Annotated in this window: 105 protein-coding genes, 4 tRNA genes and 1 pseudogene; 61 read left to right on the top strand and 49 right to left on the bottom strand. The window is 38.5% G+C overall.

Annotated elements, in window-relative coordinates; translation table 11 throughout:
* Nucleotides 1-74: 74 nt before the first annotated feature.
* The gene (sfnG, locus tag BLV99_RS09310) at nt 75-1,187 is read right to left on the bottom strand and encodes a dimethylsulfone monooxygenase SfnG (RefSeq protein WP_092689928.1); all 1,113 of its coding nucleotides are present in this window, start codon (nt 1,185-1,187) and stop codon (nt 75-77) included.
* A gap of 29 nt (nt 1,188-1,216) precedes the next feature.
* Complete coding sequence (gene msuE / locus BLV99_RS09305) at nt 1,217-1,951, bottom strand: FMN reductase (protein ID WP_092689925.1); 735 nt, start codon at nt 1,949-1,951, stop codon at nt 1,217-1,219.
* Between the two features lie 374 nt (nt 1,952-2,325).
* On the opposite strand from msuE, the gene BLV99_RS09300 reads away from it, so the two are divergent.
* Complete coding sequence (locus BLV99_RS09300; protein WP_086165409.1) at nt 2,326-2,976, top strand: response regulator; 651 nt, start codon at nt 2,326-2,328, stop codon at nt 2,974-2,976.
* 97 nt (nt 2,977-3,073) lie between these two features.
* Here BLV99_RS09300 and BLV99_RS09295 read toward each other — a convergent pair whose 3' ends face one another.
* The gene (locus BLV99_RS09295) at nt 3,074-3,841 is read right to left on the bottom strand and encodes a hypothetical protein (RefSeq protein WP_086184030.1); all 768 of its coding nucleotides are present in this window, start codon (nt 3,839-3,841) and stop codon (nt 3,074-3,076) included.
* Between the two features lie 413 nt (nt 3,842-4,254).
* Nucleotides 4,255-7,752, bottom strand: coding sequence for a hybrid sensor histidine kinase/response regulator (locus BLV99_RS09290; RefSeq protein WP_092689921.1), 3,498 nt, complete (start codon nt 7,750-7,752; stop codon nt 4,255-4,257).
* A gap of 184 nt (nt 7,753-7,936) precedes the next feature.
* On the opposite strand from BLV99_RS09290, the gene BLV99_RS09285 reads away from it, so the two are divergent.
* The 4 genes from BLV99_RS09285 (at nt 7,937) to BLV99_RS09270 (ending at nt 13,155) form a co-directional block, all read left to right on the top strand.
* On the top strand, nt 7,937-8,269 hold the full coding sequence (locus tag BLV99_RS09285) for a DUF485 domain-containing protein (RefSeq protein ID WP_092689918.1): 333 nt from the start codon (nt 7,937-7,939) through the stop codon (nt 8,267-8,269).
* Nucleotide 8,270: 1 nt separating this feature from the next.
* Nucleotides 8,271-9,986, top strand: coding sequence for a cation acetate symporter (locus tag BLV99_RS09280; RefSeq protein WP_092689915.1), 1,716 nt, complete (start codon nt 8,271-8,273; stop codon nt 9,984-9,986).
* A gap of 329 nt (nt 9,987-10,315) precedes the next feature.
* Nucleotides 10,316-11,008, top strand: a complete 693-nt coding sequence (locus BLV99_RS09275; protein WP_086184026.1) for an ion channel — start codon at nt 10,316-10,318, stop codon at nt 11,006-11,008.
* Between the two features lie 173 nt (nt 11,009-11,181).
* Entirely contained in the window at nt 11,182-13,155 is a 1,974-nt protein-coding gene (locus BLV99_RS09270; RefSeq protein WP_086184025.1) for a BCCT family transporter, read from the top strand.
* A 63-nt stretch (nt 13,156-13,218) separates the two neighbouring features.
* On the opposite strand, the gene omp33-36 is transcribed toward BLV99_RS09270, so the two are convergent.
* On the bottom strand, nt 13,219-14,100 hold the full coding sequence (gene omp33-36, locus BLV99_RS09265; protein ID WP_092689912.1) for a porin Omp33-36: 882 nt from the start codon (nt 14,098-14,100) through the stop codon (nt 13,219-13,221).
* 1,085 nt (nt 14,101-15,185) lie between these two features.
* On the opposite strand from omp33-36, the gene BLV99_RS09260 reads away from it, so the two are divergent.
* Nucleotides 15,186-16,040 carry a class D beta-lactamase OXA-666 gene (locus BLV99_RS09260; protein WP_092689909.1) on the top strand — a complete coding sequence of 285 codons (855 nt, stop codon included), beginning with the start codon at nt 15,186-15,188 and terminating at the stop codon, nt 16,038-16,040.
* A gap of 182 nt (nt 16,041-16,222) precedes the next feature.
* Nucleotides 16,223-17,926, top strand: a complete 1,704-nt coding sequence (locus BLV99_RS09255; protein WP_092689906.1) for a GGDEF domain-containing protein — start codon at nt 16,223-16,225, stop codon at nt 17,924-17,926.
* Between the two features lie 53 nt (nt 17,927-17,979).
* Here the strand turns inward: BLV99_RS09255 and BLV99_RS09250 are convergent, their stop codons facing one another.
* The 3 genes from BLV99_RS09250 to uvrA all read right to left on the bottom strand — a co-directional run bounded on the left by BLV99_RS09250 (nt 17,980) and on the right by uvrA (nt 22,519).
* Nucleotides 17,980-18,810: a toxin-antitoxin system YwqK family antitoxin gene (locus BLV99_RS09250; RefSeq protein ID WP_092689904.1), complete on the bottom strand. Its 831-nt coding sequence runs from the start codon at nt 18,808-18,810 to the stop codon at nt 17,980-17,982.
* 201 nt (nt 18,811-19,011) lie between these two features.
* Nucleotides 19,012-19,533 (bottom strand): hypothetical protein, encoded by a 522-nt coding sequence (locus BLV99_RS09245; RefSeq protein ID WP_092689901.1) that lies wholly within the window; start codon nt 19,531-19,533, stop codon nt 19,012-19,014.
* Between the two features lie 154 nt (nt 19,534-19,687).
* Nucleotides 19,688-22,519: an excinuclease ABC subunit UvrA gene (gene uvrA, locus BLV99_RS09240; RefSeq protein ID WP_092689899.1), complete on the bottom strand. Its 2,832-nt coding sequence runs from the start codon at nt 22,517-22,519 to the stop codon at nt 19,688-19,690.
* A gap of 245 nt (nt 22,520-22,764) precedes the next feature.
* Here uvrA and BLV99_RS09235 point away from each other — a divergent pair, with 245 nt between their 5' ends.
* Nucleotides 22,765-23,118, top strand: a complete 354-nt coding sequence (locus tag BLV99_RS09235) for a DUF1304 domain-containing protein (protein ID WP_092689996.1) — start codon at nt 22,765-22,767, stop codon at nt 23,116-23,118.
* Nucleotides 23,119-23,175: 57 nt separating this feature from the next.
* On the top strand, nt 23,176-23,517 hold the full coding sequence (locus tag BLV99_RS09230) for a GlpM family protein (protein WP_086184020.1): 342 nt from the start codon (nt 23,176-23,178) through the stop codon (nt 23,515-23,517).
* Nucleotides 23,518-23,605: 88 nt separating this feature from the next.
* Here the strand turns inward: BLV99_RS09230 and tenA are convergent, their stop codons facing one another.
* Nucleotides 23,606-24,277: a thiaminase II gene (tenA, locus tag BLV99_RS09225; protein ID WP_092689896.1), complete on the bottom strand. Its 672-nt coding sequence runs from the start codon at nt 24,275-24,277 to the stop codon at nt 23,606-23,608.
* Nucleotides 24,278-24,509: 232 nt separating this feature from the next.
* On the opposite strand from tenA, the gene BLV99_RS09220 reads away from it, so the two are divergent.
* The 7 genes from BLV99_RS09220 (at nt 24,510) to BLV99_RS09190 (ending at nt 33,203) form a co-directional block, all read left to right on the top strand.
* Nucleotides 24,510-25,595 (top strand): DUF475 domain-containing protein, encoded by a 1,086-nt coding sequence (locus tag BLV99_RS09220; RefSeq protein ID WP_092689893.1) that lies wholly within the window; start codon nt 24,510-24,512, stop codon nt 25,593-25,595.
* Between the two features lie 148 nt (nt 25,596-25,743).
* A complete protein-coding gene (locus BLV99_RS09215; RefSeq protein WP_086184017.1) occupies nt 25,744-27,108 on the top strand; it encodes an MFS transporter in 1,365 nt (454 codons plus the stop codon).
* A gap of 51 nt (nt 27,109-27,159) precedes the next feature.
* Nucleotides 27,160-27,762 carry a single-stranded DNA-binding protein gene (gene ssb / locus BLV99_RS09210; RefSeq protein ID WP_086184016.1) on the top strand — a complete coding sequence of 201 codons (603 nt, stop codon included), beginning with the start codon at nt 27,160-27,162 and terminating at the stop codon, nt 27,760-27,762.
* Between the two features lie 217 nt (nt 27,763-27,979).
* The gene (locus BLV99_RS09205; RefSeq protein WP_092689890.1) at nt 27,980-29,152 is read left to right on the top strand and encodes a tyrosine-type recombinase/integrase; all 1,173 of its coding nucleotides are present in this window, start codon (nt 27,980-27,982) and stop codon (nt 29,150-29,152) included.
* The gene (locus BLV99_RS09200) at nt 29,133-30,734 is read left to right on the top strand and encodes a site-specific integrase (protein WP_139243536.1); all 1,602 of its coding nucleotides are present in this window, start codon (nt 29,133-29,135) and stop codon (nt 30,732-30,734) included. Before BLV99_RS09205 ends, BLV99_RS09200 begins: the two co-directional genes overlap by 20 nt.
* Nucleotides 30,731-32,734, top strand: a complete 2,004-nt coding sequence (locus BLV99_RS09195) for an integrase (protein WP_092689888.1) — start codon at nt 30,731-30,733, stop codon at nt 32,732-32,734. Before BLV99_RS09200 ends, BLV99_RS09195 begins: the two co-directional genes overlap by 4 nt.
* Complete coding sequence (locus tag BLV99_RS09190; RefSeq protein ID WP_092689886.1) at nt 32,727-33,203, top strand: protein kinase; 477 nt, start codon at nt 32,727-32,729, stop codon at nt 33,201-33,203. The genes BLV99_RS09195 and BLV99_RS09190 overlap by 8 nt, the downstream gene beginning before the upstream one ends.
* A gap of 1 nt (nt 33,204) precedes the next feature.
* Here BLV99_RS09190 and BLV99_RS09185 read toward each other — a convergent pair whose 3' ends face one another.
* The 4 genes from BLV99_RS09185 to tnpA all read right to left on the bottom strand — a co-directional run bounded on the left by BLV99_RS09185 (nt 33,205) and on the right by tnpA (nt 36,023).
* On the bottom strand, nt 33,205-33,399 hold the full coding sequence (locus tag BLV99_RS09185) for a hypothetical protein (RefSeq protein WP_092689884.1): 195 nt from the start codon (nt 33,397-33,399) through the stop codon (nt 33,205-33,207).
* Between the two features lie 142 nt (nt 33,400-33,541).
* Complete coding sequence (tnpC, locus tag BLV99_RS09180; RefSeq protein ID WP_092689882.1) at nt 33,542-35,188, bottom strand: IS66 family transposase; 1,647 nt, start codon at nt 35,186-35,188, stop codon at nt 33,542-33,544.
* A 74-nt stretch (nt 35,189-35,262) separates the two neighbouring features.
* Nucleotides 35,263-35,598 carry an IS66 family insertion sequence element accessory protein TnpB gene (gene tnpB, locus BLV99_RS09175; protein ID WP_092689880.1) on the bottom strand — a complete coding sequence of 112 codons (336 nt, stop codon included), beginning with the start codon at nt 35,596-35,598 and terminating at the stop codon, nt 35,263-35,265.
* Nucleotides 35,595-36,023: an IS66-like element accessory protein TnpA gene (gene tnpA / locus BLV99_RS09170; RefSeq protein ID WP_092689877.1), complete on the bottom strand. Its 429-nt coding sequence runs from the start codon at nt 36,021-36,023 to the stop codon at nt 35,595-35,597. Before tnpA ends, tnpB begins: the two co-directional genes overlap by 4 nt.
* 366 nt (nt 36,024-36,389) lie before the next feature.
* Here tnpA and BLV99_RS09160 point away from each other — a divergent pair, with 366 nt between their 5' ends.
* The 4 genes from BLV99_RS09160 (at nt 36,390) to BLV99_RS09145 (ending at nt 41,166) form a co-directional block, all read left to right on the top strand.
* Nucleotides 36,390-36,596 (top strand): helix-turn-helix domain-containing protein, encoded by a 207-nt coding sequence (locus BLV99_RS09160; protein WP_092689990.1) that lies wholly within the window; start codon nt 36,390-36,392, stop codon nt 36,594-36,596.
* A gap of 69 nt (nt 36,597-36,665) precedes the next feature.
* Nucleotides 36,666-37,007 carry a GapS6a family protein gene (gapS6a, locus tag BLV99_RS09155; RefSeq protein WP_092689875.1) on the top strand — a complete coding sequence of 114 codons (342 nt, stop codon included), beginning with the start codon at nt 36,666-36,668 and terminating at the stop codon, nt 37,005-37,007.
* 19 nt (nt 37,008-37,026) lie between these two features.
* Nucleotides 37,027-40,260, top strand: a complete 3,234-nt coding sequence (gene gapS6b / locus BLV99_RS09150) for a GapS6b family protein (RefSeq protein WP_092689872.1) — start codon at nt 37,027-37,029, stop codon at nt 40,258-40,260.
* 189 nt (nt 40,261-40,449) lie between these two features.
* Complete coding sequence (locus BLV99_RS09145) at nt 40,450-41,166, top strand: hypothetical protein (RefSeq protein ID WP_092689870.1); 717 nt, start codon at nt 40,450-40,452, stop codon at nt 41,164-41,166.
* Between the two features lie 618 nt (nt 41,167-41,784).
* Here BLV99_RS09145 and BLV99_RS18635 read toward each other — a convergent pair.
* The 6 genes and pseudogenes from BLV99_RS18635 to BLV99_RS09120 all read right to left on the bottom strand — a co-directional run bounded on the left by BLV99_RS18635 (nt 41,785) and on the right by BLV99_RS09120 (nt 47,541).
* Entirely contained in the window at nt 41,785-41,907 is a 123-nt protein-coding gene (locus BLV99_RS18635; protein ID WP_257232889.1) for a hypothetical protein, read from the bottom strand.
* A 613-nt stretch (nt 41,908-42,520) separates the two neighbouring features.
* On the bottom strand, nt 42,521-43,984 hold the full coding sequence (locus BLV99_RS09135; RefSeq protein ID WP_092689863.1) for a PepSY domain-containing protein: 1,464 nt from the start codon (nt 43,982-43,984) through the stop codon (nt 42,521-42,523).
* Between the two features lie 3 nt (nt 43,985-43,987).
* The gene (locus tag BLV99_RS09130) at nt 43,988-46,099 is read right to left on the bottom strand and encodes a TonB-dependent receptor (protein WP_092689860.1); all 2,112 of its coding nucleotides are present in this window, start codon (nt 46,097-46,099) and stop codon (nt 43,988-43,990) included.
* A 76-nt stretch (nt 46,100-46,175) separates the two neighbouring features.
* Nucleotides 46,176-46,667, bottom strand: a complete 492-nt coding sequence (locus BLV99_RS09125; protein ID WP_092689858.1) for a hypothetical protein — start codon at nt 46,665-46,667, stop codon at nt 46,176-46,178.
* A gap of 198 nt (nt 46,668-46,865) precedes the next feature.
* Nucleotides 46,866-47,126 (bottom strand): annotated as a pseudogene (locus tag BLV99_RS18475) (PepSY-associated TM helix domain-containing protein); the annotation flags it as partial.
* A gap of 79 nt (nt 47,127-47,205) precedes the next feature.
* Nucleotides 47,206-47,541 carry a hypothetical protein gene (locus BLV99_RS09120; protein WP_092689855.1) on the bottom strand — a complete coding sequence of 112 codons (336 nt, stop codon included), beginning with the start codon at nt 47,539-47,541 and terminating at the stop codon, nt 47,206-47,208.
* A gap of 220 nt (nt 47,542-47,761) precedes the next feature.
* On the opposite strand from BLV99_RS09120, the gene ahpC reads away from it, so the two are divergent.
* Complete coding sequence (gene ahpC, locus BLV99_RS09115) at nt 47,762-48,325, top strand: alkyl hydroperoxide reductase subunit C (RefSeq protein WP_086184014.1); 564 nt, start codon at nt 47,762-47,764, stop codon at nt 48,323-48,325.
* Nucleotides 48,326-48,398: 73 nt separating this feature from the next.
* Here ahpC and BLV99_RS09110 read toward each other — a convergent pair whose 3' ends face one another.
* Together BLV99_RS09110 and ycaC are read right to left on the bottom strand one after the other, a co-directional pair.
* A complete protein-coding gene (locus BLV99_RS09110; protein ID WP_092689853.1) occupies nt 48,399-49,322 on the bottom strand; it encodes a LysR substrate-binding domain-containing protein in 924 nt (307 codons plus the stop codon).
* Nucleotides 49,323-49,445: 123 nt separating this feature from the next.
* On the bottom strand, nt 49,446-50,072 hold the full coding sequence (ycaC, locus tag BLV99_RS09105; protein WP_092689850.1) for an isochorismate family cysteine hydrolase YcaC: 627 nt from the start codon (nt 50,070-50,072) through the stop codon (nt 49,446-49,448).
* Between the two features lie 290 nt (nt 50,073-50,362).
* Between ycaC and BLV99_RS09100 the strand changes: the two genes are divergently transcribed.
* The 3 genes from BLV99_RS09100 to BLV99_RS09090 all read left to right on the top strand — a co-directional run bounded on the left by BLV99_RS09100 (nt 50,363) and on the right by BLV99_RS09090 (nt 53,814).
* On the top strand, nt 50,363-51,250 hold the full coding sequence (locus BLV99_RS09100; RefSeq protein ID WP_092689847.1) for a pirin family protein: 888 nt from the start codon (nt 50,363-50,365) through the stop codon (nt 51,248-51,250).
* A 426-nt stretch (nt 51,251-51,676) separates the two neighbouring features.
* On the top strand, nt 51,677-52,981 hold the full coding sequence (locus tag BLV99_RS09095; protein WP_139243534.1) for an FAD-dependent oxidoreductase: 1,305 nt from the start codon (nt 51,677-51,679) through the stop codon (nt 52,979-52,981).
* 5 nt (nt 52,982-52,986) lie between these two features.
* Entirely contained in the window at nt 52,987-53,814 is an 828-nt protein-coding gene (locus BLV99_RS09090) for an SAM-dependent methyltransferase (RefSeq protein WP_092689844.1), read from the top strand.
* 94 nt (nt 53,815-53,908) lie between these two features.
* Here BLV99_RS09090 and BLV99_RS09085 read toward each other — a convergent pair.
* From BLV99_RS09085 to fic, 4 genes are all read right to left on the bottom strand, one after another.
* Nucleotides 53,909-53,984 (bottom strand) — tRNA-Thr (locus tag BLV99_RS09085).
* A gap of 120 nt (nt 53,985-54,104) precedes the next feature.
* Complete coding sequence (locus BLV99_RS09080; RefSeq protein WP_004650715.1) at nt 54,105-54,338, bottom strand: hypothetical protein; 234 nt, start codon at nt 54,336-54,338, stop codon at nt 54,105-54,107.
* Between the two features lie 258 nt (nt 54,339-54,596).
* A complete protein-coding gene (locus tag BLV99_RS09075) occupies nt 54,597-55,655 on the bottom strand; it encodes an asparaginase (RefSeq protein WP_425283537.1) in 1,059 nt (352 codons plus the stop codon).
* A gap of 661 nt (nt 55,656-56,316) precedes the next feature.
* Complete coding sequence (fic, locus tag BLV99_RS09070; protein ID WP_092689837.1) at nt 56,317-57,447, bottom strand: protein adenylyltransferase Fic; 1,131 nt, start codon at nt 57,445-57,447, stop codon at nt 56,317-56,319.
* A gap of 735 nt (nt 57,448-58,182) precedes the next feature.
* Between fic and BLV99_RS09065 the strand changes: the two genes are divergently transcribed.
* The 3 genes from BLV99_RS09065 to BLV99_RS09055 all read left to right on the top strand — a co-directional run bounded on the left by BLV99_RS09065 (nt 58,183) and on the right by BLV99_RS09055 (nt 61,533).
* Nucleotides 58,183-59,412: a hypothetical protein gene (locus BLV99_RS09065; protein ID WP_139243532.1), complete on the top strand. Its 1,230-nt coding sequence runs from the start codon at nt 58,183-58,185 to the stop codon at nt 59,410-59,412.
* 242 nt (nt 59,413-59,654) lie between these two features.
* Nucleotides 59,655-60,596 carry a YagK/YfjJ domain-containing protein gene (locus BLV99_RS09060; RefSeq protein WP_092689831.1) on the top strand — a complete coding sequence of 314 codons (942 nt, stop codon included), beginning with the start codon at nt 59,655-59,657 and terminating at the stop codon, nt 60,594-60,596.
* A gap of 70 nt (nt 60,597-60,666) precedes the next feature.
* The gene (locus BLV99_RS09055) at nt 60,667-61,533 is read left to right on the top strand and encodes a hypothetical protein (RefSeq protein WP_092689828.1); all 867 of its coding nucleotides are present in this window, start codon (nt 60,667-60,669) and stop codon (nt 61,531-61,533) included.
* Between the two features lie 108 nt (nt 61,534-61,641).
* Here BLV99_RS09055 and BLV99_RS09050 read toward each other — a convergent pair whose 3' ends face one another.
* From BLV99_RS09050 to BLV99_RS09040, 4 genes are all read right to left on the bottom strand, one after another.
* Nucleotides 61,642-62,175, bottom strand: coding sequence for a hypothetical protein (locus BLV99_RS09050; protein ID WP_092689825.1), 534 nt, complete (start codon nt 62,173-62,175; stop codon nt 61,642-61,644).
* Nucleotides 62,176-62,238: 63 nt separating this feature from the next.
* Nucleotides 62,239-62,544 carry a hypothetical protein gene (locus BLV99_RS09045; protein ID WP_092689823.1) on the bottom strand — a complete coding sequence of 102 codons (306 nt, stop codon included), beginning with the start codon at nt 62,542-62,544 and terminating at the stop codon, nt 62,239-62,241.
* Between the two features lie 17 nt (nt 62,545-62,561).
* The gene (locus tag BLV99_RS18210) at nt 62,562-62,708 is read right to left on the bottom strand and encodes a hypothetical protein (protein ID WP_004984451.1); all 147 of its coding nucleotides are present in this window, start codon (nt 62,706-62,708) and stop codon (nt 62,562-62,564) included.
* 22 nt (nt 62,709-62,730) lie between these two features.
* Nucleotides 62,731-63,006, bottom strand: coding sequence for a hypothetical protein (locus tag BLV99_RS09040; protein WP_092689821.1), 276 nt, complete (start codon nt 63,004-63,006; stop codon nt 62,731-62,733).
* Nucleotides 63,007-63,832: 826 nt separating this feature from the next.
* Between BLV99_RS09040 and BLV99_RS09030 the strand changes: the two genes are divergently transcribed.
* The 7 genes from BLV99_RS09030 to BLV99_RS09000 all read left to right on the top strand — a co-directional run bounded on the left by BLV99_RS09030 (nt 63,833) and on the right by BLV99_RS09000 (nt 69,468).
* Nucleotides 63,833-64,150, top strand: a complete 318-nt coding sequence (locus BLV99_RS09030) for a hypothetical protein (RefSeq protein WP_092689819.1) — start codon at nt 63,833-63,835, stop codon at nt 64,148-64,150.
* A gap of 46 nt (nt 64,151-64,196) precedes the next feature.
* Nucleotides 64,197-65,237, top strand: coding sequence for a DUF932 domain-containing protein (locus tag BLV99_RS09025; protein ID WP_092689816.1), 1,041 nt, complete (start codon nt 64,197-64,199; stop codon nt 65,235-65,237).
* Nucleotides 65,238-65,412: 175 nt separating this feature from the next.
* Nucleotides 65,413-66,456 carry a YqaJ viral recombinase family nuclease gene (locus BLV99_RS09020; protein ID WP_092689814.1) on the top strand — a complete coding sequence of 348 codons (1,044 nt, stop codon included), beginning with the start codon at nt 65,413-65,415 and terminating at the stop codon, nt 66,454-66,456.
* 139 nt (nt 66,457-66,595) lie between these two features.
* Nucleotides 66,596-67,486, top strand: coding sequence for a recombination directionality factor (locus BLV99_RS09015; RefSeq protein WP_092689811.1), 891 nt, complete (start codon nt 66,596-66,598; stop codon nt 67,484-67,486).
* A gap of 88 nt (nt 67,487-67,574) precedes the next feature.
* Nucleotides 67,575-67,805 (top strand): helix-turn-helix transcriptional regulator, encoded by a 231-nt coding sequence (locus tag BLV99_RS09010; protein ID WP_092689808.1) that lies wholly within the window; start codon nt 67,575-67,577, stop codon nt 67,803-67,805.
* A gap of 72 nt (nt 67,806-67,877) precedes the next feature.
* A complete protein-coding gene (locus BLV99_RS09005; RefSeq protein ID WP_092689806.1) occupies nt 67,878-68,462 on the top strand; it encodes a class I SAM-dependent methyltransferase in 585 nt (194 codons plus the stop codon).
* A complete protein-coding gene (locus BLV99_RS09000) occupies nt 68,455-69,468 on the top strand; it encodes an HNH endonuclease (RefSeq protein WP_092689803.1) in 1,014 nt (337 codons plus the stop codon). The genes BLV99_RS09005 and BLV99_RS09000 overlap by 8 nt, the downstream gene beginning before the upstream one ends.
* A 4-nt stretch (nt 69,469-69,472) precedes the next feature.
* Here the strand turns inward: BLV99_RS09000 and BLV99_RS08995 are convergent, their stop codons facing one another.
* Nucleotides 69,473-71,383 carry a hypothetical protein gene (locus BLV99_RS08995; RefSeq protein ID WP_092689801.1) on the bottom strand — a complete coding sequence of 637 codons (1,911 nt, stop codon included), beginning with the start codon at nt 71,381-71,383 and terminating at the stop codon, nt 69,473-69,475.
* 213 nt (nt 71,384-71,596) lie between these two features.
* Here BLV99_RS08995 and BLV99_RS08990 point away from each other — a divergent pair, with 213 nt between their 5' ends.
* From BLV99_RS08990 to BLV99_RS08980, 3 genes are read left to right on the top strand one after another with little or no spacing between them, the layout of a single operon-like run.
* Nucleotides 71,597-72,850, top strand: a complete 1,254-nt coding sequence (locus tag BLV99_RS08990) for a DNA cytosine methyltransferase (protein ID WP_092689799.1) — start codon at nt 71,597-71,599, stop codon at nt 72,848-72,850.
* Nucleotides 72,847-75,069 (top strand): ATP-binding protein, encoded by a 2,223-nt coding sequence (locus tag BLV99_RS08985; protein ID WP_092689796.1) that lies wholly within the window; start codon nt 72,847-72,849, stop codon nt 75,067-75,069. The genes BLV99_RS08990 and BLV99_RS08985 overlap by 4 nt, the downstream gene beginning before the upstream one ends.
* A 3-nt stretch (nt 75,070-75,072) precedes the next feature.
* Nucleotides 75,073-76,500, top strand: coding sequence for a hypothetical protein (locus tag BLV99_RS08980; RefSeq protein ID WP_092689794.1), 1,428 nt, complete (start codon nt 75,073-75,075; stop codon nt 76,498-76,500).
* A gap of 159 nt (nt 76,501-76,659) precedes the next feature.
* Here the strand turns inward: BLV99_RS08980 and BLV99_RS08975 are convergent, their stop codons facing one another.
* Both BLV99_RS08975 and BLV99_RS08970 read right to left on the bottom strand, forming a co-directional pair.
* Complete coding sequence (locus BLV99_RS08975) at nt 76,660-77,856, bottom strand: tyrosine-type recombinase/integrase (protein ID WP_092689988.1); 1,197 nt, start codon at nt 77,854-77,856, stop codon at nt 76,660-76,662.
* 183 nt (nt 77,857-78,039) lie between these two features.
* A tRNA-Ser gene (locus BLV99_RS08970) sits at nt 78,040-78,129 on the bottom strand.
* A gap of 122 nt (nt 78,130-78,251) precedes the next feature.
* Between BLV99_RS08970 and BLV99_RS08965 the strand changes: the two genes are divergently transcribed.
* Nucleotides 78,252-80,132 (top strand): potassium transporter Kup, encoded by a 1,881-nt coding sequence (locus BLV99_RS08965; RefSeq protein ID WP_086184182.1) that lies wholly within the window; start codon nt 78,252-78,254, stop codon nt 80,130-80,132.
* Between the two features lie 80 nt (nt 80,133-80,212).
* On the opposite strand, the gene BLV99_RS08960 is transcribed toward BLV99_RS08965, so the two are convergent.
* Nucleotides 80,213-80,908, bottom strand: coding sequence for a hypothetical protein (locus BLV99_RS08960; RefSeq protein WP_092689792.1), 696 nt, complete (start codon nt 80,906-80,908; stop codon nt 80,213-80,215).
* Between the two features lie 254 nt (nt 80,909-81,162).
* Between BLV99_RS08960 and BLV99_RS08955 the strand changes: the two genes are divergently transcribed.
* The gene (locus BLV99_RS08955; RefSeq protein WP_092689789.1) at nt 81,163-82,266 is read left to right on the top strand and encodes a DNA/RNA non-specific endonuclease; all 1,104 of its coding nucleotides are present in this window, start codon (nt 81,163-81,165) and stop codon (nt 82,264-82,266) included.
* Between the two features lie 67 nt (nt 82,267-82,333).
* Nucleotides 82,334-82,579, top strand: coding sequence for a hypothetical protein (locus BLV99_RS08950; RefSeq protein ID WP_086184006.1), 246 nt, complete (start codon nt 82,334-82,336; stop codon nt 82,577-82,579).
* Nucleotides 82,580-82,655: 76 nt separating this feature from the next.
* Here BLV99_RS08950 and aqpZ read toward each other — a convergent pair whose 3' ends face one another.
* Complete coding sequence (gene aqpZ, locus BLV99_RS08945; RefSeq protein ID WP_086184386.1) at nt 82,656-83,345, bottom strand: aquaporin Z; 690 nt, start codon at nt 83,343-83,345, stop codon at nt 82,656-82,658.
* Between the two features lie 133 nt (nt 83,346-83,478).
* Nucleotides 83,479-84,477, bottom strand: coding sequence for an AraC family transcriptional regulator (locus BLV99_RS08940; protein WP_092689787.1), 999 nt, complete (start codon nt 84,475-84,477; stop codon nt 83,479-83,481).
* A 103-nt stretch (nt 84,478-84,580) separates the two neighbouring features.
* Between BLV99_RS08940 and BLV99_RS08935 the strand changes: the two genes are divergently transcribed.
* On the top strand, nt 84,581-85,198 hold the full coding sequence (locus BLV99_RS08935) for a sterol desaturase family protein (protein ID WP_092689784.1): 618 nt from the start codon (nt 84,581-84,583) through the stop codon (nt 85,196-85,198).
* A 365-nt stretch (nt 85,199-85,563) separates the two neighbouring features.
* Here the strand turns inward: BLV99_RS08935 and hisF are convergent, their stop codons facing one another.
* Entirely contained in the window at nt 85,564-86,322 is a 759-nt protein-coding gene (gene hisF, locus BLV99_RS08930; protein ID WP_092689782.1) for an imidazole glycerol phosphate synthase subunit HisF, read from the bottom strand.
* A 113-nt stretch (nt 86,323-86,435) separates the two neighbouring features.
* Here hisF and BLV99_RS08925 point away from each other — a divergent pair, with 113 nt between their 5' ends.
* From BLV99_RS08925 to BLV99_RS08915, 3 genes are read left to right on the top strand one after another with little or no spacing between them, the layout of a single operon-like run.
* The gene (locus BLV99_RS08925; RefSeq protein ID WP_092689779.1) at nt 86,436-87,386 is read left to right on the top strand and encodes a homoserine kinase; all 951 of its coding nucleotides are present in this window, start codon (nt 86,436-86,438) and stop codon (nt 87,384-87,386) included.
* Nucleotides 87,387-87,400: 14 nt separating this feature from the next.
* A complete protein-coding gene (locus BLV99_RS08920) occupies nt 87,401-88,027 on the top strand; it encodes a DUF1294 domain-containing protein (RefSeq protein WP_086184382.1) in 627 nt (208 codons plus the stop codon).
* A 30-nt stretch (nt 88,028-88,057) separates the two neighbouring features.
* A complete protein-coding gene (locus tag BLV99_RS08915; protein WP_086184404.1) occupies nt 88,058-88,450 on the top strand; it encodes a DUF4870 family protein in 393 nt (130 codons plus the stop codon).
* 31 nt (nt 88,451-88,481) lie between these two features.
* Here the strand turns inward: BLV99_RS08915 and BLV99_RS08910 are convergent, their stop codons facing one another.
* Complete coding sequence (locus BLV99_RS08910) at nt 88,482-89,387, bottom strand: DMT family transporter (RefSeq protein ID WP_092689777.1); 906 nt, start codon at nt 89,385-89,387, stop codon at nt 88,482-88,484.
* 88 nt (nt 89,388-89,475) lie between these two features.
* Between BLV99_RS08910 and BLV99_RS08905 the strand changes: the two genes are divergently transcribed.
* Nucleotides 89,476-90,027, top strand: a complete 552-nt coding sequence (locus BLV99_RS08905) for a helix-turn-helix domain-containing protein (RefSeq protein ID WP_092689774.1) — start codon at nt 89,476-89,478, stop codon at nt 90,025-90,027.
* 51 nt (nt 90,028-90,078) lie between these two features.
* Here the strand turns inward: BLV99_RS08905 and hisA are convergent, their stop codons facing one another.
* The 5 genes from hisA to hisB all read right to left on the bottom strand — a co-directional run bounded on the left by hisA (nt 90,079) and on the right by hisB (nt 93,530).
* Entirely contained in the window at nt 90,079-90,810 is a 732-nt protein-coding gene (gene hisA / locus BLV99_RS08900; RefSeq protein WP_086165269.1) for a 1-(5-phosphoribosyl)-5-[(5-phosphoribosylamino)methylideneamino]imidazole-4-carboxamide isomerase, read from the bottom strand.
* 69 nt (nt 90,811-90,879) lie between these two features.
* The gene (locus BLV99_RS08895; RefSeq protein WP_092689771.1) at nt 90,880-91,560 is read right to left on the bottom strand and encodes a 3'-5' exonuclease; all 681 of its coding nucleotides are present in this window, start codon (nt 91,558-91,560) and stop codon (nt 90,880-90,882) included.
* Nucleotides 91,561-91,666: 106 nt separating this feature from the next.
* Nucleotides 91,667-92,185: a DUF805 domain-containing protein gene (locus tag BLV99_RS08890; protein WP_086184378.1), complete on the bottom strand. Its 519-nt coding sequence runs from the start codon at nt 92,183-92,185 to the stop codon at nt 91,667-91,669.
* Nucleotides 92,186-92,319: 134 nt separating this feature from the next.
* The gene (gene hisH, locus BLV99_RS08885; protein ID WP_086184377.1) at nt 92,320-92,937 is read right to left on the bottom strand and encodes an imidazole glycerol phosphate synthase subunit HisH; all 618 of its coding nucleotides are present in this window, start codon (nt 92,935-92,937) and stop codon (nt 92,320-92,322) included.
* Entirely contained in the window at nt 92,937-93,530 is a 594-nt protein-coding gene (gene hisB / locus BLV99_RS08880; RefSeq protein WP_086184376.1) for an imidazoleglycerol-phosphate dehydratase HisB, read from the bottom strand. Before hisB ends, hisH begins: the two co-directional genes overlap by 1 nt.
* 96 nt (nt 93,531-93,626) lie before the next feature.
* Here hisB and BLV99_RS08875 point away from each other — a divergent pair, with 96 nt between their 5' ends.
* From BLV99_RS08875 to BLV99_RS08855, 5 genes are all read left to right on the top strand, one after another.
* Nucleotides 93,627-94,004 (top strand): GNAT family N-acetyltransferase, encoded by a 378-nt coding sequence (locus tag BLV99_RS08875; protein WP_092689768.1) that lies wholly within the window; start codon nt 93,627-93,629, stop codon nt 94,002-94,004.
* A gap of 198 nt (nt 94,005-94,202) precedes the next feature.
* A tRNA-Phe gene (locus tag BLV99_RS08870) sits at nt 94,203-94,278 on the top strand.
* A 135-nt stretch (nt 94,279-94,413) separates the two neighbouring features.
* A tRNA-Phe gene (locus tag BLV99_RS08865) sits at nt 94,414-94,489 on the top strand.
* Between the two features lie 129 nt (nt 94,490-94,618).
* A complete protein-coding gene (locus BLV99_RS08860; RefSeq protein ID WP_092689985.1) occupies nt 94,619-95,353 on the top strand; it encodes a class I SAM-dependent methyltransferase in 735 nt (244 codons plus the stop codon).
* 270 nt (nt 95,354-95,623) lie between these two features.
* Nucleotides 95,624-96,082 (top strand): hypothetical protein, encoded by a 459-nt coding sequence (locus BLV99_RS08855; protein ID WP_092689766.1) that lies wholly within the window; start codon nt 95,624-95,626, stop codon nt 96,080-96,082.
* Nucleotides 96,083-96,238: 156 nt separating this feature from the next.
* Here BLV99_RS08855 and BLV99_RS08850 read toward each other — a convergent pair whose 3' ends face one another.
* The 5 genes from BLV99_RS08850 to fadB form a co-directional block, all read right to left on the bottom strand.
* Entirely contained in the window at nt 96,239-96,685 is a 447-nt protein-coding gene (locus tag BLV99_RS08850) for a hypothetical protein (RefSeq protein WP_092689763.1), read from the bottom strand.
* Nucleotides 96,686-97,119: 434 nt separating this feature from the next.
* On the bottom strand, nt 97,120-97,818 hold the full coding sequence (locus BLV99_RS08845) for a YidX family protein (RefSeq protein WP_092689761.1): 699 nt from the start codon (nt 97,816-97,818) through the stop codon (nt 97,120-97,122).
* A 181-nt stretch (nt 97,819-97,999) separates the two neighbouring features.
* Complete coding sequence (locus BLV99_RS08840; RefSeq protein ID WP_086184372.1) at nt 98,000-98,623, bottom strand: PH domain-containing protein; 624 nt, start codon at nt 98,621-98,623, stop codon at nt 98,000-98,002.
* 166 nt (nt 98,624-98,789) lie between these two features.
* Complete coding sequence (gene fadA, locus BLV99_RS08835) at nt 98,790-99,962, bottom strand: acetyl-CoA C-acyltransferase FadA (RefSeq protein WP_086165259.1); 1,173 nt, start codon at nt 99,960-99,962, stop codon at nt 98,790-98,792.
* 12 nt (nt 99,963-99,974) lie between these two features.
* Nucleotides 99,975-102,128 carry a fatty acid oxidation complex subunit alpha FadB gene (gene fadB, locus BLV99_RS08830; RefSeq protein ID WP_092689758.1) on the bottom strand — a complete coding sequence of 718 codons (2,154 nt, stop codon included), beginning with the start codon at nt 102,126-102,128 and terminating at the stop codon, nt 99,975-99,977.
* A gap of 501 nt (nt 102,129-102,629) precedes the next feature.
* Here fadB and BLV99_RS08825 point away from each other — a divergent pair.
* From BLV99_RS08825 to pgsA, 4 genes are all read left to right on the top strand, one after another.
* Entirely contained in the window at nt 102,630-103,043 is a 414-nt protein-coding gene (locus BLV99_RS08825; RefSeq protein ID WP_092689755.1) for a PH domain-containing protein, read from the top strand.
* A gap of 332 nt (nt 103,044-103,375) precedes the next feature.
* On the top strand, nt 103,376-105,181 hold the full coding sequence (uvrC, locus tag BLV99_RS08820; protein ID WP_092689753.1) for an excinuclease ABC subunit UvrC: 1,806 nt from the start codon (nt 103,376-103,378) through the stop codon (nt 105,179-105,181).
* A 104-nt stretch (nt 105,182-105,285) separates the two neighbouring features.
* Nucleotides 105,286-106,080, top strand: a complete 795-nt coding sequence (locus tag BLV99_RS08815; RefSeq protein WP_092689750.1) for a thioesterase family protein — start codon at nt 105,286-105,288, stop codon at nt 106,078-106,080.
* 108 nt (nt 106,081-106,188) lie between these two features.
* The gene (pgsA, locus tag BLV99_RS08810; RefSeq protein ID WP_004650677.1) at nt 106,189-106,776 is read left to right on the top strand and encodes a CDP-diacylglycerol--glycerol-3-phosphate 3-phosphatidyltransferase; all 588 of its coding nucleotides are present in this window, start codon (nt 106,189-106,191) and stop codon (nt 106,774-106,776) included.
* 502 nt (nt 106,777-107,278) lie between these two features.
* Here pgsA and BLV99_RS08805 read toward each other — a convergent pair.
* Both BLV99_RS08805 and argH read right to left on the bottom strand, forming a co-directional pair.
* Nucleotides 107,279-107,551, bottom strand: a complete 273-nt coding sequence (locus tag BLV99_RS08805; RefSeq protein ID WP_004650676.1) for an oxidative damage protection protein — start codon at nt 107,549-107,551, stop codon at nt 107,279-107,281.
* A gap of 13 nt (nt 107,552-107,564) precedes the next feature.
* Entirely contained in the window at nt 107,565-108,995 is a 1,431-nt protein-coding gene (gene argH / locus BLV99_RS08800) for an argininosuccinate lyase (RefSeq protein ID WP_086184367.1), read from the bottom strand.
* Between argH and BLV99_RS08795 the strand changes: the two genes are divergently transcribed.
* The 7 genes from BLV99_RS08795 (at nt 108,986) to BLV99_RS08765 (ending at nt 115,212) form a co-directional block, all read left to right on the top strand.
* Nucleotides 108,986-110,140 carry a sensor histidine kinase gene (locus tag BLV99_RS08795; RefSeq protein ID WP_086184366.1) on the top strand — a complete coding sequence of 385 codons (1,155 nt, stop codon included), beginning with the start codon at nt 108,986-108,988 and terminating at the stop codon, nt 110,138-110,140. The genes argH and BLV99_RS08795 overlap by 10 nt on opposite strands.
* Nucleotides 110,141-110,193: 53 nt before the next feature.
* Nucleotides 110,194-110,934 carry a LytR/AlgR family response regulator transcription factor gene (locus tag BLV99_RS08790; protein ID WP_092689744.1) on the top strand — a complete coding sequence of 247 codons (741 nt, stop codon included), beginning with the start codon at nt 110,194-110,196 and terminating at the stop codon, nt 110,932-110,934.
* 107 nt (nt 110,935-111,041) lie between these two features.
* Nucleotides 111,042-111,959, top strand: a complete 918-nt coding sequence (gene hemC / locus BLV99_RS08785; protein WP_086184365.1) for a hydroxymethylbilane synthase — start codon at nt 111,042-111,044, stop codon at nt 111,957-111,959.
* A 1-nt stretch (nt 111,960) separates the two neighbouring features.
* A complete protein-coding gene (locus BLV99_RS08780) occupies nt 111,961-112,740 on the top strand; it encodes a uroporphyrinogen-III synthase (protein ID WP_092689741.1) in 780 nt (259 codons plus the stop codon).
* Nucleotides 112,737-113,570: a hypothetical protein gene (locus tag BLV99_RS08775; protein WP_092689739.1), complete on the top strand. Its 834-nt coding sequence runs from the start codon at nt 112,737-112,739 to the stop codon at nt 113,568-113,570. The genes BLV99_RS08780 and BLV99_RS08775 overlap by 4 nt, the downstream gene beginning before the upstream one ends.
* Before the next feature lie 7 nt (nt 113,571-113,577).
* A complete protein-coding gene (locus tag BLV99_RS08770) occupies nt 113,578-114,771 on the top strand; it encodes a hypothetical protein (RefSeq protein WP_092689736.1) in 1,194 nt (397 codons plus the stop codon).
* A 12-nt stretch (nt 114,772-114,783) separates the two neighbouring features.
* Nucleotides 114,784-115,212, top strand: coding sequence for an acyl-CoA thioesterase (locus BLV99_RS08765; protein ID WP_086184361.1), 429 nt, complete (start codon nt 114,784-114,786; stop codon nt 115,210-115,212).
* Nucleotides 115,213-115,343: the final 131 nt, after the last annotated feature.

The raw sequence follows: 115,343 nt of genomic DNA, 5'->3' as shown, positions 1-115,343 counted from the left end.
AAATCCCCTCAAGCCGAGCCTTGTGGGGAATGGAGAGTACCTTTTATTGTTATTATTATGCTGTGCGCACGTGGTTAAGCTGACTTCGCTTGAATTGTAAGTTGTTGCTGTTGTTTTACTTCAAGTTCACGAATCAAGGGTAAAACTTTCTGACCAAAATATTCGACCTCTTCAATAAAGTGTAAAAAGCCAGACAGAACCAAATCGACTCCCACACTTTTTAACGCAACAATACGTTCTGCAATTTGTTGCGGTGTGCCAATTAGATTGGTTTTAAAGCCATCGTTATACTGGACTAAATCTTCAAAGGTTGATTTTGCCCAGTTACCTTCACCTTCAGTGGTTGAGGCACCCGCTTCACGTGTGGCATTACCAAATGCATTGACCGCTTGAATATTGGCTTTATCAACAATTTCTTGCAGTACTGCCTGTGCTTCTTCTTCAGTATCACGGGCAATAATAAAGGCATTGACGCCAATTTTGACCTTATGACCATTCAGTTTGGCTTTTTCACGAATGTCATCAATTTGCTTTTTCAATTCCTCCGTTGTATTGCCATTGGTAAAGTACCAATCGGAAACACGCGATGCCATATCACGAGCAGCACGTGAGCTGCCTCCTTGAAAGATTTCGATATGCGGTTTCTGCATTGGTTTTGGCTTTAAGCTGTAATCTTTAAATTGGTAATATTTACCCTCAAAACTAAAATGATCTTCAGTCCAAACACCTTTTAAACAACGGATAAATTCCTCAGAACGTACATAGCGTTGATCATGTTCTGGCCATTCTTCACCAATGGCATCGAACTCGCCACGGAACCAACCACTCACCACATTAATTGCGATACGACCCTCAGTCAGATGGTCAATGGTGGCCAATTGTTTTGCGGCTAAAGCGGGTTTCCAAGGACCTGGCAAAATTGCCGCAATCACTTTCAGCTTTTCAGTTTTTGCCAATAGCCCGTGGCTGAAACTCACAGATTCATGCTGATTGTCCGCACCATAACCCGCAGTAAAACGAATTTGGGTGAGGGCATAGTCGAAACCACTTTTTTCTGCGGCTTGTGCTAAACGCACGTTATATTCATAGCTCCAATCTGTGCGCTGTGTGATATTACTGACCACCAAACCACCGCTGACATTCGGAACCCAATAGGCAAAAGTAATCTTTTGATTTGGTTGAATCATATCTATACCCTCTCGCTGGATGTATTCACTTAGGCCACTTGAGGCTTTGGTGCTTTTTTATGATGTAGACGAGATTCTGCGGCATCTAAATTGGGTACTGCGGCAGAAGGTAAAACGTCATCTTGCTCAATTTGTGTATTGATGCCCAAGTTTTGGTTGGCCAGTTGAGTTTTTTCTTTCACCACTTCTGCACGTTGACCTTTCGCTGGTGCCCATTCCAAAATAGGCAATGCACGTGCGACAGCCAAAGTAATACGGTCACGCAAGAATGCACTGTGAATGCTGTATTCAGGAGTAAAATCTTTATCTGTTGCATAGACACCAATTGGTAAAGTCTGTGCTTGGAAGAAGCTAAACAATGGACGTAATTGATGTTCAAGGACCAAAGCATGACGTTCACTACCACCCGATGCAGCTAAAAGAACAGGTACATCAACCAACGCAGTTTGTTCAATAAAGTCAAAAAAGTGCTTAAAAAGACCCGTAAAAGAAGCACGATAAACAGGTGTTCCTACAATGAGGGCATCGGCAGCTTCAACCGCAGCCAAGTCATCTTGTACCCGTTGTGGCAATTGATTACGGTAAATGGCACCCCCGAGTAAATGACCAATTTCACTGAATTTAATAAAATGCACATGAATGGGGGTAGCTTCGCCTAATTCATTGAGAATTTCTTGTACTAAAGCTTCTGTTTTAGATGGGTTATTTAAACCGCCTGATACAGCGACAATGTTAAGCGGTTTTTGTTGATTAAGAATGGTCATGAAGGTAGAACCTAGGTTGAATCTCGGAATAGTGTTCATTTATCAACATTGCAGAAGGTGCTGTAAAATAAAGAAAAAAAAATAGGTTATCTGTTTTTAAGATATAACAGTTTTTAAAATCATGAGGTCGAAAATGGTGATTTAATTATTTGAAAAGTAAAGTTATATTGGATTTGAATAAGCATTTCCGTTGCATGAATAAAATTTATATCAAAATGTGATTAGATTTGATGATTTTTGGAAAAACTAAAAAAAAACTAATTTTTTTATAAAATAATGGCATATCGCGTAAAAAAAGTGATTCCTGCATATCCTTAACGATGATTGTGTGGTTAGAATAGCCATCACTGTGCACAAGATCTTTCATGTCGCTTATGAACATTTTAATCGTTGATGATCATCCGTTATTTCGTCATGCTTTAATTCAGGCAGTTCGTTATAGCTTACCGCAAGCTCAAATTAATGAAACAGCTGCAGTAAATGAGTTGTATGAACGTTTAGATAACGGACCAGAACCAGATTTGGTTTTATTGGATCTGAATTTACCGGGGGCTTCGGGCTTTTCCGCTTTGGTTCATGTGCGTGCACAATATCCTTCGATTCCGATTATTGTCGTTTCTGCACACGAAGAAGTTTCAATCATTCAACGTGCGATTGCGCATGGTGCGATGGGTTATATTCCAAAATCAGCCCATCCAAGCCATATTGGTGAGGCAATTCGCCAAGTGCTGGAAGGTGAAATTTGGCTACCACCCAACTTACCTGCGAATTTAAGTTTTGATCCACGTGCGGCAGATGAAACTGCATTGGCAGAACGAATTCAATCACTTACGCCACAACAATTCCGCGTTTTAATGATGGTTGCGGAAGGGTTGTTAAATAAACAGATCGCCTACGAGTTAGATGTTTCTGAAGCAACGATTAAAGCGCATGTCACAGCAATTTTCCGTAAATTGGGTGTACAAAATCGTACGCAAGCGGTCTTGGCTATTAGTGCGTTAAATATTGAAGAAAAGAAAATATAATGTTCTGAACACAGTATGAAATAGAAAAAGGCACTTCATGGAAGTGCCTTTTTTATGGGGATAAATTTTTGCAATTTAAACAAGGAAAAAATTTAAGCTAAATCACCCAGCTTTTTTTAGGTGTGAGGTCTGTGCAAAATAATGGATTGAGTGCGCATTGCAGATCATCAATTTGTTCTTGAGAAACATAGGATTTTTCTTTCAGGTATTCGGCAACACTATCATCACGTAGGCTTAAAAAAGCAGCATCATAGACACCTAAGTCGACAAATAAAGCGGCAGTTTCTAAGCTGTTAAAATGGTCTAGGTAGATGTCATTGCCATACATGAGAAAAATATGATCTTCACGATTATCGGCGTTTACAGCCAAGTGCTGGGCCAGTTCAAAAGGCGAGGTTTTAATAAATAACAGGTCTGATAATTCGTCAAATTGTGTGGTATCTAATAAGTTTTCATCGGTTTTGACCTTGCCAAGCCATGCTTTAAAGACCAGCACGGCGCCACCACGGAGTAACATGCTCCAAATTTGATGACGTACAGCATCACTTAAGCCATTCGATTCAGTCTTTAAGGATTGAACCAACTTATCTTCTTGTTCAGCCAGTCGTTCAAATAGACCTAAGCCTTGTGGTTTATGGGCTGCTGGTGTAAATACATCAAAATTTAAATCGGCAAATACTTGTAATGCAAGGGGTACAGCACTTTGGTACAAGGTGTTTAAAGCTTGAATATGGGTGTCATTCAACTTGCTGTGTTTAAATAATTCAGTCCATTGAATTTCGGGTAACAGGGCATTGGTCCCATATTGACGGTAAAATTGTTGCGATTGATCTAAATCATGATTTCCAGCTTGCGAAATGTTCATCTTCAAACTCCTGTGTTTTGGTCTGATGATCAGTTTCTGTGAGCAGCGTTTTTTAAGATGTGCTTATTGCGAGATAAAACTGATCTTTTCTTGCTTTTATATATGGTCTAGCAGCGTACTGAACGAAATACGACTAAAGTTTTAGATTGGGTTTTTTGCATAAAAAATGATTTGAAAACAGTATTTTGAAAAATTGTAACCAAGTGTACATGTGTTCACTTAAATTTTGATCTTCTTTGCCATAGAAAATACAAGGTTGAAATTTTTAGTCAATCGAACAGCACTTAAAATGCAGTTTTTTGAGCAGTTTGGCCTAAACAAAAAAATAAATTGTCAGTACAACTGATCAAAGGTGTATTTGTGTCTTAAAACGTCCATTTCATCAATTTGAAATGGACGTTTTATTTTGCAGTTTAGGATTCAGAACTGGAAATTTTTAAGCCAGACAGCCATGAACGCAGAGATGCAGGTTTTAACGGTTTTTTCAGCAAGACAATATTGAGTTCTTTTAAATGTTGCGGCAGTTCAGGATCAGAATCTGCCGTAATAAGCGCGACAGGAACTTGTTCTTGACGATTTTCCACAATGAAATCTAAACCAATTTTATGGTTATTCAAATGTTGATCGACCAACCAGACTTGAATATTTTCTTGCTGAATCAGGATTAACGCTTGCTCAGGTTCAGTGGCTTTAAAGACTTGATAGCCCCATTTTGTCAGTAGGGTAGACATGCCTTCTAAAATGGTTTCATCATTATCTAAGCATAAAATTTTATAGGCTTTGCTTTTTAGTGGAATGGCCTGTGTTGGGATGGCAACCACTTGAGGTGCTTCAACAATCGGCACTTCAATCATGAAACAAGAGCCTTTGCCATATTCAGAATAGACATGTACAGGGTAGTCCAGCAGGCTGGTCATACGTTGCACAATGGCTAAGCCCAGTCCAAGACCTTGTTCACCCCAAGGTGAAGTGTGCCCACAGCGCTCAAACTCTTGGAACAGCTTAATGCGTTGTTCTTCAGCAATTCCCGGACCTGTATCCCATACCCCTATGCGAATATGTTGTGGTTTTTCCGCAGAACGCAGAACACCGACAATCACTCGACCTTTGGCGGTATAACGTAAGGCATTACTGACAAAATTTTGAATAATACGGCGAATCCATTGGGGATCGGTATCAATCCAGAATTGGGCATCATGGACACTAAATTGAATGTTACGCTGTGCTGCAATGGACTTAAATTGCAGTTCTAAATCGCTGAGTAAGTCATGTAGTGGATAGGGTTGACGCTTGGGTTGAATGGTGCCGCCTTCTAAACGGGCAATATCTAACAAGGCTGATAACATGCTTTCAGCACCATGTAAGGCACGGTCAAGCTGTTGCAGAGTCTTACGGTCTTCATCCGACTGTACACTTTGCTCTAATGCTGTACTAAACAAACGCGCAGCATGCATTGGTTGTAGTAAGTCATGGCTGGCTGCTGCAATAAAGCGACTTTTTGACATATTGGCGCGGTCAGCTTGTTCTCGTGCCAATTGTTGCTCGGAAAGGGCATTGGCAAGCTGTTGAGTACGATCCTGTACACGTCCTTCAAGTACGGCTTCATTTTCACGGAAAGCGGTAATATCGGCAAAAGTTGTAACGAAACCCCCGCCTTCAATCGGATTACCGCGCATTTGAATGACCCGACCATCTTTACGAATGCGTTCAAATTCATGGGCACTGCCCATCGCCATCCAATGAATCCGTTTCCGCACATGTTCTTCCACTGAACCGGGGCCACATTCGCCACGTTCTGCGTTATAGCGAATTAAATCGGCAATCGGGCAACCGACATAAACAATGTCCTTTGGATAATCAAAAAGTATCAGGTATTGATTGTTCCATGCCACCAAGCACATATTTTCATCCACCACACTCACCCCTTGGGTCATGTGGTCAATCATGGTCATAATCAAATTTTGGTTAAAACGCTGCCATTGCGAGGCTTGATCTAAAATATTCGCGACCTGACCCAAGGCTAAACCATTATTGACCATGGCTGTGGTGAGCAAAGTCCGTGCGGAAGCTGAACCAATGGTTCCAGCCAGATACTGTTCTGTGAAGCGCCACCACATGCCATTGGCACTGCTATTTTCATTCAAGATGACATTATTTTGCGCACAGAATTGTTGAAAGGCTTGTGTGGCGGGCCCTTCACCAGTAATCCGTTTGGCCAAGGCCATTAAATCCCCTACTTTTAGACGGGCAACGTCATGATTCAGGTAGCTCATATCTGTTGAACTGGTATGCGTTGGTAAGGGCTTGGTTTCGTAATAGAAAAAGCTTTCCGCTTGAATTTGTTCGGCAATACTGGGACGAAAGATTCGCGAGACCCAAACATAGAGCAGAATATTGAGACCCAGAGACCAGACCACACCATGAGTCAAAGGGGCAAAAGACTGAAAACCCAATAAGGCTTCTGGACGTAACCAGTTAATCGCTAAAGGCCCGAGGTTGAGGAACTGATGGGTGAATTGGCTATATTCAGCAGGCAAACTGCGCAGTATTGTAGGTAACAGTAAAGTGTATGACCACATGAAAAAGCCAGTCAGCAGCCCAGCATATACCCCTTGTTTACTGCCACCTCGCCAATATAGTCCACCGATCAGCGCAGGGGAGAATTGGGCCACTGCACTAAAGGCCAGTAATCCGAAAACGGAGAGTTGGTCAATGCCATTAAAGAAATGGAAGAACAGAAAACCCAAGAGCATGACGGCTAAAATACAGACGCGACGGGTAAATTTAAGTACCAACGGCAGACGTTTGTCATGGCGTGAAAGTAGGCCAGTACGCCATAATGCCGGCATAATCAGGTCATTACTGAGCATAATCGACAAGGCGACTGAAGACACTAACAGCATACCTGTAGAGGCAGAAAAACCACCTAAAAAAGCCAATAGGGTTAACCAGTCTTGGTTATAACTCAGTGGCAAGGAAAGAACAGCGACATCGGGAATCGCTAAAAAATGCGGTGCAGCATGCAAGGCCCAACTGGCAATCGGGATAATGGCAATGGTTGTGAGAATCAGATAAACGGCAAACCAACGACGTGCCCCGCGAATATGTTTTTCATCGCGTAATTCAACCACAGCGACATGGAACTGGCGTGGTAAACAAATAATCGCCAGTGCAGCCAGCATAGTCTGTACCCAAAAGGTATCTGGCACACCAAAAAGCTGAACCTGTTTAAAGGTATCGGCCACATCACTGGAAATTTGTCCCAGATTATCGGGTGCTTCAAAGACAAAAAATAAGGCAACACACAATAAAGCAAATAATTTCACAAAAGATTCAAAAGCCACAGCCAGCATTAAGCCGCCATGTTGTTCGGTATTGGCAATTTGCCGTGTACCAAACATCATTGCCAGAATGGCTAAAATACCCGTCAGAAAAAGTACCCCATTGGTGGTGCTTTCTATGTTGGTATCCTGTTGTAAAATTACGGCAGCACTTAAGGCAATGGCTCTGAGCTGTAAAGCCAAATAGGGAATGATGGCAATGACGGCAAGAATTGTCACCAAAGATGCCAGTGCCCCACTTTTGCCATAACGTGCAGCGACAAAGTCGGCAATCGAGGAAATGGCATGGTGTTGACGAACTCGACCTAAACGCCGCCAAATATCATAACCGACCCCAACAAATATCAGTGGTCCAAGATAAATGGGTAGGAAGATAATACCTTCACGAACAGCAGCCCCTGTCGCACCATAAAAGGTCCAAGATGAACAATACACGCCTAGAGTTAGACTAAAGAGTAACATGCGGCCACGAGTGCTTAATCGGCTGGCGTGTTTTTCCCCAAAAAATGCGCAGATAAAAAGTAATGCGATATAGAGGGCCAGAACCCCGATGATAAGCCAGCTATTCATATTGCCTACAGTCTGAAACTATGACGTCATGATACCCTATCTGGTAATCTGATCAGTGCAATTGGTTAAAATTTAACGACCAAAGTATTAATTACAACAACCCAACAAGATTGTTAAGTTATACAACGTAATAATTCGAATTAAAAATAGCACTTATGGTTGGGTGCAAACAGGAGTATAGGTTATGGATGAGAGACAGGTAGATCAAATTCTACAGAATCCAAAGTTTAAGGAAATGGTTGCAAGAAAAAGTCGTCTTAGTTGGACACTTACCGCAATTATGTTGTTTGTATACGTCGGGTTTATGCTACTCGTTGGTTATAACAAAGAATTTTTAATGACTTCTTTCACTGGTGGCGTGACGACGATTGGTATGCCGCTTGGTTTAAGCATCATCGTATTATCATTTTTACTTTGCGGCGTGTATTCCTATATTGCGAATAAGACCCTTGATCCATTGACAGAAGAGGCAATGCGAGAAGTAAAAGCAATTGCCAATGAAAAAGGACAGCATTAAGATGAAATGGAATTCATTGAAAGCTCAAGCAATTGCAGCATCAACGCTGCTTATGTCAGGTATGGCAATCGCAGGCCCAGATTTAGGCGAGGCTCAACAGCAAGCGACTAACTGGCATGCCATTATTATGTTTGTTATTTTTGTTGCGTTTACTTTGGTGATTACCAAATGGGCAGCAAAACAAACCACAAGTACGCAGGATTTCTATACTGCTGGTGGCGGTATTTCAGGTTTCCAAAATGGTTTGGCGATTGCTGGTGACTATATGTCGGCAGCGTCATTCTTAGGTATTTCAGCGCTAGTATTTAGCTCAGGTTTTGATGGTCTATTGTATTCACTTGGTTTCATGGTGGGTTGGCCAATCGTATTGTTCTTGGTTGCAGAACGTTTACGTAACTTAGGTAAATACAACTTATCTGACGTTGTGTCTTTCCGTTTGGAAGAAAAACCAGTCCGTACTCTAGCCGCAATCAGTTCATTGGTTGTTGTAGCGTTCTATCTGATTGCTCAGATGGTGGGTGCTGGTCAGTTGATCAAATTACTCTTCGGTCTAAACTACAACATTGCTGTCGTGATTGTTGGCTTACTGATGATGGCTTACGTGATCTTCGGTGGTATGTTGGCAACGACTTGGGTACAGATCATTAAAGCAGTTATGCTTTTATCTGGCGCAACGTTCATGGCCTTTATGGTTATGAAAGGTGTCGGTTTTAGCTTTACCAATATGTTTGAACAATCGATTCAAATTTTCAGTAAAGTGCATGACATTGGTCTAACGGAAGCTGGGAATATCATGGGACCGGGTAAATTGGCTGCAAATCCAATTGACGCGATTTCATTGGGTCTGGCGTTAATGTTCGGTACAGCAGGTCTACCACACATTTTAATGCGTTTCTTTACGGTAAAAGATGCTAAAGAAGCACGTAAATCAGTGGTTGTTGCAACAGGTTTCATTGGTTACTTCTACCTTTTAACATTCATCATTGGTTTCGGTGCGATCCTTTACGTATCAAACAACCCACAGTTTATTGATGTTGCTAAAATGGCTGTAACTGGCAAGTTAGAGCTTGTTGGTGGTAACAACATGGCGGCGGTTCACTTAAGTGATGCTGTTGGCGGTGACTTGTTCATGGGCTTCATCTCAGCAGTGGCATTTGCAACGATTCTTGCGGTAGTTGCGGGTTTAACACTGTCAGGTGCATCAGCAATCTCACATGACTTGTATGCAAACGTATTCAAAAAAGGTCAAACTACGCCTGAATCTGAACTTCGTATGTCTAAAATTGCAACTTTAGGTTTAGCAATTTTTGCCATGATTTTGGGTATTTTGTTCGAAAAACAAAACGTTGCCTTCATGGTTGGTTTAGCATTCTCAGTAGCTGCTTGTGCGAACTTCCCAGTCCTAGTACTTTCAATGTTCTGGAAAGGTTTAACCACACGTGGTGCCGTTATTGGTGGCGTGGTTGGTTTAGTGACAGCGGTAACGTTGATTATTCTAGCGAAAGCAGTTTGGGTCGATACATTGGGTATTTCTGATACAGCAGTGAATCCATTTAATGGTCCTGCAATTTTCGCAATGCCATTGTCATTCTTCTGCTGCTGGTTGTTCTCTGTGACTGATAGTTCAGCACGTGCAGAAGCAGAACGTAAAGCATTTGATGCGCAGTATGTACGCTCTCAAACAGGTATTGGGATCTCTGGTGCATCGGATCACTAAGACTTAAAAATACAAGCAATAAAGAAGTCCCTTAGGGGACTTCTTTATTGCACTGCATTTTTTGATTTATGCAAGTTATCTACTGATTCAGTAGCAACATATAAATTCAATTTAAACTTTATTTGTGCATCGCATCATGGCTTTTACACCGACAGCTTGAATTCGGTTATCCGTTCATTTTGTATGGCTACTTTTATGCTCAAAATCTATTTGTGATTTTTATTCTGGCAAGGGGCAGTCGTATTTTGTGCCCAATTCATGCTAAGTTAATCAGATTCAAAAAAGAAAACACTGAAATAAACAAAAACAGAATGATCTTGGAGTGGGAAATGCAGGTACTTATTGACGTTTGGAAAGTTTTTCGCTTATTGCCCTCTGCTTGGCTCATTTTATTGCAATTCATTATTTTAATCTTATCTATCACGGTCAATTACAGCATGACCTATCGCACCTTAACTTGGGTTTTGGGTGTCTTGGTTTTACTGGTGATTGCTAAAGTGATTCGCCAAACCCCGATGTTTACCATTTTAGGACTCAGTTTTGTGGGTGGGGCAGTGCTTTTTTCTTTATTGATGTTATTGGGCTTCGATCATCGAATGGTTCAAGTGATTGCGCATGGCTTTGAAGCCGCAGCTTATTTTAGTGCAGCCTATGGTTTATTACGCTATATGTTTGAAGACCGCTATTTAACCAGAGATGAAATGTTTGCTGCGGGAGCGGTATTTACCCTGCTGGCTTGGGGTTTTGCATTTTTATATAGTATTTGCCAGATTTTAGTACCCGATAGTTTTCAAAATCCCAATATGAGCGGTATGCAGACGTGGCTTAATTTATTGTTTCTCAGTTTTAGTTTGCAATCAGCGACTGGATTATCAGATTTAATGCCGCTGAGTGCACCAGCACGAGTGTTGGCAATGCTACAAATGTTTTGTGGTGTCATGTATTTAGCACTGATTGTCTCACGCCTCATTTCCCTGCAATACATCGCGCATTTACCTAAAAATGATCAAGAGCATAAATAAAAGGCAATCATCAGAGTGTTACAGGAATGTAACTGCTTTGTTTTGATCATTAATTTATGATGCTTTTGAGTTTTTATTTATTGCTATTGAACTCGTCTTTTATTCATCTTCGATGAATGCTCTGTTTGACCTTTAGGTCTGTCACGTTAATTAAAATATAAAATGGGGGATTTATGCCTTCCAAAAATGCATCATGGTTTGCCAATGTCAATCCAAATGTCTTTTTAAGTACCGTCGCTATTATTGTTATTTTCCTTGCAGTAGTCGTTTTAGCACCCAATTCATTTGAGCTTATAACGCAACAGTTAAATCAGTGGGTGACCGATTCCTTTAGTTGGTTCTATGTTTTATCTGTTGCCATTTTTCTGATTTTACTCATTTATATTGCGTTATCAGATATGGGTAAAATTAAACTGGGCCCTGACCATAGCCAACCTGCTTATAGTAATGCTTCATGGTTTGCCATGCTGTTTACCGCAGGTATGGGCATCGGGCTGATGTTTTTTGGTGTCGCGGAACCTGTCATGCACTATGTTTCTCCACCCACAGGTGAAGCAGAAACCATTCAATCTGCACAACAAGCGATGCGTGTGACTTTCTTTCACTGGGGTTTACATGCTTGGGCGATTTATACAGTGGTTGGGTTATCACTGGCCTATTTTGCTTATCGACACAATCTGCCACTCAAAATTCGTTCATCTTTATATCCAATTATTGGAAAAAAGATTTATGGCCCTCTAGGGGATGCGGTGGATACCTTTGCAACGATTGGCACCGTTTTTGGTGTTGCAACCACATTGGGTTTTGGTGTCACTCAAATCAATGCAGGGCTGAATTACCTATTTGGCATTGAACAGTCTCCGATAACACAAGTGATCTTGATTGTGGTGGTGAGTGCGATGGCATCAATGTCGGTATTTTTAGGGCTGGATAAAGGCATTAAACGGCTCTCTGAGCTGAATTTAATCCTTGCACTGATTTTACTGCTGTTTGTATTTTTTGCCAGTTCGTCTATTTATTTACTGCAAACCACTATTCAAAATGCGGGACAATACATCTCCAATTTATTTGCGATGACCTTTAATTTGTATGCCTATCAACCCAATGGCTGGATTGGCGGTTGGACGATTATGTATTGGGCATGGTGGATTTCATGGTCACCCTTTGTTGGGATGTTTATTGCCCGTGTTTCTAAAGGTCGCAGTATTCGTGAATTTATTGTCGGTGTCTTGCTTATTCCGACTGGATTTACCCTGATTTGGATGGGCTTCATGGGCAATGCTGCGCTATATAGCATTTTACATGAAGCAAATCATGCGCTGGTCTTGGCCGTTCAGCAAGATTCATCGGTTGCACTGTTTGAATTTCTACATAGTTTGCCGTTCTCTGCTGTTATGAGTGTATTGGCGACCTTTTTAGTGATGCTGTTTTTTGTCACATCGGCAGATTCAGGTGCATTGGTTACCGATTATTTAACCGCTAAGTCGGAAAACTCTCCAATGTGGCAAAGGCTATTTTGGACTGTGCTGATGGCTGTTTTGGCCATCGTTTTATTATTGGTTGGTGGTTTAAGTGCGTTACAGTCTGCGACCATGATGAGTGCATTACCCTTTACTTTTATTCTGCTGTTGATCTGCTGGGGACTATTAAAAGCCTTGCATTTAGAGGTGACCAAAATGAATGCGTTGCAACAGGCACGTATTACGCCTCGAGCGATTCAAAATCCACGAAGCTGGCAACAACGCTTAGGTTTGATTATGCATTATCCGCATAGTGAACAGGAGATTCAGCACTATATTGATTCTGAGGTATTAAATGCATTTAAAAGTGTACAAAAGGAGTTTCAGCGTCGTCAGCTTGAGGTTTTAATTCAAAGCATTGACGGTGGTGGAATGGAACTCAGAGTTGATCATCACAATGAAATTAATTTCGTTTACCAAGTGGTTGCGCAAGAAACGGTGCCACCGAGTTTTATGGCAGAAGCCACGTTGAATGACGTGAAGTACTATCAAGCAGAAGTCTTTTTAAGAGAAGGTGGTCAAAACTATGATGTGATGGATTGGACGTTGGAGGATCTGTTGCAAGATATTATTGACCAATATGAACGCCATTTACATTTCTTAAGTTTAGTCAGAACCGCTGAATAAAAAGCTAGAAATTAAAAAAGGACTCACATGGAGTCCTTTTTTTAATTCAGTTTCTAAAATGAATTAGAAGCGGAATTTAGCATTTACGCCAACAGTTTCAGTATCACGTACTGAACCTTTTTCAGCATTAGCGCTAACATAGTTTGCGCCAACAGCGACTGCTGGAGTAATGAAGTAATTTACGTTTGCACCCCAAGCTTTGTTTGGAGAATCACTGATGCTTGATTCAGCATAAGATGCGCCAACGCTTAATTTAGGGTTTACAAATAAGTCAGTTTTGAAACCGTAAGTTTTGTATTCAGCAAATAATACGTTGGTTTCGAAACCAATTGCCATATTCGTACCGTCAATCGCACCCACGTATTTAGTACGTGCAGTCACTGCATCTTGGTCACGGGCAATCGTTTTAGATTCTAAAGCTGCTTTTGCAACACCGTTAGACAGAATATTGAAAGCGTCATACGAAGTTTGGTTAGGCGCGCTAGTGTAACCTACAGCAACCAAGAAGTTAGGCACAACGACAGCACCAACTTCAACTGCATAGCGGTCGCCATGGTCATCAGTTTTGTTATCTTTGTTGTCAGTAATAGTGTTGCTATAAGACGCGCTAGCGTATACAGGAACAACTTTAGTTGGAATGTAAGCTTCAGCTTTAGCACCGATAGTATGAGATACGAAGTCAGCCTTGTCAGCATTAACGTCGTATTCGCCATAGTTGTAAGCTAAAGATGCGTTAGAAGCTTGGTTTAAGAATGCTGCTTCAGCCAATGGACCTTTTGACGCGTCAACATTTTTGAAATAGTAAGTTCCTTGCACAGCACCTGTAAAATTTTTGTCATTTACAGTGTTGTCGATGAACTCAGATTGACCTTGAACTTCAAATTGATACGCTTGAGCACCGGTCATGGCTAATAATAAAGCAGTGGCTAAACCAAGTTTTTTCATAATAATTACCAGTTCTGTTAAAAATGGATTAAACAGCAGTCATTGTATTGTAACAAAACATTAAGTCAATGAACTAAAACAATATTGTTTTATTGAGTTTTTACTCTAAATAGTGTAATTGATTGAAAAATGTGCAATTGAAATATGGCATGTCAACGCTAAAAAACCTTTTTCAGAACAAAAGAATATGGGCATTAATGCAGCTGAGCTGACAGAGAATGGATGAAATGCAGATGATTTTTAACAATGTTAAATTAGATTAGATATTTATTTTTAATAGTAAAAAACAATTAATATGTGCTGCTATAGCGTGAATAATTTGTCATATTTTGAATAGAATGTAGACCATTCCCAGAAAATTGGGCTAAAAACCACCATTTAATTGCTTAAAAAATAAGCATATTAATAAGTATTTTGTGAATTAATTCACATTATTGTTTTATTTTGTGCTGAGTTTAAAAAACCAACCGCTTTAATAGGCTTTACTTATTTGGTTATTTTTTACATAATTCACCTATCAGATCATACTACATTGAAATAATGTGAACATGATCTGATTCTCCACAGAGAAAGTTTTTGTTTTATATGCCCAGCTTTCCCCAAGGTTGGGCTTTTTTTTATCAAAAAAATTACGCTTACACTTTCTTTATTTGTCAGTAAGACAGCATTTAAATCTAAAAATAATTCACAAAGTCGTGTGATTACTCCAGCTCTATTTCTGAATTCATCAATCAATCATTTAGTCTGAGACTTCATATAGATAAAAAAGATGAATCCTGAAATTTTTGTGCGCTAATTTGGTGCTTTTTTACCAGATTTGAGAATTATTGAGTCATTCCAAAGCATAAAAAAACCCAGCTTTCAAAGAAAACTGGGTTTTTTCAGCCAAAAATCTCGGGAAACCAAAAATCCTGCTGAGGAATGACTTTGATTTGCCCTAATAAGGTGCATTATGCACTAAATTATGGCATGTGTAAATATTTCCTGATCACGGTCATAAAAATATTTCGTATATGCGTAATTGATACAAAGTTTTGTCGTCAGATTTGATAAAAATATCCATTCATTCCATCGAGATTTTTTAGATGCAACAGGGGTTATTTTACTTCGGCTGGTTATTACTTTTAACGCAATTAAGTGCTTGCCACATGAACATGGCGCAGATGTCTGATCCATCCGTACAAAAGGTGGTTTCGAAGGCAATATTTGAACGCTCAGAAGAGATTAAGGCATTATTCAACGCTGCAAATACATCAGCCGTTTTTATGACTTATGACGGTCAGCAGTTTCATTATTATGGTAATGCTTTGGCCCGTGCTAAGAATGCCTATATTCCAGCTTCAACATTTAAAATGTTAAATGCATTGATTGCTCTTCAGCATCATAAAGTAACTACTTCCGAAGTGTTTGAATGGAAGGGTGAAAAGCGTTCATTTTCTGCGTGGGAAAAAGACATGAACTTGGCGCAAGCCATGCAAGCTTCAGCAGTTCCAGTGTATCAAGAGCTTGCTAGACGTATTGGGTTAGAGTTGATGCAGAAAGAAGTTTCTCGACTTGGTTTTGGCAATCAAAAAATTGGTCAACAGGTGGATAATTTTTGGCTGGTTGGCCCTTTAAAAGTAACCCCAGAACAAGAAGTAAAATTTGTTTATCAACTGGCAACAGAGCAATTACTTTTTGATGTAAAAGTACAAAAACAGGTCAAAGAAATGCTTTATATTGAGCGTCGTGGTGATACAAAACTATATGCAAAAAGTGGTTGGGGAATGGATGTAAAGCCCCAAGTGGGGTGGTACACAGGGTGGGTTGAACAACCCAATGGACAGATCACCGCTTTTGTTTTAAATTTGGAAATGCATGATGGCGATGATGTAGGCGAACGTAAGCAGCTTACTTTGGATGTGTTAGATAAGTTAGGATTATTCTTTTATTTACACTAGAAGCGGGTGTATTCATAAGCAAAATTCTAAAATGCTGTATAGCGATGATTTTATTAAAAATAGCATAAGTACCTGATAAAACAAATTATTGATGTTTATATCATGTAATATATGTGAGTCTATTATGGAAATCATCAGCATTATGATTGACCAGTTGGTTTTGTACGGGGCAGATTGAATCCATGTATAAATTACGTTCGGAGCGTATTAGTCAACAACTTTTCTGGTCGATGATCCTGATTATCTTCTCTCTGCTTTTGCTTTCTGTTCCGTTAATTGTGAGTAGCTATAAGACCTATCAGAAAGCAGATCGAGCATTATCAGAAATTTCTGCGCTTCGTGGGGTGGCGGATTTAGCCAATAAAATTTCACGTGAAAGAGCACCTGCCAATAAGGTGATGTCGAGTCGTGCTGATGAATTAGCAGCGAACTTAAAAGAATTACATGAATATCGACAAGAAGTTGATTTACAAATTGAACAAACCCTACATATTTTAAAGACAAAAAGCTTTTCGACTCAGGACAACATTTTATTTAACAACTTAAAAAAGAGCCTACAACAGGGTCGGCAAGCGGTAGATGCTTATGCTGCTTTACCTCTATCCCAACGTAATTCAGAACAGTTTGATTATGCCATTCAGCACATGTTTAAGGTTTGGGACAGTTGCTACGAAATTTTAAAAAATGAGTTAGTGCAATCTGATGGTAAAGGAACAGCTGTTTCTGAGTACTACACGCTGATTTTAATTTTGTCGGATTTACGTGATCAGGCAGGACGAATGGCATCGAATGTGATTGCACCTGTGACTTTTAAAGAAAAAATCTCTGAGGATAATTTAGCGCGTTCTTTGCAGACTCAACATCAGGTCAATTATTTGTGGGCTTTGGTCAATACGATTCAGCCTGAACAGGATAAAACGCCCGAATATTTAGCTTTGCATCGGCAAGTAAAAACACAATTTTTAGATCAGGGCATTCCAACGGTTGCTGGTTTGATCGATGAAAGTTTGCATAATCAACCTTACACCTTAACAGGCACGCAATTAACAGAAGTGATGGTGGACAAATTTGTTACGGTGGTCAATTTACAAAGCTATATTCTTGATTACAGTTTATATGTTGCACAAAAAGAAAAACAAGAATCATATCATATCTTTATTTTAACTTTATTGGTTGCGCTGATTTGCTTGATCACTGCATTTTTCACCATGATTTATGCCAGAAATGGGGTGTTTAAGCCTTTAATTGATGCCAGAAATTCAATTCTCCAGTTGGCACAGTATAAAGTGACCGATAGTGATTATAAAAATTCCTCTGCCGATCCAGTGACTTTATTGGATGCCATTCAAAAGCTGAAAGGCGTGCTGCAACAACGTGATGCTTTCGAATTTCAGCTCAGAAATATTGCCAATACCGATACTTTGACGGGGGTATCGAATCGTTTAGCTTTGGATGAATATATTAAATATGTAGACAGAAAGCCTGAAAAATTTACGCAAATTGGTTTAATTATTTTCGATATTGATGATTTTAAACAGGTCAATGATACGTTTGGGCATATTATTGGTGACGAAGTGATTCGCTTGGTGGCAGAAAAATTACAATTTAATGTGCGCACTTCGGATTTAATTGTCCGTTATGGTGGTGATGAATTTTTAGTGTTAATCGAGCAGGTTCATTTTCATGATGCTTTGGTCATTGCAAATAAAATGCTGAACGAAATTGGCGCTTCTGAACTATATATTGCTGAAATAAATCAAAATATTAAAATTTCTGTCAGTGCAGGGGTTGCGGTCGGGGCAGTGTCTTGGATGGCATTATTAGAAAAAGCCGACAAGTCTTTGTTTAAGGCCAAGGCACGTGGCAAGAATGCAGTGGATGGGTGAGTGACTCACCCCGATGTTGATGCATAGATTACATGTGAGATGAGTTTATTCAATTAGTCTTCAGCACTAAATTGAGCAATGCAGTTCTTTGTAGCGATGACTTGATTTGACTCTGTCCAACATTGTGCATCTATAATTTTTCCAGCTTGGTAATTTAAAACTGCTTCAGGGTTGCCATTTTCATACCAAGATTTATATGTGCCATGACGCACGCCATCTCTGTATGCGCCCAAGCGTTCTAATTTTCCATTTCTGTACCATTGTTTGAGTTCACCCACCATCTTGTCATTTTCAAAACGTGCGTAAGTCCACGGTTCACCATTTTCATACCAACGTTGTTTCATACCGTTTTGCATGCCCTCTTTATAGCCCATTGAAAGTGCCAATTGCCCATTAGGATGCCAGATACGGTATTCACCATGAGAGATGCCATTGCTAACATTGGATTCTTGTTCTTTTAAGCCATTGGCGAACCAGAAGTTGATTTTTCCGTTATAGATACCGTCCGTATATTCAATAAGGCTACGTGGTTTTCCATTGGGATAAAAGCTTTCGAAAATTCCAGTGTTTTGTATGTGGTCTGGAAAATGAATCTGATGTTCGCATTCAACTTGCTGGGTCGAGGGTTTTTGTGTGGTCAGGTATTTTGAGGTAAGTGGGGTGTTATCTAAGTAAGTATATTGCACAGACCATGTTTTAGGGGATTCGCCATTTTGTATGACTGGAATACATTTAGGATGGTCTTTCCACGGACTTTCATCTGGATTCATAGAGGATGTAAACACCACCATATTTTCATTGATATAGCCTTCGGCATGTAGAGTGAGTGATGAAATAGAAAGGTAAATGCTGATAGCAAATTTTATTTGAGTTTTATGCTGCATGAGTTTTCTCAATTCTTATAAGTATGTAGTTCATTTCATGAATGAAATTTGTGAATATACTTTTAGCTTATTTTGTTTTTTCAATCAAATGGTTAATAAAGTATGTATATGCAACCAAGTTGAATTTGGTCTTTATATAACGCTTAATACTTAGTAATAAATATGATTTAGTTCAATGATATAGTCATTTTATAATGATGACTAATAGGTTTGTTCTGTTAATGCTTTATTTAAACTTAAATAAAGGTCTTTTCTTGTTTCTAAAATTTTGATTCTATATTCCGCTGTTGTGTTGGAATTTACATCACCATTTCTAAAACAAGTATATGAGTTAAACTTTCCTAAAAGTTCACCATAAGCTCTTAACTTTTCTTGTTGATCTGAATAACTATGAAGAAGGAGTAAGCCTTCATTTTTACTTAAGAGATTAAAATCATTGAAAAGAGATGTTCTTAAAGAATCAAGTCTTTCAAAAATTTTACTTTTGTTAAATGGTATCTGTTTTGTCTCGAATTCAAAAATAGCCCACATTTTTAGAATTAAATGATTAATTTCTTCAATATCGCAAGAAATATTTGTTAATAGGTTTCTATTAAATTGGAGATTTTCTTTTGTAATAGAAGCGGAGATATTTGCTTTTTGATTAAAATAAGCTATTACACCAGTAATCAGTGCGCCTAGACCGATTTTAATAGATGTATCTAATATTTCTAAATAAGTCATAATGGTAATAACGGTGAATGAATCACCGTTTTAGCATGCACTTAGTTAAAAGAGAACACTATTTCCATCATTTTGAATCCTCCCTAACCCTCCTTTTAAAAAGGAGGGAATTCCCCACTTTATCAAAGAGGGGTTAGGGGAGATTTACACATTCTTATTTCAACATGGTTTTTAAGAACTTCGCGGTATGTGAAACTTCACTCTTGGCAACGTCTTCAGGTGTACCTTCGGCAATAATCATACCGCCGCCTGCACCGCCTTCAGGCCCTAAATCAATCACCCAATCGGCAGTTTTAATCACGTCCAGATTATGCTCAATCACCACAATAGTATTACCTTTGTTGCGTAGCTCATGCAGAATATCTAACAGTTTGGCAATATCGTGGAAATGTAAACCTGTGGTCGGTTCATCCAAGATATAAATGGTTTTACCCGTATCCCGCTTCGCCAGTTCACGTGCTAATTTCACCCGTTGCGCTTCACCACCTGAAAGCGTGGTCGCAGATTGACCTAAACGGATATAACCCAAGCCAACTTGATGTAGCGTTTCTAAACGACGGTGAATCACAGGAATAGCATCAAAGAAATGCATGGCATCTTCAACGGTCATGCCCAAAACATCAGAAATATTTTTGCCTTTATAGCCGACTTCCAAAGTTTCACGGTTATAACGGTCGCCATGACAGTTATCGCAAGGCACATACATGTCGGGTAAGAAATGCATCGCCACTTTAATCATACCGTCGCCTTCACAGGCTTCACAACGACCACCTTTCACGTTAAACGAGAAACGACCCGCAGCATAACCACGGGCTTTGGCTTCAGGCGTTTGCGCAAACAGTTCACGAATAGGCGTAAATAAACCGGTGTAGGTTGCAGGATTTGAACGCGGAGTACGTCCAATCGGACTTTGGTCAATATCGACGACTTTATCTAAAAATTGTAGGCCATCAATCGAATCAAATTTTTCAGCTGTGAGCGTGGTTGCACCATTCAGTTGAGTCGCGGCAAGTGGTAACAATGTACGGTTAATCAGGGTGGATTTACCCGAACCTGAAACGCCCGTGACACAGGTCATAATGCCTAAAGGAATGGTCAAATCAACCTGTTGTAGGTTGTGACCACATGCGCCCATCAGTTTAATTTGTTCTTCAGGTTTCGGTGGTTGAGTACGAACTTTTGGCACTGCAATTTTTAACTTACCTGACAGATATTGCCCTGTCAGTGAATTAGGGTTGGCCAAAATTTCTTCATAAGTACCTTCGGCAATAATATGCCCGCCATGAACACCTGCACCTGGGCCAATATCAATAATATGGTCGGCTGCACGAATGGCATCTTCATCATGCTCAACCACCAATACGGTATTGCCTAAGTCACGTAAGCGAACCAAGGTTTCAAGTAAACGGTCGTTATCGCGTTGATGCAAACCAATCGATGGTTCATCCAGCACGTACATCACGCCCATGAGACCCGCACCAATTTGTGAAGCCAAACGAATGCGCTGTGCTTCACCACCCGATAAGGTTTCAGCAGAACGTGACAGGCTTAAATAGTTCAAACCAACAGACACTAGAAAGTGTAATCGCTCACGAATTTCTTTAAAAATCTTGTCGCCAATTTCGCCTTTAGCCCCTTCAAGATGTACCGTTTGATAATACTGTGCAGCATCACCAATCGACATTTTTGTAATTTGGGCAATGGTTTTGTCTAAGATTTTAACATTACGTGATATTTCATTCAGACGTGAACCATCACAGGCATCACAGGCTGCATTTGATAAGTATTGTGCTAAATCTTCACGTACATAGTTCGACTCTGTTTCACGGTAACGACGCTCGAGGTGCGGCAAAATCCCTTCAAAGGGTTGTACGCGTTTATGCGAACGACCACGTTCATCGATATAACTGAGGTCGACTTTGTCTTTGCCCGTACCATAAAGAAATTTCTTTTTGCTTTCGGCATCCAGTTCATTCCAAGGCGTATCTAATGAAAAACCAAAATGTGCTGCGACTTTTTCGATCATGCTGTAGTAATACGGACGTTGTCTGTCCCAGCCACGAATCGCACCTTGGCTAATCGAAACCTCATTGTTTGGAATCAGTTTGTCGGCACTAAAATGGCTACGTGTACCTAGTCCATCACAGACAGGACAGGCACCAAATGGATTGTTGAACGAAAATAGACGCGGTTCGAGTTCTCCCACTGCACGTTCACATTCTGGGCAAGAGTGCTTTGCAGAAAACACGCGATCTGGATGTTCGGCATTCATCCATGACAAAATGGCAATATCGCCACCCAAACGCAGTGCCGTTTCGAAACTTTCTGCAATACGGTTGCCTAAATCATCACGCACTTTAAAGCGATCGACCACCACTTCAATAGTATGTTTTTTCTTTTTATCCAGTTCGGGTGGTGGATCAATATCCATTACTTCACCATCGACACGGGCACGGACAAAACCTTGACTTTGCAGTTGCTCAAATAGGTTGCTGTATTCACCCTTACGATCACGTACCACAGGGGCAAGCAACATTAGTGCTGTGCCTTCTTCTAGGTTTTTGACTGCATCGACCATTTCTGAAATGGTCTGGGCAACCATGGGTAAATCATGTTCAGGGCAGTACGGTGTACCGACACGGGCATAGAGCAGTCGTAAATAGTCGTAAATTTCGGTGATGGTTCCCACGGTTGAACGTGGGTTGTGGCTAGTTGATTTTTGCTCAATGGCAATCGCGGGACTTAAGCCCTCAATCGAATCAACTTCGGGTTTTTCCATTTGAGACAGGAATTGGCGTGCATAGGCAGACAGTGATTCGACATAACGACGCTGACCTTCGGCATATAAAGTATCAAAGGCAAGGGAGGATTTGCCTGAGCCTGAGAGTCCCGTAATCACCACGAATTTGTCGCGTGGAATATCGAGTGACACATTTTTTAAGTTATGGGTACGTGCGCCTCGAATACGGATGTGACTTTGGCTCATAAAACATCTCGGGAATGGATAAATTGAAAGTTATATATGATAGCGCATGAAAAATGTTCAAGCTGTATTAAAAAGAATTTAAACGTCATTTTATGTCGGATCAGTTCAGGATTTAAAATAAACGCGTGGTAATGGCGTTTTTTTATACCTGTAAGTCAGAAATTTAAAGGGTGAAATTTAGTGTTTCGATAGATTCATCGTTAGAATGCAACATATTGTCTGAAGAATAAAAAGGAAATTTTATGATCATTGCTCAGGTTTTGATTGCTGTTATTGCAATTTTACATGTTTATTTTTTAATTTTAGAAATGTTTTTGTGGGATAAACCTTTAGGCATGAAAGCCTTTGGTAACAATGCTGAAAAGGCAAAACTCACCAAAGTTTTAGCGCAAAATCAGGGTTTATATAATGGCTTCTTAGCGGCGGGACTGATTTGGTCACTCTTTGCATCTGCACCCTTCGCCATTCAACTTGCCAACTTCTTTTTAGGCTGTGTTTTGGTGGCTGGTGTTTATGGTGCAATGACGGCAAGTAAAAAGATTCTTTATATTCAGGCGATGCCAGCATTGATTGCTCTGATTGCGCTAAATGTGTTCTAGGGAGTGCGATTGGCATAAACTCAGTGGCTTAAAGTTTTTGCTGTTGGATTTGTGAATATGTTGTCTTTATTTTTGAAATGTATGTTAGGTGCCGCTGCGGTACTGGTGATTTCGATATTTTCTAAAAGCAAGGCATTTTATATTGCAGGTCTGGTTCCACTTTTTCCAACTTTTGCCTTGATTGCGCATGTGATTGTGTCACAGCAGCAGGGAGCAGAGGCTTTACGCAAAACTGCATTATTCGGTTTGTGGTCGCTGATTCCTTATGCCATTTATTTGTTGATGGTGTATCTGCTAGCCACAAAAATGTCGATGTGGTCATGTCTAGGGATCGCTACAGTGTGTTGGATTGTGGCTGCGGCAGGATTGATTTATGGATGGCAGACGTTTCAGCAGTAAAAGAAAATCCTCCCTCGAATTCTGCGCTATATATGGTGTAAGAGGGAGGAGTGATCATCAAAGTATTTAGATTTGAGGCGGAGTCGAATTAAGCATCCAAGCCTAACCACTGTCTTTGATCATAAGCACTATCCCAAAATAACCATTCCAGTTTGGCAGCAGTGGTATAAGCGTGATGCATTTTTTCAAGGGTATCGGCATCGCAACGTGCCGCGACTTGATCAATGGTGTTAATCACATTGCGTACCGCTTGATGGAAGTCTTCGCCTGAATAGGTGTCGATCCATGCTTGATAAGGGTTATTCGCAATTGAATGGTTCACAATATCTTTACCGACTTCGGCATAAATCCAAAAACATGGCAGTAACGAAGCCAACACCACAGGATAGCTTTCAGACCATGCTGTTGCGGTTAAGAATGAAGTGTAATGATGGCAGGCTAAGGTCAGTGGCGTGGTTTCAAATTGGGTTTTAGAAATATCAAATTCACGCATAAAGCTATCATGTAGGCTGCGTTCCACCACAATGGCAATTTTTGCTGCTTCAGAAAATTGCATCACATCATCGGCTGTGAAAGCTTTTGCTGCACAAACCGCCAGCGCACGACCATAAGCCAGTAAATAATGCGCATCTTGAATCACATAATGGCTAAACACCTCTTGGCTTAATGTGCCTTGAGCAAGTTCTTGGTTAAATGGCAGCGCTAAAGTTTTTTGATATAACGCTAAATTGCGTTGCCATAGATCTTGAGAAAAGCTCATGTCGTCATCCTAATGAAAAGAAGAATTTACAGATGACGGGGACTATAGCAAGAGTTATTGCGCTAAGATACGACACCCAATAAATAGTACATGGGTCTGCCAAAAAATCATCCGAAGAACTTTGGCTTAATTTGCAAAAGTCGTCATAATTGTGCGCATAAAATCTTAAGCACTCTGGTTAAGTTTTACCGAATTCAATTGATATCAATATTTCTCTATAGGTCGATCTATCATGATGAAACATTTTGGTTTCTCAATCATTTTTACGATCGTGTGTCTGGCGATTTCTGCATATTGGGGTTATACCCATGGCCCAGAAGCAGGTTTAAAGACCATGTTCACGGCATTGACCATTACTGCCATTTTAGCAGTGATGGAAGTGTCGCTTTCTTTCGATAATGCCGTGGTGAATGCCTCGGTACTACGCGGTTGGGATCATTTTTGGAAAATGATCTTTTTAACCGTTGGTATTGTGATTGCCGTATTTGGTATGCGTTTAGTTTTCCCGATAGTCATTGTTGCCGTGACTGCGGACATGGGCATGCTGGACGTGGTGAAAATGGCGATCAATGAGCCTCTGCTTTATTCAGAGAAATTGATGGCACATCATGCTGAAATTGCAGCATTTGGTGGCTCATTCTTATTGCTGGTGTTCCTGAATTTCTTTTTTGATAGTGAAAAAGATACGCACTGGTTTAGATGGCTTGAAGCACGTTTATCGAATCTAGCCAATGTTCCTGCAATGTCAGTCTTCCTTGCATTGATTGGCTTGTTGATCATGGCTGCAAATGTGGATGAAGCGACGCGTTTAGTGGTGACCATGGCGGGTATTTGGGGCATTGTGGTTTACATTGGCGTGCAAGTGCTGAGTCATTTGTTAGGCGGTGAACCTGAAATTGATGAAGAGGGCAATGCCGTCAGTCATGATGCCAGTGGTGCATCAACAGGCGTGATTAAAGCGGGTATAGGTGGTTTTATTTACCTTGAAGTCTTAGATGCCTCCTTTAGTTTTGATGGTGTAATTGGTGCTTTTGCCATTACCTCAGATGTGGTGATCATCATGCTGGGGCTGGCAATTGGCGCGATGTTCGTGCGTTCAATGACCATTTACTTGGTTGAAAAAGGCACCTTAGATGCCTATGTATTCCTTGAACATGGTGCGCATTATGCGATTGGTGCTTTGGCATTTATTATGCTGGCCAGTGGTACAGGTCTACATATTCCTGAAGTGGTCACAGGTTTAATTGGTGTGGCATTTATTGTTTGGGCAATCTTTGCCTCGATTCAATATCGTAAGCGTCAAGAACGTATCGGTTAATCGTTGTTTAAGAAAAACGGTTACAATAAGGGCGCATGAAAATGCGCCCTTTTTTATGGTGGCTCATCTTGGAATAAATCAGCATCTGTAATATGAATGTTGTAGGATAGTCAATCGAAATTAAACTCATAAAACCAAGCTTATTGATATGATGAATGCTTTAGAACGCCGTTCAACCTTTGCCTTAAGCAGTATTTTTGCACTGCGTATGCTGGGCTTGTTCATGATTATTCCTGTGTTTTCCGTGGCAGGGCAGTCATATCAAGGTGCAACACCTGCGCTGATTGGCTTAGCTGTCGGTGTGTATGGTTTAACCCAAGCCATTTTACAAATTCCATTTAGCTTACTGGCAGATCGTTTTAGCCGTAAGCCTTTGGTGATTTTAGGCTTATTGTTGTTTGCGCTTGGCGGTGCAGTTGCTGCGATGTCTGAGAGCATTTATGGCGTGATTATTGGTCGTGCGATTGCCGGCGGTGGAGCCGTTTCTGCGGTGGTGATGGCATTGCTTGCTGATGTCACGCGTGAGGAACAACGCAGTAAAGCCATGGCCGTTATGGGCATGAGTATTGGGGTGTCCTTTATGGTGGCCTTCAGTCTGGGGCCTTGGTTAACCAGTTTGGTCGGTATTTCTGGACTGTTTTGGGTGACCACGATTATGGGGGTCGCTGCAATTTCAATGTTGCTGTTGGTGCCTAAAGTGACGCGTCATCATCGAAATTATCAGCAAGGCTATGTGACACAATTAAAACAAGTCTTGAAAATGGGTGATTTAAACCGTCTGCATGTTTCAGTCTTTGCACTGCATTTATTGCTGACCGCGATGTTTATTTACATGCCATCACAACTGATCGAATTTGCTGATATTCCACTTTCGCGTCATGGATTGGTGTATTTACCTTTACTGGTGATTAGCCTATTTTTTGCTTTTCCCAGTATTATTTTGGCGGAGAAATATCGCAAAATGCGCGGTATTTTCTTAACCGCGATTGGTGGGATTGTTTTAGGTTTATTGGTGCTGATTTTTGGCTTTGAGTCGAAATATATCTTACTGTTAGGCCTCGCTTTATTCTTTATTGCCTTTAACGTCATGGAAGCATTATTGCCTTCTTGGCTGTCCAAATCTGCGCCCATTCAATCCAAAGCAACCGCTATGGGTGTGAATGCCAGTAGCCAGTTTTTAGGTGCATTTTTTGGCGGTATGATTGGTGGGCAACTGCTTATTTTGAACAATACCTCAATGGGTTGGGGAATTTTGACCGCGATAGCTGTGGTTTGGTTATTGATTAGTTTTGGATTGGTTCAGCCACGTTATCTGTCATCGTTAGTGATTCGTTTGCCTGAAAGCAAACAAACGGATGAATGGACTTCTCAACTTTTGGCAATTCGTGGTATTGAAGAAGTCGTGGTGATGCCCGACCAACAGGTTGCGTATATTAAAGTCGATAAACAGCAAATAGATGATGCTGCACGACAAGATTTAACGCACTTGTTAGGTAAAGAGGTAGCCATTTAAGCATAACTCTTATAAAGTAAAACATAGTAATAAATAGGAAGAATACGTCTGATGCGTGGTGTTAATAAAGTTATTTTAGTTGGAACTTTAGGTAAAGATCCTGAAACCAAAACTTTTCCAAATGGTGGTTCTCTGACTCAGTTCTCAATTGCAACGAGCGATTCGTGGACGGATAAAAATACCGGTGAGCGTAAAGAACAGACAGAATGGCATCGTATTGTGTTACATAACCGCTTAGGTGAAATTGCGCAGCAGTACCTACGCAAAGGCTCTAAAGTTTATATTGAAGGTTCATTGCGTACGCGTCAGTGGACAGACCAAAGTGGTCAAGAACGCTACACCACAGAAATTCGTGGCGAGCAAATGCAAATGTTAGACAGTGGTAATCGTCAGCAAGGTGAACAAAGCTCTGGTGGTGATAACGCGGGCTACAATCAACCGCGTTTCAACAATAACCAAGGTGGCGCTAACTCGGGTTATAACAACAATAATAATAATAACCAAGGCGGTTATGGCAATAATCAAGGTGGTTTTAATAACAACCAGCAAAGTGGTTATGCCAACAATAACCCAGCGGGTTTCCAGCCTAAAGCACCTCAAGCAACGCCTTCAGCACCTGCACCTGCTGATTTAGATGATGATCTTCCGTTTTAGATCATATATCTAAGTAATTTGTTAAGTTGTTTGGGTTTTTATTGTTTTAAATTTATTTAAACTCAATTACTTAAGCATAAAAATAGCTTCTTTTATTTTGTTAATAAGAGAAGCTATTTTTATAACTATAAAAAATGTTAATTTAAAAGTGCATATATAATTTATTTTGTTAAGTTAATGTGTTAAAAAGAATGTGTCAAGGTTGGAAGTTTATGAGATGGATGTAGAGGTAATTTTGCATAATTCTGGAGAATTGTTGCCTATACTCCTTGATGATGATGGTATGCCAATACCTTTACCAAATGAGTTTGTTCTCTCCAAAAGGAATGTAAGTTCTAATACATTGATCAGGAACTTAAGAGAAATAAAATTATTATATGAATGGTTTCACATTCATAATATTGACATATATGAAAGGCTGATTCAGAAGAAACCTTTTACTGAGGCTGAAATTATAGGAAGTCTTGTAGAATTTCTAAGAAGAGATCATGAAAAAAGACATAAGACGATCAAGATTGCAGTCAAGCCAGATACGTTTAATCAAAGACTCATCACGATTAAACAGTTTTTAAACTGGTATATTGAGATGTATATCGGAACTTTATCCTTTACATCAAATAATTATCAATATTATGTCACATATAAGACAAGGCTTACTTCCTTACTTGATCGCTGTTTTATAAACTCACCACCTTCAAATAAAAGTCTAAATAAAGGGCTAACTAATCAAGAAAAGTCTGAACTTCTTAGACTGATTAAACCTAAACTTGGTAGCGACAATCCAATTGAGCACAGAAACTATATCATCGTTATGTTGATGATTACTTTTGGTCTTCGATCTGGAGAATTATTGAGTTTAAGAGTGGAAGATCTACAAATTGGTGGTATTTCTTCGATTACAGTAAAACGTAGAGCACCTGATGTTAATGATATGAGGAGACCAAGGCCTCAAATTAAGAGAAATGGGAGAGTTTTAGAGATTACTGATCGTAATTTAGCAATAGAAATTGATCTTTTTATTACTAAGTGGCGGGAAATGCTAGATCAACAAAATCAAACTAATATTGAATGGGATTATCTAATTCTCAATGAATCAGGTACGCCTCTTTCTCTTCCCTCTATAACTCAATATTTTCAGATTCTGAGAAAAAAGCATTATCAGTCACTACCATCTACTTTAAGTCCCAAGGCATTGAGGCATACTTTTTCCTCTTCAATGGAGCGGTTGTTAAGAGAAGCGGGTGTTGAAGAAGACAATAGGAAAAAAGCATTAGCATATTTGAGGGGAGATAGTTCATTGTCTTCACAAGATGTCTATACATTCAAAGAAACTGAATTAGAAGCTAATAAGTATTTAGGACAATATCAACGTGAAATTTTCGGAATCTAAAACTGTGCAACAGAATTTATTTGCTAATGAAAATGGTTGGAGGGAGATTCCTGATTTTATTATTAGTCGTGAAGGAAAAAAGGTAAATACAGCAAGTGATTTATGGAACTTGCCATATGCTATTGATACTTCTAGTTCTAAATTAGATTTTTCAAAAATTCCAAATGAAAATTTTAAATGGGTATTAAAATCTTTCGTCATAGAAAAAATTGAAAAAGTATCTACTCATGCAGGTTTACAGCATTTTCAGGATATTTGGGCAAAGTTTTTTCGAAATAATATTGAAGTTATAAATTCTGCTCCAGATATTGAAGAAACTCTAATTTCAGTAGTTGAAAGTGCGATTAATTTAGGTCGTGCAGAGCACAAACTCTGGACGTTATATAGACCGATACAATGGTATTTGTATGGAGCTGAGCATTATCCTGAGTTAGGTTTTTCAACAGCTTATGCCAGTATTTTAGAAACGATGTCCATTCCTGGTAATCCTAAAGGAGAAGCTGTGCGGATGGAAGATCCTGATTCAGGACCTTTAAATCATAGTCTAGAACTTCCGCTATTAATAAAAGCTTTGAAGACAGACCAGAGTAAAGAGTTTGAACATTTACAAGAAAAAGCCGCTGTAGCTCTTTCCATTGCTTATGGTCGAAACCCAGCCAATTTAACGTTTTTAAGACATTCGGATTTCGTGAATTTAACGGAAGGCTCAGATGATCCAGTTTATGTGTTAAGAATCCCACGGATTAAAAAAAGATTAGTGAATCCCAGAGATGACTATACCGAAGAATTTATTGACTCTACTTTCGCTGATTATATTCATGACTTAATCAAAGCTAATAATGAAGCTAATGTGGTTCTTTATCACGAGAGAAAAAGAGTACCCAATCCTGAACCAATTTTTATCAATATAGAGGGGAATAAGGCTGCGTTATTATCTGGTGATTTTGAAAATGCGTATAACTTTTCTTCAGCTATGATTACTTCATTAATCAAAGGCTTTGTAAAAAGACACAATATTATTTCTCCTTTGACTAAAGAGTTAATGCATGTTTCTGCCAGAAGGCTTAGGTATACCCTTGCAACTGGTTTAGCGGCAGAAGGAATTAGCAAAGCTGCGCTTGCTAGGATTTTGGACCACACAGATACTCAGCATGTGAATGTATATTTCGAGCTTACTGGAAAAATTGTTATTCAGCTTGATAAAGCGATTGCTAAAGGATTCTCTCAATATCTTAGTTATTTTTCTGGACAAATTATTGATTCTTCAAAGGATGCTATTAATGGGGATAATCCTGAAAAACACTTGGTCTTTACAGGTGATCAAATTGAAGGTGAGATAAAAGATATTGGTGTATGTGGTGAAGCTTCTATTTGTCATTTAGACCCTCCTTTTTCATGTTATTTATGTCCAAAGTTTCAGCCATATAAACATGCTGACCATGAATATGTGCTAGAGAGTCTCCTTAATAGCAGGAATGAGCGCTTAGAAAAATATGAAAATGCTCGTTTAGGAATCCAGTTAGATGAAGTTATTTTTGCTGTAGCTCAAGTAGCAGAAGCTTGTAAAAAGGAATATGTATGAGCACTGAAAAAGGTTTTAGAAAATCAAAAGTTATTCCTTTTTTAACAAGCTTACAAATAGATCGCCAAGCAAATTTTAATAGTCTTATTGCTAAGGCAAAATTATTAAAGCTAGACGGATTTGAACGTATTCAGTGGGATAAAGAAGTTTGGGAAATCACTGGTGGGCGTTTATTACAGCAAAGTGGTAGAAATAGTCTCTCAGTCACAATGAATTTCAGCTATCCACCTAAATTAGATGGAGAACGAATTGGAGGGGACTGGGAGCAATTAGTAAAAGCTTTATTTTTATTAAGACTACATTCCAAACACCAAAACTTATCTAATCAACGAGGGTTTGTAGCAGTTTCTGCTTATATTGCTTATTTTATTAATCAGCGTAATTCCTCTATTTATAATATTACTAGAGAGGATCTAGACCGTGCATGTGATGAAATTTCAAAAGATTATTCAGAGTCATCAGCCTATAATTTTCATAAGTTAGCTGCGGAGTTTGCAGGGCATCTAGATGCAAATGGTTTATGTAAGAATTTCTTAAATTATAAGTATTCAAAACAAAAGCGACCTGAATCAGCGAATGCTGTTGGTACTAAAAGATTAGATGCCCCCGATACTTTGATAACAAAAGAAAAAGTATTAGCACCTGTGGTCTTTCAAGTACTTGGGCAGCTATACCAAAATGTACCGAAAGATCATAAATATCGTTTTTATATTTTATTATTAACTTTCTTCGCTTGTACTGGCCGTAGATTTTCAGAGCTTTCATTATTGCCTTATCAGGAAATTCAAGCTGATAAAGATGGTGTAGCTTATTTAGAATATTTCCCTCGAAAATCCTCTAAGGGCAACACCTTTACGCCTATAAGAAAATTATATCTACCATCACAAACATTAGATATTTTAAAGGATGTTATTTCAGAGATTCATGACCTTACTGAAAAATGTAGAGACAGTGCTCTTGAAATGCATAGATCTCAGACGGTAGATCTACGATTTTTAATAAATTGTCCCAAAAAATTATATAAAGAAGATTTAATAAAATTAGGAATCAATCCAAATATTCTTAACTCTGACAGTCGATTAAGTAAAGACGGACTGATTTTTAGTGATCACGATAAATTAACAATTGTTGGGAAAAAACCTTCTCGCCCAATTTGTTATACGACTTACGAAGGACTTAAAAAATATTGTGAATATAACTTTAATCTAAGAAATCTTTCATCATTTCATATTGATCAATTCGATAAAAAGTACTTTTTGCATGATCTGATGTTTTTACGATATTACACAATGTCTAGTGGTAAAAGCGAAGCTTATTGGCTACCTGTAGAATGTACCCATTCTATGCTGACCACTTTCTTAAGATATATAGATGATCTTGTAAATGAATATGTTGGTCTTGAAGATATTCCTGAATTCACTACCCATGATTTTAGGCATACTCTAAATACTATCTTAGATGAAGGTGGTTTATCTGATCTTATACAAACTGAATGGTTTGGACGCTCAAATCCTCGAGATACAAAAGCTTATCAACATACTAGTCCAGAAAAGAAAGCTCTTCTCATCAGAGAACAATTAAGAAATGGTGAAGCTGGAGGTAGATTAGCTGAACAGATTTTTAATCTTCCAATCAAAATACAAGATGCAGTATTGGCTGCTAGAGTTCAGGCTGTACACGATGTAGGGACTGGATTATGTATTCATAATTTCTCACAGTTACCTTGTGAAAGGCATTTACAATGCTCTGCTGAATGTAAGGACTATGTGTGGATTAAAGATGATAAGCAGCGTGTAAATGAGCAAAAACGTATTTTAGCTATTACTGTACATGCACAAGAAACAGTCCGTCAGCAAAAGCAATCAAATCGTGTAAAGAAAAGTTTAGATTGGGAGCTGCATAATGAGAAGAAAATTAATGTCCTGACAAAGCAGCTAAAAGATAATGGCGTAGTTGAATTTGACCCGAAAGCTTATTTAAAGGAAATTTCAAATGTCTAATAAATTCCAACGCATGACAGAGCAAGATGAGGCAAGAATTATTCGTGAGCTAAATAAATGGGCATTGGGTCACTTTGGTTCTAAATTAACGTGGGCTATTTTGGAGGATAGATTCAAGTTTTCTCGTCAGTCCATGCAAGCTAAGCCTCAAATAAAGGCTGCTTATGATGTTGCTAAACAGTCTTTATCCAAAGGTGAGGTCACTTCAAAAGAAGTCTTAGATAAAACTGTCGATGAGTTAAAAACAGAAATAGAGTCATTAAAAAAGCAAATCGAGTTTTTCCAAGAGAAGGAGTTGAAATGGAAAAAGAGATGGCAGCAGATTGCTTACCATATTCGACAAAAAGGTATTCAGATGAGTGATGTTGATAAGCCTGTTCATCCTGAAGCAGCCTTACCTAGTCACACAACTACCGAAAAGACTCTGAAAGAATTTGATAAAGAAATTCTATTTTCAGGACGTATCTAATTTAATTTAAAGCAGTTACGCTTTTTAAAGCAGATTGATAGGCTTTTATTTCAATAAGTTGAGATAAACATGTTTCCTTCGCATGACAAATTTGATTTTTCATGCTTGGGAAAACTTGTTCTAATTTTACATATTTTTCAGCTTGTTTCTCTAAAAACAATATTTCAGAATTTAGTTTTAGCTCTTCCAATTTCATTTTCGATGCTTCATAAGTTTTTTCATCTAAATTTCTGATTTCATTTAATTTAGCTGTTTCACTAAATATAGAAAATCGATAGTTTTGATCATCTACTTTTTTGACTAAAAAGTAAGCGTGCGCTGAACCCCATAGCTATTTTTTAACTTGGGTTGGATTTCCAGCGGTGTGGCAGTAATTCTTCTATTTGGGTCACTTTATGGGTCGGTAACCTTTTCAACACATCACTTAAATAGGCATACGGATCCAGGCCATTCAGCTTTGCTGACTGGATTAAAGTCATGATATTGGCAGCTCGCTGACCACTGCGCAGCGAACCTGCAAATAGCCAGTTCTTACGTCCCAAGGCCCAGGGACGCATCTGATTTTCCAACCAATTATTATCAATGGGCAAATTGCCATTATCCAGATAGCGACTTAAGGCTGGCCAGCGTTTTAGGCTGTAGTTGATCGCTCGGGCAGTTGGAGAACTCGATGGCACCGTCAGATAATGTTGGTTGAGCCATTCATACAGTTGTTGCATCACCGGTTGACTATGTTGTTGCCGGTATTCGCGGCGGTGTTCTGCTGTACCATCCGTCTTTTTCCTGAGTTCTGCTTCTATCGCATACAGTCTCTGAATCATCAGTAATGCCTGTTCAGCGATCTGACTTTTCCCGGTCACATGCAGTTCATGGAATTTACGACGTGCATGCGCCATGCAGCCCACCTCAATGACATCGCCTGATTTAAAGCGTGCTTTATAACCACTGTAATCATCACAGACCAGATGCCCCTGCCAGCCTTTCAGGAACTCTTCAGCATGCTGACCTGAACGGCTCGGTTGGAAGTCATAGATCACCGCATGAACTGGATTGTACTGTGTCGTGGCATAGGCCCAGACATAACCTTTCTTCGGTTTTTTCTCATCATCCCCCATCTGCATGATGGTGACCGGTGTTTCATCTGCATGCAGCACCTGTTGTTGCAGCACCACCTGTTTTAAGGCATTGGTCAGAGGTTCAAGTTCTACCCCACAGCGTCCAATCCAGTCAGATAATGTGGATCTGGAAAGATCAACACCTGCGCGTAGAAAGATTTGACGTTGACGATATAGCGGTAAATGATCAGCGTATTTGGAAACCAGCACATGGCTGAGCAATTCAGGTGTAGCGATTCCTTTATCAATAACATACGCAGGCATCGCTTGTTGAGTCAGGATGTCACACTGATCACAGACCCATTTACCACGGATATGTTGTTCCTTATAGAACTGTGCCGGCCTGAAATTTAGTTTTTCACTGATATCTTCGCCGATACGACGCAATGTGCAGCCACAGCTGCATTGCGTTGAGGCAGGTTCGTGCTCAATACGGAGAGTGAGTAGATGATCTGGCAGTGGTCGACGTTTAGGTTTGTTTGCTGTGGCTTTCTGCGCGGATGCATCAGTTTTACCTGAATTCAGCCGCTCCAATTCCAAATCGACTGCTGCGATATCTTCTTCGACCGCTTCATCCCACAGATGGATTTGTTTGGCCGTTAAGTGTTCATTCTTCTGGGTGAACTTATGCCGTTTAAACAGAGCCAGTTCATGCTCGTATTTTTGCGTGAGAATAGAGAGATGTTGGTTGCATGCTTCAAGATGTTGAACTTTGGCATCTAATTGTTGATTTGATACTTCTAGATGTTGAACCTTGGTATCTAATTGTTGATTTGATTGCGCTAGAGACTGATGCTGAATCGCCAACTGTCTGGTGAATTCCAGCAGTTGTTCATGGGTCAGTTGGCTTAAGTCAGGCAGCGTATTCATGACCGCAGTATGCCTGAGGTCATGATGCAGAGGAAATAGAACGTTTGGAGAATAGCAGAATGCACGAGCCTGGTTTAGAGCATAGTCACCACCTGCTGTCGTCCAATGCGCTGCCAGGGCAAACCCTGGATCAATGCCTGTAACTGTTCCGGACTGAGGGCTACGGTTTCACCCTGATGAACCTGCGCCCAGTGAAATTTCCCCTGTTCCAGCCGCCGGGCACACAGCCAGATGCCCAATCCATCATGCACCAGCACTTTCATGCGATGGCCACGTTTATTACAGAACAGGTAAGCGCAATGCGGTTTGATATAGCCGAAGGCTCTCAACACCTGAGCCATGGCCGTATCCATCCCTGCACGCATATCCATCGGCTGGGTAGAGAGCCAGATTTCATCAATACGAATCATTGAGTCAAACCCTGGATCAGCACCAGTAATTCAGTTACTGACTCCACAGGCCAGTCGATTTCGATCATCTGATCCCTTGCGGAACTTGGTTCCTTATACAGTGGAATCCTGATATGAGCGACAGCTTTCTTCTCTGGCACAGGTGGTGGAGGTGCGTCTTGTTTGACTGGAGTCGAAGGTAGCACAATGGGAAGGAAGTCGGTCTGTGGACTGGATGGGGTTTTTAATGCAGGGGGCATGGATCTGGACTGGCGAATCCATTTATGCAGCAGATTGGCATTGATTTGATGTTGCATTGCTACTTTGGCCACTGATGTGTCTGGCTGCTGACATTGCTGAATAAGCTGATGTTTAAATTCAGCTGTGAAGGTTCGACGGGGCTTTTTTAGCGTTGGTGTGCTGTCTATAACTGTCTTTAAATCCATAAATAGGTGTCCACTTAAATTTTAGTGGACACTATCGCGGTATTAATGAGTTAGAAAAAGTGGGGCTCAGCGGATGCTTACACTAAAAAACCAAATTCAACAAGTTTACGCAATATTCGATACATGCGTTGGCGATTGAAGCGATTACGGTCTTTTTTTGATAGCTTCATTAGTTTCCAAAAGTCTTTAGCTGTCCAATTTTGAATCTTATTTGATTGAATAATTGGGAGAAAGATTTCAAACAAAGGCATTTTTAGTAGTTGCATACCTGTAAACTCATCAGATTTGTTAAAAGAGGATTATAGTCCGTGGATGTATAGTCCTCAAATAGTGATAGTTCTGTTTTTTGAACAGTTGATTCAAAATATGTCAGATCTAACAGTTTCTTTTGGTTTGAAGGTTAGGGAACAAAGAAAACTAAAGAAGTTATCTCAAGAAAGGCTTGCGTTACTATGTAACATAGATCGTAGTTATATGGGACGTATTGAAAGAGGAGAAGTAAATATTACTTTAGAGAAAGTTTATGAGTTGGCAAAAGCTTTAGATGTTACACCTAAAAATTTACTTCCTTAATAGCTTGAAAAAAAATAAAAAAACCATATTAAAGATAACTCATAAGCTTGATAAAAAAGGAAAAGAAATATGGAAGCATTTTTGACAGCTACGATTCTGTCAGGAGTTGTATATGACATTGTTAAAACATCTGCAAAACTAACGTTGGACAATTTTAAGACGAAAGTAAAAGGTTGGTTGATTGATGATACTACTGCACAAAAGGTAGTAGATGAAATTAACCAAATCGATAATATTGATGAGCTTAATGAGACAGGAATAGCAAGAAGAATTGAGCAAAATCAGGACTTAATGTCTTTATTGAAGGCAATAAAAATTGATCAGTCTTTAACGCAGATTACCCAGATTCATTCAGGATCAGGCGACAATGTTGCAGGTGATAAACATGTAACTTATAAATCAGACAAATAGTTAGAATCTAGGGGCTACTATGACAGAATCTATCACACAAAAACATAATGGATCGGGTGATAATATATTGGGTGATAAGATTATCAATCAGTCTATGCAGGCGGTTGATTTTGTCAAAGTTGCTTATAACTTATATTATTTAATTAATATAGGATCATTTGATAAGGCGGAAAGTAAGCTAGAATCAAATATTCATATACCTTCAAAATCAGCAGGTGTTGTCGAACTTTTGGAAGTATTGACTATTTACCTAAACTCCAAAAGAAGTCTAAGAGTTGAAGGTGATTTAAATACTATAAAAAGGGCAATACGTTCAGGTTCGCCAGAATTCTTAGATTTTTATAAAGCAATTTTGGTAGAAGTGACTTATTTAACTTCTGAAAGTGAAGCGTTAGAGGTATATAATAATTTTTCAGAAGATCGATCTGATTATTTAGACAATATTAATCTTCGTTATTTCGCTTATGAAGATGAGTTAAAAGAAACATTTTCTAAAAAAACACTGGTTTTGGATGAACTAGGATTATTATTTTTGGCTAGAGGATTAGCTAGAGTAGAAAAGAGAGAGGAGGCTCTAATAGTATTAGAAAAAATTAAAGATGATGATAAAAATTTAAAAATTCTTAAGTTGGTAATTTTATATGACAAGCTATTGGATAAGCTGGATAGACCATTAGAATATTTAGAAGAGAACATTGTTGAAGAATTTTTTTCAATTGCTTTTTCATTTCTTGAATTAATTAAAGATGAGAGTGAGATTGGTCAGAATGCACTGAGACTATTAATTAACCTTGTTATTAAATCAAATTTTTCAATCTGTAATATTTTGGATGTGGCTTTAAAATTCATTAATGTTATTAGGCCAATAAGTAGTGAAGTTGCTGATGCTCTAGAAAATTACTCAGAAAAAAATGTAGAAATTAATCAGAATATATTGAGTAAAATAAATGATTTAAAACCCTTAAAGCTGGAAGAGGCTATTCTTTGTCTAAATGCAGTAGCTTTAAATAAAACTAATTTAAAGGTCTTAATAAGATGGATTTCTCAATGTAGGGAAGTTGAAGATGAGAATAAATTTGATAAAGATTTATTAACTTTAGTTTTAAAATCCTTTGTTTTTAAAGATAAAAAAAATGTTAGTGAGTTTGAAGAAGAATTTTCTAAGTTTTTAGATTATAAAGAAAGGAAATTTAGAAGCATACACCCATTCTATATAATTACTCTTTGTGAGAATCTATTCGTATTTAAAAAACAGCAATTTTTGAATACGAATAGATTATTGGAAAAAGTTGTTTCTAAAAATTCTTCTCAATCCAGAGTTTATTTATATTATCTTTATTCTCTAATGAATTTAGAAAAATATGACACTTTAAAGTCTCATATACAAAATATTGATTCTAATAATATTAGTTCTGATTTTTTAATATTAAGAGCGAGATATTATGGTGTTATAGGGGATTATGGAAATTCAAAAAATGATTATATTGCAATTGTTGATTATTATAAGGACAGTTTAAATATTTGGTTGGATTATTTACTTTTAAGCTTGAAACATGAAAGTGTTGATCAAACAAAAACAATATTAGATGATATTCCTGAAAAAATTCTAACACCAAGAGCTAAGAATATTTTTAGATTTATTTATTTAGTTTACACAGAAATTGATTCTGTTTATGCAGAAAAGTTAATAACAAAATTATTTTTGATGGAGCCTAATTTTGTTGCGCCTTATCTGTGTAATATGCATTTAACCCTAATTGCTAATAAAAAAGAGCTTGTAAGTAATTTAAATTATGACAATGTTTTTGAAGGTGTAATTTATGAGGTTGAAGGTGAAAGAAAACAAAAATTGATTGTTTCAGATGATGTTTCTAATTTTTCACACTTTATAAATATAGACTATGATTTGGGAACTTCTTTAGCTGAGATGAACGAAGGTGAGGAACGTTTTATAGGATATCAAAAAATAAAGCTAATTGAGAAACAACCATCATTTATAACTATTTTTCAAATAGCAACAACAATAACTGAAGATAATAGACATAACTCTTCCGATTTTACATTCTTATCTTTAAAAGTTAGGGATAATTTTATTGTGGAGGATATGAAAGAAATTTTGCAGCGCTTTACAAGAGATGACCATACGGAAAATCTAATTTCTAATCCTGATCTAACAATGTATATAAAAGGCAGTCTATTCAAAAATCATGAAGAATTTGAAACAGTTTTAAAGATATTACAGAATAGTAAAGCTAATTTTTGTTTATCAAATGGTGTGGGAAATACTACAGCTAGTGAAGCATTAATTGTCGATATCTATTCATTTATTTATTTATGTTTCAATAATAATTATAAAGCTCTAATACAATCTGGGATTAAAATTTTTCTAACCCAGGAAACTTTTGATGTTGTTTTTGCGTGGATAAATAAAGTTACTGATGACAGTTTTTTATCAGTAGCTTTAGTCGAAGAGTCCTTGGTAAAAACAGACTCTAATACAGTTGACGCCTATTATGCATCCTTTATTGATCAGCTAAAGGAGTTGCTTGAATATGCGAAAATAATTTCTCCAAATATTATTGATTTACCTGATTTTGCTAATGAAATAAGAGATATTTTGAGTCCTTCAGTTTTTTCTACTTTAAGGCTTTCAATTGCAAATGATATTCCTTGGTTATGTTTGGATTCAGCACTAAGGACAATATTTGTTAAGCAGAATGATGTTAAGGTTGTAAAGCTACATGATTTTTTAAGTTTACTAGGAAATTATTTGGAATTTGAGGAACGTAAAACTTCCATAATTCAATGGTCGAACTTTGGGCTTTTTACTGTTTATAGTTACACTGACTTGATTGATCTTGCAAGATCAACTGATTCAAATGATTGGATATTATTAAAGAATTTATTAAATGAAACTCCATTGAGCTTTAATAATGACGAACAAGCTTTGGTTGTGTTATCAGCGATTATGAAACTTACACTTGTCAAATATTTGAAAAAAAATAATTTGATAGAAACAACGTCATTAGAAAACCTAATTTTTGCCTGTCTCAATAAATGTATGCAAAGCATTTATGGAAAATTTAGAGAAGATCGTCTAGCGAAAGTGATTGTTGAAGTAATCGATTCGATAAGATTTTCAGAATATTTATTCAAAATATTCTGTAATTTTCTTGGCCATTATGCTGTAGGGAATTTTTTAAATATAACTTATATTAATGAAAGAATTAAGATTTTAATGAATGATATATGAAAGTGAGTCGATCCAACTGGTAACAGATTACTTCTACAAATCCGATAGTTTTTCATTTCATTAAATATAAAGTGTTTTCTAGATTGGAAATATCTAGATTTATCTGAAATTATCTAAATTTTATCGCTTCATTAAGGTCTTTTTTCGCATATATTTCACTTAATGATTAAATTAGATTCGGTTTTCACAATGAGTGAAGAATTAGAGCAAAAAGCAAAAGCTCCTCGTAAAAAGTTCAAATTAACAAAGCAGTTAATCAAGATTGCTTTGGATAATGGTCATACTCAAATCGGTATACAAAAGATGTGTAGGTTGAGTAGTCAATCACAAGTAAGTGACTGGAAAAATGGGGTGAAATTAGCTTATGAAGATCAAATAAAGCCTCTTCTAGATTTATATGGTCATCAACTCAGAAAAGTTACCTCACAACTCTATCAGGTGCACAAGTCTGAAGAGGAAATGCGGTTGGAAGAAGAGAATGGTACTGACTATTCTTTTCCAATAAAGTTTGTTTTGGTTGAGGGTAAAGTGATTTTACGTGAAAAATTTATAAATCCCCAACGAGACTATCAAGGACGTATAAAGCGAAAAGATGCACAAGCTATTTTCTCTATTCATGAGCAAGGTGATAACAAATTTCGATGTGTACTTCAGAAGTTGATTACATTTAAGCATGGTAACAATCATCCTGCACACCATGAGATGAATGCAAATTTTTTAGCTGAAATTACAGAGCCTTTAGATATTAAGGAGTTAATTAAATATGTACGAGATTATCGGGATGAGTCTCTAGTAAATGAAGAGTACTTAGTGAATTATTTTACGATTGATTATCTATTAGTAAATTCGTTAGTCATGAATGGTTATCAAGTAAAAGATGTTGAAGTACTTCCTGCAACTTGGTAATTTAAAGAAAACCTCAAGGTCGTAGGCACCTAAAGCCTCACAATGAGTCATCGTTGACTCACTTGATTTTACCGCCTGAGTCTTACGGGTCTGCCAGTTAGCTTCTGTAACGCGATGGTAAAATCCATTCTGGCATAGATTTAGATTCTGGAAACAGAATAGGAAACGAAAGTCCCGAAAACTAAGTTTATGAATTAAGGGTTAGGGGTGGGTAAGAAAGGGCAGCCAACGAAAGTTTTGCTGCCCTTTCGTCTATTAATAAATTTAAAAAGAGACTATTAATTCCCTTTTTTAAGCCTTTGAGTTTTATGTAACAGGTTATCCAAGAATGGATCATCACAGTATTGCTTCATAATTTACTATTCCTAGTTCTCTTAGAATGCGTTTAACAGTATTTTTAAATTCAATATAGCTTCTCTGTTTACTCGGAGTGGAAGGTATAGCTAACTTCCGCTGTTCGAATATACACAGTTGATCGTGTTTTTTACCGCTAATGATACGAAAGCTCTTATGTTTAAGTAGTCGCTTTACGTATGCATTGATGTCCTTATCTTTTGAGTAATACATAGCTGTCCCTAAAACAAATAGGAGATCGAAATCTCCTAGATGCATAATGCTTTATCCTTGGTAGCGATCATTGTTTGGATTTAATTGATCTGAATGATTATCTAGAGAATCCCAATACGCATCATTATTTGGATTCATGCTATCTGAACGATCATCATTTGGTGTTCTAGACATTCTATTTTCTCCTTTCACATGCTTATCTAGTAATCAAAATAATAGGAGTTATACAGAACACATTTCTGGATATAAAAAAGATAAAGTTAGATAATTTTAGATATTTTCATCTAAGTTACTTTTGTAAAGATAAAAGTTAGAAGGAGCTAAGAAGATGGAATCAAGATTCATTAAATGATAATTAACTTTACAAAAATATTTAAATGAATTATAAGTATCTGAATTATATTATTTATATGTAAATATATATGGACTTCCGTTTTAACTTGTATAATATCTAAATATTGTACTTTATAAGAAAGGAAGAACTTGATTTTATTCGAGTTCTTCTTTTTTTAACAAAAAGATTGATATAGAACAAAGAGTGGATAGCCACCGATTTCATAGACACGCTTTCGTTAGATCAAATTGTTAATTAATCATGAAAATATCACTATTTGCTTCGATCCTAAAAGCCAATGTTAAATTGGCAATTAAGGTGCTGTTGAAGTAGATTCATAAATATTCTCGTGTTTAGCAGGATCATTATTCATTGATAACAAATTATTCTAAATAAGAATATATAAGCAAAGAAAGATGATTCTCACTTGATTAAGAGAGAATCATAGAGGGACTAACGTTTTTGTGTTTGCATCCAAAAACCTAAAATAACCATCAAGGCAATCAGACCTGCAAGGGTAACGAGTAGGATATCTCGAAGTGTTTTATCTATTGGTAACCAAGTCCATTTATGTAAGTAAGCAAAACTAAATCCTTCTAAAGCATCTTGCTGCGTGACTTGTGCGGCAATTAAACCGCTACTTGGTTCGATATAAAGCCTGAGCTGATTGTTTAAGCTTGTTTCGACTTTAACAACAGGCAAACGTTTATTGATAAATCCATATTCTCCACTAAAACTGGTGACCCATGAACTCTGAGTAAATTGATGGGCAGGAATGTGTAAATAATTTGCAGCCAATCGTTTACTTTGCTCAAGAATATCCAATTTTGCAGAAGTTTTAGCATCAATCAGTTCAATGGTCGGTGCTGCACTTTTGGCCTGATTATGATGATCATGTTCTTTAACAGCCGTCATACTACCTTGCATTTGAGGCGTTCCTACGAATTGAACCATAAAACCAGCAACAGCTTGTGCGTTATTTAGTGCAATTGGGACAAGGTTTAATCGTTGTAATGGCTGTTGAGTCGCAGTTTGCCATGCTTCTAAACTCAAATCCTGAGTATTAAAAATGGGTTGAATATTTTTAACATCAGGTTTCTTTTGCCAAACATAATAAAAACCACTCAACACCCACAGCAAGATAAATACACTTAAACTAATCCCTAAATAGCGGTGTAAAAAGCGACTCGGTTTTTGGCGTAAACGATGATTTTTACGATTATGAATTTTAAAAAATAATCCAACACCCATCACCACCAATACCAATATGCCAACTAAGGCAATTTGCATAATGATAGTTTGCCCAAGCCAAGCTTGATCACCCCACGTCCATGTATGACCTAAACGGAAAATTCTTGCCATCCACATTTTCTGATCATTTGAAATTGTAGAGAGCCTTGATTGTGATGGATCAATATAGGCTCTCAGGCCATTATCAAAACTTACACGCCAAACAGGCAATAAACGATTAACACTTGGATAATCATCACTAAATTCAGTGATTAGTGTAGCCGAAATAATCTGTTCTTTGGCTAAACCTGTATACCAAAGTGCTAAGCGTTTTACATCATTCTGTTCGCCATTTTTAATTAATTGACTTGTTTGACTATCATAATATTCAGCACTATTTTGATTCGGCTTTAATACGCGATAAGCCACAAGCTTGGGTTGCAGTTCAATGGCTTGTAATGCTGAAAATTGCGTAATCTGCTGCTGTTGCAACACCCGCGATACAGGCATTGCATGTTCTAAATCAAGTTGCTGAAATGGAGGCATTCGTTTTGCGGGTTGAGGTTGCGTTGCACTCATGATTGGATGCAACACACCAGTTAACGACCACATTAAAACGAGAATGCCGAGCACCATTCCAAAACCCCGATGAAACTTCATCAGCTTTTTGAGTTGGCTGGCATTCATAAGTTATTCCCCAAAATGATAGCGTAGACCGAGTAAATAAGTGCGCGGCGCAGCAGGTGTGTAGCTCGCTTGATTATTACTAAATGACGTACTTTCCGCGTAGTGAGCATCTGCCACATTTAGAATTTGCCCATAAATTTCATAAGCATTTTGACGATAATTGGCACGTAAATTCAGTACGGTGTGTCCGTCATATTTTTCGGTATTCGCTTCATTGATCCAATAAGAACCGACATATACACCTTCCGCAGAAAGTAATAATTCAGGAATGGGTTTAATTTGATACTCAATCGTGCCAAAACTTTTTGGCGAGCTTGGCATGGTATTACCGCTGTAATCAGCCACGCTTGATGGTTTGAAATCTTCATATTCATGCTTGGCAAAACTGCCTGAAAGTTTCAAACGTTGATTATAAATGTCGCTGATTTTCCAAGTTCCACCAATTTCGATACCTTGATGTAAGGTTTGACCTGCATTGCGAGGCTCTCGGGTGTTATCAGGTTTGGTATAGCTGAGTACTTCGTCCTGACCTTGCAAACGGTACAAAGTAATTTCGCCATCAAGACGATCATCAAATAATTTAAAACGTAAGCCTGCATCAACATTATTAAAGGTGGCTTCTTTTAAGTCTGGTGTAACTAAATTTGCGCCATATAAACCACTTACTTCTGGCGGCACAAAACCTTGTGACCAGTTGCTATACAAGTCGAACTCAGGGGTAATATTCCAGACCAAGCCAAGTTGCGGGCTGGTTTTATGAAAATTGCGTTTTTCATCGGGTGCACCTGTGACTGTTGACGGAACGAGTTGGTTATCAAAATCATAACTAATCCAGTCATAGCGTGCACCGCCAACTAAATTTAAGTTGGGTAAAACTTGCCAATTTGCTTGTGTATAGAGTGCTTGGTTATTGATGTCGACTTTGAAATCACGTAATAACTGACGTTGTTTGTAGCTTGTATAAACAAGTGTGTTTGGATCACGAAAGACTTCAATATCATTAGTTTTAGCTTGATTCGGTGAATGTTCTGCCATAACACCTATGGTGAATTTCACTGGATCGAAATTGGCAGAATGTTGCACATTTAAACCATAAGATTGAAAAGCATTATAGGTGGTTTGCCCACTATATGTGCCCGTAGGTACGCCACTAACAACGTCGGTGCGGATGTTATAACTTGGATTTTGCTCAGTCGTATTATCACGATAATACACGGTCATTTGACTTTTTTGTTGCTCATTCCAGCTATGATTTAATTGAGATGATAGGCGAGTTGCATCGACTTCACGATAAGTAAATGTCTGATAACTATAACCTTGGCGCTTGCTAAAATCATTTGCATTTAAGCTGCCCGTCATGTCGGCTTTTAAATGGTTATAACTGGCAATGTTTTTAACTTGAGTGGTATCTGAAATATGCCAGTCGTGTCTTAAAGTCACACTTTGCTTATTGCTTTCTGCATGATCTTGCCAGCTTTCACCACGATCACTCGCATAGGCAGAAAGTCTTAGACCATGTTCTCCATATGCCGTGTCAAACGTATTCGATGCACCGACCTCTAAACGGCGATAACCTTCTGAGCTTGAACTTATGCCCAAATCTGCCGTTGGCATTAAACTTGGAGCTTTGGTTAGAAAATTAATGGTGCCGCCAATGGCATTGCTGCCATATAAACTACTGGCTGGACCACGCAAAATTTCAATGCTGTCAATTCCAGCTAAATTGACTTCATACAAGGCATTGTGGTTAAACACACCGACAGGACGAATTGAAATTCCATCTTCTAAATATTGATAAACAGCAGAAGTCGTGATGGGTTGACGAATCGACATCATGTGCTGTTCGTTGCCCAAGTCATTCATCAAGACACCAGGGGTTTGATTGACCAATTGACCGATAAAGGTCGCATGTTTAGCTTCAATGTCTTTATTGTTAATTTTGCTAATTGCAGCAGGGGTATTATTAATGGATTCGCCTTCACGACTTGCTGTTACCACGATTGTATCTAGCGTTTTAGTCTGATCTTGGGATAATGTTTCAGCTATAGCCATAGAACTATAGGTAATTGATAGGCATGCAGCCGTTAATACTGACAAACGAAATTGAGTATTCATAATCAACTCTATAAAAAAGCAATAAACGAGGCTGTACCGCAGTGCATCACTGGATACGATGTATAAAAATTGCGATTTATAGAGCGAGTGGTGGAGCTTGTTTGAGGGGGGAAATATAGAAGATACGTGGGATATGCAGATCTTCTGACCACTCATAGCATAAGCATCGTACACGAGTGAACCAAGCCAATAAAAATACAAAAATAATTGCAATAAAAGGCACTATCGCAGCTGCATCAACCCCATAGGTACACAAAGGGCAATGCTTCATAATTTGGCTTGCGAGTGCAAAAACCTCTTTTGCATAATCACTGAGTTGATCATGTCCAGTCGGTTGCAAATGCTGTTGGTGATGCATGTCATGATGATCATTTGAATGTGGTTCAGACAGCATCAAGCTATTTTGAATATTGGTGACTTGGCAATGTGTCGGCATTGCATAGAGTGCAGGTACGACGCCAGTATGTACCAGCGTTGGTAAGAAGATATGCCAGAGTAAACAAAGCAAAGTAATCGCACCGAACGAAGCGCGCCACTTTAGCAAATGTTGACGAAAACTGGACTTCATATCAGCGATACGACACAGTGGAAATGTGGCAGCAGTATAATTAAAAAAATATTACAGTACAAAACATATCTGCCACAATTAAATCGTGATTCAGATCCTTGATAATAGCTTTAGCTTGTATGTTTAGGACATTCAACGTGCCATAAAAAACGGTTTGCTTGTCTGTTTGAAGCCAGTTCTTTTATATCAAGCAAAAGATGCATAAACAATCATCACACATAACACAAGAGAGGAAATGATGAGAACAAGCTGATTTATCCATCCAAATAAAATATAGGCATCGACACCCCAGTGCATCAATTTAGCAATCAATCGATAGTCTTGGAAATACAGCTTATCAATCACTGGGTGATTTGGAGCATCAATCGAAATGCTATCTGCTTGCGTTGGCGAATGGCGTTGAATCTCAGAAATACCCCATACTTGGTCTTTATCTAAAGGTGGCTTGATTTGTATTTGATCAGCATCTAAACCCTTTGTGAAAACAAAGGGTTTTTTATGATGTGTAGATACTGTTATAAGCGATGAATAGATTGAATTAGAAAACTCGGGAGCTGTGCATATAGTCTTGAGTCACCTGATTTAAACGCTCCAAAATAAGTGCTTTGTCTTGCGTTGCAAGGGCTAAATTCAATTGTTGCATATAGGTCAATAACTGGGTTTTGGCAGCATTGGAAAATTGTGCTGTCACCGCTTGATCTTCATACAGCAGCACATAATTTTTGGCAAAACCATAAATCAGAAACAGGGCAGTTTGTTCTAGCGCAAGGTCAGCAGTTTTGATTTGCTGTTCGCAATGATTTTTGAGTTGTTTAAAGCTGTCAGTACCAGAAGGGAGGGCTTGGAATTGTTCAAGAAGAGATTGAAACATCATTTTAATAGTCCACTCAAAAACAAAATCTACAGAACAAAAGAGCGATGGTCAACTTAAATTTGAATTGAGTTTTGCGATGATGAAAAGCATCATGATGGAAATATTTAATCTATTTTTTCGATTGTTTTTATAAAAAAGTACGGTTTTACCAATTCAAAAAGATTTCGTATTCTAGCTTCACAACCTAAGCAATCCTATAAACAAGCTAGAGGAATATCTCATGAGTTTAATTAATACTGAAATCAAACCATTCAATGCAACAGCGTATAAAAATGGTGAATTCGTTGAAATCTCTGAAAAAGAAATGCAAGGCAAATGGTCAGTGCTGTTTTTCTATCCTGCCGACTTCACTTTTGTTTGTCCAACAGAACTTGGTGATTTGGCAGATAACTATGCTGAGTTTCAAAAAATGGGCGTAGAGATTTATTCAGTATCGACTGATACTCACTTTACCCATAAAGCTTGGCATGACAGTTCGGATGAAATTAAAAAAATCCAATATCCAATGATCGGTGATCCAACGTGGACTTTGGCAAAAAACTTTGAAGTTTTAATTGAGTCTGAAGGTTTAGCAGACCGTGGTACTTTTGTGATTGACCCTGAAGGTAAAATTCAGATTGTTGAAATTAATGCAGGTGGTATTGGTCGTGATGCTCAAGAGCTTCTACGTAAAGTGAAAGCAGCACAATATGTTCATGCACACCCTGGTGAAGTTTGCCCAGCAAAATGGAAAGAGGGTGATGCAACGCTTGCGCCTTCCATTGACTTGATTGGTAAAATTTAAGCTCAAGTTAAAATAATTTCCTAAAAAATCCAGAACGTTGTTTCTGGATTTTTTATTTGGTTCATTGATTCATTTAAAGTGCGTAACCTAAATGATCTTTGGCTAAATCTCTTAAACCTTCGACCAAATAATCAATGAGTTTTTCCATCACCAAACGCTGTCCTTTACGAGAAGCATAGACCAATTGCACCGTGCCTAAATTTGAGCACCACTCAGGTAGGACATGAATCAGTTTGCCTTGCTTGATGTCTTGTTCAACCGCCAAATAAGGTAAATCGGCAATCCCAAATCCATCGTATACCGCATAATACACGCCAGCAAGATCATTGCTTTTAATTCGTGGCTGGAGTGGAATATCAATTACTTCACCATGCTCACGATTGTTTAAATGCCAGTAATATTGTGATTTTTGCATACCAAGAACCACACTTGGAAATTCGTGTAATTCCGTGAAATGCTGAATTTGCCGTCCTTTAAGTAATTCAGGGCTTGCCACCAAGCAATGAGTGGTTTTAATGACATCACGCACAATCAAGCTTGAATCTTCATTGGCTTGAAAATTGGTACGAATGGCTAAGTCGATATCATCATGCATTAAGTCAACACGGCGGCTGGTCAGTTCGAGTTCAATTTGTACTTTGGGATAATCTTTTAGAAACTGATTAAGCAATGTACGAATTTGAAAATGCATCATGACCGAAGGGCAGCTTATTTTGATTAAGCCCTGAGGCTCACTTTTTTGTTTTAGTAATACATTATTGGCACATTCAATCTGAGCAATAACTTTGCAACATTCTTCATAAAATTCTTGCCCTAAAGGGGTGACTTTAAAATGGCGTGTTGAACGCTGAATGAGACTGACATTAAATTGACTTTCTAAGTCTAAAATTCGTCTGCTCAATTTTGATTTGGTGATATTACTCGCCTCACTTGCGGCACTAAATCCAGCGTATTTCACCACCAGAAAAAAGTAATAATAATCATCAAATGAATGCATACATCACGCTCAAAACTGGGCAAGGAAGCCATCATTCTAGCTGAAAAAAGTCGCATGATTGAGGGGGCAGAAGAACAAAATAAAAAAGCGATCCGAAGATCGCTTTTGTAAAACAAACCACACTTATTTTTGCGATGAATGTTGGTTGTAGCTGTTGATGAGATTACGATAATCTGGAATGTGATTGGAGAATAAAGTACCCAAACCTTCAATATCATTACGCCAGTCACGGTGTAACTCACATGCCATCCCAAACCAAGTCATTAATTGTGCGCCTGCATTTGACATGCGATCCCATGCAGAATCACGAGTTAAATGGTTAAAGGTGCCTGAAGCATCGGTAATCACAAATACCTCAAAGTCTTCTTCCAGAGCTGAAAGTGCAGGGAATGCGACACAGACTTCAGTCACCACACCAGCAATAATCAGTTGTTTCTTGCCTGTCGCTTTGACGGCTTTTACAAAGTCTTCGTTGTCCCACGCATTAATTTGACCAGGACGAGCAATATAAGGCGCATCTGGAAACATTTCTTTGAGTTCTGGAACTAAAGGGCCATTTGGACCTTGTTCAAAACTGGTGGTTAAAATCGTTGGCAGGTTGAAATATTGCGCCGCAGCAGCAAGGGCTAAAACATTATTTTTAAATTTGTCAGGGTCGATATCACGAACCAATGAAAGTAATCCAGTTTGGTGGTCGACTAACAAAACAGCTGCATTATCTTTGTCTAAACGAACGTATGGTTTGCCCATTTTTTGTGCCTCGTGAATAGTGTTATAGAGAAGTCGAACTTCTGCTTGAGATGTTCTGGGGTAAATTTATATTAATGAGATAATGAGGGTGGATAAAGCCAGTGATTTGAGATTCATTTTATTGTTTATGGGATAATTGGTTGGATTGAATTTAAAAATAAGCATGATTAAAAGTTGGAATCCTTATTTTGTCCTAAAAATGAGATGGTGTGTACTGGTGTTTAGCTATATTGACGCATTTAAAAAGACTAATATGTACTCATATTGTTTCCTAGAGATAGGAGTTTGAGATGAAAAAAATTATTGGCGTTTATCGTAATCAGAATATGCACTGGGTCGGAGATGGTTTCCCTGTTAAAAACCTATTTTCTTATGATCGTTTAGGTCAAGCGATTAGCCCATTCTTATTATTGGATTATGCTGCACCGTATCATTTTAATCCAACCACCGCACAACATGGTGTAGGTTCACATCCACATCGCGGATTTGAAACGGTCACTATTGCCTATCAAGGTGAAGTGTCACACAAAGACTCCAGTGGTGGAGGCGGTCAGATTAAAACGGGCGATGTGCAGTGGATGACCGCGGGTGCAGGTTTAATGCATGAAGAGTTTCATTCTGAGCAATTCGCTAAAAGCGGTGGATTGTTTGAAATGGTACAGCTTTGGGTCAATTTACCTGCAGCAGATAAAATGACCGCACCTAAATATCAAGCCATTGAAGCACAAGATATTCCTGTGATTGAACTTGAAAATGGTGCAGGGCATATCCGAGTCATCGCGGGTTGCTATAAAGCAGATCAGGGAGAATATCGTGGTCCTGCTGCAACCTTTTCCCCTGTGAATGTGTGGGATGGTGAGTTAAAAGCAGAACATGTACATCATATTCATGTACCCGTTGATCACAATACTTTGCTTGTCGTGCTGTCAGGTGAAATGTTAGTGAACGGAATGCAAAAGGTTGAAGACAGCTCTATTGTGCTGTTTGCTCAAGATGGTGAAGTCGATATTCAACTTGAGGCTTTGCAAGATAGCAAATTTTTGCTGTTGACTGGTCAACCTTTAAATGAGCCTATTCAGGGCTATGGTCCTTTTGTCATGAATACTAAAGATGAAATCATACAAGCATTTAATGATTTGAATAGTGGCAAGTTTGGTGAAATAGCGGTTGCAGGCTAATCCTGACTTTAAAGCTCTTGGTGCAAAAATAAAGAAGCCCCTAAATTTTTAGGGGCTTTTTGCGAAATAAGTTTTGTTGTTTTTACTTTATTTGCATCATTATTTGCTATGAAAATGATGCTGTCATGATCAAGTGACCAGACGGACTATAATAATCGTATTTTAAGGGTGTGTAAAACGATTGTTATAAAATTGGTTAATATATGCTAATGGTTTTAAAGGTTTTTTATTAATTTATTCATATAAATTAAATAGTTTTATTGTTTTTGTGCATATTTTTTTTGTGCTAATAAGGAGGAATATCTGGCTGATATTCATCATGATGACTTTTGTTAAAAAGATAGATTCTGGAATATTTTAATACCGCCTTTTAATCCTGCTTGGTTCATAATTTCAGTAATCTTATATAACTGACGGATAATAATTTTGGATATAGCCGTTATTGGTAGTGGCATGGCTGGGCTAGCTACCGCAAGAATTCTTAAAGATGCAGGGCATAGCATTACGATTTTTGAAGCATTGCCTGGACGTGGTATGGATAGCCATAGTACTGAATTTGAAGGTGGCTTAATTGATGCACCATTGCGCGTCATGAACCCGCATTTGTGGAAAAACACCTTAAGTTTGGCGACTTATTTAGGGATCGAAACTTTTCCCGTTCGTACTTATATGGCATGTAGTTGGCTCTTTGAAGATCGTATTGAAACATGGTTAACCACCTCTCGTAGCCGTATTGGTAATTTTCCGATTATTAATAATCGGAAAGGCATTCAACAGTATGGATGGCGCTTAGTCAAAGGGATGTTGCAACTTAAAACGGCCATCGCTAAATTTTTCAAATCAAAAGACCAAGAAATCACGCTGGCTGAATTTATCAATAACAATGATATAGAAGAGGTGTTTTTACATGGCGTGGTCATGCCCGTGCTGTATACCATTTGCACCTGTAGTTCTAAAACCATTGGCGAATGGCCAGCAAAACCATTATTGATTTTTTTACGTCAATTGACCGATGGTGATGCTTTATTACGCATGCAAGGTGGCACTCCTGCATTGGTGGACAAATTGATTGCAGGGATTCAAATTCATAATGGTTCTGCAATTACCCAAGTCAAAGAACAAGATAGTCGCGTACTGGTTGAAAATGCTTTGGGTGAACAATACATTTTTGATCGGGTTATTGTGGCAACACCGACCAATAAAATTGAAGATTTCTTAAATACTGAACAATTTGCTGATGATATTGCACTGTTAAAGAAATTTAAATTTGAGCAAGGTAAATTGGTGATTCATACCGACCAAACAGTGATGCCGCCAAAACGTAAAGATTGGGCAGTACTCAGTTATATGATGGATCGTAAATTTACTCGTCAGCAATTTACAGTGTGGTTGAATGCAGTCGAACCAAGTTTAGTTGGTAAAACAGCAGTGTTCCAAACATGGCAACCCGTGATTGATATTGATCCTAAAAAAATCATTTCCACCGTGACTTTAACCCGTGCTGTGGTCGATTCACAAACAGTGGCTTTAAATAAAGAGTTGCAGATTCGTCATAAAGATGCAAACCGTAAAGTGTTTTATTGTGGTTCATGGTCTTGTGATGGTTTACCTATTTTAGAGTCAGCCGTGACATCCGCCATGCATATTGCAGAAATTTTTAATGCACCATTGCCGTTTGTTGGATTAAAACCTAAAGTTGAGGTTTCCCCGCAACTTGGCTACTACTACTAAAATACATGAAATGGCTTCAAGCGATTCGTCAGCATTTTATCCAACATAAGTATGCGATTAATGCAAAACAGTTAGGAGATGATGCAGCGCTTGCTTGGAGCAATTTGGGCTATTGGGATGATGCAACATCGTCCTATCCACAAGCTTGCCGCCAATTGGCCGATCAATTGGCGCAAGCTGTGCATTTAAGCTCAGCCGATAAACTTCTCGATTTAGGCTGTGGGCAGGGCGCAAGTTTAGCTTTGTGGCAACAGCAATATCAGTTGAAATATATTGAAGCGGTTGAATTGCAATCCCATTGTGTGATTCACATTCAAAAGCATCTTCCGCAACTTACGGCAATTCACCAACAATCTTTTTTAAATTTAAAACAAATTCAATTCAAAGCTACTTTTGATGTGGTGCTTTGTATCGATGCCGCGTATCACTCAAATTTAAATTCATTTTTAGCATCGGTATGCACGGTTTTAAATGCAAAGGGCAGATTGGGTTTTCATTCTTTAATGTTGTCTGAAGAGTGGTCGGCTTTAACCACCTTACAAAAGCAAAAATATAAGTGGTTATTAAAATCTGCCGATGTGAATGTCGATTATTTAATGAATGAATCGATGCTGATGCAGACTTTACAACATTATGATTTTAGCGAGATTGAAGTTGTTGATTTATCTCAAGCAGTTTTGTCTGGATTTTCGCATTATATTCAGCAATTGCCAGCAGCTCATTTCGGTTTGGATGCTGTTAAAATTCAACTGACCGCAAAGTTATGCCATAAATTGTATGCTGATGGTTTAGTGCAATATGTACAAATTAGTGCAAAAAAGAACGCGCCATAATAATGCTATTTAGATTTTTAAGATGCTATTTAAATTTTTAAAATAAACCTGCAAAAACAACAAAGCCCCACTAAAAGTGAGGCTAAGTATAACATGGTGCCGGCACACGGATTCGAACTGTGGACCTACTGATTACAAGTCAGTTGCTCTACCAACTGAGCTATGCCGGCGTTGTTGTGTGAATAATAGCGAATTTGGTTAAAAATGCAAGCCAAAAAGTGAACGATTGAATCGCTCATCTATTTTTAAGCATTAAAAAATAAATTTAAATCAGAAATCTTTGAATTTTATCAGAGAGATTTACGCCTTAAAATTTGATCGAGGTCTTGCGCACATTCTTCTAGTGTTAAAGCCATATCAATTTGCATTTGTGGTTTTAGTTCGTTGGCCAGTTTTCTCCATTGATCAATCAGTCGAATGGCTTTCTGAATTTTATGTTTGTTAATATCTTTTGCAATGGTCGGGGTGTAACCACCACGTTTAGCATTCTTGATTTGTTTGACATAATTATTGCTGGTATTCATATTTACTCCCGAATAGCAGTTTTCTATGTATTCAATGTGCTTCGATGATTCGACTTAAACTACTGTCCTATGATTGTTAGCATAGAAATATTGCAGCTTTATGATATTTTTCTGAGTTTTATTGTCCCTTGTCATGATTGAGTCAATGCTTGAATTCATTTTAAAAGATATGGACTGTTTTTTTAATTTTCGATCAGTATGTTTAAGATGATGAATGAAGAAAGTATCCGTAAATACTTTCTTCAGTTGAGTTAAATTTTAATATTCCCAAAACATGCGCTGAATTTCTTTTGCATCTTTGGTTTTGGTGAGGGCCAGTGCAGTCAGTAATTTTGCTTTTTGTGGATTTAAATCATGTGCAACGACCCAATTGTATTGATCATCTGGCTGTTCTGCATTTCTTAATACAAAACCTTGTGGCACACGAGATGAACGAATAATTTGCACACCTTGTTTTTGTAGCTCATTTAAAGTGGGCACAATATTTTTTGCAACGGATCCATTGCCCGTACCTGCATGAATAATGGCTTTCGCTCCCGCTTTGGCATATGCCGTATAGGCATCGGGAATCATATTGCCAGAACCATATACTATTTGAACCAAAGGCAAAGCATCGCCCTGAATATTTTCAATATTAAATTCAGAGGTGTTATTAAAGCGTTTCGCGACATTTCTAAACCAATAAGTTTTACCCTCGACCAGTGTGCCCAACGCACCCCACTGACTCGCAAAGCCATTGGTGTGAATATTAATGGCTTTGGTGACATCTCGTGCTGCAAAAATATCATCATTCATGAGCACAAAAACACCTTTGCCTTTTGCATTGTCGTTGGCCGCAAGGGCAACAGCACTATACAAATTTAAAGGGCCATCCGCAGACAATGCTGAAGGTGGACGCATTGAACCCACGACCACAATGGGTTTGTCTGTATGAACGGTTAAGTTTAAAAAGTAAGCTGTTTCTTCTAAGGTATCCGTACCATGCGTGATCACAACGCCATGTACATCTGGCTTTTTCACCAATTCATTGACTTTTCGTGCAATGGTTAACAGCTCCTTGTCGGTCATACTTTCGGATGCAACTTGAAGTGCTTGTACACCCGTGACATTGGCAAGGTTCTGAATTTGAGGAACGGCCTTGAGCAAATCGTCAACAGGTACTTTGGCCGCAGTATACGTTGCACTGTTGGTAGAGCTGGCTCCTGCACCTGCAATTGTGCCACCTGTGGCAACCACCACGACATTATTTTTAGCAAAAACTGAAAAGGGTAATAATAAACCGAGGCTTAAAGTGAGTGCCGTAAGTGTCTTTTTCATCATTTTTCCTTATAAAAAGTTCGGTACAATCCAAGCATTTTTTGTACCACTTATAACCTAATCTAAAGAAATGAGTTTTGCCTATACTAAATTTGAAATATGGATTTTGTAATCAGAAATATAAGACCAATTATTTTTAGGTTTGCTGAATGAGTTGGGAGGAAAAGATAATGAATGAATTATTTTTGCTGATAAAACCACCATGTTGAGGGGGAAGGCTAAATTTTGTCAAAGATGTGACATAGATATTTTAAGAGAGCAGATTAATAGAAGGCTAAAGCATCGCTTAATTCTAATGGGTTCGCATGGGTTTTTCCCATATATACCCCGATCGCAATAGATGGAATGTCATTGCCACAGACAACAAAAAAGGCCTAAACCCTTTAGATTTAAGCCTTTCACACTACGGGACTGTACCGTAGAAAATAATCTTGGCGAGAGAGGGAGTCACATTTTTAATTTAAGTTATTGAAATAAAAATATATCAATGCAGCGTATTTTTATTTTTACCCCCAATTATACCCCCAAATGACTAAGGGTACTTCCGTATCTACTTAGCGCCTGTTTTTACTATAGGATAAAAGCTTTATAAGATTTTGTTACTATTAAGACTAAAACATTAGCAGTTCTAATAATAACGTCAGGAAAAAGCTCAATCAGTTTAAGTTGGGTTAAGTTTATTTGCACCATATAGACTAAATTGGTTTTCATCACTGGTTAATAGATGCAACAACTTTGGATGCAAAAATAATTTCTCTTTACCAACAGTAATTTCTTTCAGTACTCCTAACTCAACTAATTTCTTTAGATAGGTAGATGCAGCTTGTCTTTTGGCTATATCTTTTTCTACCAGATTAGCTATACGGCAATAGGGTTGTTCAAAAATAACATCGACCAATTCCCTTGAGTAAATCTTTTCAGCATGGTTTTTGATGTATTCGATGCTATGTTCATGCAGTTGTCGTATTGCTTTGATTTTGGCAATAGTCCATTCACTGGTATTTTTCACTGCTTGCAGCATGAATAGAATCCATTCTTGCCAATTCCCTTGTGTAGTAACGCTCAATAGCAATTCGTAGTATCTAGCTTTGTTCTGGATGATAAAACGACTCAGATAGAGAATCGGCAATGTAAGTAACTGACGATCCATCAAATACAGAATATTAAGAATTCTTCCTGTACGTCCATTACCATCAACAAAAGGGTGTATCGCTTCAAATTGATAGTGAGCAATCGCCATTTTGATCAAAGGATCTATGTCCTCATTGTAATGTAGGAATTGATCTAAGTTAGATAGCAGATTACGGATAGTTTCTTGTCCGACTGGTGGTGTGTAAATTACTACTCCAGTGTAGCTATTCTTTAATGCTGTGCCAGTGGTTGCTCTTATATCTAGATCCACGCCTTTAATCATCTGGCATATCTCGATAGCAGTACTGGTATTTAAAGGGCGTTCCTGAATGGATTGTACACCTTGATATAATGCCGTCCGATATCTAAGAGCTTCTTTAGTGGCATGGTCTGCTTGGTCATCATGACCTTGTGCGTGTTGAAATAGCTTGTCTGTAGTTGTGACAATATTCTCAATTTCCGAACTGTCTTTTGCTTCTAACAATGGAATGATATTGATCAGGATGGTTTGGTTTGGAATTAATTCGCCCGCCTGTTTTAACTCAGCCAATGCTGATCTAGCTTCAATACATAGTTTGAGTACTACTTTGGTCTCTACATCCTGCTCAGGTGGCAATGAAGGTAGATCATTGTAGGGTTCAGTTGCTTGCCATTGAGCCATTGTATTCATTCCAATATTTATTGTTATGTCGATGAAAATAAGAAAAGTCGAAATGACATGTACGACATGTCGATAGCATAAACATGATTAGGGTGTCGTGTCGATAAAAATTGGAAAAATCGACATGACTTGTAATATATGTCGATGGCATAAATATGATTAAGGGGCTGTAACCAGTGGTTTTATTAGAGAGATTTGGATTACATCAGAGGTTCGGGGATTCTTTCTTATTAAAGTACTTAATTACCATATGAATGGGTATCCAAGTGAAGAGCCCATTTTTAAGTTTCGGGATGAAGGTTTTGGGTGAGCCTAGTCTATCAGGGTAATCTGCATAAGTTGGTATAGCTAATTCGGATCAGATTAAAAATTTATAATTAAGTTTTACTAAATTATTTGAAAAGGTTAAGCCGTTTCAATTCTATTTTTTCGTCAGTTTTATCTGGAAAGTGTTAAATAATTTTAGTGAATTATTGTTGAAAAGGAATGGGGGATGCTGAATTTATCCATGACATGTGTCAATTGTTATTTCTAAACGTAATTGATTGTTCTTTTCTATTGGTGGTTATTCTTATTTTGGTGAAATGTTTTATTGTTAATAGTTTTTACACGTACTTTAAATATAAAATTAAGAAGCAATTTTATATATCTAATTAAACACAAACTTATATATATTAATACATAAAAGTATATATTAAAGTACTTTATTATTAGATTAAATTGGGCATGAAAACTATGAGTTTAGCGGAAATTTCTTATGTTTTTGATGAGCTAATTGGTCGACACCTTCAAACCAATAATACTGAAAGCGAAAATTTAATAGCATATTTAGAAAAAATAAGAAGAAAAGAGTTATTTATTGTTGATACTTTTCGCTCAAAAGGGGTAATGGCGCAAAAATCAAAAATCCAAGAGGGTATAGATTTTAGTCAGTCTGAAAATGAACATGTTCCAGTTTTTAAATTCAGGCCAACAACTTTTGCAAAAAAATGGTTTCCTTATCAAACTATCTTTGAACCATTTAATGTCCGTAAAGAAGAGAAAGTTAATAGATCCGAATTATCTATAGCATTGCTAATATTTTTAAGAATAATTAATAAGTATGAAAGGGGGGCGGGAGCTAATTTTGAGAATGGAAAAGCACCAATAAGCGAAATTTTATTATTCGAAAGTATCGATAATAGAATCGATCAACTTAAGTTAGAAGAATTATCTTTAGATGAACTTAAGTTGATCGAGAAAATTTTATGTGTGTGTATTGAAGAATTAGAGAAATCAACGATTAAAAAGTATTTGCAATATGAACATGCTAGGTTCAATAAAAAAATACGAGAATATAAATTTTATATACAAAATCTATTAAAGCATTTTGGTGATTTGTATGCCATATCAATAAATTTTTGGTGGGATGGCTATATTAATCATTTAGATAGAGAGAAAAATAATCAAAAGAAACAATTTCTTAACAATTTAAGGTCTTATCCTGAGTTTGAATCAATCAAAGGCCATGTTGGTCTTTGGGAGTATAGTGATGAAAAAGGTTTGTATTTTAGGTGTATATTTCTTTGTTCTAAGAGTAAAAAGTATTGTAAAGACTATCTGTCCGAAGGACTTTTAAGTTATTGGGAGCAGGGCTTTGCACGGAAAAGTAATGGACGTTTAACGGGTAAAGTAATTTATTCAGCAGAATTATCACCTTTAGCTTATACAAAATCAAAGTCATTGAATCAGCCCATTGCCCTAATAAGTAATAGTAATAAGGCGCTGCTTGAAGACTTCTATAATATCGTTCTGAATTACATAACTATTTCTGAAAAATATTATTATCCAATTGAATTACAAGTAGAGCTATTAGCGTTGAGTTCGACCTTGAATCAAGAGAAAAATGGAGATTACGGTTTCATGTTAAAAAAATATGGGCCATCAAGATCTTTTAGAGGTCACTTGAGAAATCCTAAAAATTAACTTTAGCTTCAATCTGTTAGGTTAAGTCATATGCTTTATGCTCAGTCTGTCTAACCGATTCGTTGTTAAGTCGTAGATTAGCCTTAGCGGGTTATTAAAGTTATTATATCTATTATTAATTATATAATTATCAATATCTTATTTTAGTTATTGATTGATTTTTTATTCATATATATGGGTAAACAAGTAAAAGATTACAGACATGGTTGTGATATGAATCCTAACATGATGAGTATCACAACATGAATTTGACTACACCGATTTGGAATGAATCTAATCTTTGTATTGCGATTGAAGACTTTGTTTATAGCGTTTGTTTTGAACAGATGAGTGAACAACAGTTCAAACAGTCACTCAGTACATTATATGAAGCCTTTCAGTATTTCTATTCAGCACAGCTTCACTACACTGTATCCATCCAATATTTTATTCAGTGTAAGTACTGGATTGATCATTTTCTGAATGATCAATCTGCATCACAGATCTTAAATTTTAATATTCAGCAAGTTCAAACCCTATGCTGTGTACTCAGCCAATATCAAAATGATTATTGGAATGAGCATGCTCGTTTTATCCAACAAGAACAGCAGAATCGAAATTCACTGTATCAGTATCTGACTAAACTCATTACCCACTATTCTGAACTTTTATTTGTTCGTGTTGATTTAGGCTATCTCAAAGAACAACAGGTCAATATTGGTATTCAAGATGTTCAACAGCATATGAAGATTTTAAGAAATCGTATCGCCAATCAAGATGGATGTTTCATGGGTTTGCGAGGGTATGCATGGGCATTAGAGCAGGGTACAGAAAAGGGCTATCATTGCCACTTATTGCTGATCTATGATCCATCTAAACGTATGAGTGACTGGTATCTCGCTGATCAGGTTGGGAAATTATGGCAAAGTATTACAGGTAATCTGGGATGGTACTTTAATTGTAATACCACGGATCATAAGCAGCAGTTTAAGGAACTTAATCGATTAGGTGTAGGACATATCCAGTGCAATGTTGAATTGGACGTAAGCAATGCTTTGAATGCGGCCATGTATCTGGTCAATCCTGAAAAATATGCACAGCATTTACGGGCTATGTTGCCTCGAATGCGCAGCTTTGGTACGGGCCAATTTGAAGTGCATTGGCGTAGAGGTGTAGCCCAAACCTTGCAGCAATGTGGATTCTAGATTAGATCACCATTAAAAAGTTACGGCACTCCTAAGTCTATGAAATAAATAGCTTAGGATGTGTTTTACCATGACGACTTACAATGAATCTCAAACATTTTGTGAAATTGAAATCTTTATTCAAGCAATCTTAACCAATCAAATCAGTGTTGAGCAATTCAAACAGCAGATCATTCCATTGATTAAGAAATCCAGACGATTCTTTGTAGATGGGAATAATTATATTGCTGCCATTATTGTGTTTAAGCATCTTGAGCAGATCATCTTTAAGGCCAATGCGTTTAAGTTCTACGATTCTATTCAAGACTTACCTGATCATGTGGTGGAAGGTTTTATAAAATATGTACAAGATCAAGCTGGGTTGATTGAAGCGGATTATCAATATGATCAGAACGAGTATAAGAAACAGGTGAAAAAGGCTGAACGCTTCTTATCAGAATGTATACAACAACAAGATCAATTAACCATCTTTCCAATTTATTTAGGCATTAAACCTGAAGCGCTATCAGTGATTCGCTTATATGATCTCGATCTTTACTTAAGTACTTTTCTAAAGTTAATTCGCTCCAGAGATACTGAGTTATTTCGTTCAATTCACTCTGTGATTTGGCAGATTAAACATCATCCCGAGCAGGGTTATTATGTTCAGTTATTCTGTATCTATGCTGGACAGGCACAAGCTGTCACTCTAACGGATCATGCCCGTAAAATTGGTGAACAATGGTTGGAGGTCACCAATGCCTATGGAGCAGTTTTATTTGAAGAACATGATTTAAAAGGTATTACGATAAACTGTTTTGATGATAAGCAGGCTCAACGTGCTTTGCAAACTGTAAAAGCTCGCATGAACAACCATGCTCGAAATCATTATTTAAGAGTGACAAGACACCGTAGAAAAACCTTTGATTGCCAGCGGATAGGCCTGAGTTTGGCTTAAAGACAATGGAACATGTAGTTCCAATATGTATTGATGGATGGTCTTATGGGAATAAGTTTATTCCCATAAGACACAGGATTGAAAACAAAGCCGCTTCATTATTGATGCCTAAAAATTATAGGTATAAGTCAATCCGCTGTTGGTGGTGACGGTCACTTCACGAACATTTTCAGCAGCACAACCGAGATAGACTTGGGCTACTGAGCCATAGCGCATATTTTGATAATCATAAAAGCCTTTAGTTCTACAATTGCCGCGATTGATTGATACGTTGGTCAGGGTGGTTGGATCATCATTTAGTGACATGATATTGAGTTTGTCCACATAGCCTGTCCCGGAATATTGCGATTGATCACGACGGACACGCACTTCAAACTGTTCTTGGATCGGTTGTTCCTGTGACAGTTCAGTCATTTGCTCAGCATCAGCGCCATTTTCTAAAAATGATTTATCAACGACAAAATCATCCTCGGAATGATTGGATGTCTCAGACGGATCAGAAGTGCTATTCGCGGTAGAAGCCGTATTTTGATCTGCTGTTGCTTTGGATTCTACTGTTGCTTGAGGTTCTTTGGATGGACTACATGCGCTTAAGCCCAGTATTAATACACTGGATAAAAGAATCGGGTGAATCAGTTTCATGGCTGAATTCCTAAAAAATTGCTTATTTCATCTATGAATAAAGTCGTTGATTGTTCTGCTTAGTTATTTGCATTTACCTTTGTGAGCTGATTGCACCAAACGCGGTTCAGTTTTGTCTGCATCTAAACGTAGGCAAATGGCTTTTTTGCTTTTGATCGAGCTGGAAATCAGCTCTTCACCCTGAATCGGATTGCTCCCACCTGCGTTATAAACTTGGTAGCGTTTGCCAGCGGTGCTCTTAAAACTAAAGGCATCGCCTGATTCACTAAAGCCTTCGATCTTTTTGACGATGACGGTTACTTTATTAGATAGTGCAAACAGTGAAGTGCAGATCAGACTAAGGCCACAGGCCAAGATGAGTTTTTTCATTTTTTTATTCCTATGGCTTAGTTCTTAAAAATCGTGACAGGCCAAACTACGGCTTTACCAAGGTTATAGGCATAGCTGTAATGTGCAGTACTGCTGCAATTTTTGAAATACACTGAGCAAATCAGTGCGATCAGCACATAACCGATAATTAAATAGTTTTTCATGTGTTTCCCCAGATGCTTGAATTTATGACTGACATTGCTGAACAGCGTTTGCCATTACCACGTTAAAATCTTCAGGTGGCTGCATGCTTTCTCGAACCGTGACATCAGCCATTTTTTCCATAAATTCAGGTGAGTAATGCGCTTCGACTTTGTCGTAAATACAGCCACAGGCAGAGCGGTCTAAACCACCTGCCTGACAGCCTGCTTTAAAGTCACGTTTGACCTTGCTGTCACAGGCAGTCAGCAGGGTGCTACTGAGGACAATGGTTGTTACCCCAAACCAAGTTTGATATTTCATTTCTGTTCCAAATCATTGTTATCTATTGTTGTAAGTCATACGGATGGGTTTATTTATGCAAGCCTGCCAGATAAATCAGCAGCCATAGTCCGCCAAGCACAAAAACAAAGGGGCCTAGCATCGCCACCACGACGACAATTAAAATGAGCTGCGCGATCAATTTCATAATGTTGTTCCAGCACAAAGCAGCCCCTGAATTAAAAAACTCAGTGGTTGATTAGTGCGTTGAAATGAATCAGTGCACAGAAGTTAAATAAAATGTTGGAATCGGAATGAAATGCCGAAGTCGGGGGGTACGTATAAGTGAAGCGAGTGCAGGGGAAGAAAGCACAGTAAATTGAATCATGATTGATGACTCCTTGGAATTATAAGAAGTTCTACCGAATCACTGTCAATTGATTATGGTGGCAGAACGAGAAGGGGTTGACAGACTGGGATCCAAGGAACCAGCACGCACAAGGCGTCCCCCTCCCGTCCTACCGCAACAACAGGGGGACACGAGGGTTCCACGACATACAAAATTACTTTCATATACCGTGCTGGATCTGCGGTCTGTCAAAACCGACTGGCAATGTAGGCCAGCCCTTGCATCATAATCGCTGATAAAAATCAGGTCAATTGATCGCTGTATTAAGTCATTAAAATTGATCTAAAAAAACATCGATTCAAATCACATTCTAAAAAAATACAGATGCATATCATCCTATTGAGAAGGATGTGTCTCATGCAGAGATGTATCAATCACCCAATTCACCTTTTGCCTGCTTTCCCCCAAAGCAGGCTTTTTTTATTCAATTCATTTTAGTTAATCAAAGGAATTCAGCCCATGAGTCTGCAATGTCCCTATTGCCAGTCCCGAGATACGGTACTGCTGAAATCACCACAATATTTACCCGTAAAAAGTAATGCATCCTCAATTCAAAACAGCGCCATGTCGCCATTGGCCCTTGCTACTTTAGGCATCAGTGTCTCTAAAAGCCTGAACATTCCACCGATTGCGGGCGCAATTGTTGGGGTGCTGATTGGTGGAATTTGGATGTTAATCACCGATGATGAAGTACAACAAACCACAACACCCAGCTATGTCCGTCATTACTACTGCAATGACTGTGACCGAGATTTCAGCCCCAGCCTACGCAATTAATCTTTTCATCCTTTACAGCAATTCAATTTTTACAGGAAATATTCTTATGGCACATTTAATCGAAAATATGGCTTACGTTGGCGAAACCCCTTGGCATGGCTTAGGTAATCCACTGACACAAAATCAACCGATAGAAGTTTGGGCACAACAAGCAGGTATGGATTGGCGCATTGAATCTTCCGATGTCAGCTATATGGCGCAGAATGAACGTGGGCAGAGCATTATTATGCCGTTCGAGGAACAACGGGTTTTATATCGCTCTGATACGCATGCACCTTTATCTGTGGTCAGTCAGCGTTATCAGGAAGTACAACCGAAACAGATTTTAGAGTTTTATCGTGATCTGACCGAACAATCAGGTTTTGAACTGGAAACCGCAGGGGTACTCAAAGGTGGCAAGAAATTCTGGGCATTGGCACGAACAGGGCAAAGTGCAGCTTTAAAAGGTAAGGATGTGAGTAATGGCTATATTTTATTGGCAACCGCTTGTGATGGAACTTTAGCAACGACAGCTCAATTCACCAGTATCCGTGTGGTGTGTAATAACACCTTAGCGATTGCCTTACGCGGACAGAACAGTAGTGCAGGCGTGGTTAAAGTCCCGCACAGTACTAAGTTTGATGCTGAGAAGATCAAACAGCAATTGGGTATTTCAGTCCGTGCATGGGATGAACACATGTATGAAATGAAACAACTCAGTCAACGTAAAGTCACACAGACCGAAGCAGCAGCTTATTTCGATGCGGTGTTTAACAATACCAGTCTGAGTATTGCTGAACAGGATGAAGGCATTATTCAATTTTACCGCAATGTGGCACAAGCACAGAACAACAGCTCAGCCAATAAAACTGAACCGAATGGTCGTGCCATGTCCAAAGTCATGACCATGTTTAATGGGCATGGACGCGGGGCAGAACTCAGTTCAGTTAAAGATACCGCCTATGGCTTATTGTGCAGTATCACCGAGTTTTCCGATCACGAACGTCGTGCGATGAGTCAGGATCACAGGCTGGATTCAGCTTGGTTTGGTGCAGGAGCAGGTTTAAAGCAACGTGGACTGGAACAAGCTTTACGGATGATTGCTTAAGCTTGTACGGTATATTCCGTACAAGTTACCGCTCAAGCTCACGTACAAGCTATTTGTCCTTTTTGAACCTGATTTTTATCGTTTATTTATACAGAGATTAAATCTACCTATTTAGCCATGTCCTTTCGGGCATGGCTTTTTTATGCCCAAAATTTAACAATTACAGGAAAGAACCATGAACACAGCGATTGCCGCATCTCATCAAGTGACACCTCCATTCAATTCAAATTTACCAAAACTGTTTACCGCCAAACGTTTTGTCGATACCCGAAAACTCAGTCAAGCTGAATGGCTAGAAATCCGTAGACAAGGCATTGGCAGTAGTGACTGTGCTGCCGCGTGCGGACTCAATCCCTATATGTCGATGCTAGAACTGTGGATGATAAAAACGGGACGAGTTAAACAAAGCATCGAAGATGAAAGTGAAGGCCTTGCGCCTTTGTATTGGGGCAAGCAATTGGAACCCTTGGTTGCACAGTACTACAGCATGCACACTAACTACAAAGTTCGACGGGTGAATGCCGTGTTACAACACCGTGATCCAGACAAACATTTTATGTTGGCGAACTTGGATTATTCCGTGGTGGGTGATGCGGATGTACAAATCTTAGAATGTAAAACCGCAGGGGAATATGGCGCAAAACTCTGGCGTGATGGTGTGCCTTTATACGTACTGTGTCAGGTACAACACCAACTCGCAGTGACAGGCAAGAAAGCGGCCCATATCTGTGTCTTACTCTGTGGACATGAAACGCGGATCTTCAAAGTGACACGTTCAGAATCGGTGATTCAGCATATTGTCAATGCCGAGCGTCACTTCTGGGATTGTGTAGAAAAGGACACACCACCTGATGCAGATGCAAGTGCATCGGCAGCCAAAGCCTTACAACAATTGTATCCCGAACATGTGCCCCTTAGTACTACAGATCTATCCGAAGATGAACACGCCAATCAACAATTTGAGCAATTGATTCAAGCCCGCAATCAAGTCGAAAAACACCAACAGCAATTTGATCAACTTAAGCATCAGTTACAAGCCCAAATGCAGGAGGCTGAACGCGCTACCTTTAAAACAGGCTCAGTGACATGGAAAAAGGCCAAAGACTCGATCAGCCTCGACAGCAAAGCCTTACTGAAGCTGCATCCTGAAATGCTGACGCAATTCCCACAAAGTAAACAGGGTACACGGCGTTTTAACATCTATGCAGATGATGACTGAAATGAACTTAGCCTAAGCCATCCACCAACAAACATTTTTAACGCCATAACGATCCCATACCAAACGACATGGGATTTTTTTATGCATTTATTTTTTAAATGAAATTTAAGTCAACACACTGAAAGAAAAGGATCACCTCATGATTAAAGGTTTAGCCATCACACCGCCTATTTTAGGCCGTATCAGTATCGGGAAGGTTGTTGAAAAGAACGGTAAACGTCTGCCTGAAAAAGATGATCAATTTACTCTGACTAGCCAGATCCAGAATAAGGACGGCTGGGTGAAACATCCCTTAGATGAACAGCTTCGTGCCAAAGCACCCAATCAAAAACTCAGAACCATTCCAGTACGGATGATTTTTAATGATCCTGAACTCAATCTACGCGCGGAGTACAGTTTATTTGACCGGCAGACTGGTCGGCCAGTGTGCGTAGGTAATGGTGAAACCTGTCAGCGCATGACCAATCAAGGTGTGGAACAACATCCATGCCCATCACCTGATTTATGCCCATTGGCCCAAGGAGGAAACTGTAAACCCTATGGGCGTTTGCATGTCAATTTAGATGAGTCGGATGAACTCGGCACCTTCATTTTTAGAACCACAGGCTTTAATAGCATCCGCACTTTGGCAGCACGTTTGTCTTACTACCATGCTGCATCCAATGGTTTGCTTTCTTGTTTGCCATTGCAACTGACACTTCGAGGCAAATCAACCACACAAAGTTATCGCACCCCTGTGTATTACGTCGATCTCACTTTACGCGAGGGTGTCAGTTTGAATGATGCCATTGTTCAAGCCAAGCAAATTGATGAGCAGAGTAAACAGGTAGGTTTTTATCAAGAGGCTTTAGATCATGTGGCAAGGCAGGGATTTTCCAATGCACGGTTCGAGGTGAATGGGGAGGAGGGCTTAGATTTGATTGACGAATTTTATACAGGTTCAGAATTAGTTGAAGCAGTAACGCAAGCTGATGGGTTTATTCAGGATATTCAGCAAGGGTTGCAGCAGAGTGTAAGGGCTGTGAACTAAGAGGGATGGTTCAGAAAAGTTAAATTTTACGGAGAGCTCTATTATTTGAGCGAATTGCCGCTCGCATCAATGATTAGGAGTAAACATCATGAATGCGTTCACAGGTCAAACTTTTCAGATGAATCAAATTATTAATATTAAAGATGTCATTCAATTTACGAGCATTAGTCGGGCAAAGATCTATGAAATGATAAATGTGAACTCAAGGTACTATGATCCAACTTTTCCAAAACCAGTACGACTGAGTGAATCACGTATTGGATGGGTGGCTTTGGAAGTTCATCAATGGATTGAAAGTAAGATACAAAGTCGAACATAAGTTGGGAGCGTAAGCTCCCTTATTTTATTGTTTTTTAGTAGACTGCATACATCATCCGTTTATAAAGTATTCATGAAAACAATAGATTATTACAATCAGAATGCGGATCAATTTGTGGCGTCAACTTTTCATGTTGCGATGGGGGAGTTGTATCAGCCGTTTATCAATCATTTGTCTGACTGCGCCATTATCTTGGATTTAGGGTGTGGCACAGGCCGTGACAGTCTGGCTTTTAAAAAATTAGGCTATCAAGTCGAAGCGATTGACTTTTCAGAGGAGCTCGTTGCAAAAGCAAAAGGTCTCACAGGAATTAATGTAAGGCAGCAAAGCTTCTACGAGTTGGATGAGCAGGATAAATACCACGGTATTTGGGCGTGTGCTTCATTGCTGCATTGTGACCGTGAAAATTTAGCAGATGTGATGCTGAGAATATTAAATGCACTTAAAGTAAATGGCATCTTGTATATGTCATTTAAGTACGGTGAAAGTGATCGAGAAAAAGATGGTCGTGCATTTACTGACTTAAATGAACAGCAAGCGCAGGATTTGCTGAATCAGCTGGAGGGCTTTCAACCATTAAAACAATGGATCACGGTAGATCAAAGGCCAGATCGAGAAGAAGAGTGGTTAAATCTACTTTGGAAAAAACATGCTTAATTTAGTTCCAACCGCTCAAGAGCAATTGAAATTTTTGAAAAATATTCAGCTGATTTTGCAATCAGGCAGTTTTAGTAGTACCTATAAGTTTGCTTTACTCATTAGCCTAAGCAGATTAGCCATTGAAAAAGGACAAGATTCAGGTGATGGCCTAGCCCTAGAATATAAGGATATTGCTGAGAAATTTATTGAGCTGTATTGGAAGCAAGCGGTGCCTTATACGTTTCAGGAGGAAAGTAAGCTGATACTTAATCAGAATAATGGCAAACAAGCGGCAATTGTGAATAGAATCACTTTGCTTAGACAGACTTATGCATCACTCGGTTTGCTGCGCCGTGATTCCTTGGTATGGTTCAGTTTGCTGAAGGATGTAGCAAGAACAGTAAAAGAAATGCCAGTGCGCTATCTGCAAAATATCAGTAGTCAAAACTTTGAATTCTTATATCAGCTTGAGAAGTGTAGCAAGCAGTTGATCCTTTTGCCGCAGGTTATGTATTGTTTAAGACAGTTCAGTGAAATTATTGAGGAGCTATGTCAGAAGCGTTGGATAGACTACATCCGTAAGAATAGCAGCAATGTGCCGATTCTGAATAAATTGCCAAACCTTGAACAATTTATGTTTGAGCCCAACCGGAACCAGCTCAATGCAGTAGCGCATGTTTTGGTAGAGCTGCAGGAATGCAAATGCTTTTATTGCAATAGGCCAATGAAAAAAGGCAATTATGCTGTTGACCATTTTATACCATGGTCAATGTATCCATCGGATACAGGGCATAATTTTGTATTAGCAGATTCAAGCTGTAATTCTAAGAAAAGTAATTTACTTGCATCAGATGAGTTTTTGCATAAGTGGGAGGAGCGTAATGAAACTCAGGATTTGATCATTGTGGATCGGATATCTGTACTGGGTTTTCTGACAGATAAAGAACGGTCTCATAAGGTGGCTGATTGGGCGTATTCTCAGGCAAAAGAGAATGGGTATCTGTTATGGTCAAATAAGCTGTAAGCATTTACATATACGTAGAGTATCGATCTATAAGCAGCTGATGATCATAAAATTTTAGGAAAGGTTTAAGAGCTAAAAAAATGTCTTCTTTCAACTTAATATCTATCCATGATTCATCCAAATAAATACATTCGCACATTGCTCTGAAGATATGTTCAATTTCATGGTTGCTCATTAAAAAATTTTCATTTTTTACTCTCTTATGAAGTGCGATTATAAGTTCTTTGGAATTTGAAAATTGTTCATTATAAAAATCAAGTTTGGATGAAATATATGAAAAATATCCCTTTGCATTTTCGACCAAATGGATTAGGCAGAGGTACAATTGTTCTACTTCATTGACGGTAAAATAGGCACGATTACTCTTTTGGGAAATATAAAAGTCTTGTAGAACATTTATAGTCTTTAGGATGCCTAAAGTCCGATAATGGTGATCCTTTAATAATGAAAAATTACGAATATCTCTAATATAACCATAGCTTTCTAAATCTTGAATATTTTGAATTTTTTTTGTGGGGCTAAAGTAAGAAAACAAACTTTTCTTTCTATTCCATGCGATTACCTTAGGAATAAACTCGTTTATTAACCATTCAAATGATAGTTGACATGGCCACCATTTTTCTTCAGATACAGGGATTTTGCTAAGAGGAGGCTGCCACAAGAAAGTAAGTTCATCTTCATCATTGATGTCTTCAATATTTTCTGCCCAAAACATACCATGATAAACATCTTCTATAGGTTTACCTCTTTCTCCAGTGTAAAGCTGTATGAAATTTCTAGATGCTGAAAATATATGCCATTCAGTATTTCCCTTATCTACATCATGAATATTAGTAAATTTAATCATTAAGTCCCAAATTTCCTTGGGCAAAGTAAATAAGGCGATATATGTTTGACCATGCCATGAAATAAAGGGAAAGTTATGAGAAGACCATTCGTTTTCAACTTTTTGTATTGCTGCTAGATATGCTTTAGTAAGATTGTCTGCAACTTCAGTAAGTTGCTGTATAGTTTCTCTAGGTAGATTAAAGCGACAATTTTGTAAATCTATAATCTCAGAATGGGCTAGATCATTCCCAATATAAAATGGTCTATAGCGAGAGCTGATAGGTTCTCCTGAGTTACCTAAAAAATTTTCTAACATCCATTTATTTTCTAAAATAACATTTACCCCATGAGAATCATGAGTTTTAATTGTGATATTTGCTGAGCCGACATGGCTCTGAGTCGGTAATAGAGCCGAAATTTCTATCCATTTCTTTTTAATTTGCCAATTACCATCTTCAGAATATATTTCGTCAAAGTCAGAATAATTTAATGAAGAAAAATGTAGAAATTCATTGGCTGCATCTCTATTATTTTTGACTGGATCAATTAATGCTTTATGTAATGTTGAGATAAAGTGTGTTCTAAGCATCCATTCATTATAAAACTGGCTTTCTGGGGCCATTGGAAAGAACTTGCTGACAATATCTGGATAAGGTTGTGATTTTATAGTTAACGTGACACCAGTCCATAATTCAGCCTCAATTCCTAAGCCATGTAGTTCATAATGTATTTGATCCCATTTTTTTCTAATATTTCTTGGCACATCTTCTTGTGCAAGAATAATGACATATTTTTTTATGTTTGGAATTAAGTCGTTTTGCTTGAACTTTTTTATAGTGTTATCTAATTCTTGAATGGATAATTTTTTCCAGCATTTGCATTCATATGCAGCAAGTTTGTGAAAGGATTTAGCAATATTTGCGCATATATCAAGTCCACCTTGGTAGTGCCCATTGCCTTTTATTCGATGAACATTTGTCAACTCTTTATCTTTGTAGAGTAACCATTCGCAATATTGCTCAAATTGTTCACTTGAGAGTTGTGAAAAAGGTAAAGATACAGCATCGAATGGAATATAAGTTTTCATAAATCAAATTCAAGACAATTTATATATTTTTTTAGCTACTTAAGAATTATTAAGGTCAATTTTTTTAGGAATTGGTTTAATAAAATGTAGATGGTTTAGGGTTAAAGCTTTGATGTTTTTTCAATTCTAGCATTTAATCATATTGAATTTGCTTGATAATTAAAAATTATCCTGGCACTCTCTACGATCTGTTGAAATTAGTGGTTTTGTGGTATGGCCAATTATAAATTCTTAGATTTGTTTGCAGGGGCAGGTGGGCTTTCTGAGGGGTTTATACAGGCAGGTTTTGATCCAATTGCTCATGTGGAGGCTGATGCTGCTGCATGTGCTACTTTAAAAACACGCCAAGCTTTTCATTGGTTAAAGAAAAACAATCAGCTTCAAACTTACGTTGAATATTTACAAGGAAAAATTAATCGAGAAGAGTTTTGGAGATCTGTACCTAAGAATGTGTTAGATAGCGTAATTAACGAATACATTGGTCATGAACGGTTAGATTTGATTTTTGATAAAGTCGATCAATATCTCAATGGTAATAAGTTAGATCTTGTAGTTGGTGGGCCACCATGCCAAGCATACTCAATTATTGGTCGAGCTCGTGGTAATATGAAAAATGATCCACGCAATCACTTATATGTTTACTACGCAAAATTCTTAGAAAGGTATAAGCCAAAATATTTTGTTTTTGAAAATGTCCTTGGTTTATTTTCAGCTAAAGATCCAAATGGTGATTTATATTTTGACAAAGTTAAAGCTCTCTTTAACTCGATAGGTTATGCCGTTGAGTATAAGGTTTTAACTGCAAAAGATCATGGAATACTTCAAAATAGAAAGCGAATTATTTTAATAGGTAAAAAAGGAATTAGAAATAAGGACTTCTATCCAAATTTACCATTGTGGAATGCAGATGCCACAGTCTGGGATTTACTTTCTGGCCTCCCAAAAATTAAAGCTGGGGAAGGAACTTCTTTGCCATGTTCTGTTGCAAATGAAGTTCACCCTTGGTTAGAGAAAGCAAATATTAAAACGGATTTACCTGTGACTTGGCATCAGGCAAGGCCAAATACACAACAAGATTTAGAAATTTATCGTATAGTAGTAGATGTATGGAATAATAATAAAAAGCGTTTAAATTATAATGACTTGCCAGATAGGTTGAAAAGTCATAAAGTTAGTAAATCATTTACTGATCGGTTTAAAGTTGTATCAGGTGATTTAACTTCAGCGCACACTGTTGTTGCGCATATGGCGAAAGATGGACATCATTATATTCATCCTGATATAAATCAAAATCGATCTTTGACACCTAGAGAAGCTGCTAGGTTACAAACATTTCCTGATGATTATTTTTTTGAAAGTCAATCTGGAAAGCCTAGTCGTACGAGTGCATATAAACAGATAGGTAATGCAGTACCGGTTTTTTTAGCATATCAGATAGCGAAACAATTGAAGAGAAATTTTAAATGACAAACAAAGCTTCAGATAAGCAAGAAGAAAAATTTGAATTTAAGCCACGAGCTAGATTGCTAGCCCAGTTAGGTGATCAGCTAATTAAGAATGAGCATATCGCGGTTGTAGAATTAGTTAAAAATTCTTATGACGCAGATGCGACTTTTTGTAGAATTGAATTAGATGATTTTATGGATAAGGAAAAGGGAAGCATTACTATTCTAGATAATGGTAACGGAATGGATATTAGTGTGGTCAAAAATGCTTGGCTTGAACCAGGAAGTGACTCTAAGTTAGATGAGGATAAAAAACCAAAAATTTCTCCTATTTATCAACGTCTTCCTATAGGTGAGAAAGGGATAGGGCGATTTGGTGTTCATAAATTAGGTGATAAAATTACTTTAATTACTAAAAAAGAAGGGGCTAAAGAAGTCCACGTTGAGATAGATTGGAGTGATATTGAAGATGTTAAATATTTAAAAGATTTTCCAATAAAAGTAGAAGAAAAAGAAGAACCTTTATTCTTCACAAAAGAAAACTTAAGAAAAGTTCTAAATTTAGATGAAGAATTTCCCAGTAATGAAATTCAATTACATGGTACGTTTATTTTTATAAAAACTTTAAAAACTCGTTGGGATCGCTTGATGATTAGGGAGTTAGCACGCACAGTTAGCTCACTACAATCTCCTTTTAAAAAAAGTAATCAGAACTTTAAAGTTGATTTAGTATTAAATCAAAACAAAAGTTGGTTAGAAGGTATTGAAAGTTGGGAATCTATTAAAGAAAGAGCTTTATTTAAATTTAAAGTTCATATTCGTGGCAGTGAAATAGTAAGTTTTTTATATGAGTTTATGCCATTTCCAAGCATGTTAGGTAAAGTTGAACCAAGAAAGATTACTTTAGATAATAGTGAATATATTAATAAGCATAGAAATCTTTTTGATGATCAAGTTAATAAACAAAAAGTATTAAATTTAGCTGATTTCAAAATAGGGGATGTTTTATTCCAAGGGTATATTTTCGATTTAGACTCAATCGTAATGAAATTATCCGGAGTTTTAGATAGAAAGAACTTTAGAGAATATTTAAAAAATCATACTGGCGTAAAAGTATTTAGAGATGATTTACGCGTTTATGACTATGGAGAACAAGAAAATGACTGGTTAGGTTTAGATAAAAGTCGTTTTCAAGATCCTAGTAAAGCAATTAGTAATAATTTGATTGTTGCAGCAGTTCATCTAGATCGCAATAAAAGTCATGATCTACAAGAAAAAACAAATAGGGAAGGTTTTGTAGAGAATGATGCATATATTGCAATGAAAAAAGCAATTTTACATGCTTTAAGCCTTGTAACAAATCTTCGACATGAGGATAAGATTGCTTTAAGAAAAGCATTAGCTGAGGATACAGAACAGAAAACAATTAATGGTCTAGTGCTTGAGGCATGTGAATATGTTGAAAGTCATGTGAAAGAAGAAAAAACAAAAAATAATATTATTAGTTATTTTAGAAAATTTGAAGAGGATTTTGAAAAAGTTAAAGATACGCTTTTACTTGCGGCTGGTAGTGGGCTTAGCCTGTCAGTTGTTATGCATGAAGTTGAAAAAATTGTCTATGAAGTGCAACGAATCTTAATAAAAGAGCCTGATGAAAAAGAAAGAATATCAACTTTAGTTATGCATTTGTCGAAAATGTTAGATGGATATTCAGAAATAGTAAAGCGGCCAAAACAACAGGAACAAAATATAAAATCAGCTTTGGATCAAGCATTATTCAATATCGAGTTTCGCAAACGTGCTCATGGAGTGACTACAATTGATGAATACAAATCAAAGAGTGATGTGAGATTAAAATATTCTCGCCCATTAATTGTAACTTCTATTCAAAACCTATTAGATAATTCGATTTATTGGTTGGATTATAAAAGTGAAATTGAAGGTATAGATTTTGAAAAAAAAATATTTATAGATATTCAAGAAACAAATCATCAGTACCACATTATTATTGCAGATAATGGGAGTGGGTTGAAAGATTGGGATCCAAATATATTAATGGAACCATTCGTCTCATATAAACCGGATCACAAGGGGATGGGGTTGGGATTGCATATTACACAACAAGCTATGCTCTCAAATAATGGTCAGTTAACATTCCCATCATTTTATGATTTTGATATCCCCGAAGAATTTTCAAAAGGTGCATTAGTTGCACTTAGCTTTAATAAAGAAGTGAGATAATTCATGAATAAGTTACCGATAAATGGTCGTATCATTTTAGTGGATGATAAAATTGATCAAGTTCAACCACTAATGAATTATTTCTCTAAAAACAAAATTCCTTTTACATACTTTGATGGGAAATTTGAAAATTTTCCAGAAGAAGGGTTTGATGATATTCGAATATTATTTTTAGATATTAATTTATTTGATGATACTGTTCCTAGTCACCAAGATTTTAGAGCTCTACAGCCTGTAGTTGATAAATTAATAAGTAGGGTATCGCATCCATATTTATTGGTCTTATGGACACGTGATCCTGATGTGTTTAATAACTTTAAAATGGAGTTTTTTCAGAATTCACCTCTGAAAGAAAAGTCTCCCATAGATATACTTACTCTAGAAAAAAGTAAGTTTTTTAGTTATTCAGGAGAAGTTTTAGATGGCGATATTAATGACTTAGAACAAGAACTCTGTAGTAAACTCGATAACTATCCAGAGCTCCAATGTATCTTACATTGGGAGTCAATGGTACATAAAGTTACCAATGAAATTGCATCGATATTCTTCCCTAAATTCGGTGAATATGAAACTTGGTCTGAAGAAACAAAAAAAATGTTTACCCAATTTTCGAAGGCTAGTTTAGGTAAGTATTTTTCTGATGCAGACGCATCTACACGCATAAATAGTGCATTTGAAGTTATTCACCAAGTATTTATGGATGAATTAGAAACACAATTCTATAAAGCAGAAAAAAAACTTGAATTAGAAAATTTAGATCAGACAACAGCTCCAAACTTTAAAATCAATACTAAATTATTGATTCAAAATCATGATCACTTAAGTAATGATTATCCTGGTAGTTTAATTAGCTTAGATAACAATGATGCCTCTGCCTTTTTTTCTAGCATAATTGATCAAGATCAATTGAAAAATGCTGTATGTAAAAATTATAATTTTTCACTAAAAGAAGGGGATGACAGATTTAATGAGCTGAGTCCTTCTCAGCAATCGAAAAAGTGTAGTGCCTATAAAAAGGACGAAATTACTGGTTATTTGCAAAAGGTTCAACTCCGAATTGATCCACTTTGTGATTATGTACAACAGAAAATTCAACATTCTAAGTGTGTAGATGGAATACTTATTCCAGAAATTGCTTATAATTTAATTGATAAGCGATCTGAAGCCATTTACATTTCTCCTATTTTTGAATATCAAGAAAATAATGTTGCATTAGTAGTTGATTTTAGAACTTTTCAAACCAAGGTTGTTGTAAAAGAGTCTACTAAACTAACAGGTGGTACAGTTAATGAACAAATCCAATCTATGGAAGCTGTAGGAGAAATTTTAGATGAAGATAAAGCAATATTTCGTTTAAGATCTGCTTTGCTTGCAGATATTCAATCTAAATTTGCTCGTCATGCAAATAGACAAGGTCTACTGTATCTCTAAATTTGAGTACTATTAAAACTCTACAATTAGATTGGTTAAGAAGAGTCATATATAGGGTATGTGACTCGATCTTTGTCTATTGGAAACTTATCATTAAACGGTCTTTTGCCTGAAATTGAATTGGAATACAAATAATTTTAGTTATGTTCTGCATTCTGTTTAAATAATTTTATGTTTTGAAGAAGGTATAATCTTATTCCTCAAACCATCAATAAAATCAGACCAATCCTGCATCATTTTGACTCGATACTCTAAATGCTGAGCATGGTTATAAGCTTGTGATACAGCATTACCGACTCTATGTGCTAACTGAATTTCAATTGCATCATGCATATAGCTTTGCTCATGTAGTGTTGTTGATGCCAGTCCACGAAAGCCATGTCCAGTCATCTTGCCGCTATAACCCATCGTGCGTATTACACAGAGTAAAGCATTGCTACTCATAGGTTTTGCTGTACTGTGATTATAGAAAACGTATTGCTTATTTCCTGTTAGGGGTTTTAATCCTTCAATGAGTTCAATTGCCTGTTTGGACAATGGAACGATGTGAGGTTGAGCCATTTTCATCTTCTCAGCAGGAATACGCCATAAATGATTATCAAAATCAATCTCATTCCACTGCATCATTCTAAGTTCGGCGGTACGTACAAAAGTTAAAGTCATTAGTTGAATTGCTGTCTTGATCATTGGATTGCCGTGATAACGATCCATACGTTCAAGGAAGGGAGGAAACTCAGAAATGTCTAGACGAGCCATATGCTTCACTTTACGAGGTTTTAAAGCCTCTTGTAAGTGAGGTGTGGGATCATTCTCAATCAGCCCTTTGTGAATTGCGAAACGAAAAATACGTCCAGCTAAAGGAATAGAACGCTTAGCCATTTCCTGTGCACCTCGCTCTTCAATTTTTTTTGCGCAGGCAAGTATATCTTTACCTTTGATTTGATCTATAGGCATATGACCTAGAGCAGGGAATAAGTCTTTTTCGAATACCGATAAATCTCGTAAATAAGTATTTTCTTTAATGACTGCTTTGCGATCTTCCATCCATTCCAAAGCCAGAGCTTTAAAAATTGTATTTTCATCTACTTGCAGTTTCTTTTGTTTCTTCACTTCATTGGGGTTAATCCCATCTTTTAATTTTAATCGAGCTTCATCTCGAATTCTTCTCGCTTGAGCGAGTGTAGTTTCTGGATATGTACCAATACTAAAAATATTTTCTTTACTATTGATCCGGAATTTCATCCGCCAATGCATACCACCTGAAGGTGTAACTTCTAAATACATGCTTTTTTCATCAGGATATTTGGTTTTCTTTTCTGAAGGTTTGATTCTTCTGATAAAAGCATCTGTAAGCATCGTAGCGGTTCCCGTAGAAATTTGGGGGTATAATTTTAGGGGTAAAATATTATACCCCCAGTTATACCCCCAACTACATCAAGCTTGCAATAGATGAAGTCGATTGTATGAGACGTAAAAAAGGCCTAAACCCTTTAGATTTAAGCCTTTTAAGATGACACTAGATGTTATAAGAATAGAAAATGGCGGTGAGAGAGGGATTCGAACCCTCGATACGCGCAAACGTATACACACTTTCCAGGCGTGCTCCTTAAGCCACTCGGACACCTCACCATTCGGCCGCGATAATAACCAAAAAAATGGAATCTGCCAAGTTGAAACAATTGATTTAGAGCAAAAAAATTTTCTCGGTGATATTATTCGGAAAAATTATGTCTACATTAGAAGACGCATATATGCAAAGTACCGCAAAAAAAGCGGCATTGCCTGCAATTACCTTAGCTGCATTAGGTGTTGTATTTGGAGACATTGGAACCAGTCCACTGTATGCCCTTAGGCAATGCTTCCTCACCGCACATCTGGCTATTACTGAAGCGACAGTTCTTGGAATTCTGTCGCTGATTTTTTGGTGCATGATGCTGACGATCAGTTTTAAATACGTCACCATCATCATGCGTGCAGACAATAATGGTGAAGGCGGGATTATGTCTTTGCTTGCATTGAATTTGCGAACCACTCGGATCGCCGAGAACAGGAAGATTTATCTGATTGCTTTAGGCTTTATTGGTGCATCGCTATTCTTTGGTGATGGCATTATCACGCCAGCAATTTCTATTCTCTCTGCAATTGAAGGCTTAAGTATTGCCACACCGATGTTTAACCAATGGCTCATGCCTTTGGCAATTGGTATTTTGGCAGGATTATTTTTAGTACAGCGGCATGGTACAGCCACCATGGGCAAATTTTTTGGCCCATTAACCATGACTTGGTTTCTTTCCATTGGCGCAGTGGGCGTGTGGAGTATTATTCAAACGCCATTTGTATTGACGATGGTTAGTCCTCATTGGGCCTTTAATTTTATTGTTCATCAACCCTACGTTGCTTTTCTGACGATGGGTGCTGTCATTTTAACCATGACGGGTGGTGAAGCTTTGTATGCCGATATGGGGCATTTTGGTCGTTTACCTATTCGCCTTGCTTGGTTCATTATTGTTTTACCGTGTCTACTGTTTAACTATGCAGGACAGGGGGCATTATTACTACGTAACCCAGAGGCGATTTCGAATCCATTTTATATGCTGGTTCCTGACTGGGGTTTATATCCAATGATTGGTTTGGCGACAGCTGCCGCAGTCATTGCCTCCCAAGCAGTGATTACGGGTGTGTTTTCAATGACCAATCAGGCCATTCAACTACGCTATTTACCCCGTTTAACCGTGCATCACACCTCGGATATTGAACAAGGTCAAATTTATTTGCCGTTCATCAATTGGGTGCTGTTTATTTCCGTGGTGATCCTGATTTTATTGTTTGAAAATAGTGCCAATTTAGCCAGTGCTTATGGGGTTGCCGTGACCATGACCATGCTGTGCGGGACGATTTTAATTTCGTTCCTCGCCTATGGTTTTTGGCGTTGGCCAGTGTGGAAAGTTCTGCTCTTTACGATCCCATTCTTGTTCATTGATTTGATCTTTGTTGCCTCCACATCGTTAAAAATTATTGCGGGTGGATGGGTGCCTATTTTAATTGGTGCAGCAGTCTATACCATTCTAATGACATGGAAAATGGGACGAGAAATTGTCTTTGCACGTCTAGAAAAAGATGCTTTACCGATTGATCTGTTTATCAAAAGTATTGGTATGAGTGCTGAAACACAATTTGTTCCCGGTGTAGCAGTATTTCTGACGGGGACACCCAATATTGTGCCGCATGCCATGTTGCATAATATTAAGCACAATAAAGTGCTGCATGAACTGAATATGATGGTGACTGTGGTTACTCGCGATATTCCTTATGTTGCCGCAGAGGAGCGCATTCAAGTTGAAAAATTGGATGAGCATTTCTACCGGGTCTCGATGTATTATGGTTTTAAAGATCAACCCAATATTCCACAAGCGCTTCAGCAAGCTTATGAACAATTAGGGCTTGAGTTTGACATGATGCAAATCAGTTTCTTTATTTCTCGTGATCGATTGATTCACACGGTTGGAGATGGAATGTCTCCATGGCGGGAAAAACTGTTTATTTCGATGCAACGAAATACCAGTCCAGTCAGTGATTTTTATCAAATTCCACCGAATCGCGTGGTCGAGCTGGGCAGTCAAATCGAAATTTAGTCATGAACTGAATAGTGCATAAAAAAACCAAGGTCAATCCTTGGTTTTTTTATTGGAGGATAAAGCTCAACACAGGGTGATCAGTTCTCTGTTGTTTCTGCAATCGGTGCTTCTGGAGATGCATTGACTGGTGCATTGCTAAGATCTGCTTCTGGTGCAGCTTGTACGGCATCATTGGGTTGTGCGACTTCAGGTGCAGCAGCGGCGATGGCTTCATGAGTCATCATTGTTTCAGCAGCATTTACAGGGGCAGCAGCAACAGCTTCTTGGGTGACATCAACTTGCGGGCGATCTGCCGCATTGACTGGCGTGTCGGCAGAAGATGAAATCATCGGTGCTACAGCTTTTTGATTTAAGGCTGGTTCTGTTTGTTGTGCAGCTAATTCAGCATGGGGTTGCATTGCTTCGACCTTGTCAGCTGCAACTTGAGCCGTTTGCTCAATCGCAGGAGCATTGGCTTGTTCGACAGCAGCAGATGAACCTATTTGTGCTGGGGTATTTATGTCCGCAGTTTGTGCTGTGGTTGCATTTATAGTTGATGGGTTGTGTATTTCTGCTTCAGTGCCGACTTGAGTGGCTTGGCTTGCATCAACAAGACGGATTTGACCACTGGCGACTAAATCTTGAATTGAACCTGCTTGACCATTCACCGTAGTGCTCACTTTTACTTTAGATAAACTTTCTAAAGAATCACCCGGTTGAATGGCAGGTTCTGCAAATGCTGTTGCACTCATCAATCCTGTAATCAGACTTAAACCTAAAAGCTTAGCGTGCATAAAATACTCCCTAGATATAATCATTTTGAAATCTTGCCTGTTTTACCTTGTCATAATCTTGATCGGTTTTTCAATCAAACATACCGAAAGCCATTAAGAGTCTTTATAAAAGCTGTAGAAAATTAGACATATTGTTACAACAACTGTGCTTTTGTTGGTCAGATATTGTTTAATTGTTAAACAAATAACTTCGGCTACATATACTTCAATTTGCTTGCTTGTTAAGCTCGTGAAAAATGAGTGTTTATCTAGAAATGGCAATTAAGAAACGTAAAACGAGTAAATCTTGGGTTCAGCTTTTAAATCAGAATAGTTTAAAAATTATTTTAGGTTTAGTTGCAACCAGTAGTTTTGCAATTGCTTTTGGACAAGAAAAAATCCAACAGTTTGTTTCGCTGCCATCATCCTCAAATTCGGCCTGTTTAGATCAGTTTTATCGTGATATTCCGCCTTATTTAGCCAAAGAAAGCCTCAGTAAAAATACCTATCCCTTGTGTTTTAACGGTTTCAATGTGATGTATTCGGGTGTTTCTAAAACACCGTTATGGGTTGCTGAAGCATTAACGCCACAGCGCTTAAGTCAAAAAATTCCGCGTGAAGATAGTTTTCACGAAGAAACCAAAGTCAAAGCAGAGCACCGTGCCACCTTGTCGGACTATAAAGCCTCAGGTTATGACCGTGGGCATATGGCACCAAATGCCGATATGCCCACCAAGGCTGCACAGTCAGACAGTTTTTCCTTAGCCAATATGGTGCCGCAAGCACCGAAAAATAATCAACAAATTTGGCGTGAATTAGAAGAAGCCACCCGTGCGATGGTCACCAAACATAAATATGATGTTTATGTGGTTACGGGGCCTGTTTTTACAGCAAAAAAATTAAAAACCATAGGCAAGGGCGTTATTGTTCCAACCGCAGTTTTTAAAGCGGTTTATATTCCTAAAACGGGTGCGATTGGTGCCTACTATGCCCCTAACGATAATTCACTACAGGTTAAAATCGTCAGTATTTGTTATTTAGAAGAACAATTGGACATGAATTTATTCCCACAACTCACCGAAGAACAAAAACGTAATACCTATCATTTGCCGCTCACTGCGACTGCGGTGAAAGCCAGCAAAGAAATTAGCTATTCACATTGGGATGCGGAAAGCCAATGTGCGGAAGATGTCAGTTCCGATCAATTGACCGCGCTACAAAAAGAGTTTAAATCTTCATCTGCGGGTTCTACCTCGAATACGAGCCAAACCAATGCAAGCAAAAATGGGACAGAGACAATCGATCCAAATACCCAAGATGCTATTGTGAAACAGCTGATTGAAGCATTATTACAATACATTTTACAGTTGTTGAAGTAAGCTATTGTTCGGTAGGATGATGTGGGTCATCCTACTTTTTAAAACAATAAAGATCAGTGAGCAGACCATGTTTAAACCTTTTGAAAATGCGACAGCGTCACATGCGATTTATGACTTAACGCTGGAAAACCAAGAAGATTGCATCAATATTTATGGTAATTTGCAGCTCACCAAAGATCAGGCTGGTTTACAGGCCGCTAAAGTTTTACAAGCTTTTCTAAATGATGTGGTCAGTGCTTTAGAAAATGAACAAAATTTGCCTGAAAAAATTGATCGTCAAGATGAACAGGAAATTGAAAATCCATTTTTATAAAATGCTAAACAGCATGATGTTTCATGTGGAACATAAAAAAGCTCATATCTAATGAGCTTTTTTATGCAGGATATGATTAGTCTGGTTGAGGTGCCAGCATACGATAAATGAGTGCACCAATCATCGCACCAAAAATAGGGGCCACCCAGAATAACCAAAGTTGACTTAAAGCCGCTGTGTCTGCAAAGAATGCTACACCAGTACTTCGTGCTGGATTAACAGAGGTATTGGTGACAGGAATACTGATTAAGTGAATCAGCGTTAAAGCCAGACCAATCGCAATAGGTGCAAACCCTGCTGGTGCACGTTTATCTGTTGAACCTAAAATAATAATCAGGAAAAAAGCAGTTAAGACCACTTCAATAATTAAAGCTGAAGTCATTGAATATTTTCCTGGCGATAAGTCACCAAATCCATTGCTGGCAAAACCACCTGTACCAGTAAATCCAGCTTGACCTTGTACAATAAGATATAAAACCAGTGCTGCTAAAGTTGCGCCAATCAACTGAGAAATAATATAGGGAATGAGGTCTTTGGCATCGAAACGCCCTCCGAACCATAAGCCAACACTAACAGCAGGATTGAAGTGCCCACCTGAAATATGACCTAAAGCGTAAGCACCTGTAAGGACGGTTAAACCAAAGGCAAGTGCCACACCTGTAAAGCCAATACCGAGTTCGGGGAATGCTGCTGCAAGGATGGCACTGCCACATCCACCAAAGACTAACCAAAATGTTCCAATTAATTCAGCAAGATATTTATGCATTTTATGCTCCAGATTTTGTTATATATTTTTGAATAATTCGATGCAATATTTTATATTTATCGAAAAATTGAGTCTTTATTCATCACAACATGATGAATAAACATGACACGAGCATGACCATCATGCGATATTTTTAATCTTGTTGTTTGCGCCATTGTTGAGGGGTCGAACCCGTCCACTGTTTAAAAGCACGTTGAAAAGCACTTTGTTCCGAGTAACTGAGCAATAACGCGATTTCTTGTAGACCTAAATGTGGATCTTTTAAATATTGTTCTGCCAATAGATGCCGAACTTCTTGCATACGTTGTTGATAGGTTGTGCCTTGTTGTTGTAAATGGCGCTGGAGTTGTCGTACCGACATATTTAACTGATTGGCGATAGGTTGAATCTGATACAGGTTTTTTTGTAAGCCCATTAAAATGGCCTGCTGAATACGCTGATCGAGCTGTGTGCAATGCGGCAGTTTTTCTAATAAGGCTTGTGCTTGCTGCATCAGCAACTGCTGTAAGGTTTGATCTCCTTGACGAAAAGGTTTTGCCAGCTCTTGAATGGGTAAAATAATTTGAGCGAGGGCTTGGGAGAAGCGGACTTTGCAACCAAAATATTGCTCATATAAAGCAACATTCTTCGGAGCTGGATGGGTGAAATGAACTTCATGGATATGAACCGTTTCAAATTCCATAAAAAGGCGAAGAAATTGCAGCATTAATGCAATCGCAATTTCATTGGTCACTTGAGTGGTAAGGTTGAAGGGAATTTCCCCCCAATTAATGGCTAAATAGTTCCCCTGTATATTAACCTGCAAAGGACTACCATCGTAAAGCAGACGATGAAAGTCATGATAACGATACAAAGCCTCACCTAAGGTATTACAAGACAGTGCAATATAAGCAATGATCCCCAGATGTTTCGGTTGTACATATTCAGCAATACTTAAACCCAGTGCAGGGACTTGAACATGCTGTTCTATGTCTGTCAGTAAGGCGCGCCAAAGACTATAGTCAAAGCGTTCTAAGTTTTGAACTTGTTGCAGTTTTTCAGAAATAGCTAAGCCCTGAGCTTGGCTATAAGCATAAAGTAAATGTCCAAGTCCACCGTAGACCGAGCCTGTGTAATCCTTAAATTGCTGCATTTTAATCTTTTTGTTGTCGTAATTTGTCAATGAAGTTTTATTTCACAGTCAATATTTAGCACATTTCCTTGAGTATATTCAATAAGAAAGAGGAGAAAATAAAATGTGGAAAGGTTTCTTGGTTGGGCTCGTGGTGGCCAATGGCTTTGAATGGGTTGCGCATAAGTATATTTTGCATGGTACGCATCGTAGTGGAAAACCACGTTATAGCCCAGTACCAGACAGTATGAAGTCACATTGGGAACACCATCGTGAAGTGCGTAAACAAGACTTTCATGATGATGGTTATGTGCAAGGTATTTCAAATTGGCGAACTAAAAATGAAATTGTTTCTTTAGCCGTGGTGGCTGGTGTGAGCAGTGTATTGTTTTATCCAGTATCGAAGGGGATGGCTGCGGCTGCGGTCTATAGTGCATGTAATTATTATTATATTCATCGTCGTGCCCATTTAGAGCCAGATTGGGCAATGAAAAAAATCCCGTGGCACTATGACCATCATATGAATTCGAATCAGGATGCCAATTGGTGTGTGACCAAACCGTGGTTTGATTATATTTTGGGTACACGGGTCATTTCTTCAGAAAATTTACAAGAACAAAATCCGTTGGGTATTGCACTTCCGCAACCGATTACAAAAGGACTCAATTTTGTAGCAGAACGTTATTTCCCAGCTAAATGGGTAGAAAAAGTGTCTAAATTGGAGCTTAAGGTAGAGGTATAAAAATAAGTTTTCTTAAATTTTGCGTTTAATGGTGTTGATTCTATCCATTGATATTTAGTGAATCCTTCAGTCTATTTGGGTGTTGTTGTCGCGATTTGTCAATATTTTTGGCATGAATGGTCAATATTATGTTGATTTTTTAATCTATATTTGCAGCACTGCAAAGTTGTAATGTCCTTGAGTTGGTTAGGGTATATATGCTTTATGGTATGGTTTAGAGATTGCAAGAAACCACGCGCTGTCGTTTTTTGAGTTTATAGGGAGTCTTAAAGGCTCCTTTTTTTTATCTTAAAATTTTGATCATGATTAAAATAAAAAGGAGTGTTGTTAAAACACTCCTTTTAGATCAGTAAAACAGCAAAAGCTTAAAGACGCATTTCAATTCCTTGAGCTGCAAGATATTGTTTCGCTTCAGGAATGGTGTGTTGACCAAAGTGGAAAATAGAGGCAGCTAAAACGGCATCTGCACCACCTTGTAAAATACCATCAGCCAAATGCTGTAAACATCCGACACCACCTGATGCAATAGTTGGAATGGTGACACGATTATTGATTTGACGCATTAATTTAAGATCATAACCCGCTTTGGTGCCATCAGCATCCATCGAGGTAATCAGCAGTTCGCCTGCACCAAAGTCAGCCATTTTTACAGCCCATTCAATGGCATCAATTCCCGTTGCTTTACGACCGCCATGGGTGAAAATTTCCCATTTATTCTCGCCCGTTTTTTTCGCATCAATGGCCACTACAATACATTGTGCGCCAAAGCGTTGAGATGCTTCTTGAACAAACTCTGGGTTAAACACAGCAGCGGAATTAATGCTGACTTTATCTGCGCCAGCATTTAACAATAAGCGAATATCTTCGACTTTACGAACACCACCACCCACGGTTAACGGCACGAATACGCTTTCAGCCATACGTTCAACAGTACGGTAAGTGGTGTCACGACCACCCGATGTTGCGGTAATGTCTAAGAAGGTAATTTCATCTGCACCTTGTTCATTATAACGGCGCGCAACTTCAACTGGGTCACCTGCATCACGAATATCAAGGAATTGAACGCCTTTCACTACTCGACCATTATCTACGTCAAGGCAAGGAATAATACGTTTAGCAAGCATAATTTTTTCCAAAAATAACAGTCGATTATGAAACTTCGCCACGAAGGTGCTACACCTTGGTAGTGGGAGCGGGTATTCTAGCAAAATTATGTAAGTTTTTTTGCAGGTTTTCTATGTCGGTTTATACCACTTTGACTTTACAGGAAGTTCAGACTTTTGCAGCACCTTATGGATTAGAGGTCATTGATCTGATTCCCATTCAAGGCGGTATTCAAAATACAAACTATTTTTTGGTTGCTAAAAATGCCATGCAGTATGTACTGACTGTATTTGAAGAAATGGATGAGCAAGGTGCAGCAGAGTTGGTTCCTGTACTTGAGCATTTAGCTCAACATGGTTTGGCCGTACCCGTACCTTTAAATTATGCGGGTAAAGCGATTCATAGCCTGAAAGACAAGCCTGCGCAAATTGCGCCACGCATGATGGGTGAACACCCGATGCCGTCAACTTTAGAACAGGCTGAAGCCATTGCCATTGCACAGGCAAAAATACATGTGGCTTTACAAGACTTTCCACTTGAACGGGCAGAATATCGCAACCATGATTATTGGTTACAAGTCGCTAAAGAATTAAAACCGACTTTAAATCCTGCGGATGCTATTTTATTGAGTGAAGTCCTTGGTTTGTATGATGCGCTGACTGCGGTCTATCCAAATCGTCCGACAGGTTTTATTCATTCCGACTTATTTCGGGATAATACTTTATTTAATGGCAATCAACTCAACGGCATTCTAGATTTCTACGAACTGAATAAAGATGAGTTTCTGTTTGATATTGCCATTACTTTAAATGACTTCTGTACCGAATATCCTGAAGTTCATTTAAATGAAGTCAAAGCGCAGGCTTTTTTAGCAGCTTATGAAACGGTGCGTCCATTAACTGATGATGAAAAAGCATGCTTGGAAATTTATTTGGCAATCGCTGCTGCACGTTTCTGGCTTATGCGTTTACAAGTCGCACAAAAAAATACACAACAGGGACGAACTGGGGGTGATATTTTGCAGAAAAACCCACAAGAGATGCGTAATATGCTTATAGAACGACTAAAGTTTGTTACGGCTTAAATAGGGAAGTGAACATGCGTGATCAGGGTCGCTTAGTCGAATGGTTTGATGAAAAAGGCTATGGCTTTATTCAACCGAATGAGGCGACGAAAGATCGCGTATTTTTACATATTAAAGATTTTGCGCGTCAAGGGCCACGACCTATCGTGGGTTGTGCACTGGAATACAAAGTCTTATTGGATGGACAGGGACGTTTCCGTGCGCAACAAGTAACTTACCTTAAAGCCTCACAAATGCAGGAAAAAGTCACTAAACTGAAAAAAGCAAATGGACAGCAACAACAAAAATTAAAAGCGATGCAAATCGCGTGTATTGCTTATATCTTGGCACTGGCCGTTTTTAGCATCGCTGGATTACTTAATGGAATGGTGTTGTTGTTTATTAGTATTATCAACGCCATGACTTATTGGATGTATGCACAAGATAAAGAAGCAGCTCTACAGGGCAATCGCCGTGTACCTGAACAGACTTTACATATTTTATCTTTTCTTGGCGGCTGGCCTACAGCGTGGTTGGCACAAGAGAAATTGCGACATAAAACAGAAAAACAACCGTTTAGAAAGATTTATTTTTGTACCATAGCTTTAAACATTCTTTTGATTCTATGGCTCATTTCTCCTTTAAATGTCCTAAAGTTTTAAAAGAGAATGACGACTTTAAAAGGTATAACAATGAATTATTCTATTGATAAAGATGCTAATCGTACGCTGACTTTAGTGCTCTATATCCTTTATATTATTGCTATTTTTTCTGGCGGATTATTGGCTGTAGTGGCATTGATTATTAATTATGTCAAACGCAATGATGTCCGTGGTTCTATTTTTGCAAGTCACTTTACTTGGCAAATTCGCACCTTTTGGTGGTATTTGTTTTGGAATATTATTGCTTTTATTCCCTTCTTCTTCTTGTTTTTTACTGGTGAAAATGCCGATCTTTTCGCAGGTGTTGCCCTTATTGCAACCACCTTCTGTATTCTAGTGGTTGGGATTTCTTGGATTTGGATTGTCTATCGTGCCATTCGCGGTATGATTCGATTAAATGATAATCAAGCGATGTATCAGTAGTTTGATTTGAATGTTTAAACAAAAAAGAGTTCTATTGGAACTCTTTTTTATTCCGTATTTTATTTAAAAATTTAGGCTTCCATTCACTTAAAATCACTCCGATCACCACCAACAATCCACCCAATAAAGCCATGGCAGGCAAACGTTCTCCTGCAATTCGTCCAAAGAGTGCTGCCCAAACGGGTTCCCCTGCATAAATAATTGCGGCTTGAGAGGGCGCAACAGAACGCTGAGCCCAGTTCATGGTCAATTGAATTAGTGCGCTGGCTAAGCCTAATCCAACTGTGACTGCAACCAAAGTCCAAGAAAATGAAGGTAAATGCTGTTCACCCACTAAAGGCATGGATGCAAAAGCCAGTAAGGATGCTATGGCCAGTTGAATGACCGTAACACGTTGAATATTCACCTTTCCAGCAAAATAACTGATCAGGATAATTTCCAGTGCAATGGCAATTGAACCTAACAGCGTCAAAATTTGCCCAAAATTAAGTGAAATTTGCTGTAGACCATTACCGGTGAGAAAGACTAAACCGATAAAGGCAAACGATACCCCCATCCATGTCATCACATGAGGACGTTTACGGAAAATCAACCACAGTAAAATGGGGACTAAGGGCACATACAGTGCAGTTAAAAAAGCCGATTCACTGCTACTGATACTTTGTAAGCCAATGGTTTGGCTGCCGTAACCCAGCATAATGGTGAACCCAATTAAGCTGCCTGCATACAGGTCTTGTTTGCTGAAGCTTTTTAAATGAGATCGGGACAGTAATCCGATCATAATCGTTGCTGCTAAAAAACGACAGCCGACAAAAAACATTGGAGAACTATAATTGAGTGCATATTGTACGGCTAAAAATGTTCCTCCCCAAATGAGGGTGATCAGGATTAAAGCCACTTGAGGTGCTTTGTTATGTTGGGCGAGTGCAGTGTTCATTTGAATGTTTGTGCAATATATTGCACGTATCTTGCTTCATTTTTATCTTTTGTGCAATATAGTGCGCATTGATTTTGAGTAAAAAAATATGAGTCAACCCAGCCAAGTCTTACAACATGTCAGTCATAATGTGCGCTATTTTCGAGATTTGAAGCTGTTAAGTCAGCAACAGTTGGCTGATTTAGCTGGGGTGAGTCGACGTATGATTGCTGGCATTGAATCGGGTCAAGATAATATTAGTCTCGCCAAACTGAGTTTAATTGCGAGTGGGCTAGGGGTTGATTTTGGCAAATTAGTCAGCCCTTTGAGTCAGCAGGATCAAGCTGTGATTAATGAATTGGCATGGCAAGGCAAAAGCAAAGAAAGTTTTGCTAAGCTGATGACATCTATACCAGCAAAACAAGTCGTTGAGCTTTGGGTGTGGTCGCTGGAACCCAAAGAGCAGTATCAAGCAGAACCTGATCCACAAGGCTGGCATGAAATGCTGTATGTCATTGAAGGACAGCTCACACTGGATGTGGCGGGTACGTCAAGAGTTTTGCAAGCAGGAGATTCACTGGTGTATTCCAGCGCAGTAAAATACTGTTATCAGAACCTAAGTGATCAAACAGTGAAATTTATTCGTAATGTGGTGTACTAAATTTGAAGTATCAAAAAGAGGTCCGAAGACCTCTTTTTAGTATATCTAAACTTAGAGAGCTTCGTTATCCCATAAGGATTGCGCTTCACGAAGGTTCAATGTGCCTTCGTAAATGGCACGGCCTGTAATAGCACCTAAAATACCTGGTTGACCTTTTAAGTTGCGGACATCATCTAGGTTGGTGACACCACCAGATGCAATCACAGGTAAGCCTGAGTAGGTTGCTAAATTGACCGTTTGCTCAATGTTCACGCCTTGCATCATGCCATCACGTGCGATGTCAGTATAAACAATGCTCGATACCCCAGCATCGGCAAAACGTTTTGCCAAATCAGTGGCTTTAACGTCAGTCACATTGGCCCAACCATCTGTTGCGACCATACCATTCATGGCATCGATACCGACAATGATGTGACCGGCAAATTTTTTACATGCTTCTTCAACAAATGCAGGGTCTTGAACGGCTTTAGTACCAATAATCACAAAAGATACACCGGCATCTAAATAGTGTTCGATGGTTTCAAGTGAGCGAATGCCACCACCAATCTGGATAGGGAGTTCAGGCTGTGCGCGTGCAATTGCTTCAACCACAGGTTTATGAATTGGCGTACCTGCGAAAGCACCGTTTAAATCGACCAAATGTAAGCGACGCGCGCCTTCATTGACCCAATGCTGTGCCGTTGCAACGGGATCATCAGAAAATACGGTATCGTCTTCCATACGACCTTGTTTTAAACGGACACATTTGCCATCTTTCAGGTCAATTGCTGGAATGATCAGCATGCTTGCGCTCCTAGCCAAATCTTATAAAGAATGTATTATCTGCAATCTTAGCAAAATATTGCCAATTTTCTAAGCATCAGTTTCAGCTTTTATTGTGTTCGGTTGCATGCTTAATTTTAATAAATGACTGGGAATGCTTTTGGGCAATAGATCCAAACGTAATAATTCTTCAAAAACCAGTACAGGTGCATAAGCATCGGCAGCTGCATATTCAATTTGATGTGGGGTCAGTATTTTTCGTGCCCAGTTGGAGGTGCTTATTTTTTTACTTTTGGGGAAGTTGACTTGAAATAAAAGCGCCATAGCATTTTTAAGCCCCATTGGGTTGCTAAAGCCAAATGCTGAAAAAAATTTAGATAATTCAATTACATTATGCAGTTCAATGCCTTTTTTACGGAATAAGTGAGCATCGTTTTTTAAACCAAAGCCGACTTTCATTTGATTTTTATTTTCAAAAATCGCTTTTAGGAACTCAAGTATTGAGGGATTAATTTGGAATAAATAGGCTTGATCACGACTTGCCAATTGAATGAGATGGGGGCCAGTTGAAACTTCACCTTTGTTAAAGGTTGGTTTAGATTCGGTGTCAAAACCGAAGAGGGTACAAGTTTTGAGTTCTTGTTCAATGGCATGACATTGTTGCAGCGAGTGAATCACCTGAATTTGTTGTAATGGAAGATTTTGAAATACAGGTAATTGCTGGATTTGTTCTTTGCTGGGTAAAACTTGATGAAGGCTGAAATTATTCATTAGCAATAAAACTTAAGCTTTTTTGAAGACTAACGTGTTTTAAGCGTAATGGCAAAGATAAAGCCTACACAAGTGCAGGCTTTAGAGCTGTGTTTGATGTATCGCTTTACTCAGCTTTTTGCTGTATTTCGATTTGCCCTTGATGAGCACGCTGCACATAGTCTTGATAAGCGGGTATCGCAATGGCGGCTAAAATGCCGATAGGGAAAATTAACACATAAATCCAACCCAAAACTTTTTCCCATGTTCGCGTTACTCTTGGCAAACCAAACTGGTTTGCATACGCATCGCCTTTGGCAAAAGTTAAATACAGCGCCATACCAATATTCACTAAAGGCACCAGCATCAGTAAAGACAGCCAGCCGCTGTGATTGCGGTCATGTAGGCGGCGAACAGCGAAAATAAAACTAAAGTAAATGAGGGCAATATACAGTATGCCTAAAATAATCATGGCAAAGACAGGCATGTCTTGATTCGTGTCTGGAGCAGAACTAGGGAGCGCTATGGCAACGATAATGCCTAGAAGCATCATGACAAGCAATAATAGGCCATTCCATCCAAGGTAAGAAAAGCGACTAAAGCGCCCAGCAGCATTCAGCACAGAGTCATTTACAGTATTATTCATTATTATGTTCCAGTTTTTTAGTTGGTATTTTAACAAGCAGTCAAATAATAATCGGTTTTTAACCAAGATTAAACAGCAGATAGTGCATCAATAAAAAAAGCCCGCATCATGCGGGCTTTTTTGCGAGAATAAAATTAAATAGCCCATTCCACGAAGTTTTTCAATAATTGTAAACCTGCGGTATGACTTTTTTCTGGATGGAATTGAGTCGCGAACAAGTTTTCTTGATGAATTGCGGTACAGAATTCTAGACCGTAATCACAGGTTGCAGCCACAAGATCGGCATTTTTCGGTTCAACATAGAAACTATGTACGAAGTAGAAACGTGCATCTTGCTCAATGTCTTTCCACATGGGATGGCTTGGGTCTGCCTGATGCACTTGGTTCCAGCCCATATGGGGTACTTTTAAACCGGCCACATCGGGAAAACGTTTGACGCTACCTTCAAAAATACCCAGTGCATCTGCACCGCCATTTTCCTCAGAGTGTTGCATTAACGCTTGCATACCAACACAAATCGCTAGCACAGGCTTATTGAATACAGCATTGCGTACCACGTCATCAATACCTGCTTCATGCATGCCTTGCATACAGTCACGCATTGCACCGACCCCGGGAAAGACAATTTTATCCGCTTGTGCAATCAGTTTGGGATCATTGGTCACATCTACAGTTGCACCAACATGTTCTAAGGCTTTGGCGGCAGAGTGTAAATTTCCCATGCCATAATCAAGAAGGGCAATACGGGTCATTACAAGCTTCCTTTGGTTGAAGCAACCGTGTTTTCTGCACGTGGGTCAATTTCACAGGCCATACGCAGTGCGCGTGCAAAGGCCTTAAATACACATTCAATTTGGTGATGACTATTTTTACCTTTCAAGTTGTCAATGTGTAATGTCATCAGCGCATGATTCACAAAGCCTTGAAAAAATTCAGAGAATAGATCAACATCAAAGGTGCCAATACGTGCGCGAGTGAATGGAATATCCATCCATAAGCCGGGACGACCAGATAAATCGACCACGACACGACTTAAAGCTTCATCCAGTGGTGCATAAAAATGACCATAACGACGTAAGCCTTTTTTGTCACCCAAGGCTTGTGCAAATGCTTGACCAAGCGTGATACCACAGTCTTCTACGGTATGATGATCGTCGATATCTAAATCACCATCACAGTGAATGTCGATATCGAATAAGCCGTGTCGCTTGATTTGATCAATCATATGGTCTAAAAATGGAATACCTGTATTGAGGGTGCCTTGACCCGTACCATCAAGATTCACACGAACTCGAATTTTAGTTTCGTTCGTGTTTCTTACCACTTCACTGATACGCTGCGTCATAGACACGTTCCTCAAAAACGTCAAAAATGATGATGTAAAATGTTTTTTCGCGGTGACGAAATCACCGCATATTAGATTGCTCAGGAGGGTTAATCAATGCCTATTACCGTACATGCTTATACTTCACTAGAAAATGACGAAGTGCGCAGCCAGCTTGAGCGACTGTATGACACCAGCCCAGAATTTAGTGATGGGCAGGATGCCATTGAACAACTAGAGCAAAACTTGGCTCAGTATACCTTAGTTTACACAGCAGAATTTAATACTAAAGTGATTGGGGTAATTTGGTGCACTGGACAAGGGGAAAGTAAGACCTTGGAAAATATCGTGGTTCATCCTGCTAACCGTGGGCGTGGTGTTGCGGAAAGGCTGGTGAGTGAAGTTTGTCGTATGGAAGAAGCCAAAGGCGTTAAAGTCTTTGAACCTGGGTGTGGCGCAATTCATCGTTGCTTAGCCAATTTAGAAAAAATTTAAGCTGGATTGAATGATAAAAAAGCAGCCATTGAGCTGTTTTTTTATGGGTTAAAAAGTGTCAAAGGTTAAATGACAGAGGGAGTATTAAATAAAAAATAATCAAATCAGGATGAATTTGCTGTAAAAATAAACGGTTGTTTTAAAAAGCACAAAAGTAACTTGACTGAAAAACACTTAAACTGTTTAATACGCGACATTGGCGTGATAGCTCAGTCGGTAGAGCAACGGATTGAAAATCCGTGTGTCCCCAGTTCGAACCTGGGTCTCGCCACCATATTCAAAATCTATTTAAAGATTTCAATCCCTGATCCCATCAGGGATTTTTTTTGGGTAAAAAATATTCAATCAAATAAAAATGTGATGAATTATATTGACTAATGTCCTGAGATACGGCTTAATACACGGCATTGGCGTGATAGCTCAGTCGGTAGAGCAACGGATTGAAAATCCGTGTGTCCCCAGTTCGAACCTGGGTCTCGCCACCATATTCAAAAAACCCTCAAACAATGTTTGAGGGTTTTTTTTATGCTTAAAATTGTTAGACAAGTTGCATGACAGTGGGTTGTTTTTCTGAGTATAGTCATTTTATAAAAATTGATTTGAACATTAAAACAATGAAAGATCTCTTTTCTCAGCATAGTTTGCTTTATAAACAAGCCCGTCCAAATTATTCCATACAGATTTTAAAAGAAATTTTACAGCATGTGCCTGAAAATAGCTTTGCATGGGATTGTGGCGCGGGTTCTGGACAATTCACCCAACTGTTAGCACCGTATTTCGATCATGTGGTGGCAACCGATATCAGTGATGCCCAGTTACAACATGCGCCTTATTTCGACAATGTCAGCTATCAAGTGCAAGCGGCAGAGCAGACCAGTATTCCCACGCAATCTATAGATTTGGTCACGGTGGCTCAAGCTATACATTGGTTTGACTTTGAGGCATTTTATCTTGAAGTGAAACGCGTGCTTAAACCGCAAGGTGTGGTGGCGGCTATTGGCTATGGCTTAATTCAGCTGCAAGATGCTGCACTGAATCGTTTGATTCAACAGTTGTATTTTGAAACCTTAAAGGATTATTGGGACAGTGAGCGCCGTTATATTGATGAACGCTATCAAACTATCCCATTTCCTTTTCAAGAAAAGGCTGTACCAGCGCTATCTTTACACTATCAATGGACAGCGCAACAACTGCTGAGTTATTTAAATACATGGTCAGCACTAAAACATTATCAAGAGCAGCATTCTGATGATCCACTTCAGTTGATTTCAACTGCCTTAAAAACTGCACCTGAATACTTAGATGTAACATTTCCTGTGCTTATGCGTGTAGGAACAGTGAAAAAATAAAGTCTTAGTGAGTTGCTTTATAGACAAGATATTCATGTCGTACAACGAAGTTAACATTATGATTTTTTAAAATTTTAGTGAATTTAATGTTGTATTTTTGATGCAGGATTTGATCTCGTTAAAGAGGGAAAATTAAAGTATTTTTTAACAAAAGTTGGAATTTGTCTAAAACCATTGATCAGAACAAAAGTCATTCATTCGATGGTTTATTATATAATTACAGGTGTTGAAGGTTGTTTATTTACTTTTATTTTTTTGAGTAGAGCTACCATGAATCTCCTAAAATATGCGTCTTTTGTGATTGTTACACTTGCTGTCAGTTTTCCTATCTCTGCGACTTTTGCCGATACGGTTGAACTGCCGATGTTAAGAACATTAGCAGAACCTGAGTTAAGAGCTGAAACAGGGGTGATTCAATATCAGGAAGATCCTCAAGAAGTCAAAGCTTTGCAGCATAGAGTCATGAAAATACAGCTAGATACTCAAAACTTTGTGGTTGATCCAACCATTGTGACCACTTTAGAGCTTGTGCCTGAGGGGCCAATGCCAGATTTAAACAACTTGCCACTGGCATTGCAGCAACATGTTTTGGCAATTGCAAAAGGTTTGCAATCCCCAGATCCCCGAGAAGGTTTGTATATTATGCTCGCACCTTTTGGTATAGACCGTAATGCAACCAATGTACAAATTAGTCGAGAGCAATTTTCATTTGGTGTGATCAACCGTTAATGGGTGAAATGAGATCGGTCATTTGTCCCAACCAGCGGTAACTGCCCTGAATAGCACGATGCGCTGCCATCTACATAAACACGTATATTCTGATTTAAAAAAAGGATGCTAATGAATAGCATCCTTTTTTATCAATACTTTAATTTTAAGCCAAAATTACGCAGCTTTCTTTTTAAACCAAGAGAAGAATGATTTTTTCTCTTCAGTTTTTACCGCTTCAACTTTTTCTTCAGCTTGAGTAACTTGTTCAGTTACAGCTTGTTTTACTTCCTCTGTTTCAGCAGCAACAGTGTCTTTTGCTTCAGTTGCTTGTGCGACAGCAGCGTCTTTTACTTCAGCAGTTTGAGTAATGGTTGCATCTTTTGCAGCAACAATTTTTTGCGCAGTCGCATCTTTCACTTCAGTCGCTTTGTTTGTAACAGCAGTCGTTGTGGTTTTGGCTTGTTTCTTTGCAGCAGTTGTCGTTTGAACTGCATCTGCTTTAACTTGTGCTTGAATAGTGGCAACTTTTGCAGCTGGAGTTGCTTCTACAGGTGTAGTCGCCATCGCTGAAGTCGTAGCTGCAACGAAAACCAGTGCCATAGCAGTTTGAAGAGCATTCATGAGTCACAATCCTGAATAAATAATGTGGAATATTTGAAGTGATGTATGGTAGCGCTTATTGTTTTTAAGTTTGGACATATGCTGAATAAGTCACCTTTAATTGTGTGAATATTCCACTAAAATTACAGAGTTATAACATGATGTTGCGCAATGGTTACATGCTATTAATTGTTTGCGATGACCTGATGTTAATTTATTCAAAGTTATACTGAGAAATCACAAGAACATAATAAGCATGGTTTTGAAAAATTTGAGACGCTAATGTTTGCTTTAGATGAAAAAAATTCTATCACTTGTGAAGGAAAGGGGAAATTCACCGTACCTTTAAAGGTCTTTAAATCATAATAAAAATCCCCGCACTTAGCGGGGTATTTCAAACGATTTGAGCATTAAACACATTTGATCATGTCTAAAATATTCTGCCCTAAATTGAGTTAATCAAAAATCTTTTCAGCCGCTTGAAAAGGTAAAGAAATAACATCAATGGCAACCGCAAATGGCAGTAAAACCAATTTTTCTAAGGGATTCATTTTTGAACTTGATTTATAACTTTCTTGATTGTTGGTATAGATCGTCACTTGATAAGGTTTGCTTAATGCCTTGAGCGAAGCAATATTGTTCGCAACAGGGTAGACCACGCCTGCTAATTTTAAATTAAAGCAAAAGCGTTGAGCATTCATGCGTCTATCACTTGAAGTTGAACATTCTTCTGCCCCATTTTCAATAAAAAATGCTAAATCCTTTTTGCTAATATCTTCTTGTAACTTGACATAAGATAAAGGCAGGATTCCTGAAAAATGACCATCATTTTTTTCAGAGAAAAATTGTAGCTCTTTGGTTATTTGGATATTGCTGGGGTCAAGTTTACTGATTAAGTTGACAAACTGTGCACCACCTTGAGTCAGAATATAGCTATTTTTTTGTCCAGCAATGACCAAACTATTTTGCGGTAAATTGGTTGTTGTTTGAGCCGGTTTGCCAAAAGCGACCACAGTATCTTCAACGAGCGTCACTTTGCTGGTTCTGGTATAGGTTTGCATATCTTTGGTGATGAGGGTTTTGGTTGCGCAGCCTGTGAGTATGGTTCCAATGATCCCTAAACTAATCGTTGTCTTTGCGAGTGATATAAACATCCATTTACTCCCAGTATTTTGAATATTAAATAGTAATAAATACTTATAAAAATCTTGATAGAACAATAATAAACAATCCCCACAAAAGCGAGGATGTTTACAAAAAATATTAAATATTCCAAATGTTTAAATCAGATTGAGACTGTATTTTTTCAATTTGACGGTAATTCTATAATGCTATTTATTGTTTGAGATAGCGTTCAAAAATTGTAGAAAAATCATAGTTTTCAATTTGTTTACGACGTTTAGTCAGATTTTCTTCAACTTGAAGTGTGGTTTGGCAAATAATGTCGGGTAAGTTAAGTACAACTTGTTCAGGCAGCTCACGCAGAGAAAACATATTATTCACGGCTTGTTGGGTTTGCATCAGTGTTGATGTTTGACGTTCAATTTCTTTGCATGCCTCGCCAATACTAAATAGTGCCTTATATAAATCACGGACTTTCTCAATTTGTGATTTTTCAATATCAATTGAATAAGTTGCTGTTCCAAGTTGGAACTTGAGTTCAACGTCCCGATCAATCGTACCCGCCGTTTCAAGTAACACTCGACTGATCTGATAATGTTTATATGGATAGCGATTTAAAGTCCGTTTTTTACTCACCGCACTAGTACCATCAAGATGAATAAAAGCAGTATTGGTAAAACAATATTCATCTGTTTTAGCTTTGATTAGAAAAAATATTTTTTCATTGTCTTCATGAAAAATATAGTCATCTATATCAGTCTTATCATAATCTCTCGGTTCAATAATTTTACCGATATCGCTTGTTCCCATTAAATCGGCTGCCATATTTTTAAACATTGTTAGAACCTTATTATTTGTTGAAATCGTGATAATAATTTGCTACATATTGTTCTGTCTAGTTCATGTTTTTGAATTTAAAGCTTTTCAATAAAAGATCGAGACTTCATTTTATGCAATAAAAAAATCCCCGCCAAAGCGAGGATTTTTATATCAAATTAGTGTATTAAACACGTTCGATAATGGTCGCGATACCTTGACCCAAACCGATACACATGGTCGCAAGACCAATTTGCGTATCTTGCTGTTCCATTACGTTCAGCAATGTCGTAGTGATACGTGCACCAGAACAACCCAATGGGTGACCCAGTGCAATTGCGCCACCATTTAAGTTAATCAAGTCTTGTTTTTCATAAATGCCTAAGCCTTTCATGACAGACAAGCCTTGTGCAGCAAATGCTTCATTCAATTCAAATGTTTGAATGTCGCTAATGCTTAAGCCAGCACGTTTAAGTGCTTTTTGCGTTGCTGGAACTGGACCATAACCCATGATCGCAGCATCACAACCTGCAACCGCCATAGAGCGAATTACAGCACGTGGCTTAAGACCTAATGCTTGAGCGCGTTCAGCAGACATCAGTAACATTGCAGAAGCACCGTCAGACAAAGCTGAAGATGTTGCCGCAGTGACCGTACCGCCTTTCGGATCAAATACAGGACGTAACGATTTGAATGACTCAAGGTTAGCGTCTGGACGAATTACTTCGTCGATGTCGCATAGGATTTTGAAGCCATTTTGGTCATGACCTTCAACACCCACGATTTCATTATTGAAACGACCTTCTTGTGTAGCAGCCCAAGCACGGCGGTGTGATTCAACACCAAACGCATCTTGTTCTTCACGCGAAATGCCATTCATGCGACCTAACATTTCAGCGGTTAAGCCCATCATGTTCGACGCTTTTGCATAATGTTTAGATGCTTCAGGATTCAGGTCGATGCCGTGCATCATACCAACGTGACCCATATGCTCTACACCACCGATGATGAACACATCACCTTGGTTGGTTGCAATTTGAGCCGCAGCAGTATGAATTGACTGCATAGATGAACCACAAAGACGGTTAACAGTTTGACCTGCAACAGTTTTTGGTAAGTCAGCCAATAACGCAATGTTACGACCAATGTTCATGCCTTGTTCTAAGGTTTGGTTAACACAACCCCAGATTAGGTCTTCAACTTCGTTGACATCAAACTGGTTACGAGCAACTAAAGCACGAACCAATTCAGCAGATAAGCTGTCAGCACGTACATTGCGGAACATACCGTTTTTGGTTTTACCCATTGCTGAACGTACGCCATCAACGATGACAACGTCACGTGGATTTAAAGTAGCCATTCACGTTGCTCCTTAACCGTAGAATTTTTTGTTGTTAGCAGCCATGTCACGCAACATTTGTGGCGCTTCATAAGCTTTACCTAAGTGTGCATATTTGTCGCAAAGTGCTACGTATTCAGCTACACCCGTTTGGTCGATGTAACGGCATGGGCCACCACGGAATGGAGGGAAACCTACACCCATGATCATTGCCATATCCGCTTCAGAAGCAGTCGCTACAATGTTGTCTTCTAGGCAACGAACAGTTTCGTTACAGAAAGTCAGCATCATACGATCAATGATTTCTTGTGCATCAAACTCGTGTTTTTCAGTGGTCGCCATAGATGCAACAAGCTCATAAGCTGTTGGATCAACTTTTTTGGCTTTCTTGCCTTTACGATCAAGTTCGTACTTGTAGAAACCAACGTCATTCTTTTGACCAAGACGTTTGTTTTCGTACATGATTTCAATCGCGCCTTTGTAGTCAGGCTTCATGCGGTCAGGGAAACCTTCCGCCATGACTTCAGCACCATGAACACCTGTATCAATACCGACAACGTCAATAAGATAAGCAGGACCCATTGGCCAGCCGAATTTTTCCATGACTTTGTCGACTTGTTGGAAGTCAGCACCATCTTTAAGAAGAAGGTCAAATGCACCGAAGTAAGGGAACAATACACGGTTTACAAGGAAGCCTGGGCAGTCATTGACTACGATTGGTGTTTTACCCATTTTCTGAGCAAGAACCACAGTCGTCGCAATTGCTTCATCAGACGTTTTTTCACCACGGATCACTTCAACCAAAGGCATCATGTGAACTGGGTTAAAGAAGTGCATACCGACAAAGTTTTCAGGACGTTGTAGCGATTCTGCCAAACGTGTAATTGAAATGGTCGACGTATTTGATGCAATGATGGTGTTTTCACGCACTGATTTTTCAGTATCCGCAAGCACAGCCGCTTTGATTTTTGGATTTTCAGTTACCGCTTCAATCACGATATCCACTTCTTTAAACTCATCTAAGCTTAAAGTTGGACGAATACGTGCAAGGGTTTCACCCATTTTTGCAGCAGTCATTTTTTTGCGTTCAACTTGTTTGGTCAACAATTTGTTCGCTTCAGACATACCTAGTGCAAGTTGTGGATTACCAATATCTTTCATGATGATTGGTGTGCCTTTGCTTGCCGCTTGGTAAGCAATACCGCCACCCATAATACCCGCGCCCAATACTGCAGCTTGGTTGACAGGATGCGCACCTTTTTCATGTTTTTTCGAGGTTTTTTTCACAATTTGGTCATTGATGAATAAACCAATCAATGCGCCTGCTTGTGGTGTTACCGCAGCTTTAGCAAAACCTTCAGCTTCAATTTTTAAGGCTTCGTTACGTGGAAGGCTTGCACCTGCTTGTAAAGAATCCAATAATAATTTTGGTGCTGGGTATTGAGCTGGGTTTGCTTTTGCAAGCACCATACCTTTAGAAGAGTTAAACGCCATCATTTGTTCGATTGGGCTTAACTTCACAGGATCAAGTTTTTCTTGGCGTTTTGCTTTCCAGTCTACGCGACCAGCAAGCGCTTGTTTAACCAAGTCAATAGCAGCGTCTTTAAGTTTGTCAGCAGCAACAACCGCATCAACCGCACCATCTTTCAGTGCTGCAGCAGGTTTTTTAGGATTAGCCATCGCCATCCATTCAACTGCATTGTCAATACCAATGACACGGCTTAAACGAACCGTACCACCGAAACCTGGGTAGATCCCGAGTTTGATTTCAGGCAGACCAACTTGAGCGGCATCAGACATGACACGGTAGTCACAGACTAAGCACATCTCAAAACCGCCGCCCAATGCCATACCATTGATTGCAGCAACTTTAGGAAGCTCTAAATCTTCAAAAGCATTGAAGATGTCGTGAACAGGCATTGCCCATTCCATAATTGCTTTTTCGCCCTGAGCAAAGTTCTCACCAAATTCAGTGATGTCTGCACCAACGATAAATGTTGATTTACCGCTTGTCACGATTAAACCTTTAACGTCGCTATTGGCTTTTACAGCCTCAATAGCGGCTTTAAAATCTTCAATGGTTGCACGGTTAAATTTGTTGACCGACTCACCTTGTAAGTCAAAGCGGAATTCTGCAATTCCGTCCGAAAGCATTTGGACGGTAATGGCATTGCCAGCGTGGATCATGCCTGATCTCCTTTATTTTGGAGGACTTCTTAAGTTGATGTTTTGAAGTATGTACGCAGTTTTCACGTACATTAAACTTCGCTAATCTTACGATAACTATATCTAAAAAGAACATAACAAGTTGTATCAAGCCGTGACGCAAGGGTCATCAATTTTTTTTCAATAATCCCATATGTTTAACAGTTCATTTTTAGATATATTTTATTGCAATGTTATAAAACTTTTGTTTCAGTTCACATTTTTTACTTTTTAAGCCTGTTATATATTGGGTGATTGAGTTTAATTTCAAGCTGTTTTTATCTTGGTTTTTAGTCAAAAAAGTCAATTGCCCTTTTGAAAGAGCATGGCGTGATGCATGTTTCGCTGTAGGATCAAGCTTGGTGTACGTGCATTTTCCAGATTACAATTTAAAGAAAAAGTTTAAATCCATAAAATAAATAGGTCTTTTATGTTTCATCGACTTTGCTTTGTGTAAGATATAAGCCTAACCAAGGAAGCCCTATGCAAAAGTTTCGTTCAAAAATAGATTGGTGGATTTTAGCTTTTTTTATTGCGATGTCTGGTCTGTTGCTACAGCTAGTGTTGACCATGTATGCAAAGGGGACGCTCAGTCAAAACCTATTATTTGCGGTGGTCTATACGTTAACGATTGTGTTGATTTGGTGGCCTGTGCTCAATACCCGATATGTGATTGATAAAGACACATTGGTCATTACCTATTTATTTTTTAAATGGAAAATTCCGCTATCCAATATTCAAAAAGTGACAAAAACAGACTTTTCCATTTCATCGCCAGCGTTGTCTTTAGATCGTTTGCGGATTGATTATTTAAAAGATGGGCAAACAAAATTTATTTTACTTTCACCGCGAAATAAAGAGGCTTTTTGCCAAGCACTCAATATCACACTGCAATAGTTTTTGCAGCGCAATTTTTATCATTGCGTGGGATGCGTTGAATCGAATGAACGGTGCATTATGTGTTGATTGACAAGTTCAATCTCAAAAAGTGCATGATAAAAAAGGTTCAGTCATGCTCTTTTAAGTGGATGAAATCCATATTGCATATTGGCTTTTATTCAGCAGGTCATTGATGGGTCAAATGTCGTGTAGCAAAATATAGATCATCATTTTGATAAAGTTAAATATTTTTATTTCCATTCAGTGAAACTAGATTTACCGATTTAAAGCTTGAAAAAGCCTGTAAAAGCATCACATCATGTCATGTCTATTTAGATTATAGGTTTGTCGTGAACGAAAACGCACGTGACAATATTGAAAAGATTTTAGCCCATATGACAACCTTGCCCGGTGTTTATCGCATGCTCGGTAAAGACGGTGAATTGCTGTATGTCGGCAAAGCAAAAAATCTGAAAAACCGCGTGTCGAGCTACTTTGTAAAAACCATCGAGCATCCCAAAACACAGGCGTTGGTGGCCCGTATTTATGACATTGAAACGCTGATTGTTCGTTCCGAAACAGAAGCCTTATTGCTTGAACAAAATCTGATTAAGCTGCATCGACCACCGTACAATATTATGTTGCGCGATGATAAATCCTACGTTTATATTTTTATCTCCAGTGACAAGCCATATCCAAGAATTGCCAGTGGGCGGGGGAAGGGCAAACATCAGCAAGGTAAATTTTTTGGCCCGTACCCAAGTGCATACAATGCCCGCGATACCTTGTTGGTTTTACAAAAACTCTTTAATGTGCGCCAATGTGAAAATAGCTATTTTTCACAGCGTAAACGTCCATGTTTGCAGTATCAAATTAAACGCTGTACCGCGCCGTGCGTTGGTTTGATTTCGCCTGAAGATTATCAGCAAGATGTTCAAAATTCGATACGATTTTTACAGGGTGATACTAAAGAACTCAATCAAGAGTGGATTGCCAAAATGGAAGCTGCTGCTGAAGCTTTGGAGTTTGAAAAAGCAGTATTTTACCGTGATCGTATGGCACTGCTACGTGATGTGCAGTCACAACAAGCGATTTATACAGTCAAAGGTGAAGCGGATATTCTGGCGATTGCCTATCATGCAGGGGTGACCTGTGTGCAGATTATGTATGTCCGCAATGGCAAAATGCTCGGTGGGAAAAGCTATTTCCCTGATATGTTGGGCGATGATTTAGGGCAAATGTTATCGGACTTTATGGCGAACTTTTATTTTCAGGTGGCAGATGAAGTTCCCAATGAGTTGATTATCAATACCGAATTACCAAACAGCAAAGAATTAGAGCAAGCACTACAACAGGCATTTGATAAAAAGGTGCAGATTAAGCACAAGGTACGAGAAACCCGTGCTGAGTGGCTTGAGCTGGCAAATATGAATGTTCAGCATGCGATTAAAGGGCAACTGGCCAACCATTTTGAATTGAATGAGCGTTTTCATCAGCTTGAGCAAGTGGTGGGGCGACCGATTGATCGTATAGAATGTTTTGATATTTCACATACTATGGGCGAAGCCACGATTGCCTCTTGTGTGGTGTTTGATACTGGCGGTGCACGAAAACGTGATTATCGTCAATTTTCCATCGAAGATATTACTGGCGGTGATGACTATGCTGCCATGCGCCAAGCCCTGACACGGCGTTATAAAAAAGCCATGTTGCCTGATTTACTCTTGATTGACGGCGGTAAAGGTCAATTGCACATGGCCATGCAAGTGATGCAAGAACTTGGATTAGATGCATTTATGGTGGGGGTGTCTAAAGGCGAAGGGCGCAAACCGGGGTTGGAAACGCTGCATTTCACCGATGGCACAAAAATTCAATTAGCAGAAGACCATAAAGCACTGCATTTGATTCAACAGGTGCGTGATGAAGCCCATCGTTTTGCCATTACCAAACATCGTGCCAAACGCGATAAAAAACGCGGTGGCTCGGTTTTAGAAGCCATTCCAGGATTAGGGCCAAAACGTCGCCGTGATTTATTGACTCATTTTGGTGGCATTCAAGGCGTGCTGAAAGCTTCAGAAAAAGAGCTCATGCTGGTATCTGGACTGGGGGAAGTCATGGCGAGAACCATTTATAAAATTCTGCATGAAGCCATTTAGGGCCGATTAGCAAAAATGCTCACTGACGCATGAGTCATTGATCATTCACAACACTACAAAATCAGTGAAAGATAGCGTAAAGCAAAAACGATAAAGGACAAAGCATGTCATTGCGCCAATTATTCACAGAAATTGAACAAGATGAGTGGGTCAATATCCCGCAAGGTTGGTTACAAGGACGCACTATTTATGGTGGTTTAGTGGCAGGGATGATGATGCAAAAGGCTTTGGTGACCATCGCTGATCCAGCAAAACGCTTACTCAGTACCAGTGTCACCTTTGTTGGTCCAGTACAAGAACGTAAGGCACGACTCACGGCTGAAATTTTAAGACAAGGCAAGTCAGTCACCACCATTGAAGTGCGTTTATGGCAAGATGATGCAGTACAAAGTATTTTAATTGCCAGTTTTGGTACACAGCGTGAATCAAGCATTCAAGTAAAACAAGAGCGAACAGCGCCTATCTATCCAGAGCCACAAAGCCTCGCTAAACTTCCTCAGCAGGCCGCGATGCCACAGTGTTATCAACAATTTGATGTGTGCTGGGCAGAAGGCAATTATCCTTGTACTGCCAGTGCGAAACCTGACTTTGGCGGCTGGTTCCGTTTTAATCCAACTCAGCATGCAAACGATGAATTAACGGTTGCAGAACTGATGACCTTACTAGATATCTGGCCACCGGGGGTATTGCCGATGTTTCAAACACTGGCACCTGCCAGTTCCCTGACATGGCATGTGACTTATGTTCATCCAGTACAGCACCAATTATACGATTGGTTTAAATATAAAGTATTTACTGACTATGCGGCAGAAGGTTATTCCACCGAATATGCACATCTGTGGGATGCGGAAAATAGATTGATTGCAATTTCTAGGCAGACAGTTACCGTGTTTGCCTAGTGACACTGTATAGCAATTCGTATAAAGTGAGTCTGAATTAACGATGAATCAATTCTCAGAATATGTGTGGTTTTTCATCGTACATAAAGGGGAACATTGGCGGTGTCTATGACTACAGGTCGAATCCTGAATATTCCAAATATCTTGACTTTGGCGCGTATAGCTTTAATACCCGTTTTTTTGTTGGTGGCTTATTGGCCACCAATAATCGGTGCTGCTGAGCAAGACAGTAACATGACTCGTCACATGATTTTAACGGCTATTTTTGTGGTTGCAGCTATAACAGATTGGTTCGACGGGTACTTGGCACGTTCACTCAATCAAACCTCTGCATTTGGTCGGTTTCTTGACCCTGTTGCAGATAAGCTGATGGTCGCAGCTGCACTGATTGTTTTGGTGCAATGGCAACCCAGTATTTCGATGGCATTTGCCGCAATTGTGATTATTTCACGTGAAATCACGGTTTCTGCTTTGCGTGAATGGATGGCAGAACTCGGTGCGCGTACCAGTGTTGCAGTATCGACTGTGGGTAAATATAAAACGGCTTTTCAGATGATTGCAATTTCAGTGTTCTTGTTGAATTGGCAACCGCTTGAAACCTTGGCTTATCTTTTGCTCTATACCGCGGTAATTCTAACTTTGTGGTCAATGTTTATTTATTTAAAAGCCGCATGGCCTTACCTTAAACAGCCTTAAGGTGCGCTTTGAAGAATTCAGTCAAAACGCCTCTATGAAGGCGTTTTTTTATTTCAATGGATTGGTTTTAAAAATCATCAAAAAAATGCGAGACAAAAAAAATTCTAGATTTTGGGGGAAATCTAGAATTGAAATCGAAAATACTTGTATTTTTATAAGATGTTTAACCATCTTCTTGGGATTGAGTATAAGAGAATGAGTTTCTAGAGTCATGTAGGTTATTGTGTTGTAATGTATCGTTTTATTTAGAAATGTAGTTTCGGTTTACAGTTATTTCTAAATGTTAAAAAATGACTGAAACATCGCCATGCTTTTCGGGTTCTAACCAGTGAACTGTTGCGCTTAAAAACAGAATTTCGTGCAAATAGAGAGCAAAAAAGCCCCATTTAAAGGGGCTTTTTATTTAAAGCGATATGAATATCGCTTTAAATCTTAAATTGTAGACACTTTACGAATTAAAGCCAGTGTAGCGTGCTAGTCTTACAGAAAATAAGGCCATACCTTATTTTTCGGCAGTCCAACCTTCAGCTTTTTCCACAGACTCATCATTGCTAAAGAATTTTTCGCGTTGTTCTTCTAAAAACTTCTTCGCATCTGCTTCAAACACATTTAAACGTTTTTCATTGATTAACGTCGTTTGGTGCTTTAGCCATTCTTGCCAAGCTTGTTTAGATACAGTTTCAAAAAATTCTTGACCTTTTGCACCCGGAAAAGGTGCAAAGTCTAAGCCTTCCATTTCTGTTTGATATTTACGGCAAAAAACCTGTCGAGACATCTCTCATTCTTCCTTAAGCGTAAAGTTTTTCTAAGCGAGTATAAGCACGTGCAATCGCTGCTTCCACTTGAGCAGGTGCAGTCCCACCAATGTGATTACGTGCATTGACAGAAGCTTCTAGCGTGAGGGCTTTTTCAAAGACATCTTCAGAAATTAAATCTGAGAATTGTTGTAATTGTTCAAGTGTAAGTTCAGATAAATCTTTAGACTCTTGAACACCCAGTGCGACCGCTTTACCGACAATTTCATGGGCATCACGAAATGCCACGCCATTCTTAACTAAATAGTCGGCCAGATCGGTTGCTGTTGAGAAACCACGCAGTGCAGCTTCACGCATAATTTCAATGTTGGGTACAAGCGCAGGAATCATGTCTGCAAATGCCATCAGTGAACCACGAACAGTATCAATCGCATCAAACAAGGGTTCTTTATCTTCTTGGTTGTCTTTGTTATACGCTAAAGGCTGACCTTTCATCAGGGTTAAAAGACTCATTAAGTCGCCATAGACGCGACCTGTTTTACCTCGAATGAGTTCTGGAACATCTGGATTTTTCTTCTGCGGCATAATGGAAGAGCCTGTGCAGAAACGGTCAGGAATATTGACAAATTTGAACTGTGCAGAAGTCCAAAGAATCATTTCTTCCGACATACGCGACAAGTGCATCATGATAAGCGATGCAGCCGCATTGAATTCAATGCCAAAGTCACGGTCAGAAACCGCATCCAGTGAGTTTTCACACACGGCTTCAAAACCTAACAGTTCCGCAGTGTATTCACGTTCAATCGGATAGGTTGTGCCTGCAAGCGCAGCAGAACCTAAAGGTAAGCGATTGACACGTTTACGACAGTCAATCAAACGCTCAGAGTCACGCACTAACATTTCAAACCATGCCATTAAGTGATGACCAAAAGTCACAGGCTGTGCTGTTTGTAAATGGGTGAAGCCCGGCATAATGGTTTGGGTATTTTTAGCTGCTAAGCCCAAAATTCCTTTTTGTAATTTTTCCAGTAATGTTAAAATCGCATCAATTTCGTCACGCACGTATAAACGAATATCTGTTGCGACTTGGTCGTTACGGCTACGACCGGTATGTAATTTCTTACCTGTGATCCCAATACGTTGAGTCAAACGCGACTCAATGTTCATGTGTACATCTTCTAGATCAATGCGCCATTCAAAGTTACCTGCTTCAATGTCTGCCTGAATTGCAGTTAAGCCGGTGATGATGTCGTCACGTTCTTGCTCAGTCAGTACACCCACTTTTGCGAGCATGGTTGCATGTGCAATAGAACCTGCAATATCTTGTTTATAAAAGCGTTGGTCAAATTGTACAGATGCTGTAAATTCAGCAACAAAAGCGTCAGTAGCTTCAGAGAAACGACCGCCCCACATACCCGAAGTTTGGGTTTGTGACGGATTTGAGGAATTAGAAGATGTGGTCATGTCGGCTCAATAAGATAAAAAGCATTAGAACTAAGAACAGTATAACAAATTCAGGTTCACTTGCCGAAGGACAAGATGACCAAACTTTTGCTCATACAAAGGGAAATAAGACATACGCCTATTTTTTTACGAAAATCGGGCGTTGGCAACATTTAATCGAATTATTTATTGCCAGTAATATTTTGGCGATGATTTTAGCTTTAGCAGAAGCGCAATCATGGGGCGCTTTAAGTGTAGACCGATTGCTGCAATATATGTTGTTTATCAATTGGATTTTACTGTGTTTTGTCGCATTGATTGAACGATTTCAGCAAAAATTTCAGCATTTAAGTTTTGCACAAGCGTTATGTACTGGCTTTATTCTGTTGCAAGTTATTTTGTTGCTGACCACTGTTGCACTCAATGGCTTGATTTATTTCGGACAAAATTTTCACTTGCATCATTTAACAGCAGATATTTTATTTGATGGTGTGATGTTACATTTGGGCTATGGGGTGCTGATTGGGACATTTTGTTTTCGCTATTTGTATTTGCGCGAGCAATGGGCACGACAACAAAATAGTGAACTCAATGCACGTGTTCAAGCCATGCAAGCCCGTATCCATCCACATTTTTTGTTTAACAGTTTAAATAGTGTGATTAGTTTAATTAGCATCGACCCCGATAAAGCGGAGCAAATGTTATTGAATTTATCACGGTTATTTCGTGCAAGTTTTCAAGAGCTTAAATTAGTCAGATTAAGAGATGAGATTGAACTGTGTCAGCGTTATTTAGCCATTGAACAGATTCGATTAGGTGATCGATTGCAAGTAGAATGGAAATATGATGAGGAAGTTCTCTTTTCTCATATACAAATTCCGTTATTAACTTTACAACCTTTAGTTGAAAATAGTATTTTTCATGGAGTTGAAAAATTCTTAACAAAGAGTACGATAAGTATATTGGTCGAAATATTGCAAAATCAAGTCAATATAGTCATTACTAACCCTTACACACAGGATAAAATAACATTACGACAAGGAAATGGAATTGCAGTTGATAATGTAAAACAGCGTTTACAAGCTTATTATGGACGCGGTGTGGTCTTTCAGACCTATGCAGGGAAGGGGATATTTACCACAGTTGTGCAATATCGATATAAATAAGAAATCATAGTTAACCTATAAAAAAAATGATGTTGACTGGGAAAGGAGGAGAAATGGACATCCTAATTTGTGATGATGAACCTCTCGCAGTAGAGCGCTTATCACGTTTAGTCACTCAACTAGGGCATCAAGTCGTTGCAACAGCCACACATGGTCAGCAGGCGCTTGATCTGGCTCAATTTCACGAGCCAGATGTCGTACTTTTAGATATTCAAATGCCTGAAATGGATGGCTTGAGTTGTGCACAGTATTTGCGTCAGCTTGATTTTATGCCCGCCATTATCTTTTGTACTGCTTATGACGAACATGCTTTAGATGCATTTAAGTCACATGCAGAGGGCTATTTATTAAAACCCGTGATGCAGCAGGAATTGCAACAGGTTTTAGATCATTTAACAAAACTGACTCAAGCACAAATGAGCACGTTAAAACAAAAAGAAGATATGGACGAATTAAACATAAAACGCCATCAAATCGTGGCGAAAACCTACCGAGGTGTAGAGTTAGTACCTGTAGAAAATATTTATTATTTTTTAGCAGATCAAAAATATGTCACGGTACGCCATAAGAATGGCAATTTACTGATTGATGAAACCTTAAAAGACTTAGAAAATGAATTTGGCGATCAATTTATTCGCATTCATCGAAATGCCTTGGTTTCAGTACATTTTTTGGATGGACTCGAAGTGATTAGTTCAGGACAGTATCAAGTTCGTTGTCGTGAACTGGAGGAGCGTTTGGCCGTGAGCAGGCGTCATTTGCCGCATTTAAGAGAGCGAATACAGAAAATGTAAAGCGGATGTTCATGGTTTTGCTGACAACAAGTGCGCAAATTTACTTGCATTTTTAAGTCAGCACGTTAAGTTTAGAACAACGCACTTATTGACTGTTTCTAAAATTTATGAAAATTTTGAAGATTGCAACTCGACAAAGCCCGCTTGCCTTATGGCAAGCCGAACATATTCGTGCCCGTTTAGAGGCAATGCATGCTGATCTTAAAGTTGAGTTGGTGACCTTCGTGACGCAAGGTGACAAAATCTTAGATACGCCTTTGGCCAAAATTGGCGGCAAAGGTTTATTTGTGAAAGAGTTAGAAGAAGCATTGCTTGATGGTCGTGCTGACTTAGCTGTTCATTCTATGAAAGATGTGCCTATGGCATTGCCTGAAGGATTAACGCTTGCGGTGATCTGTGAACGAGAAGATCCGTTGGATGCTTTTGTTTCAAATACATATCACAGTTTTGCTGAATTACCGCATGGGGCAAAAGTCGGTACTTCAAGTCTGCGTCGTAAATGCCAGATTTTAAAACAGCGCCCAGATCTTGAAATTGTTGACTTGCGCGGGAATGTTGGTACGCGTTTATCTAAATTAGATGCAGGTTTGTATGATGCCATTATTTTGGCCAGTGCGGGTTTAAAGCGCCTCGGTTTGGCAGATCGTATTCGTCATACCTTACAAGTTGAAATTAGTTTACCTGCCGTCGGACAAGGTGCATTGGGCTTGGAATGTCGTGCTGCGGATCAAGCGGTACTGGATCTTATTTTGCCGCTGTTACATGATGAAACCGATATTTGTGTGCGTGCAGAACGCGCTTTCAATGCGTATTTGGAAGGCGGTTGCCAAGTGCCCATTGCAGGTTATGCCGCTTTAAGTCAAGGTCAACTCCACATTGAAGGTCGTGTCGGTAGTGTTGATGGTGCAACTTTATTGAAAGTTGCACTTAAGGGTACTCCTGAGCAAGCTGAACAGTTGGGTGAAACGCTGGCTCAAAAGTTACTTGAACAAGGCGCAGGCGATTTGCTTAAAGCGTTCTATTAAAATGTTGTTTATTAATACACGTCCCCAAGATCGTGCCGAAAATTTGAGTCATGCATTACGCATGGCTCAAATTGAAGTGTTGGATTTACCTTTATTGGAATTGGTGGCCCAGCCTTGGTCAGACAGCCTATCAGATCTTTATCAACGATTGCCTGCTACTCAGGTGATTGTTGTGGTCAGCCCAACAGCGGTTGAAATTGGGATGGCTTATTTAAGCAAAGCTTCTTTATCACTTGAGGCTATTCAGCATATCCAGTGGATTGCCGTCGGGGACACGACAGCGCAAGCTTTAGCTAAATATGGGATTACGGCAGAAGTTCCTTTGGTGGAAACATCAGAGGGGATGTTACAGCTGCCCATTTTACAAACCTTGAGTGCGGGGACGGGTATTGCTTTTTGGCGTGGTGAAGGCGGTCGTCTGTTTATGATGGATCATTTGAAACAGCAAGGCATAGATATTCTCAATTTTGTGTTATATCAGCGTCGTTGCCCTATATTGACCCAACAGAATTTCCCTCATTTATTGGCTAAATTGGCACAAGAAAAACAATATTATATGGTGGTGAGTAGTGAAGCGAGCTGGATCAATTGGATTGATCTCATGCAAGCTAAAGATGAGATTATTGCCAAAGGGCATTACTTGGTTTTGGGGCAGCGCTTGTATCAAGTTGTTTCAGATTATAAAAAAAATCATCCAGCATGTTTTAATGTCACGCGATTATCTGATTTAAAAACAGATTCAATTTTGCAGCAGATTGCAGTTGTGCAAGGGAACACATGAAGAAAATTTTCATTTTATTACTCGTTTTAGGTCTGCTCTGGATTTTAAAATTAAGTTATGACGTATTTGAAATTACTGCACAACAGACAGAACTCAGCAATAGTCTGCACCGTATTGAACAAAGCAATGCAAATTTAAATGACCAGCTCGTGGCTTTACAACGTCATGTCAATGTTAAAGATGCGTCGGTCAGTCCAAATCAACCTGATGTAACAACAATACAACCTTCAAGCATAGATCCGATTTTTGTTGTGAAGCAGCAACTAGATTTAATTGAATTTATGTTGCAACAGCAAAAATTTAATGATGCCTTAGATAAACTCATGCAGCTCGATCGTAATCTAGAGCAATATGCTTTGGCACCGTCATTGAAGCAAAGTTTGCATCAGGTGATTCAGAAAGATCAACAGGTGATTCAGCAATTTGTGAGTGCTCGAGTTGCTCAGCAAGAAAAACTCGATGTGATTATGCGTCAGCTTGATCAAGCATTAACACAAGAAATCAAGACGCCACAATTAAATGCAAGCCAACCACAAAATAAATATTTTTGGCAGCGTTGGATTGTGATTGAACCTGCGAAGCAACCCGCCGTGGCTTTAATGCAAAGACCTTTAATTTTAAAAGAAGTGCAATTGCGACTATTAATTGCACAGCAGGCTTTGCAACAAGGTCAGTATCTAGAATACCAAAAATCGCTGCTACAAATGATTGAACTACTGAATCAGCTACCCGATCAGAAGTCACGACAACTGATTCAAAATATCCAAAAAATAAAAGGATTTACGGTTATTCCTACGCCAATTTTAAATACGCGTGCATTATTGGGGTAAGAAATTAATGAAACAGGTTTTACTTGCATATGCTTTTATTAGTTTAATTATAATCGCAGTACTGAGTGTTTTAAGTTACGGTTATGGTGCAGGTTATGTCTATTTATATTGGCGTGAATGGCAAATTCAAACCAATATTTGGATCATTTTTATTTCTCTCGCTGTGCTGTCTTTAATGACGCAATTATTTTGGTTGTTTATTAAGCGTTATTTAACCCGAGAGCAACGTAAATTAGAAACCATTTTTAATTTTAAAAATTTGCATCCTTATGAGCAATTAGCGGTGGTTTGGTTATTAGAAGCTGCTCAAGACCAACATGCATTTATTCAAGGTGTTTTTTCTCAATCGGGTTTATTAAAAGGGATTATTGATTCACGACTCTATTGGATGCAGCAACAATATCCACAAGCACTTGCACAATTAAATCAAACCAATGCCATGGCATTTGAATTGGCTGAAATTCAACGGATTGAAATTTACCTTGCGCAAAATGACAGTGAACAAGCCTTAACCCATCTTGAGTTTTTAAATCAGCATGAGCTTTCACCTTGGTTAAACGATGTAAAAAGTGCCTATGATTTACGTTTAACAGCACTATGGGGGAAGTTTGCCCTTCAATTTCCGTGGATGTATTTGCGTTCGAATAAATATGGACATTTAGGCACCGAAACCAAACAAGCATGGCTACAACAGTTATTACTTGATTTTGATCAAGCAGATATGGAAAGTTTACAAAATTTACAACAGCGTTATTTAGACTTGGCAGATCAAATTTATAATCGAAATTATGAGATAAAGACGTTATGGTTAAAAGTATTATCTCGTATGCCAGAAATGAGTGAACAACATGAAGATTTGGCATTACATTTATTAGATGAACAATTTAATCAAGACGTTTTTTATTTATGGTTCCAACAGCAATTATTAAAGCAAAACCCTGATTATTTAAAGGTTGAGCAGCGGATTGAATATTGGGAAAATAAATATCCTTCTTTACCTGTATTTTCCTTTGCAAAATGGCATATCTATACAGCAACAGCACGAGAAGAAGAAGCGAATAAAATGCTTGAATTATATCCAGATAACGTAATGATAAATTATTTACGGGTGAAGTCTACCTTAAAAGGTCAGGATGATTTGATCAAACAGTTAAATTTAATATTTGAAAATAATGCAAATTTTGTAGAAATTAAAATATAGCGAGTAGAGTTAATGTTAATGCTGTCAGATTATCCCATTATTCATATACAGTCAGTCGCATGGGGTGATATGGATGCTTTTGGTCATGTAAATAATGTGCTGTATTATCGTTATATAGAAAGTGCTCGCATTCGTTATATGGATGAACTTAATATTTTTCAACATGATGTTTATACAGTGGTTGCATCAAATCAGTGCAAATATATTCGTCCAGTCTTTTATCCAGATCAACTTAAAATTGGTGCGCGTGTAGAAGAAATGCGTAATAGTGCGCTTCGAATGAGTTATTTATTATGGAGTGAGCAGCAGCAGGCTATTGTTGCATTAGGCGAAGCGGTGATGGTTTGTGTGGATAAAGAAAATATGCTTAAAATGTCTATCCCTGAAATAATTCGGCAGAAAGTGACAAAAATTGAATTAATGGTTAATCATCAAATTTAAAAACATTTAGAAATGTAGTCATTAAAATATAGAAGTATACGCCAATCTCAACTTTTTAAGTCATTGAAATAAAAAGGACATAACCTCATTTTAAATCCGTCTATGAAAATAAAATTACAGTTATGTCCACT

Origin of the sequence: Acinetobacter kyonggiensis (assembly GCF_900107285.1) — a bacterium.
GTDB lineage: Bacteria > Pseudomonadota > Gammaproteobacteria > Pseudomonadales > Moraxellaceae > Acinetobacter > Acinetobacter kyonggiensis.
This window is presented reverse-complemented; position numbering and strand designations above follow the sequence as displayed.

Coding starts and splice junctions, on each gene's coding strand:
- sfnG (WP_092689928.1), bottom strand. CDS start 1,187: ATGATTCAACCAAATCAAAAGATTACTTTTGCCTATTGGGTTCCGAAT.
- msuE (WP_092689925.1), bottom strand. CDS start 1,951: ATGACCATTCTTAATCAACAAAAACCGCTTAACATTGTCGCTGTATCA.
- BLV99_RS09300 (WP_086165409.1), top strand. CDS start 2,326: ATGAACATTTTAATCGTTGATGATCATCCGTTATTTCGTCATGCTTTA.
- BLV99_RS09295 (WP_086184030.1), bottom strand. CDS start 3,841: ATGAACATTTCGCAAGCTGGAAATCATGATTTAGATCAATCGCAACAA.
- BLV99_RS09290 (WP_092689921.1), bottom strand. CDS start 7,752: ATGAATAGCTGGCTTATCATCGGGGTTCTGGCCCTCTATATCGCATTA.
- BLV99_RS09285 (WP_092689918.1), top strand. CDS start 7,937: ATGGATGAGAGACAGGTAGATCAAATTCTACAGAATCCAAAGTTTAAG.
- BLV99_RS09280 (WP_092689915.1), top strand. CDS start 8,271: ATGAAATGGAATTCATTGAAAGCTCAAGCAATTGCAGCATCAACGCTG.
- BLV99_RS09275 (WP_086184026.1), top strand. CDS start 10,316: ATGCAGGTACTTATTGACGTTTGGAAAGTTTTTCGCTTATTGCCCTCT.
- BLV99_RS09270 (WP_086184025.1), top strand. CDS start 11,182: ATGCCTTCCAAAAATGCATCATGGTTTGCCAATGTCAATCCAAATGTC.
- omp33-36 (WP_092689912.1), bottom strand. CDS start 14,100: ATGAAAAAACTTGGTTTAGCCACTGCTTTATTATTAGCCATGACCGGT.
- BLV99_RS09260 (WP_092689909.1), top strand. CDS start 15,186: ATGCAACAGGGGTTATTTTACTTCGGCTGGTTATTACTTTTAACGCAA.
- BLV99_RS09255 (WP_092689906.1), top strand. CDS start 16,223: ATGTATAAATTACGTTCGGAGCGTATTAGTCAACAACTTTTCTGGTCG.
- BLV99_RS09250 (WP_092689904.1), bottom strand. CDS start 18,810: ATGCAGCATAAAACTCAAATAAAATTTGCTATCAGCATTTACCTTTCT.
- BLV99_RS09245 (WP_092689901.1), bottom strand. CDS start 19,533: ATGACTTATTTAGAAATATTAGATACATCTATTAAAATCGGTCTAGGC.
- uvrA (WP_092689899.1), bottom strand. CDS start 22,519: ATGAGCCAAAGTCACATCCGTATTCGAGGCGCACGTACCCATAACTTA.
- BLV99_RS09230 (WP_086184020.1), top strand. CDS start 23,176: ATGTTGTCTTTATTTTTGAAATGTATGTTAGGTGCCGCTGCGGTACTG.
- tenA (WP_092689896.1), bottom strand. CDS start 24,277: ATGAGCTTTTCTCAAGATCTATGGCAACGCAATTTAGCGTTATATCAA.
- BLV99_RS09220 (WP_092689893.1), top strand. CDS start 24,510: ATGATGAAACATTTTGGTTTCTCAATCATTTTTACGATCGTGTGTCTG.
- BLV99_RS09215 (WP_086184017.1), top strand. CDS start 25,744: ATGATGAATGCTTTAGAACGCCGTTCAACCTTTGCCTTAAGCAGTATT.
- ssb (WP_086184016.1), top strand. CDS start 27,160: ATGCGTGGTGTTAATAAAGTTATTTTAGTTGGAACTTTAGGTAAAGAT.
- BLV99_RS09205 (WP_092689890.1), top strand. CDS start 27,980: ATGGATGTAGAGGTAATTTTGCATAATTCTGGAGAATTGTTGCCTATA.
- BLV99_RS09195 (WP_092689888.1), top strand. CDS start 30,731: ATGAGCACTGAAAAAGGTTTTAGAAAATCAAAAGTTATTCCTTTTTTA.
- BLV99_RS09190 (WP_092689886.1), top strand. CDS start 32,727: ATGTCTAATAAATTCCAACGCATGACAGAGCAAGATGAGGCAAGAATT.
- BLV99_RS09185 (WP_092689884.1), bottom strand. CDS start 33,399: ATGAAATTGGAAGAGCTAAAACTAAATTCTGAAATATTGTTTTTAGAG.
- tnpC (WP_092689882.1), bottom strand. CDS start 35,188: ATGAATACGCTGCCTGACTTAAGCCAACTGACCCATGAACAACTGCTG.
- tnpB (WP_092689880.1), bottom strand. CDS start 35,598: ATGATTCGTATTGATGAAATCTGGCTCTCTACCCAGCCGATGGATATG.
- tnpA (WP_092689877.1), bottom strand. CDS start 36,023: ATGGATTTAAAGACAGTTATAGACAGCACACCAACGCTAAAAAAGCCC.
- BLV99_RS09160 (WP_092689990.1), top strand. CDS start 36,390: ATGTCAGATCTAACAGTTTCTTTTGGTTTGAAGGTTAGGGAACAAAGA.
- gapS6a (WP_092689875.1), top strand. CDS start 36,666: ATGGAAGCATTTTTGACAGCTACGATTCTGTCAGGAGTTGTATATGAC.
- gapS6b (WP_092689872.1), top strand. CDS start 37,027: ATGACAGAATCTATCACACAAAAACATAATGGATCGGGTGATAATATA.
- BLV99_RS09145 (WP_092689870.1), top strand. CDS start 40,450: ATGAGTGAAGAATTAGAGCAAAAAGCAAAAGCTCCTCGTAAAAAGTTC.
- BLV99_RS18635 (WP_257232889.1), bottom strand. CDS start 41,907: ATGTCTAGAACACCAAATGATGATCGTTCAGATAGCATGAATCCAAAT.
- BLV99_RS09135 (WP_092689863.1), bottom strand. CDS start 43,984: ATGAATGCCAGCCAACTCAAAAAGCTGATGAAGTTTCATCGGGGTTTT.
- BLV99_RS09130 (WP_092689860.1), bottom strand. CDS start 46,099: ATGAATACTCAATTTCGTTTGTCAGTATTAACGGCTGCATGCCTATCA.
- BLV99_RS09125 (WP_092689858.1), bottom strand. CDS start 46,667: ATGAAGTCCAGTTTTCGTCAACATTTGCTAAAGTGGCGCGCTTCGTTC.
- BLV99_RS09120 (WP_092689855.1), bottom strand. CDS start 47,541: ATGATGTTTCAATCTCTTCTTGAACAATTCCAAGCCCTCCCTTCTGGT.
- ahpC (WP_086184014.1), top strand. CDS start 47,762: ATGAGTTTAATTAATACTGAAATCAAACCATTCAATGCAACAGCGTAT.
- BLV99_RS09110 (WP_092689853.1), bottom strand. CDS start 49,322: ATGCATTCATTTGATGATTATTATTACTTTTTTCTGGTGGTGAAATAC.
- ycaC (WP_092689850.1), bottom strand. CDS start 50,072: ATGGGCAAACCATACGTTCGTTTAGACAAAGATAATGCAGCTGTTTTG.
- BLV99_RS09100 (WP_092689847.1), top strand. CDS start 50,363: ATGAAAAAAATTATTGGCGTTTATCGTAATCAGAATATGCACTGGGTC.
- BLV99_RS09090 (WP_092689844.1), top strand. CDS start 52,987: ATGAAATGGCTTCAAGCGATTCGTCAGCATTTTATCCAACATAAGTAT.
- BLV99_RS09080 (WP_004650715.1), bottom strand. CDS start 54,338: ATGAATACCAGCAATAATTATGTCAAACAAATCAAGAATGCTAAACGT.
- BLV99_RS09075 (WP_425283537.1), bottom strand. CDS start 55,655: ATGAAAAAGACACTTACGGCACTCACTTTAAGCCTCGGTTTATTATTA.
- fic (WP_092689837.1), bottom strand. CDS start 57,447: ATGGCTCAATGGCAAGCAACTGAACCCTACAATGATCTACCTTCATTG.
- BLV99_RS09065 (WP_139243532.1), top strand. CDS start 58,183: ATGAGTTTAGCGGAAATTTCTTATGTTTTTGATGAGCTAATTGGTCGA.
- BLV99_RS09060 (WP_092689831.1), top strand. CDS start 59,655: ATGAATTTGACTACACCGATTTGGAATGAATCTAATCTTTGTATTGCG.
- BLV99_RS09055 (WP_092689828.1), top strand. CDS start 60,667: ATGACGACTTACAATGAATCTCAAACATTTTGTGAAATTGAAATCTTT.
- BLV99_RS09050 (WP_092689825.1), bottom strand. CDS start 62,175: ATGAAACTGATTCACCCGATTCTTTTATCCAGTGTATTAATACTGGGC.
- BLV99_RS09045 (WP_092689823.1), bottom strand. CDS start 62,544: ATGAAAAAACTCATCTTGGCCTGTGGCCTTAGTCTGATCTGCACTTCA.
- BLV99_RS18210 (WP_004984451.1), bottom strand. CDS start 62,708: ATGAAAAACTATTTAATTATCGGTTATGTGCTGATCGCACTGATTTGC.
- BLV99_RS09040 (WP_092689821.1), bottom strand. CDS start 63,006: ATGAAATATCAAACTTGGTTTGGGGTAACAACCATTGTCCTCAGTAGC.
- BLV99_RS09030 (WP_092689819.1), top strand. CDS start 63,833: ATGAGTCTGCAATGTCCCTATTGCCAGTCCCGAGATACGGTACTGCTG.
- BLV99_RS09025 (WP_092689816.1), top strand. CDS start 64,197: ATGGCACATTTAATCGAAAATATGGCTTACGTTGGCGAAACCCCTTGG.
- BLV99_RS09020 (WP_092689814.1), top strand. CDS start 65,413: ATGAACACAGCGATTGCCGCATCTCATCAAGTGACACCTCCATTCAAT.
- BLV99_RS09015 (WP_092689811.1), top strand. CDS start 66,596: ATGATTAAAGGTTTAGCCATCACACCGCCTATTTTAGGCCGTATCAGT.
- BLV99_RS09010 (WP_092689808.1), top strand. CDS start 67,575: ATGAATGCGTTCACAGGTCAAACTTTTCAGATGAATCAAATTATTAAT.
- BLV99_RS09005 (WP_092689806.1), top strand. CDS start 67,878: ATGAAAACAATAGATTATTACAATCAGAATGCGGATCAATTTGTGGCG.
- BLV99_RS09000 (WP_092689803.1), top strand. CDS start 68,455: ATGCTTAATTTAGTTCCAACCGCTCAAGAGCAATTGAAATTTTTGAAA.
- BLV99_RS08995 (WP_092689801.1), bottom strand. CDS start 71,383: ATGAAAACTTATATTCCATTCGATGCTGTATCTTTACCTTTTTCACAA.
- BLV99_RS08990 (WP_092689799.1), top strand. CDS start 71,597: ATGGCCAATTATAAATTCTTAGATTTGTTTGCAGGGGCAGGTGGGCTT.
- BLV99_RS08985 (WP_092689796.1), top strand. CDS start 72,847: ATGACAAACAAAGCTTCAGATAAGCAAGAAGAAAAATTTGAATTTAAG.
- BLV99_RS08980 (WP_092689794.1), top strand. CDS start 75,073: ATGAATAAGTTACCGATAAATGGTCGTATCATTTTAGTGGATGATAAA.
- BLV99_RS08975 (WP_092689988.1), bottom strand. CDS start 77,856: ATGCTTACAGATGCTTTTATCAGAAGAATCAAACCTTCAGAAAAGAAA.
- BLV99_RS08965 (WP_086184182.1), top strand. CDS start 78,252: ATGCAAAGTACCGCAAAAAAAGCGGCATTGCCTGCAATTACCTTAGCT.
- BLV99_RS08960 (WP_092689792.1), bottom strand. CDS start 80,908: ATGCACGCTAAGCTTTTAGGTTTAAGTCTGATTACAGGATTGATGAGT.
- BLV99_RS08955 (WP_092689789.1), top strand. CDS start 81,163: ATGGCAATTAAGAAACGTAAAACGAGTAAATCTTGGGTTCAGCTTTTA.
- BLV99_RS08950 (WP_086184006.1), top strand. CDS start 82,334: ATGTTTAAACCTTTTGAAAATGCGACAGCGTCACATGCGATTTATGAC.
- aqpZ (WP_086184386.1), bottom strand. CDS start 83,345: ATGCATAAATATCTTGCTGAATTAATTGGAACATTTTGGTTAGTCTTT.
- BLV99_RS08940 (WP_092689787.1), bottom strand. CDS start 84,477: ATGCAGCAATTTAAGGATTACACAGGCTCGGTCTACGGTGGACTTGGA.
- BLV99_RS08935 (WP_092689784.1), top strand. CDS start 84,581: ATGTGGAAAGGTTTCTTGGTTGGGCTCGTGGTGGCCAATGGCTTTGAA.
- hisF (WP_092689782.1), bottom strand. CDS start 86,322: ATGCTTGCTAAACGTATTATTCCTTGCCTTGACGTAGATAATGGTCGA.
- BLV99_RS08925 (WP_092689779.1), top strand. CDS start 86,436: ATGTCGGTTTATACCACTTTGACTTTACAGGAAGTTCAGACTTTTGCA.
- BLV99_RS08920 (WP_086184382.1), top strand. CDS start 87,401: ATGCGTGATCAGGGTCGCTTAGTCGAATGGTTTGATGAAAAAGGCTAT.
- BLV99_RS08915 (WP_086184404.1), top strand. CDS start 88,058: ATGAATTATTCTATTGATAAAGATGCTAATCGTACGCTGACTTTAGTG.
- BLV99_RS08910 (WP_092689777.1), bottom strand. CDS start 89,387: ATGAACACTGCACTCGCCCAACATAACAAAGCACCTCAAGTGGCTTTA.
- BLV99_RS08905 (WP_092689774.1), top strand. CDS start 89,476: ATGAGTCAACCCAGCCAAGTCTTACAACATGTCAGTCATAATGTGCGC.
- hisA (WP_086165269.1), bottom strand. CDS start 90,810: ATGCTGATCATTCCAGCAATTGACCTGAAAGATGGCAAATGTGTCCGT.
- BLV99_RS08895 (WP_092689771.1), bottom strand. CDS start 91,560: ATGAATAATTTCAGCCTTCATCAAGTTTTACCCAGCAAAGAACAAATC.
- BLV99_RS08890 (WP_086184378.1), bottom strand. CDS start 92,185: ATGAATAATACTGTAAATGACTCTGTGCTGAATGCTGCTGGGCGCTTT.
- hisH (WP_086184377.1), bottom strand. CDS start 92,937: ATGACCCGTATTGCCCTTCTTGATTATGGCATGGGAAATTTACACTCT.
- hisB (WP_086184376.1), bottom strand. CDS start 93,530: ATGACGCAGCGTATCAGTGAAGTGGTAAGAAACACGAACGAAACTAAA.
- BLV99_RS08875 (WP_092689768.1), top strand. CDS start 93,627: ATGCCTATTACCGTACATGCTTATACTTCACTAGAAAATGACGAAGTG.
- BLV99_RS08860 (WP_092689985.1), top strand. CDS start 94,619: ATGAAAGATCTCTTTTCTCAGCATAGTTTGCTTTATAAACAAGCCCGT.
- BLV99_RS08855 (WP_092689766.1), top strand. CDS start 95,624: ATGAATCTCCTAAAATATGCGTCTTTTGTGATTGTTACACTTGCTGTC.
- BLV99_RS08850 (WP_092689763.1), bottom strand. CDS start 96,685: ATGAATGCTCTTCAAACTGCTATGGCACTGGTTTTCGTTGCAGCTACG.
- BLV99_RS08845 (WP_092689761.1), bottom strand. CDS start 97,818: ATGTTTATATCACTCGCAAAGACAACGATTAGTTTAGGGATCATTGGA.
- BLV99_RS08840 (WP_086184372.1), bottom strand. CDS start 98,623: ATGTTTAAAAATATGGCAGCCGATTTAATGGGAACAAGCGATATCGGT.
- fadA (WP_086165259.1), bottom strand. CDS start 99,962: ATGGCTACTTTAAATCCACGTGACGTTGTCATCGTTGATGGCGTACGT.
- fadB (WP_092689758.1), bottom strand. CDS start 102,128: ATGATCCACGCTGGCAATGCCATTACCGTCCAAATGCTTTCGGACGGA.
- BLV99_RS08825 (WP_092689755.1), top strand. CDS start 102,630: ATGCAAAAGTTTCGTTCAAAAATAGATTGGTGGATTTTAGCTTTTTTT.
- BLV99_RS08815 (WP_092689750.1), top strand. CDS start 105,286: ATGTCATTGCGCCAATTATTCACAGAAATTGAACAAGATGAGTGGGTC.
- pgsA (WP_004650677.1), top strand. CDS start 106,189: ATGACTACAGGTCGAATCCTGAATATTCCAAATATCTTGACTTTGGCG.
- BLV99_RS08805 (WP_004650676.1), bottom strand. CDS start 107,551: ATGTCTCGACAGGTTTTTTGCCGTAAATATCAAACAGAAATGGAAGGC.
- BLV99_RS08795 (WP_086184366.1), top strand. CDS start 108,986: ATGTGGTCATGTCGGCTCAATAAGATAAAAAGCATTAGAACTAAGAAC.
- argH (WP_086184367.1), bottom strand. CDS start 108,995: ATGACCACATCTTCTAATTCCTCAAATCCGTCACAAACCCAAACTTCG.
- BLV99_RS08790 (WP_092689744.1), top strand. CDS start 110,194: ATGGACATCCTAATTTGTGATGATGAACCTCTCGCAGTAGAGCGCTTA.
- hemC (WP_086184365.1), top strand. CDS start 111,042: ATGAAAATTTTGAAGATTGCAACTCGACAAAGCCCGCTTGCCTTATGG.
- BLV99_RS08780 (WP_092689741.1), top strand. CDS start 111,961: ATGTTGTTTATTAATACACGTCCCCAAGATCGTGCCGAAAATTTGAGT.
- BLV99_RS08775 (WP_092689739.1), top strand. CDS start 112,737: ATGAAGAAAATTTTCATTTTATTACTCGTTTTAGGTCTGCTCTGGATT.
- BLV99_RS08770 (WP_092689736.1), top strand. CDS start 113,578: ATGAAACAGGTTTTACTTGCATATGCTTTTATTAGTTTAATTATAATC.
- BLV99_RS08765 (WP_086184361.1), top strand. CDS start 114,784: ATGTTAATGCTGTCAGATTATCCCATTATTCATATACAGTCAGTCGCA.